70 protein-coding genes and 1 pseudogene (2 of these 71 only partly in view) are annotated in these 115,343 nt (G+C 30.8%); 11 read left to right on the plus strand and 60 right to left on the minus strand.

Annotation, left to right across the window (positions count from 1 at the left end; genetic code table 11):
- Positions 1–994, minus strand: partial view of a DUF4965 domain-containing protein gene (locus IPH62_17170; protein MBK7107006.1) — the 5' end (the start) only. Its footprint begins 1,514 nt before the window's first position; 994 of the gene's 2,508 nt are visible here — the first part of the coding sequence; the start codon lies at positions 992–994; its stop codon lies off the left edge, out of view.
- A 375-nt stretch (positions 995–1,369) separates the two neighbouring features.
- Between IPH62_17170 and IPH62_17175 the strand changes: the two genes are divergently transcribed.
- The 4 genes from IPH62_17175 to araA are packed head-to-tail and all read left to right on the plus strand — an operon-like array spanning position 1,370 to position 7,062.
- On the plus strand, positions 1,370–3,124 hold the full coding sequence (locus IPH62_17175) for a sodium/solute symporter (protein ID MBK7107007.1): 1,755 nt from the start codon (positions 1,370–1,372) through the stop codon (positions 3,122–3,124).
- Positions 3,125–3,160: 36 nt separating this feature from the next.
- Entirely contained in the window at positions 3,161–4,861 is a 1,701-nt protein-coding gene (locus IPH62_17180) for a ribulokinase (GenBank protein ID MBK7107008.1), read from the plus strand.
- Positions 4,861–5,550: an L-ribulose-5-phosphate 4-epimerase AraD gene (gene araD, locus IPH62_17185; GenBank protein ID MBK7107009.1), complete on the plus strand. Its 690-nt coding sequence runs from the start codon at positions 4,861–4,863 to the stop codon at positions 5,548–5,550. The genes IPH62_17180 and araD overlap by 1 nt, the downstream gene beginning before the upstream one ends.
- A gap of 24 nt (positions 5,551–5,574) precedes the next feature.
- Positions 5,575–7,062 carry an L-arabinose isomerase gene (araA, locus tag IPH62_17190; GenBank protein MBK7107010.1) on the plus strand — a complete coding sequence of 496 codons (1,488 nt, stop codon included), beginning with the start codon at positions 5,575–5,577 and terminating at the stop codon, positions 7,060–7,062.
- Positions 7,063–7,125: 63 nt separating this feature from the next.
- On the opposite strand, the gene IPH62_17195 is transcribed toward araA, so the two are convergent.
- From IPH62_17195 to IPH62_17290, 20 genes are all read right to left on the minus strand, one after another.
- Entirely contained in the window at positions 7,126–8,007 is an 882-nt protein-coding gene (locus IPH62_17195; GenBank protein ID MBK7107011.1) for a cation transporter, read from the minus strand.
- 45 nt (positions 8,008–8,052) lie between these two features.
- Entirely contained in the window at positions 8,053–9,303 is a 1,251-nt protein-coding gene (locus IPH62_17200) for a PTS sugar transporter subunit IIC (protein ID MBK7107012.1), read from the minus strand.
- 243 nt (positions 9,304–9,546) lie between these two features.
- Positions 9,547–11,643, minus strand: a complete 2,097-nt coding sequence (locus tag IPH62_17205; protein MBK7107013.1) for a hypothetical protein — start codon at positions 11,641–11,643, stop codon at positions 9,547–9,549.
- A gap of 146 nt (positions 11,644–11,789) precedes the next feature.
- Positions 11,790–13,043, minus strand: coding sequence for an anaerobic sulfatase-maturation protein (locus IPH62_17210; GenBank protein MBK7107014.1), 1,254 nt, complete (start codon positions 13,041–13,043; stop codon positions 11,790–11,792).
- A gap of 52 nt (positions 13,044–13,095) precedes the next feature.
- Positions 13,096–13,263, minus strand: coding sequence for a hypothetical protein (locus IPH62_17215; protein ID MBK7107015.1), 168 nt, complete (start codon positions 13,261–13,263; stop codon positions 13,096–13,098).
- Positions 13,260–14,666, minus strand: a complete 1,407-nt coding sequence (locus tag IPH62_17220) for a hypothetical protein (protein MBK7107016.1) — start codon at positions 14,664–14,666, stop codon at positions 13,260–13,262. Before IPH62_17220 ends, IPH62_17215 begins: the two co-directional genes overlap by 4 nt.
- A 29-nt stretch (positions 14,667–14,695) precedes the next feature.
- Entirely contained in the window at positions 14,696–15,958 is a 1,263-nt protein-coding gene (locus tag IPH62_17225; GenBank protein MBK7107017.1) for an L-rhamnose isomerase, read from the minus strand.
- 123 nt (positions 15,959–16,081) lie between these two features.
- On the minus strand, positions 16,082–18,133 hold the full coding sequence (locus IPH62_17230; protein MBK7107018.1) for an alpha-L-fucosidase: 2,052 nt from the start codon (positions 18,131–18,133) through the stop codon (positions 16,082–16,084).
- A gap of 102 nt (positions 18,134–18,235) precedes the next feature.
- Complete coding sequence (locus tag IPH62_17235; protein MBK7107019.1) at positions 18,236–20,623, minus strand: glycoside hydrolase family 88 protein; 2,388 nt, start codon at positions 20,621–20,623, stop codon at positions 18,236–18,238.
- A gap of 28 nt (positions 20,624–20,651) precedes the next feature.
- Positions 20,652–22,583 (minus strand): sulfatase-like hydrolase/transferase, encoded by a 1,932-nt coding sequence (locus IPH62_17240; GenBank protein ID MBK7107020.1) that lies wholly within the window; start codon positions 22,581–22,583, stop codon positions 20,652–20,654.
- Positions 22,584–22,650: 67 nt separating this feature from the next.
- Positions 22,651–25,314, minus strand: a complete 2,664-nt coding sequence (locus IPH62_17245; GenBank protein MBK7107021.1) for a glycoside hydrolase family 3 C-terminal domain-containing protein — start codon at positions 25,312–25,314, stop codon at positions 22,651–22,653.
- Positions 25,315–25,338: 24 nt separating this feature from the next.
- A complete protein-coding gene (locus tag IPH62_17250; GenBank protein MBK7107022.1) occupies positions 25,339–26,292 on the minus strand; it encodes a glycoside hydrolase family 130 protein in 954 nt (317 codons plus the stop codon).
- A 27-nt stretch (positions 26,293–26,319) separates the two neighbouring features.
- A complete protein-coding gene (locus IPH62_17255) occupies positions 26,320–27,423 on the minus strand; it encodes an ROK family protein (GenBank protein ID MBK7107023.1) in 1,104 nt (367 codons plus the stop codon).
- A gap of 63 nt (positions 27,424–27,486) precedes the next feature.
- Positions 27,487–28,629: an MFS transporter gene (locus tag IPH62_17260; protein MBK7107024.1), complete on the minus strand. Its 1,143-nt coding sequence runs from the start codon at positions 28,627–28,629 to the stop codon at positions 27,487–27,489.
- A gap of 45 nt (positions 28,630–28,674) precedes the next feature.
- Entirely contained in the window at positions 28,675–30,762 is a 2,088-nt protein-coding gene (locus IPH62_17265; GenBank protein ID MBK7107025.1) for a sulfatase, read from the minus strand.
- A 6-nt stretch (positions 30,763–30,768) separates the two neighbouring features.
- Complete coding sequence (locus IPH62_17270; protein ID MBK7107026.1) at positions 30,769–33,198, minus strand: hypothetical protein; 2,430 nt, start codon at positions 33,196–33,198, stop codon at positions 30,769–30,771.
- A gap of 21 nt (positions 33,199–33,219) precedes the next feature.
- A complete protein-coding gene (locus IPH62_17275; protein MBK7107027.1) occupies positions 33,220–35,451 on the minus strand; it encodes an alpha-L-fucosidase in 2,232 nt (743 codons plus the stop codon).
- 24 nt (positions 35,452–35,475) lie between these two features.
- Positions 35,476–37,290, minus strand: a complete 1,815-nt coding sequence (locus IPH62_17280; GenBank protein MBK7107028.1) for an alpha-L-fucosidase — start codon at positions 37,288–37,290, stop codon at positions 35,476–35,478.
- Between the two features lie 25 nt (positions 37,291–37,315).
- Entirely contained in the window at positions 37,316–39,019 is a 1,704-nt protein-coding gene (locus IPH62_17285) for a peptide-N-glycosidase (GenBank protein MBK7107029.1), read from the minus strand.
- A 53-nt stretch (positions 39,020–39,072) separates the two neighbouring features.
- Entirely contained in the window at positions 39,073–40,260 is a 1,188-nt protein-coding gene (locus tag IPH62_17290; protein ID MBK7107030.1) for a transglutaminase domain-containing protein, read from the minus strand.
- Between the two features lie 303 nt (positions 40,261–40,563).
- On the opposite strand from IPH62_17290, the gene IPH62_17295 reads away from it, so the two are divergent.
- The 6 genes from IPH62_17295 to IPH62_17320 all read left to right on the plus strand — a co-directional run bounded on the left by IPH62_17295 (position 40,564) and on the right by IPH62_17320 (position 49,462).
- Positions 40,564–41,982 carry a beta-N-acetylhexosaminidase gene (locus IPH62_17295; GenBank protein MBK7107031.1) on the plus strand — a complete coding sequence of 473 codons (1,419 nt, stop codon included), beginning with the start codon at positions 40,564–40,566 and terminating at the stop codon, positions 41,980–41,982.
- Positions 41,983–41,984: 2 nt separating this feature from the next.
- Complete coding sequence (locus IPH62_17300; protein MBK7107032.1) at positions 41,985–42,812, plus strand: chitobiase/beta-hexosaminidase C-terminal domain-containing protein; 828 nt, start codon at positions 41,985–41,987, stop codon at positions 42,810–42,812.
- Positions 42,813–42,845: 33 nt separating this feature from the next.
- Positions 42,846–44,324 carry an alpha-L-fucosidase gene (locus IPH62_17305; GenBank protein ID MBK7107033.1) on the plus strand — a complete coding sequence of 493 codons (1,479 nt, stop codon included), beginning with the start codon at positions 42,846–42,848 and terminating at the stop codon, positions 44,322–44,324.
- A gap of 18 nt (positions 44,325–44,342) precedes the next feature.
- Positions 44,343–45,671 carry an alpha-L-fucosidase gene (locus IPH62_17310; GenBank protein MBK7107034.1) on the plus strand — a complete coding sequence of 443 codons (1,329 nt, stop codon included), beginning with the start codon at positions 44,343–44,345 and terminating at the stop codon, positions 45,669–45,671.
- 29 nt (positions 45,672–45,700) lie between these two features.
- Positions 45,701–47,959 (plus strand): DUF4838 domain-containing protein, encoded by a 2,259-nt coding sequence (locus IPH62_17315; protein ID MBK7107035.1) that lies wholly within the window; start codon positions 45,701–45,703, stop codon positions 47,957–47,959.
- A gap of 744 nt (positions 47,960–48,703) precedes the next feature.
- Positions 48,704–49,462 carry a T9SS type A sorting domain-containing protein gene (locus IPH62_17320; protein MBK7107036.1) on the plus strand — a complete coding sequence of 253 codons (759 nt, stop codon included), beginning with the start codon at positions 48,704–48,706 and terminating at the stop codon, positions 49,460–49,462.
- Between the two features lie 67 nt (positions 49,463–49,529).
- On the opposite strand, the gene IPH62_17325 is transcribed toward IPH62_17320, so the two are convergent.
- From IPH62_17325 to IPH62_17465, 29 genes and pseudogenes are all read right to left on the minus strand, one after another.
- Entirely contained in the window at positions 49,530–52,007 is a 2,478-nt protein-coding gene (locus tag IPH62_17325) for a prolyl oligopeptidase family serine peptidase (GenBank protein MBK7107037.1), read from the minus strand.
- Between the two features lies 1 nt (position 52,008).
- Positions 52,009–53,127, minus strand: coding sequence for a carbohydrate-binding family 9-like protein (locus tag IPH62_17330; protein ID MBK7107038.1), 1,119 nt, complete (start codon positions 53,125–53,127; stop codon positions 52,009–52,011).
- A 29-nt stretch (positions 53,128–53,156) separates the two neighbouring features.
- Positions 53,157–56,183: a GH92 family glycosyl hydrolase gene (locus IPH62_17335; protein MBK7107039.1), complete on the minus strand. Its 3,027-nt coding sequence runs from the start codon at positions 56,181–56,183 to the stop codon at positions 53,157–53,159.
- A 47-nt stretch (positions 56,184–56,230) separates the two neighbouring features.
- On the minus strand, positions 56,231–57,673 hold the full coding sequence (locus tag IPH62_17340) for a glycoside hydrolase family 125 protein (GenBank protein MBK7107040.1): 1,443 nt from the start codon (positions 57,671–57,673) through the stop codon (positions 56,231–56,233).
- 45 nt (positions 57,674–57,718) lie between these two features.
- Positions 57,719–60,442, minus strand: a complete 2,724-nt coding sequence (locus IPH62_17345; protein MBK7107041.1) for a TonB-dependent receptor — start codon at positions 60,440–60,442, stop codon at positions 57,719–57,721.
- A gap of 35 nt (positions 60,443–60,477) precedes the next feature.
- Positions 60,478–61,527, minus strand: a complete 1,050-nt coding sequence (locus IPH62_17350; protein ID MBK7107042.1) for a PorV/PorQ family protein — start codon at positions 61,525–61,527, stop codon at positions 60,478–60,480.
- Positions 61,528–61,580: 53 nt separating this feature from the next.
- On the minus strand, positions 61,581–65,207 hold the full coding sequence (locus IPH62_17355; protein MBK7107043.1) for a hypothetical protein: 3,627 nt from the start codon (positions 65,205–65,207) through the stop codon (positions 61,581–61,583).
- A 32-nt stretch (positions 65,208–65,239) separates the two neighbouring features.
- Complete coding sequence (locus IPH62_17360; protein ID MBK7107044.1) at positions 65,240–68,866, minus strand: hypothetical protein; 3,627 nt, start codon at positions 68,864–68,866, stop codon at positions 65,240–65,242.
- A 302-nt stretch (positions 68,867–69,168) separates the two neighbouring features.
- On the minus strand, positions 69,169–70,638 hold the full coding sequence (locus IPH62_17365; protein ID MBK7107045.1) for a C69 family dipeptidase: 1,470 nt from the start codon (positions 70,636–70,638) through the stop codon (positions 69,169–69,171).
- Positions 70,639–70,724: 86 nt separating this feature from the next.
- A complete protein-coding gene (locus tag IPH62_17370; protein MBK7107046.1) occupies positions 70,725–74,279 on the minus strand; it encodes a hypothetical protein in 3,555 nt (1,184 codons plus the stop codon).
- A gap of 90 nt (positions 74,280–74,369) precedes the next feature.
- Positions 74,370–77,930, minus strand: a complete 3,561-nt coding sequence (locus tag IPH62_17375; GenBank protein ID MBK7107047.1) for a hypothetical protein — start codon at positions 77,928–77,930, stop codon at positions 74,370–74,372.
- Positions 77,931–78,001: 71 nt separating this feature from the next.
- Complete coding sequence (locus tag IPH62_17380) at positions 78,002–79,066, minus strand: PorV/PorQ family protein (protein ID MBK7107048.1); 1,065 nt, start codon at positions 79,064–79,066, stop codon at positions 78,002–78,004.
- Positions 79,067–79,105: 39 nt separating this feature from the next.
- On the minus strand, positions 79,106–81,886 hold the full coding sequence (locus IPH62_17385) for a TonB-dependent receptor (GenBank protein ID MBK7107049.1): 2,781 nt from the start codon (positions 81,884–81,886) through the stop codon (positions 79,106–79,108).
- A gap of 130 nt (positions 81,887–82,016) precedes the next feature.
- Complete coding sequence (locus tag IPH62_17390) at positions 82,017–83,414, minus strand: hypothetical protein (protein MBK7107050.1); 1,398 nt, start codon at positions 83,412–83,414, stop codon at positions 82,017–82,019.
- Positions 83,415–83,610: 196 nt separating this feature from the next.
- Positions 83,611–85,584, minus strand: a complete 1,974-nt coding sequence (locus IPH62_17395) for a T9SS type A sorting domain-containing protein (protein MBK7107051.1) — start codon at positions 85,582–85,584, stop codon at positions 83,611–83,613.
- A gap of 122 nt (positions 85,585–85,706) precedes the next feature.
- Positions 85,707–87,224, minus strand: coding sequence for a hypothetical protein (locus tag IPH62_17400; GenBank protein ID MBK7107052.1), 1,518 nt, complete (start codon positions 87,222–87,224; stop codon positions 85,707–85,709).
- Positions 87,225–87,267: 43 nt separating this feature from the next.
- A complete protein-coding gene (gene fucP / locus IPH62_17405) occupies positions 87,268–88,584 on the minus strand; it encodes an L-fucose:H+ symporter permease (GenBank protein MBK7107053.1) in 1,317 nt (438 codons plus the stop codon).
- A gap of 18 nt (positions 88,585–88,602) precedes the next feature.
- Positions 88,603–89,607, minus strand: coding sequence for a LacI family DNA-binding transcriptional regulator (locus tag IPH62_17410; protein MBK7107054.1), 1,005 nt, complete (start codon positions 89,605–89,607; stop codon positions 88,603–88,605).
- Between the two features lie 174 nt (positions 89,608–89,781).
- On the minus strand, positions 89,782–91,260 hold the full coding sequence (locus IPH62_17415; GenBank protein MBK7107055.1) for a rhamnulokinase: 1,479 nt from the start codon (positions 91,258–91,260) through the stop codon (positions 89,782–89,784).
- A 41-nt stretch (positions 91,261–91,301) separates the two neighbouring features.
- Positions 91,302–91,982 (minus strand): LUD domain-containing protein, encoded by a 681-nt coding sequence (locus tag IPH62_17420; GenBank protein ID MBK7107056.1) that lies wholly within the window; start codon positions 91,980–91,982, stop codon positions 91,302–91,304.
- A complete protein-coding gene (locus IPH62_17425; GenBank protein MBK7107057.1) occupies positions 91,979–93,379 on the minus strand; it encodes an iron-sulfur cluster-binding protein in 1,401 nt (466 codons plus the stop codon). Before IPH62_17425 ends, IPH62_17420 begins: the two co-directional genes overlap by 4 nt.
- Positions 93,380–93,385: 6 nt before the next feature.
- A pseudogene (locus IPH62_17430) lies at positions 93,386–94,112 on the minus strand ((Fe-S)-binding protein).
- Positions 94,113–94,138: 26 nt separating this feature from the next.
- Positions 94,139–95,947, minus strand: coding sequence for an L-fucose isomerase (locus tag IPH62_17435; GenBank protein ID MBK7107058.1), 1,809 nt, complete (start codon positions 95,945–95,947; stop codon positions 94,139–94,141).
- 15 nt (positions 95,948–95,962) lie between these two features.
- Positions 95,963–97,165 carry an acetate/propionate family kinase gene (locus IPH62_17440; protein ID MBK7107059.1) on the minus strand — a complete coding sequence of 401 codons (1,203 nt, stop codon included), beginning with the start codon at positions 97,163–97,165 and terminating at the stop codon, positions 95,963–95,965.
- A gap of 23 nt (positions 97,166–97,188) precedes the next feature.
- The gene (locus IPH62_17445) at positions 97,189–97,989 is read right to left on the minus strand and encodes a class II aldolase/adducin family protein (GenBank protein ID MBK7107060.1); all 801 of its coding nucleotides are present in this window, start codon (positions 97,987–97,989) and stop codon (positions 97,189–97,191) included.
- A 23-nt stretch (positions 97,990–98,012) separates the two neighbouring features.
- Positions 98,013–98,291: an ethanolamine utilization microcompartment protein EutM gene (gene eutM / locus IPH62_17450; GenBank protein ID MBK7107061.1), complete on the minus strand. Its 279-nt coding sequence runs from the start codon at positions 98,289–98,291 to the stop codon at positions 98,013–98,015.
- A 27-nt stretch (positions 98,292–98,318) separates the two neighbouring features.
- Entirely contained in the window at positions 98,319–99,734 is a 1,416-nt protein-coding gene (locus IPH62_17455) for an aldehyde dehydrogenase (protein MBK7107062.1), read from the minus strand.
- 21 nt (positions 99,735–99,755) lie between these two features.
- A complete protein-coding gene (locus tag IPH62_17460; protein ID MBK7107063.1) occupies positions 99,756–100,451 on the minus strand; it encodes a hypothetical protein in 696 nt (231 codons plus the stop codon).
- A 59-nt stretch (positions 100,452–100,510) separates the two neighbouring features.
- Positions 100,511–100,942 (minus strand): fucose isomerase, encoded by a 432-nt coding sequence (locus tag IPH62_17465; protein MBK7107064.1) that lies wholly within the window; start codon positions 100,940–100,942, stop codon positions 100,511–100,513.
- A gap of 219 nt (positions 100,943–101,161) precedes the next feature.
- Here IPH62_17465 and IPH62_17470 point away from each other — a divergent pair, with 219 nt between their 5' ends.
- A complete protein-coding gene (locus IPH62_17470; GenBank protein ID MBK7107065.1) occupies positions 101,162–104,542 on the plus strand; it encodes a glycosyl hydrolase family 38 in 3,381 nt (1,126 codons plus the stop codon).
- A gap of 94 nt (positions 104,543–104,636) precedes the next feature.
- Here the strand turns inward: IPH62_17470 and IPH62_17475 are convergent, their stop codons facing one another.
- The 10 genes from IPH62_17475 to IPH62_17520 form a co-directional block, all read right to left on the minus strand.
- A complete protein-coding gene (locus tag IPH62_17475; GenBank protein MBK7107066.1) occupies positions 104,637–105,275 on the minus strand; it encodes a hypothetical protein in 639 nt (212 codons plus the stop codon).
- Positions 105,276–105,376: 101 nt separating this feature from the next.
- Positions 105,377–107,572, minus strand: a complete 2,196-nt coding sequence (locus IPH62_17480) for a sodium-translocating pyrophosphatase (protein MBK7107067.1) — start codon at positions 107,570–107,572, stop codon at positions 105,377–105,379.
- Between the two features lie 38 nt (positions 107,573–107,610).
- Positions 107,611–108,399 (minus strand): hypothetical protein, encoded by a 789-nt coding sequence (locus IPH62_17485; protein ID MBK7107068.1) that lies wholly within the window; start codon positions 108,397–108,399, stop codon positions 107,611–107,613.
- 349 nt (positions 108,400–108,748) lie between these two features.
- Entirely contained in the window at positions 108,749–109,894 is a 1,146-nt protein-coding gene (locus tag IPH62_17490) for an esterase (GenBank protein MBK7107069.1), read from the minus strand.
- Positions 109,895–109,925: 31 nt separating this feature from the next.
- The gene (gene ugpC, locus IPH62_17495; protein MBK7107070.1) at positions 109,926–111,029 is read right to left on the minus strand and encodes a sn-glycerol-3-phosphate ABC transporter ATP-binding protein UgpC; all 1,104 of its coding nucleotides are present in this window, start codon (positions 111,027–111,029) and stop codon (positions 109,926–109,928) included.
- Between the two features lie 49 nt (positions 111,030–111,078).
- Positions 111,079–112,461: a Tat pathway signal protein gene (locus IPH62_17500; protein ID MBK7107071.1), complete on the minus strand. Its 1,383-nt coding sequence runs from the start codon at positions 112,459–112,461 to the stop codon at positions 111,079–111,081.
- Between the two features lie 39 nt (positions 112,462–112,500).
- Positions 112,501–113,514 carry a LacI family DNA-binding transcriptional regulator gene (locus IPH62_17505; GenBank protein ID MBK7107072.1) on the minus strand — a complete coding sequence of 338 codons (1,014 nt, stop codon included), beginning with the start codon at positions 113,512–113,514 and terminating at the stop codon, positions 112,501–112,503.
- Positions 113,515–113,543: 29 nt separating this feature from the next.
- Positions 113,544–114,281 (minus strand): carbohydrate ABC transporter permease, encoded by a 738-nt coding sequence (locus IPH62_17510; protein MBK7107073.1) that lies wholly within the window; start codon positions 114,279–114,281, stop codon positions 113,544–113,546.
- Between the two features lie 68 nt (positions 114,282–114,349).
- Complete coding sequence (locus IPH62_17515) at positions 114,350–115,243, minus strand: sugar ABC transporter permease (GenBank protein MBK7107074.1); 894 nt, start codon at positions 115,241–115,243, stop codon at positions 114,350–114,352.
- 18 nt (positions 115,244–115,261) lie between these two features.
- Positions 115,262–115,343, minus strand: partial view of a sugar ABC transporter substrate-binding protein gene (locus IPH62_17520; GenBank protein MBK7107075.1) — the end only. 1,193 nt of this gene lie beyond the right edge of the window; 82 of the gene's 1,275 nt are visible here — the last part of the coding sequence; its start codon lies beyond the right edge, outside the window; it ends in the stop codon at positions 115,262–115,264.

A 115,343-nucleotide genomic window follows, 5' to 3' on the forward strand; every position in this document is an offset into this window, starting at 1 on the left:
TCTTACCAAATTTATTTTTAGTTGCACTAATCTTTTGACTAACAACATCCACAGCATTTTCCGGAGTTGCTTCAAAATAAATTTGAACATCATGCTTATTTCCATCATTGGAGATAATTTCATAAGAAATATAATTTATCGGTCTTGAAAGAATATCTAAATTATTTGGCAACAGCGGAGAAGTAAATTTTAGTTTAAGATCAATAGTTCCGCAAGTAAAATTATAAGTTGTTTGAGTTGCAGATAATTCAACTGAATTTTGAACTGCTGTATTTTTAAATTGTTGATAAGTTTTTCGCTCCTGCAAAATTCCAAAATCTAAAATTGCCGCTCCCACTCTATTGTAACAATGAGCAGCGATTATATTTGTTCCGGTTTTATTAAGTAGTTTTTCATCCAATTTAAGTAAAGCATCCTTTGAACATTTATTTCCAGTTGATACTATTTTTGTTCCGTTCAGATATAGATCTAAATCATCGTCATGGGTATAAACCAAATATAAAGTTTCATCAGTAGTGTACTTATCTAATTTAAATTCGCGCCTTACAAAAATGTGTTGAGTTTCCCATAGAGTTTTAGCCGATGGTTCATCTTTTGTTCCAAATGCCGCAAATCCATTTTGCCATTTTGCGTCATTAAAATTATCGGCAAACCAATTTTCTTTTGGTTCTTCAAATGAGTATTTACAATTCCATTTTTCCTTATCTGCCATCGGAACAATTACTTTTAATGGTAGTTCTTCCTTTCCTAAAAATCTATAAACTTTTCCGTCAACTCTAATAGCTCCAATTAAACTTTGCCGTATTTCGGTCCAATGTCGCATTACATCATTATACAAAGTATCATTCATCGACCATAAACTCATATATGGATCAATAGTTATAAGTGGATAAGCCGGAGCGCGTAGATTTTTTTTTGGTTCGTCTGATGAATACAATTTAAATGAAATCAGTTCTAAAGTAAGAATCAAATAGAAAAATAGTTTCGTTTTCATAATTTTTATTTTCATTAATGAGTGAATATTTATAATATTTATAAACTTAATTAATTACTTCAAATATTTTTGGCAATTGAAATTGAACAAATCAAATTCATTTACAAATATAATTTTTGTAAACTTTTAATGATGGTGAATTTAATACTTTGTAAAACAAACAAAAAATATGTCAAGCGATTATCAGATTTTTTCAATTTGCGCAAATTGGTTAAATATTAACGCAAAAAGGTTTTTAATTCATCCAATTTTAAAATATAATATCATTTATAAAAACTATATTTGAAAAAGTCACAAATTTAAAATTATTTTTACATCATTAAGCTATCTCTCAATAATGTAATTTAATTTTTTAATCTCATCAAAGGAGCATACATGTCTGTACTAAATACAATTGACTGGATTGTAATTGCGGGATACTTCGCTATTATACTTGGATTAGCATGGTGGGTAATAAGAAAACAAAAAAATACTTCTGCAGATTATTTTCTTGCAGGTCGCCATCTAGGATGGTTCATTGTTGGGGCTTCAATTTTTGCATCAAACATCGGGTCAGAACATTTAGTTGGTTTAGCAGGCTCAGGTGCAACAGATGGTGTAGCTATGGCTCACTATGAATTGCACGCATGGTGCTTATTAGTTTTAGGCTGGGTTATGGTTCCATTTTATATTCGTTCAAAAGTTTTTACGATGCCGGAGTTTCTTGAAAGAAGATTCAATCCTCACTCAAGAACGGTTTTATCTGCAATCTCGTTAGTTGCATATGTGTTAACAAAAATTGCTGTTGGTGTATTTGCTGGAGGTGTAGTTTTCTCGGTGTTATTACCAGAAATAAACTTCATGGGTATGGATAGTTTTTGGATTGGTTCAATTCTGGTAATTGTTATCACCGGTTTATATACTGTACTTGGAGGAATGGCTGCTGTAGCATATACCGAAGCACTCCAAACAATTGTTTTAATTATTGGATCGGCTTTGGTAACTTATTTTGGATTAGATGCAATCGGAGGCTGGACACAATTAAAAGAAATTGTTGGAGCTGAAATGTTTAATTTGTGGAAACCTCTCGTACCAGCAGGAATTGAAGGAACTTGGGCTCCGGTTAAAGAAGCTGGAAAAATGGCATGGTATTTTAATGATAATTATCCTTGGATAGGAATGTTATTTGCTGCTCCAATTATCGGTTTATGGTATTGGACAACTGATCAATATATAGTTCAAAGAACACTTTCTGCACAAAATGTAACTGAAGCACGAAGAGGCTCTATCGCTGCCGCATTCTTTAAATTATTGCCTGTTTTCATATTTATCATTCCAGGAATAATTTCCTATGCTTTAGCTGTAAGTGGAAAACATCCAGCTCTTCAGTCGCATTTAATTGGCTCTGATGGTCAAATTATTCGAGAAAATGCTCAGCAAGCCTTTCCATTAATGGTAGCACATATTTTACCAGTTGGAATCAGAGGATTAGTTGTTGCCGGATTATTAGCAGCTCTTATGAGTTCGTTAGCGGGTGTTTTTAATGCATGTTCAACTTTATTCACTATAGATTTTTATTCACGACTAAAACCAAATGTTTCTCAAGAAAAATTAGTTTGGGTTGGACGTATTGCTACTTCCGTAATGGTTCTTATTGGATTGTTGTGGCTACCCGTTATTCAAGGAGGAAAAGGTTTATATGATTATTTACAAGGAGTTCAGGCATATCTTGCGCCTCCGATATTTGTTGTTTTCTTTGCCGGAATTTTTAATAAAAGATTAAATGGAAAAGGTGCAATTGCTGCACTTTACACTGGTTTTAGTCTGGGACTTTTCAGACTTGCAATTGATACTCCTGTTAAATTAGGAACTAATTTTAGTTATACGGAAGGATCATTCTTTTGGATAATAAATAATATTTTCTTTCAATATTATGGACTCTTAATTTTCCTTATCAGCCTTGCAGTAATGATTATTGTAAGTTATATGACAGAGAAACCAGACTATGAAAAAATTAGCGGATTAACTTTCGGAACAATTACCGAGGAACATAAATTAGAAACAAGAAAAAGCTGGTCTGCAATTGATGTAATTACTTCGGCATTAGTATTGGTTATAATTATTGTTGCATATATCTATTTCAATGGATGATAGAAAATTATTAAGGAAAAATTTTCAGAGGATGTAATGAACAAATATGCTATTGGTCTTGATTTTGGGACAAACTCTTGCAGATGTTTAATTGTTGATATTCAGAATGGTTCTGAAATTTCTTCGCATGTATTTAACTATCCTTCCGGAGAAGCTGGAGTAATTATAGATAAAAATGATCCCAATTTAGCAAGGCAAAATCCGGCAGATTATATTTTAGGTATTGAAATTACAGTTAAAAAATCTATTGAAAGTGCAAAAAAAATTATAGATAATTTTAATCAAAAAGATATTATAAGTATTGGTGTTGATACTACGGGTAGCAGTCCAATGCCGGTTGATGAAAACGGCACTCCACTTTGTTTTAATGAAATATTTAAAAATAATTCGGCAGCTTATGTTTGGCTTTGGAAAGATCATACAAGTTTTGAAGAAGCTGCTCAAATTACGGAATTGGCTGCACAAATAAGACCTCAGTATTTATCAAAAATTGGAGGAACTTATTCTTCTGAATGGTGGTGGAGTAAAATATTGCATTGCAAAAATACAAGCCCGGTTGTTTATGATGCTGCATTTAGCTGGGTAGAAATTTGTGATTGGATTCCTGCAAATTTAATTGGTGATTTAAATCCTAAGAATATTAAAAGAAGTGTTTGCGCTGCCGGACATAAAGCAATGTTTAACGATACTTGGGGAGGCTTGCCGGATAGTGAATTCTTAAATAAGCTTTCACCAAATTTTGGAAATATTAGAGAGAATTTATTTGATACTGCATATTCTGCAGAAAATTCTATTGGCAGTCTTTCACAAGAATGGGCTGATAAACTTGGTTTATCTACAGATGTTATAGTTTCTGTCGGCGCATTTGATGCTCATTTGGGAGCAATCGGTGCGGGAATTTCCGAAGGAACTTTAGTTAAAATTTTAGGAACCAGTACTTGTGATATCATGGTTTCTAACTCAGCTAAAAAAATAAATGATATCCCCGGAGTTTGCGGAATTGTTAAAAATTCAGTAATGGAAAATTATTATGGAATTGAAGCCGGACAATCAGCAGTTGGTGATATTTTTTTATGGTTCGTAAATAATTTTGTTCCAGAAAAATACGGCAAAACAATTGAAGAAAAATTTGTAACTCTGGAAAGAGAAGCTGAAAAATTAAAACCGGGAGAATCAGGATTACTTGCTTTGGATTGGAATAACGGTAATAGGACCGTTCTTGTTGATGTCCGCTTAACCGGATTGGTTGTTGGTCAAACTTTACACACTCAGCCTCATGAAATTTATCGTACATTAATTGAAGCAACTGCATTCGGTGCGCTTAAAATTATTGATCGAATAGAAGAAAATGAAGTTCCGATAAATCAAATTGTAAATTGCGGTGGCTTGGCAATAAAAAATAAACTTCTTATGCAAATTTATGCAGATGTAACAAATAGACCAATGAAGGTTTCTAAAAGCGAACAAACACCAGCTTTAGGGGCAGCAATCTATTCAACTGTTGCCGCTGGTGTTAAAAACGGCGGTTACGATAAAATTGAAAATGCAATAAACGCTATGACCGGTATTGATAAAATTTATTACCCAATTTCTGAGAATGTTAATATTTATAAAAAATTATATAAACTTTATGATGAATTACATGATGCATTTGGGACGAATAAGTGGAACGGAAATTTATTTAATATAATGAAAGAGTTATTGGAAATTAAAAATTCCGTTAGGAGATTAAATTGATTTTATCAAAACTAAAAAAAGAAGTTTTAGAGGCTAATTTAAATTTAGTAAAGTATGGACTTGTAATTCTTACTTGGGGAAACGTAAGCGGTATTGATAGAAAAAATAATCTTATTGTAATTAAACCAAGCGGAATTGAATATGATAAAATAAAAATCAGCGATATGGTTGTTGTTGATTTGGAAGGAAATATTGTTGAAGGCAAAAAACGTCCTTCTTCCGATACACTGACTCATGTTGAAATTTATAAATTCTTTCCGCAGATTGGCGGCATTACACATACACATAGCAATTATGCAACTATATTTTCGCAAGCATGCCGTGGGATTAATTGTATTGGAACAACTCACGCAGATCATTTTAATGGAACAATACCGGTTACTCGCTTTCTCACTAAAGCTGAAGTACAAAATAATTATGAACTAAATACCGGAAAGTTAATTGTATCAACTTTGAAAAATACAAACCCTCTTAATAATCCGGCAATATTAGTCGCCGGACATGCACCATTTGTATTTGGAAAGAATGCATATGAATCAGTGAAAAACTCTTTGATACTTGAAAGAATTGCCGAGATGAATCTTAAATCATATCAGCTTAATCCAAATTTAAAAGATCTCCCAAAATATATTTCAGATAAACATTACAATAGAAAACACGGTCCGGATTCTTATTACGGACAAAAATAATTTTAAATTTTTCTCGGGTAAATAATGAATAATAATTCTTTTGAAATTTGGTTCGTAACCGGCAGTCAACATTTATATGGTGAAGAAACATTAAGACAAGTTGCAGAAAATTCAACTCATATAGTTAGAAGTTTAAATGAGTCTAAAAACCTTCCGATAAATATAGTTTTCAAACCGGTAGTTACAACTTCTGATAAAATTTTTAATACAATAAATGAAGCAAATATAAATTCTAATTGCATCGGTTTAATTTTCTGGATGCATACTTTTTCACCTGCAAAAATGTGGATAAATGGATTAAATATTTTGCAAAAACCATTTCTTCATTTTCATACTCAGTTCAATAAAGAAATTCCGTGGGACACAATTGATATGGATTTTATGAATCTTAATCAAGCTGCGCACGGAGATAGAGAATTCGGTTTTATTTGCTCTCGAATGAAAAAAAATAGAAAAGTTATTGTCGGTCATTGGAGCGATGTAAACGTACAAAAACAAATTGCAAATTGGATGCGAGTGGTTTCAGCATGGGCCGATATGAAGAATATGAAAATTGCCCGCTTTGGCGATAACATGAGAGAAGTTGCGGTTACGGAAGGTAACAAAGTAAGCGGACAAATGAAATTCGGTATTTCAGTAAACGGTTTTGGCATTGGTGATTTAGTAAAAGTAATAAATGAAATTAGCGATTCTGAAATAAATAATTTGGTTGAAGAATATTTCGATTTATATACTATTTCCGATGAAGCGAAAAAAGATGGTCCAAAATTTAGTAATGTTATAGATGCGGCAAGAATTGAATTAGGTTTAAGAACATTTTTAAAGGATGGGAACTTTAAAGCTTTTACAACTACTTTTGAAGATCTGCATGGCTTAAAACAATTGCCCGGCTTATCTGTTCAAAGATTAATGAACGACGGATACGGATTTGGAGCCGAAGGAGATTGGAAAACTGCTGCCATGTTACGCACAATTAAAACTATGGCAAATGATTTAAAAGGCGGAACTTCATTTATGGAAGATTATACTTATCATTTTAATCAGAATGGTGATAAAGTTTTAGGATCACATATGTTAGAAATTTGCCCGTCAATTGCATCGGAAAAACCAAGATTGGAAATTCATCCATTAAGTATTGGTGGGAAAGAAGATCCTGCAAGATTAGTTTTTAATGTAAATCCGGGTAACGCAATAAATATTTCTTTGATTGATTTAGGAAACAGATTTAGATTAATTACAAATGAAGTTGAAGTTGTAAATCCGGATAAAGATTTACCAAAACTTCCAGTGGCAAGAGCAATGTGGATTCCAAAACCAAATTTAGAAATTGGTGCTGCGGCTTGGATATATGCCGGAGGTGCTCATCACACAGTTTTTAGCCAATCCATCACATCGGAATTTATTGAGGATTTTTCAGAGATTGCTGATATTGAACATTTACTTATTAACGATTCTACAAATATTTCAGAATTAAAAAAAGAACTTCGGTGGAATGATATTTATTTCAAGTAATTTTGATTTTATTTCAGAAAATCTCACTTAGATTTTGAAAGTAATTCAAAATAAATTGTTAAACTAAATATTCAAGTCTGGTTCAATATGAACAAGTACTTCCTTTATTTTTGGATTAAATTTAATAAGTGAATCTTTAACTTCATGAGCAATTAAATGACCTTCAGAAACTTTTAAATTTCCGTCAACAACAACATGTGCATCAACGTAGTAATCAAATCCCATTTTTCTTACAAAGCATTTTTCAACATCACGGACTTTTTCATTTTTCAGCGCGACTTTCTTTATATCCGCAATTAATTTTTCATATAAATTTGCATCTGTTAATTCATAAACAGTAGGTTTCATCAATTTTACTCCATTATACATAATTACAACTGATGCAAATAAAGCAGCATAATCATCAGCACTTTCGTATCCTTCCCCACCGATAATTGCAATTAATATTCCTATAAATGCGGCACCGGAGGTAATAGCATCACTTCTATGATGCCAAGCATCATTTTTTACAGCAACACTTTCTATTTTTGTTCCTACGTTTTTAATTCGTCTAAATAAGATCTCTTTAATAATTACAACAATGATCAATACCAAAAGTGTAAATTCTGCCGGAGCATGATGCGGAGTAATAATTTCATGAATACTTTGATAAATTATTACAAATGCAGCCAAGAATAACGCAATTGCAACCACGAGCGCTGCAAGCGGTTCAGCTTTTCCATGACCATATGGGTGATTTTCATCCGGTGGTCTTGATGCAATTTTCAATCCGGTTAAAACTACAAATGACGTAAATACATCAGCAATTGACTCAATTCCATCAGCAATTAGCGCATAAGAATTCCCGACTATTCCGCTAATAATTTTAATACTTGCAAGAATTAAACTAGAAAATATTCCAACAAGAGTTGATTTAATTCCTACAGAAGCTAATTTGTAATTTATTTTATTGTTTGTCAAAATATAATTTTTACGAACTCTTAAATTTTATTATTCGTGTGAAGTTCCGGCGGCTTCATCTCTTAATCTATTTCTTTCAGCAATTTTAGCAAATGGAAAATAAACAGCCATTGCAATTAATAATGATACAACTCCCCAAACAGCAGCTCTCCAATCACCACCGGAAACGAGATAATGCCCAATAATTGGCGGTGTTGTCCAAGGAACATTTATTACCGGTCTGCTAATCAAATTAAAATCCATTAAAATATAAGTCCCGGCAGTAAGAAATAAAGTAATTAAAATATATGGCATCATAAAAATTGGATTTAGTACAATTGGGAAACCGAAGAATATCGGTTCATTAATCTGAAAAATTTGTGTAGGCAATGAAAACCGACTAATTTTTCTAAATCCCGGTTCCTTAGAATTTAACATAATCAAAGCCAAGCCAATTGTAGCGCCTGTTCCGCCGACATTTACAAATGTTGTGAAAAATCCGTACGCTGTAATATAAGGCAAAGGTTGATTCAAGGACATGGCAGTAACATTCTCGGTTAGATATTGTAAAAATATGGGAGCGGCAATTGCATCCATAGCATTATCGCCGTTTATTCCAACCGACCACAACAATGTAACTAAAAATGCATAAACTAAAATTCCGGGCAATGTATTAAATGCAAAAACTATTGGTCTAAAAATTATTTGAACAAATTCATTTATATCTATTCCAAAAATATATCTGATAAGCCAGAATGAAATTAGAAGAAAGAATAAGGGAGTTAATGATACAAATGATTCATAAACAACGGGCGGAACATTTTTGGGTAATCTTAAAACCAAGTTTTTTTCAGTGAAAAATTTTTGAACACTAACGGAAATAAATGCAATAAGTATTGCAGTAAAAATTCCTTTTGAACCAAGATTATCCATTATCAATAAACCATCATCAGGATTAAACTGAATTAACAGAAATATTAATGTTGAAAGCGAAGCACTAATTATAGCCTCTTGTTTCATTTGTTTTCCCAAATCATATCCGATTGAAAAACAAACAAATACCGCAAGGAGCCCAAACGTTGCACTAACTGGGATATCAAGTAGAACTCTGTACGGTTCAATTATTTTATCCCATCCGCCAAGTGGAAAGTAAGAAATAATTATAAATATACTTCCTACAATTGTCAGTGGGACAACTGCAACCATTCCCGCACGAATTGCTGACAAATATGCATTTTCGCTTAGTGCATTTAATGGCGGAACAATATATTTATTCATAAATCCGGTTGCAGCTTTATTCATATTAAACTCCAAATTTTGTATGAAAAGAAAAGTTCTGCTCGATTTTTTGTTAATAAAGAATTTGACAAAAATAGTAATTATTTGGATTAGATTTTAGATTAGAGAAAAAAGAATTGAGATTTAAAAATGAGATTAAGATTTTAATAATAATTTTTTTCCCACTGCTACTTTTTACTTTTCTTTCAAAAATATCTCAACTATTAAAACTCAATTGGTTTTGTGATTAAAACCTCTGTATTCAGATTATTGGTACAAATCTTTTCTATAAACAAATTCTTTTCCATTCCAATATTTTATTTGAGAAATTAACAAATTACAATATTCATCCGTATCTGTAAGCGGCGGTTTTAGTTTTCCGTGAACAACAAGTGAATCTCTCATTACGCGAAATCCATTTCCAACAATTATTTCAAAATTATTTAATAAGTAATTATAATAATAGTGTATGCTTACTTGGTTCACACCAAATTCTACATTAATTAAAAATTTATTTTCGTTTGAAAAAAGAAGCGAACTACCTAATGGAATACCTTCAATCCTTCGATTTATATAATGTGTATAATCCGTTTTAGGAAACAAAATATATTCTTCTAAATCTGCAATTGGTAAAAATTTATATTCATAATTAGAAGTAGTTGGACATTGTCCATTTAGTTTTTCCGTTTCGATTACTAATAAACCAACTTGTTCATATCCGTTATTAACAAAATTAGCAAATATTTCATTTTTACCATCTTTATCAAAATCAAATATCAATCCATTTGTAAAAAATCCGGCATTCCACAAAGTGGAATTTATTCTTTTACCGGTTTTTAAATCCAATTGAAAAATTGCAGAAGAATAAGATTTAGCATTATTTGCCACACAAACCAAAGATTTTTTATTTTTAATAGTTACTGTATCTATTAAAAATGAACTATAAATTGTATCCATTTTTTGCAAATTTGTAGTAATTGTGTCTTTAAAACTATATTGCCAAATCTTTGTTTTATTTTTATCAAAACATACAATTCTTCTAAAGTTAGATTTATCACCTAATTCAGAATATTCTTCATGAGATAAAATCACTTCATTAATTCCATCATTATTTATATCGACCAATTTTTGGAAATAATTCAAATAATTTTCACCAGGTAATCTATAAGGATCGAAACCCACTTTATTAGTCCATAAAACTCTACCGGATTTATTTTTTACAAATACAGTATTTTCCGTGACTTCTAAATTTGCCGGATTATCATCCCAATCACGATATAAAAAGTATGCTACAAATATTAAAAGGGGTAAAATAATAATTGCGGCTTTCCAATTTTTCTTAAGTTTGTTTGCAGTTTTCTTAACATAACTTAGTTTCTTTATTTCAATTAGATTTCTTCTATTAAAAATATCGTAAATATTTTCAGCTGATTCTATAAAAAGATTTCTTTTGGGAAATTCAGTTTTAAGTTCACTAAGTTTTTTCTTTGCAGCTTCTTCATCACTCTTTGGAACTACAAAAATATTTTCAAATGAATAAAATACTATTTCAGTTTTTTGCGAAATTATTTGATTTGAAATTGCAATTAAATTTTGATGCTGGTCAATTCCTCCCGTTATTGTTACTCCTGGTTTTATGCTAATCTGATAATCGGCAATATAAAGAGCCAATAGTTTTTCGATAAACGAAATTGCTAAAACAACTCCCAAAGAATTACCAATATAATTTCCGGCTTTCTGATCGAAATGAATTATTACTTCATGAAATTTGCTGATATACTTTATATAATTTTTTAAATATGAAACTGCAAATTCCCATGAAATATTAATTTGGGTTTCTAATAAATTTTCAAGATTCACTCCGCTCGGAATAATTATAAATCTATTTTTTATGTTGCATTTTTTAATTTCAATTGAAAGACTTTCTAAAAATCCGGATAGGAAAATATTTTTATTTTCACTTTTTTCTAAAACCGGGAACTTAATTTGAGGAACTATCTCATTAAAATTATTTCCGGCAAGTGTTTCGTTAAGTTTTTTAAATTTATTTTCAAAGTGTGAAATTATATTTGAATATTTTTCGGAATATTCCGAATCGGAAATTTTCCTTTTTATTTCTGATGCCTGAAGAATAATATTGTTGAAGAAACTGGGATGTACAAAATACGGATCGGTTTTTTCGAGTAGATAAAAATATTTGTCAATAAATTCAGTCGCAAAAGCACTGAAAATACTGCTGTCATTTAGTGAAAGTATGTTTTGAAAATAATCATAAATAAGAAATAACTTAACTCTGTTTGAATTCCAATTATTAATTTCATGATGAAGATCAAGTCTTCGATTTTCTAACTCAAATACATCCAATTATTTAACCAAGTTTAATTGAATATGCATTTTTAACATATTCAATTTAACAAAATATTTTTATTTGAATATAATTTAATTAAATGTGATTTGAAATAATTTTATTTTTATTGAACTTTTGGAGAAATAAGAAATAAATAAATATTTTATTTTGATGTAAAACAGAATTTACTTTTTTGAATTTTCTTTTGATTTTTTAACCAACCCATAACATTTGCCGGAGGTCTTCCATTTTCTAATTCATTAGCCATAAACTGCATAGAATAATCAATATGATTAAAAAAATATTTATAACCGGCACACAAATAATTTAAACCATTTTCACCATCGGGAGTTTTTATAATTCTATGTTTTGGACATTCACCATTGCATGCAAAAAGAAATTCACACTCTCTGCAATATTTTGGCAAAGATAATTTTTTATCTAATCCAAATTTTGTCTGCTTTACTGAATCAACCAATTTCTCCAAAGATTCAGAAATAATATTTCCCAATTTATTTTCCGGATAAACATAATGATCGCAAGAATACAAATCGCCGTTATGTTCAAGCGCCATAGCACCGCCGCATGCTTCCCGAAATATGCAAAGACTCGGCTGCTGTCCAATCCATGATTCCAATGAAATATCAAAAATCTGGACAAATACTTTCCCAACATCTTTTATTAACCATTCATCATAAACTGAAGAAAGAAATTTACCATACTGTAAAGATTCAACAGACCAATTTGTAACTTCAGCATCACCATTATAATTTGGTGAAACCAATTCCAATTCGTCATTTTTTTGGATTGAAGATTTTCGTTCAACAATCGGGATAAATTGAATAAATCCGCTTCCAATTTCTTTTAAGAAACTATAAACTTCTAAAGATTTATAGGAATTAAATTTATGAACGCATGTTAAAGTATTAAATTCAACATTATGTTTTTTTAGAGTTGAAATCCCTCTCATTACTTGATTAAAAGAACTTTGTCCGCCCTTAAACAATCTAAATTTATCATGAATTTCTTGCGGTCCATCAATTGAAATTCCAACAAGAAAATTATTATTTGATAAGAATTCTCCCCATTCATCATCCAATAAAATTCCATTTGTTTGAAATGAATTATAAATAATTTTTCCGTTTGAATATTTGTTTTGCAGATCAACAACTTTCTTAAAATAATCAACGCCTAAAATTGTTGGTTCACCGCCTTGCCATGCAAAGTTAATTTCATTAACAGATTGAGTGGAAATATATTGATGGATATATTTTTCTAATACTTCTTCATTCATTATCCAATTATTTGTATTAGGATAAATTTTTTCTTTCTCTAAGTAGAAACAATATGTACAATCCAAATTGCATAATGGTCCGGCTGGCTTTGTCATAATGTGAAAGGCATATGATTTTTTCATATAAATACTTTCTTGCAATTATCAGCATTAAATCAAAATTAAAATTTATTTATTAGATTTTTTTATTCATCCAAAAAGGAGAAGTTAAAAACCAACCTATCGTTCCAAAGATCATAATTAATTTATTATCTTCTAATGTAACAACATTATTAAACACCAATACTGAAGGCAGTATGCATGCTATAAGGCTTAACAAAGAAATAACTTTTATTGCTTTCATGAAATGCTCCTTTCTAATTCTTTCTTCTGAATAAAATAACTCGCAATTAAAAATATTGCAGAGGCAACAAACCATCCTGGGAGGCCAAGAAAAAATATTTCAACTCCAAATGATAAACTTAAAATTAAACTAAACAATAGAGTTAATCCCCAAGCAAGCGCGGCAGCAAAATTAAACGATTTTCCAAATGTCTGAGCATAATATCTTTTTAATCCAAGTTTAGGAATAATATAAAAATCCATCATAATAATAGCACCCATTGGCATTAAGACTAATCCATATAATGCAACAAAATCTAATAATTTCATAACTAACGCCGGAAAAATGGAAGCCAATGTTGTAATAATTCCAACAACCATCGTAACTTTCCAAGTTTTCCATTCTGGACGGATAGCTTGCAAAGCCAATCCAGCTCTATAGATTGTTGGGTTTGCAGTTGTCCATCCTGCAATAATAACAGTTATAGCTCCTGCAAAACCGGCTGCGCGAAAAGCAATTGGACCTGGAGCAAATTCATTACTAAAATTTGATTCTTTTAAGAATAATGCATATAAAATACCTGAGGCTAACCATGCAAGATAGTGACCGACAAACATTCCTGCGCCGGAGTTAAATCCATAATACCATTTTCTTGCATACCTTAAAATCGATAAATCAGCCATACCAATATGCATTGCCATATTTGCGAACCATGCAAAAAACAATACATGCCAAAAATTAAATTGGCTCTGACCTTCCAAAGGCGTGCCGGTCCATATTGTTAAATTTGCTTTTTCCCAAAAATCAGATACAGAATGAATATCAAGGTCTGGCAATACAGCAATTGCGGCGCTTAGAAAAATAAGTATCATCCAAGGTGCGGCAATATTTGCAACTTTTGAAACAAGATTGTATCCGAACATTGCGACTGTTGTAGTCAAAGTTCCGACTAAAATAACTGCAAAAACCCATCCAATACTATTTGGAAGCCAATCATTTAATGTGGGCATTTGAAGTCCAAAAGGAATGCCTACTGCAGTTGCAGATACAGCAATCATTGATCCTGCTAAAAAACAAAACATTAATGCATTTACTAAATTGTAAATAGTTGTTAGTTTTTTTCCACTTATTTTTTCTAATAAAAAATATAATGTAATTCTTTCTTTAACTGCAATTGGTCCGGTTAAAAAAGCCCAGCTCAATACTGCAAGAATATTTCCAAATAACAATCCTAGAACTAAATCATTTGCTGCAACACCATGAGCGACAAATAATGGTCCTATTACGAATTCCGTTCCGGCAGTATGTTCTCCGATATACATACCAAGAAAACTTTTCCAACCTTTTATTTTATTTTCCGGAACCGGCTGCCTTTCAAATTCTTCAACAGAGTTTAAATGATCTTGAATACCTTTTTGTTTCATCAATACCTCACCACAATTTTATAGAGAATTTAAATTCTTTTACTTAGAACTTTTCTTTCATAATTTATAATTTCGTTTACCCATTCAGATTCTATTGGAACATTATTTTTGTAGCAATAGTAATCCCAAACCGCACCTATTGGATAAAATCTTGCTTCTTCCATCGAGGCTAATCTGCCGATATAATTTTCATTTTTTTCAAAAGTATTAATTTTTACAGATGGTTCTAATAATGCAATAAGTAAACTTTTAAGTGTTGATCTTATTCCAAGAACATAAGCTCCAATTCTGTTAACAGAACCGTCAAAAAAATCTAATGCAATATTTGTTCGTTTATCTAAATTGTATCTTACTATTTGTGATGCAACTTCTAAAAGTTGATCATTTAGAATAGGAATATGATCGCTATCCCACCTAACTGCACGACTAATGTGAAATAATATTTCATCTGAAAACTGAAGAATAGAACTAATTTTATCTGCAACATTTTCAGATAAATGAAAATGTCCCATATCCAGACAAACCATTTTGTTGCGGCTAAGCGCGTATCCCAAATAAAATTCATGTGAACCAACCACATAAGATTCGCTGCCGATACCAAATAATTTACTTTCAACTGCATCTTTAATATATTTTTTTTCAAACTCAATTTGGAAAATTTCATCAAGACTTTCTTTCAATATTTGTCGAGGTGTCCATTTATCAAATCGAATATCTTTAGAACCGTCCGGAATCCATAAATTATGAATTGATGGTGAATTAAATTCCTTTCCAAAGTGTGCAGTAATTTCCCTTGAACGTTTAACATGTTCAATCCAAAAATCCCGAATCTCCTTATCATTATTGCTCAATGTAAAACCATCATCAGCTTTGGGATGTGAAAAACATGTCGCATTAAAATCTAATTTTAAATTATTTTCTTTTGCCCAGTCAATCCAGCTTTCAAAATGTTTTGGCTGAATTTCATTTCGGTCAACTATATCACCGTAAAAATCTCCATAAATTGCATGAAGATTAAATCTGTGATTTCCAGGTACAAGTGAAAAGACTTTCTCCATATCTAATTGAAGTTCTGAAATTGAACGAGCTTTTCCTATATAATTTCCGGTTACTTGAATACCTCCGCCGGAAAGTTCCGAATTTGGTTTTTCAAATCCGCCCACATCATCGCCTTGCCAGCATTGAATTGAAATAGAGAAATCGTTTAACCGTTTAAGCGCCGATTCAATATCAATATTATTTAATGAATAAAAATCTTTTGCGTTTTCATAATTCTGTAAAATACGATTCATTGAATTTCCTAAATTTTTTATAGTTCAATAATTAGCTATAACTACAATTAAAAAGTTCTAGTTAAAAATTAATATTGTTCAGTTTTAAAATTATTCACACTTTATTAAGTCAAAATAATTAAATCAGTCAAGAATTATTTCATCTACAAAAAGCCATGCTTTACCGCCACTTCCTTTATGCCAGCTTGGACATTCTTTAATATTCTCCGCAATTATTTTAATAAATCTTGTACTTGAATTAATTTTCGCAGAAAAATCTTTTACAAAAGGTTTCTGAGTTTCAGTATTTTTTGTTTCATATTTAACTTCAGAAATTTTATTAAAATCAGAATTATTATCTGATATATATACAGTAACTTTTTTTGGCAAAAAGATCCAAGAATTTAAATCTGATAAACAACCAATATGAATTCCATTTACTTTTTTATTCTGACCTAAATCAATTGTTGTTTCAAAATTAACACCTTCAAATCCCAACCAATTATTATCTTCATATTCTTCCGAACCTCGTTTTCCATCTACAAGAATAAACTTATTCAAATTAGAATATTTTTCTGAAGGATTATTCTTAATTTGTAAATCTTTCACTGATTTAATTTTATAAAATTGTACCGTTTTTAAGATGCTTTCAACAAAATCATTTTTATAAGAAATTGATTTCAAACTTGCGGACTTATTAATTTTTAATTTTGAAGAATATAATTTTGAATTCTGATTTGGCAAAGTTCCATCAGTCGTATATTTAATTTCTGCACCAATATCATTCGAAATAATTTCAACATCAATGCTATCTTGAAATAAATATGTATCTTTGACAACTTTTTCATTAACCTTAACTATAGGTGATGAAGCAACTTTTTTTTCTGAACCTTCAATTTTTAAACAGATCGGGTATTCATTTTCTTCAATGCCAGAGGGCAATAAAACTATTGTTTCATTATTCTTAATTGAATAATTAAGTGTAAGATTTTGACTTAGCAAAAATATTTTGGAATTATCTTTTGGAACCACATACTTAATTTTAATTGAATCAGATACGGGTTTTTTAAGAATGTAAGCATATATGTAATCAGAATTTTTTGATTTAGTATATTTTATATTTTCACCTTCAAAATAATTCTTCATTGGTCTTGTATTATAAATTCCTTCACTATTCAATTTCATCCAATTCCCAACTTGCTCAAGTCTAATTATACTTTCATGAGGAATGTTTCCTTTTTCATCGGGACCAACATTTAATAAATAATTTCCGCCTTTTGAAGCTATATCAATTATATTGTAAATTATTGTTTCGGATGATTTCCAATTTTCATCTCCTCTTTTAAATCCCCAAGAATCATTCATAGTCATGCACGATTCCCAAGGCAAAGTTGACGATGTTTCCAAAATTTCTTGTTCCGGTGTTCCAAAATCTCCAACAAAACTATGGTCTTTATTCATGCCTTGCATTCCTTGCCGACCTTTTCCAATTCTGTTGTTGATAATTAATTCCGGCTTTTTATTTCTTAAATGATTATATAATTTCTTCCCTTGAGGTTCAGTCCATTCTTCAATCCATTCGCCATCAAACCAAAGGATTGAAAGATTATCAAATTCATTTAATAATTCTTCCAACTGCGGAATTAAATATTCATCTCTGTATTTTGCGAAATTTTCTTTTGTTGCATCAGGATGATGCCAATCCATAATGGAATGATAAAAACCTAATTTTATGCCTTCATTTTTGCATGCTTCAGCAAGAGGTTTTAGAATATCTTTTTTATAAGGTGTGTAATCAACAATATCATAATTTGTAACTTTAGAATCCCAAATGCTAAATCCATCATGATGTTTAGAAGTAATTACAATATATTTCATTCCGGCTTGTTTAGCAATTTTAACCCATTTTATTGGATCATATTCAATTGGATTAAAAACTGCCGCATATTTTTCATATTCTTCAACGGGAATTTTTGCCGAATACATTATCCATTCACTAATGCCGGGAATCATTTTGTCCTTGTACCAGCCTGCCGGAACTGAGTAAACTCCCCAATGAATAAACATTCCAAACTTAGCATCATTCCACCACTCCATTCTCAAGTCAGTTTCCTGTTTCGTTTCATTTGTAAAATCTTGAGCTTTCAGGCAAATTAAATTTAAAAGGAATATTAATGCCATCATTATATTTTTCATTTTATGCTCCGAGAAATAAATCTAAAATTTTGCGCAATTTATATTAACATTAAATAAGGTGAATTTTTAATATTTTAATTCTAAATTCATTCTTATTTATTTTTATTCTTTTTCAAGCAATTCAATTATTTCTTTTCCGCAAAGTAAAAATGCTCCTGTTGCGTAAACATGCCACTGATCTTTATGAAAAGGATACGGATCTCCCGCAACTTGCTGAACAAAACCAAGTCTTCCCCATTCATTAATATTTTTTGTAAGTGCCTTCCATGCCTTTTTAACTGCCGGTTCAAATCTTTCTCTTTCAAGGAAATTATTGTTAATTCCCCAAGTTAAGGCAAAAGTATAAAAAGAACTTCCGCTTGATTCACCAAGTGGTAATTCTTCCGGATCAAGCAGACTGGCAGTCCATAATCCATTTCCCCTTTGCAGCTTTAATAATTTTTCAGCCATTTCTTTAAATTGCTGAATATATTTTTCTCTTGTTGGATAAGTTTCAGGAATAAACTTAAGCATTCTAGCTAATCCGGCAATTACCCAACCGTTTCCTCTTCCCCAAAATACTTTTTTCCCGTTTGATGTTTTCTTATCAAAAAAACGATCGTCTCTAAAATATAAACTGTCATTTTTCGAATACAAATAATCAGAAGTTATCCACCAATGTTTATCAGCATAATCTAAATATTTAATTTCATTTGTTGCTTTGTAAATGCGAGCAAAAGATGGCGGAGCCATAAACAAAGCATCGCACCAAGTCCACCATTCTAATTTGTAATTATTATCTTGAAATCTTATATCAGTTTTGGGATCTCTTGCTAAATGAATATCCATCGCCCATTTTGATTTATCTATAATTTTTGGATCTTTGTAAATTTCATATAACCAAGTATAAACATCTGAAATTGCAAGCCTATCCGCATGATAAACATCAGCAATTATTTTCCAATCATTCGTTTGTCCAATATTGATAATTTCATTTAAATATCTTTCTTCTTTTACTGTTTCATAAAGTGCTGCAAGACCAATATAAAAAGCACCCCAATGCCAGTCTAACCGATGAGCACTTATAAACGGATTTGATAATTGCCAATCTGCAGTTTGTCTCATAAGGTTTTTGATATTTTCAACATTATAAACTTCATCATTTACAAAGGGTTTTAAATCAATTTTAATTGAAGAAAGATAATTTGTATAATGAACATAATGTGAATTTTGCATCCATAATAATTGTATTGGGTTTCCGCTTTTTGCATTTCTTACTGCAAATGGTCTAACATTATCTTTGATTGAACCATTAGTTATTGATTTAGCTTCCCAATCTATACCATTCTTTGTTTCCCATTTTTCTATTTCAAAAACCGAATCTCGTTTGGCAGACAGATAAACAATATTTGTGTTTTCATGATCGAGAATAATTCCACCGGAATAATTTTGTTCATATTCAATTTTTCCTTGCGGTGTTTGCGGAAACCAAGCTCCGGCATTTATTAAATCACTGCTAATCCATTTTTCTCCATTCCATTTTGCATAAACATAAATATGATTTTTACTATCAGGAAATTTTGCGTAAACAATTACCGGATTATCATTTTCATCTACCGCAATATCCCAAATCCATGATTTTACTTTTGTCAATGACGCATTATAAACAATTGAAGATTGGTTTGGCGAGATTGGTTCTTTTCCTAAAATTCCTATTTCCCTATTTTCTGCATTATAAAATTTTCCATTTTTATAGTACATATAATAAATGCTATTTTCATTTTCGTCTCTGGGATGACCGTCTGTAAACGCAAACATAATTTTATTTTTTCCATTCGACGCAACTTTCATATAAGGTCGGCGCATATTGTAAATACGATTAGGCAAAACAAATATTTTACTTTTACTCCATGATTTTCCCATATCATCAGAAAATGAAAAATTTGGTTTGTTATCAATTCCGCGCCAGAAAAGATAAATTCTATTATTCTCTTCCGATAAAATAACCGGATTTGCATATGTGTTCGTATTTGTAAATTCAGAATATAATTCAGTATCGTTCAGAAATAATTCATTCCGTTCCCATGAATCAATGTCTTCGGAACTCTTCATCGTAAAAAGTAAAAACGGATTTGGTCCGCCGTGTTTTGTAAAAAAGACCATTAATTTTCCTTCGGGAGTAAAAATTAAAGAAGGATTATCATGATCATCTATTTCATAATTATCTTCAAGAACTTTTGTTTTTATTTTATTTGTTGTGTGATCGTAATATCCAATAGTAACATCACCATGACTATCAATCCAACCGGCATAGGTTCTCTTATGTTTGCCTTCATAATAAACTGCTCTTGGATCTGAAAACCAGCACCAGGCTCCATCAAATGTAAATGATTGAAAACTTTCCGAATGAGATCCAGTTGCTTTATTTAACAGAATATTTTGAGTTCCCTGCGCAAATATTTCTATTGAGAAAAAAACAATAATTAACATTTTTAATAAAATATTTTTCATGATAATCTCTTTAAATGGAATTCTAAAATTATTTGTTGACAATAATTTCATCAACAAACAACCAAGCTTTACCACCTTTACCTCTATGCCAGCTTGGACATTCTTTAATATTTGGCGCATTAATTTTGATAAATCTAACTTTTCTATTTACACCTTTTTTAGAAAACGATTTTGCAAAAATATCCAACGATGATAATGTATCATTTTTTTCATGATGAATTTCAGTGAAATTATTTCCATTATCTGAAACTGAAAATTTTATTTCGAAAGGAAGAAAAATCCATGACATTTGATTTTGTAGAAAACTAATACTAATTAAATTTATAAAAGTTTGCTTTCCCAAATTCAGAATTGCTTCAAAATCTGTTCCTTCAAATCCAAGCCAATTACCATCGTTATTATCCAAGGAACCGGAATTTCCATCGACTAATATTAATTTATTACCTTGAGCAAATTTTTCACTCGCTGGATTTTTAAGTTCAATTGAAGAATTAATCGCCAGATGATTTTCAAACACGGCTCTATTTTTTCCAATTCTGCCAGGCTCTCTATTTTCTTTACCTTTAACTCCGGTCAATCGATCACCAAGCTCGTACCTAGCTTTATCACCAATAATTTTTAATTGCTCAACAATATCAAGATGTTTATCTATTACATTTATTTTTTCTTCAACATCTTCATTTAAATTATATAATTCATAACTGATTTTTTTTTGCCAAGTTTGGCCCGGGAATCCATCAACGCCGGGTTTCATACCTTCATAACTTCTTTGCGTACATGGAAAGTATAATTTCCAATTATTTTTTCGAACGGCAATTAAATCATAATCGTAATAATACCAAAACTCATTTCTAGGATTTGCATCTTTTTCGCTATTTAGTAATGGTAAAATATTAATTCCGTCAATTTTATTTTTTGGCAATTCGGATTTCGTAATCGCAGAAATTGTTGGAAGAATATCAATTGTAGATGACAATTTATCGCAAATAGAATTTTGAATAATATTTTTTGGCCACCTCATTATGCACGGGACGCGAACACCACCTTCCCACATTGTTCCTTTGCCTTCTCTAAACGGTAATGCCGAGCCGGCATGATTTCCAAAGTTAAGCCAAGGACCATTATCACTTGTATATATTATTAACGTGTTTTCATCACTATTATTTTCTTTTAACGATTTTAATATTTCACCAACTGACCAATCCAATTCCATAATAACATCACCATATAGTCCGTTCTCACTTTTCCCTTTAAATTTTTCCGATACTGCGATTGGTACATGCGGCATTGAATGAGCAAGATATAAAAAGAATTTATTTCGCGAATTTTTATTGATAAAATTAACAGCGCGTTCTGTGTACTTTGTTGTAAGCTGAGCTTGATCATCTAAAGTTTTAACAGATTCAACTTGATCATTTCCATCAATTAACATTAGTTCTGGATATATCGTTTTCCAATTGTCTTTAATTGGATTTCCATCAAAATCAACGGGCCACATATCATTAGAATAAGGCAACCCATAATATTCGTCAAATCCTTGCTGCAGCGGAAGAAATTCTTTATGATGACCAAGATGCCATTTACCGATTAAACCGGTTTTATAATTTTTCCTTTTTAATATTTTGGCAATATTTTCTTCTTCGGGATTTAATCCAATTGTTGAAGCCGGAAATAAAGCTCCGCGAATACTAACTCTTTCCGAATAACATCCGGTTAACAATGCCGCACGTGAAGCACTGCAAACAGCGGTTGCCACATGGAAGTCCGTAAATAGTATTCCTTCATCAGCCATTTTATCTAGATTGGGTGTAGTAAAACCTTTAGCACCATTTTTCCCAATATCGGCGTATCCTAAATCATCTGCATAAATAATAATAATATTCGGTAAGTCATTTTCAGAGGTAAAATTATTTTTAAATAGATAAGGAGAAAGTGCGGTAAATGATAAGCCGGCACCAATTTCTTTTATAAATTCCCTTCTTGAAATAATTGACAATTGCTTTCTCCAAGAAACTAAAAATTGTTGACTATTTTACAGTAATTTTTTCTCTCAATCTAATATCTTTTGACGAAGCTCCAATCATTATCTGAAAATCACCAGCTTCAACAACTTCATTTAAATCTTTATCTAACATTGTTAATAATTCCGGAGTAATTTCAAATTTAACTTTTTTTGTTTCACCGACTTTTAAATTAATTCTTTGAAAGTCTTTTAATTCTATAATTGGTCTGGCAACTGAAGCAAATAAATCTTTTATGTAAAGTTGGATTACTTCATCGCCGGGAAAATTTCCTATATTCATAACTTCAAATTCTATAGTTACATTTTCGTTTTTTGAAATTTCCTTTTTCGAAATACAAAGATTTTTATATTCAAATGTTGTGTAGCTTAAACCATAGCCAAACGGAAATAATGGTTGTCCGGTTAAGTTATTATAATCATCACCTCTTCCGGTTGGTTTGTGATTATAATAAAGCGGCAATTGAGATTCATGTATTGGAAAGGTAATCGGAAGTCTTCCAGCCGGATTATAATCTCCAAATAGAACATCGGCAACGGCGTTACCTCCAACTTCTCCCGGATACCAAACATCTATAATTCCAGAAATATTATTTATCCAATTACTCATTGTTATTGCACTTCCTCCAACTAAAACAACTATTGTCGGAATTCCGGTTTTAGAAATTTCATTTATCAATTCTTCTTGATTTCCCGGAAGATTTAAATATGCTCTATCTCTAAACTCGCCTTCTTCAATACCGGCAACAATTATAGCCACATCACTTTGTTTTGTAATTTCAACTGCATCATTAATTTCTTGTTCGTAATTATTATTTATTCCTTCATTCCAAATTAATTTGCATCTTGTATTTCCGCTGGTTGTATAAAACTCAATTTTTATATCATATTCTTTTTCTTTTTCAAATTCATATTCAACTGTTGAAGTTCGATAAGATTTCTGAATCCAATTATCAATTACAAGTTTATTATCTAAGTATAATCTATATCCGTCATTACCTTCAATGCCAATTTTTACTTTCCCATTTTTTGGACCAATAATTTTTCCTTCCCATTTTACTGAGTACCAATCATAATCTAACTTTTCCGGATCGGGAGAAAATAAAGTCCATCTAAAATTTATATTTTCATCAACTTGAGAAAAAGAAGGTTCCCCAATAAAATTAGGATTATTATAATATTTTCCAAATAATCCATTTAGCTTTTTTCCATTTTGAAAATGAGACAAAAATTCTTTTTGTATCGGAACATATTCAATATTTTCTCTACTACTTCCTTTTGCAAATTTCACTTCAGCAAAATTTTTAACTTTCTCCTTAATACCTTCAAATATATTTACAATATTATTTCCCGGACCACTATATCCGCCGAGCCTTCCCTCAATTGCATCGTTACCAATAACTGCAATTTTCTTTAAATCTTTTTTTAATGGAAGAATATTATTTTCATTTTTCAATAAAACAATTGATTCAAGCGCGGACTTATGAGCCAGTTCTCTATGTTTTATATTACCATTGATTTCATTAGCTTTAGACGCATCTACATATGGGTTTTCAAATAATCCCAAATTAAATTTTGCAGTTAATACTCGTTCAACAGCTTTATTTATTGTAGATTCTTTTATCATACCTTTTTCAAATGCTTCATAGAAAAGCGGATAATGAGAATAAGAAGTTTGAAATATTACATCCAAACCATTTTCTATTGTTTCCATTGTTGATTCCGCATAACTCTGCGAAGTAAAATGTAATACATTTGCTCCGCCGATTGCGCCGGCATCTGAAATTACAAATCCTTTAAATCCCCATTCCTCTTTAAGTTTTTTATTTAACAGCCAATCATTTGCTGAGCAAGGAATTCCATCGAATGAATTATATGAAATCATTAACGATAGTGCATTTCCCTTTTTCACTGCAGCTTTAAACGCCGGAAAATAAATTTCTTCCATTAATCTTTCGTTAAAATGAATTGGATAACTATCTCTACCGCCATCTCCTACATTTGCTGCAAAGTGTTTAGGCGTTGTAACAATTCCTTTCTCTTCAAATTCTTTTATGAAAGCTAATCCCATTTGTGACGTTAAGAAAGGATCTTCTCCATAAGTTTCCTCAGTTCTTCCCCAGCGAACATCTCTTGCAATATTTATTACCGGAGATAAAATTTGTCTAATTCCACGCGACTTAACTTCCAAAGCAATTGCTTTTCCGACCTCGCTCACTAAATCAACATTCCAAGTTGCAGCCAATCCAATAGCTTGCGGGAAAGCTGTCGCACCATCTCTAACTAAACCATGAAGTGCTTCATCAAAAGCAATTATTGGAATTCCTAATCTTGTTTCTTCAACAAAATATTTTTGGATTTCATTTATTTTTTTTGCGACAGATTCCGGTGAACCGGATTTTCCATAGTTTAATATTTGCTCTGTAATTTTTGTGGATTTAGCTTCAGTTGAAACTTGAAATCCAAATATCCCATTTTTGTATTTTTCTTTTCCATCACGTAAATCACCGGGAATCATAAACAATTGCCAAAATTTTTCTTCCAATGTCATACGTGAAATTAAATCATTTACTCTTTCATCTACGGGTAAATTTGGATTTTTATATGGAAATTCTTGAGCGGAATTTATTATCGATAAAACTAAAAGTAAGGATACAATAATTTTCAACATTTATAACTCTATATTTTTTTTATGTTATGCAAAACAATTTTTAATTAGTTCTCCAACTGTTGTTGTTGCTAAACAAACTGAAGTATCTGCTGCTCCGTAATAAATTTTTACTTCGGAAGTTTCTAATGCAAATCCTTCTTCGTCATATTCTTCAACAATAATTCCGGTTGGGAAAACAACATTCGGAACTTGTCCGGCTAATTCATAAATCTCGCGCGGTTCTAAAATATTTTGATTTCCTCTTGAAATTACTTTTGCGGGATTTTCTAAATCATGTAACATAACTCCCATTTGATAGATTGGTGCATAGTGCATTGCAATTCCATGGTAAGTGTGAACCCAACCTTTTCTTGTTTTAATTGGCGGTGTACAGCTTCCCACCATTTCATCCCAATAAAATTTATTACCTTCTGCAACAATCGCAATTCGTTCCCAGTTTAACATATCTTTCGATTTTGCAAGTACGATTGAATTTCCTGTTAACGGTCCGCCTTCAATTTGGGCAGTATTCGGGCGTTCGAATCTATAATATTCACCATTTATTTTTTCTGGAAACAAAACACCGTTGCGAACATTTTTTTCCGAAACTACTCCAAGAAAATTAAATTTTTGGAAATCATTTGTTTTAGCTAAACCAAGACAGCAATAATTATCAATATCCATTGCAAACATTATAAAATATTCATTTCCAATTTTTGTAATTCTCGGATCATACATATGATAAAGTTTTCCTTCAAGATTTTCTAATCCTTCAAATTCCACAATTTTATTTTCAACTTTATATTCATAACCATTTTCACTTTCTGCCATAACAAAAAATGTTCTGCGTCCACGATTCTGAACTCTTAACATTAATAAATACTTATTTCCAAATTTTATTGCACCGGGATTAAACACAGACGTTGCATCAATCAAATGCGGTTCTATATTTGGAATGTCTGAATTTTTTACAACCGGATTATTTTTATATCTAAACATATTTTCTTACTTTCCTTAAATTTTTGACTATTTATTTAATTGATTTATCGCGAACGCATAAGCACCTAATGAAATTGCCAAGCTTGTTCCGATTTTAGAAATTCCAACGCCAATTCTTGTCTCCGGGTCATACTTAATTTTTTTATCGGTACCAATTATTTCTAATTCTTTTGTGGAACCTTTTAGAAAACTTTCCATTCCGTTTGGAGATTCTAAATTATAAACTTTTTGTGTCAATCTTCGAAATTCACTTCCGTCTTCTCTGGTAAAGTTTGAATTCATTTCATTAACTAAATGCGGCATAAATAAATCCGAAGCGCCGGATAATCCGCCGCCGATTACAATTAGTCCATCAATAAGAGTTATGGCATTTGATATTGAATCGCCTACTGCTTCAGCCATAGTTTTAAATGCAGCGATTGCGGCGTCTTTATTTCCTTCTTCTTCACCATTTGCAATTTGAAATAAAATTTTTGGTTCGGGTACTTCTTCTGAAGTAATGCCACAAATATTTGCATAAACTTTTTTCACACCTCTAATACTTCCGTGTTCTTCAATATTTAGTTTTGGAGAAAGTTTATTTCTCATTAACCATATTTCACCGGCACCGGAATTATCACCAACAAATAATTCTCCATCTCTAACTATTCCAGCACCAAAACCGGTACCGAGAGTAAGCCCAAATAAATTTTTATATTGTTTTGGACTTCCCGCTTCTTTTAATTTTTTATTTATTTCCGGAAGGAATCCAAAAATAGCTTCTCCATAAGCATAAAGATCCCCGTCATTATTGATGAAAACCGGAATGTTGAATTTATTTTCCAAAAATGGTCCAAGTGCAACACCGCCTCTGAATGCGGGAAGATTTGGTAAATCTCCAATTATACCATTGGGATAATCCGCTGGTCCCGGAAATGCAAAACTAATTGCAACCGGTTCTTCAGTTAATTTCGATTTTACCTCATTGAATCCTTCTACCAAAGTTGATAACATTTTTTCCAAATCTTTTGGTTGAGACGGATATTTTATTTCATCTAAAATTTGTTTATTCCCTTGAATTGCTGTAAACACTAAATTTGTGCCACCCGCATCAAGAGTCATTACAATTCTTTTATCATTTTCGTAATTCATTTTCTACCTTTTTTATCTGTATTTGCGATGTTTCAAATTAATATATTTTTACAAAAATTTTATCTAAGCTAATTTTTTCTTCCCTTTTAATGATAGCAATAATAAGTACGCAAAACATAACGCCGGAACAATATATGCCAATGTTAATAAATCTCTATCAACTATTTCACCCATTATTAACGGAACAATTGCACCGCCGCTAATTGCCATTACCATTAAACCGGAAAGCTCACTTGATCGCTCTGGTTTTTCTTCAATAGTAATTGAAAAAAGCATCGGCCAAATATTTGCAAATCCTAAACCTCCTAACACAATACCAGCAATAGTTAAATACTGTTGACCAGTCATGATAAATACTACACCTAGTAATCCAAGAAAAGCTGAAATTCTAAAAAATGTTCTCGCGTTTATATTAATGCTACCGGCTACTAATCTTCCAAAAGTTATTGTCCCGAAAAATATTGTTGGTCCCCATAAAGCAGCTTTATCGGCAGTAAATCCAAAACTTTCTAAAGTAGGTTTTAAGAAACGGGCCATGCAGACTTCTGCACCTACGTATAAAAATATTCCTAAAACAGCCAATGCAAAAACTGGTTCATTTAAAAGTTTTAAAGATGATGAAATGCTTGGTGGAATATCTGCTTTTGTTTCTTTCACTTTTAAAGTTGCAACGGAAACAAATGCAATTACCATAAATAATAAAAATACTGGGAATACACCTCTCCATCCCATTGTTGCAAAGATTGGAAGTATTAAAACTAACCCAACTAAATACGCAGAGCCGGATGAACCAAGCCCCTTAATACCTTGAGCCAAAGCAAGGTTTTTGCTATACTGCCCTTCTTCACTCACATCATACATAATTGGATTTCCGGCAACTTGCAAAAATGTTGTTCCAATACCAAGTAAAAAAATACAGATCACTAACAATGTAAAACCGGGATTGATAAAAGTAGGAATTGCCATTGCCACAATGTTTAATCCCAAACCAAGTAATAACAAATTCTTTTTACCGATGCGAGCAGCCAAAACTCCGCCTGGAACGCTAAAAACTGCAAACGCAATAAATACAAAAAATGTAAGCAAAGTTGCAACAACAGCACTTAATTCATAATTTTTTTCAACAGCGCTTGCCATTGGTCCCATTGCATCTGCGACGCCCATAACAAGAAATGTTAAAAAAATAGGGATTGTTTTGAGTTTCATATTTTACCTATTGATGTTTGTTAAAAATTAATTTATTCAAATTTTTTACTCAATTATAATTTCATCTGAAAAAAGCCATGCCGGATTCCCGGAACCTTGATGCCAAGCAGGGCAAAGACCAATATTTTTTGCATGAACTTTTAATTTATTAGTTTTTATTTTTGAAAATTGTGAGATAAAATTTTCCTTAAATATAAGAGTTGATTTGATATTTGATTTTCTAAAAATCTTATCTAACGAAATAAAATTATTCGATTCATTTAAATAAAACATTTCAACCCATTCCGGCAAAAATATCCACGATTCCAAGTATTGCAAAAAGCCAATTGTTATTTTTGTTAATGCTATTTCTTTCATAAAATCAATTGTTGCAATTAAATCATTTTTCTGAAATCCTTGGTAAATAGAAAGATCAACATTTGAAATCATTTTAGATGGACCCAACAATCCATCCAACAGTGCATCATGATTTCCACCTAAATATTTATTATCATATTTATATTCAAAAGTAATTTTTGCTCCAATTCCTTTATGATTTATCTGCTGATTTTTTTTTGGAAGGAATTTTGTTTCATCGGTATCTTTATATTTTTCTCTTAAATTCTGCAATTCAATTTTGAGTTCTTTAATAATTGCTTGATAATCTGAATTTTCATAAACATTATTTATTTCATCCGGATCTTTTTCCAAATCATAAAATTCCCAAGCATCAATATCATAATAAAAATGAATTAGCTTAAATCGAGAATTTCTAATACCATAATGCCTTTTAACTCCATGCTCAGCGGGATATTCAAAATAGTGATAATAAATTGAGGTTCTCCAATTTTTTGGATTTTCTCCTTCTAATATTTTTCTTAATGAATTTCCTTGCATATCATTTGGGATTGGAACATTTGCATAATCTAAAAATGTTGGTGCATAATCAATATTTACAACCATATTTTCATTATTCATAATTCCCTTTTCACCGTTTGGAACTTTAATTATCAACGGTGTGCGAAGAGATTGTTCATACATAAATCTCTTATCAAACCATCCATGCTCACCCAAATAAAAGCCTTGATCAGAGGTATAAACAACAATAGTATTTTCTTCCAAATTATTATCTTTAAGATATTCAAATACTCTTCCAACATTATCATCAACCGATGCTATACATCTCAAATAATCTTTAATAAATCTTTGATATTTCCATTTGGATAAATCTTCACCTTTTAAATTGCTGTTTTTAAACTTATTATTTTCATCTTCGTATGCTTTATTCCACAAACTTTTTTGTTCATCGGTTAATCTATCAAAAGAACTTTTCCACCATTCATCATTTAATTTTTCATCAATAAATTTTTCTCTTTCACTTTCTAAAACCGGAACTTTCAAATCGTAATCAAGAAACATATCTTTATCTATTTTCATTGTTTGTTGTTTTGCCGATTCACTTCTAGTTTTGTAATCATCAAAAAATGTTTTAGGAATCGGCATTTCTTTATCGTCATACATATCAATATGATTTGAGCTGGGAAGCCAATTTCTATGCGGGGCTTTGTGATGAAGCAACAAACAGAAAGGTTTTTCATTATCTTGTTTATCTAACCACTGAAGTGCGATATCTGTAGTTATATCAGTTACGTAACCATCAATTCTTTTTTTCTCGCCCATTTCAATAAAATCCGGATTATAATATTCACCTTGACCAGGCAAAATATTCCAATAATCAAAACCGGTTGGATCACTTTTTAAATGCCATTTTCCAACAATTGCAGTTCTGTAACCATTTTGTTTAAGAAGTTTTACAAAAGTTTGTTGATCACCATCAAATGTTGTACGATTATCAATCATCCCATTTATATGATTATATTTTCCCGTTAGCATACATGCTCTGCTTGGACCACAAATAGAATTCGTAACAAAGCTTTGTTCAAACAACATTCCTTCATTTGCTAACTTATCAATGTTGGGAGTAAGATTTAGAATACTTCCATATCTGCTAATTGCTTGATAAGCATGGTCATCCGACATTATAAATAGAATATTCATCCTTTTGTTTGATGAACATGCATTTAAAATCATTGGTGAAACAACTATTCCTGCAGTTGTTACTGAAATATGTTTTATAAATTTTCTTCTGTTCATATTAATTTATTTTAATTTTAGTTCTTCTTTTTCACCAAAAAATCTAATTTCTAATTTTGCTTGAGATTCTTCATTACCGTTAAAACTACAATCAACAATAACTTTATGATTTCCTTTACTTAAATTCAATTCAAATTTACTCATATCAATTTCTTTAACTTTCATCCAATTTGATTTATAAATTGTTGCAGTTTTTCCGCCGTCATATTTTAATATTTCATTCTGTTTTAGATCAATTGGAAAAACAATTTTTTTGAAATTATCAAATTCAACAGAAATATTACTCAAATCTGATTTTACTGCTTTTAGAATAATTTCAATTTTATTTTTTTCACCTGGATTCACAAAATCAAATTGTGAATATATTGGCTCCCCAGGCTGACGAACTTTTTTATCATGAATAAACTTAAACGAATGTATTTGTGTTAATTCATAAATTTCGTCAGATTTTTTTATTAATCGAAATTCATTTTTAACATCCTTCATTATTTCTTTCTGTTCATCAGAAAATAAATTTGATAAACGTGCTTCTTCCCAAATTCCGATTGTTTTAAATATTTCATCAGAATTTTTATTTCCCAAAATAGAATTATCATTAACCACAAATGCATAACCAGCATCGTAAGCCGCAGAGCGTGCGAGCATCCATTCAATATCTTCAATACTTGTTTCCGGTCTAAGTTGAAACCATCCAAGCATTCCAGGCATTAAATTTCTTTTAAAGTATTCTTGATTTTTTAATCTATATTCTGCTTGACTTTCTCTAAAATCAGCATACCAAGGTTCACCCCAATTCATTCTTGTATAGATGTGCCAGAAAAAATGTGTGGTTCTGCTGGCATCAGCAATAAAACTTTTTTTAATATTATCATTTAGATTATTAAACCAATTTTGAGTAAATAAAATTTCGCCATAATTTCCCATACCGGTTGATCTATTCCCTTCAAGTCCATCAAAAGAAATTTGTCTCAATCCAGTTTTATTAAATAAATCAGCAATATTTTTTGATACTTCTAAACTTAATTCAGGATCAGTTAAAAATACTTTGTAACCATGATCTGCAAGTTTGTAAATTTTATCACCGCTAACATGCTCTGATTTTATTGTACCAAATGCCCCTCTTTCACATTCAATTAATTTCCAGCCATTTTCATTTATAACTTTTCCGTAACGAATCAATTCATTATTTATCTGAACTGTTTTAAGATTATTATTTTTGTACTGATCAAAAAACTTTGGATCGTCAATAAGAATTGTTGTTTCCGAAGATGTTAAGTTTTTTGTAATTACTGCGCTTCCAACTTTTCCTAATCGGTTGTCTGGAATTGGAGTTACCAATTTATCATTTGGCGTAATAAAATTTGAAAGAGTATGAATTCCTAAAGAAATATTATTCTTCTTTGCAATATCAACACAATTCTTCAATCCTTCAATTCCATTTGGAAAATATTCTTCGTTCAGTTTAAATTTTCCCCAAGTTGCAAAAGGATTTGAGTGATACAAATATTTCAATCCGGCTTTCTTTGTAAGTTTAATCGCATCGTTTATTGTCTTTTCAGTAAAATCATAAATTAAATAAGCTCTTGTAGAAGCTTTTGATTTTTTCCCCCATTCACCTTCTAAAATTGGATGTGGTAAATTTTCACCAATTTCAATTTTTTCAATTGTATTTAATATTTCATTATTTGCACATCCGAAAATTGTAATAGATGATCCAATAATTCCGCCGTCATTGTATACCGGAGCAACATAATAATCATGATCCAAATTTTCTATAACTCTTTCTTTAAATCTATTTCTGCAATAAGCTTGCAGCGAACTACCGTATTTTGTTGGCTTTGCAGCTTCAACTCTGTATAGAACATAATCCTTTCCTGCTTCACTCAAATCTGAAAAATCATTTTGAGCAAAAATATTTATTTGCGGCATACAATCATTATCTGTCCATGGAAATCCTCCAAGAGTTTTTGCGTTCAACGATTGAATTCCAACTGCAAATTTTTCACCTTGTGAAACTCCAATTGTTTCACCAATTGTTTTATTTAATTTTGTTGGATAAGGTCCCCACACAATTAAATCAACATTATTTTCTTTAATTGACACCAAGTGAAATTTTAAATAATGTGCATTATTGTCATATTTAATTTTAACTTCATTTCCATTGTTGAATTTCAGAATAATTGTTTTTTCGCTTGAATTTATTTCGGCTTTGACTGGATTAAAATATTCATCATTAATTTTAAGTGATAAAACATATGCAGTTGTATCCTTTGAGAGAATGTCAACATTATTTTTTTTATCAATGAGTTGCGTGATTTTTCCAAGCTCATTTATTGATAGCTTTAATGAAGCAGTCTCCAAATCAAGAATACTATTTTGATTTGAGCATGCAAATTGAAATAAAACAAAAATTGAAATTATTATTTTTTTTATCATAAGATTTTCTTAGTTAATTATTTATTTAGTAATAACACCAATTTCTGCAGCTGAAGCCCAAGGATTTTCGTTAATTTCATTTATTGATTCAAGTTTGATAAATCTTGCATCTACATTTTGCTGAAATAAAATTTTTTGTTCAACCGGATTATTTTTAATATTACTAAATTCTCTCTTAATTATTTTCTCCCAATTTTTTCCATCAAGGCTTGTGTAAAAAGTAAATTCTTTAATTGTTCCATTTATAATTTCCCTTCTTGGCAAATATGTAAATCCTTCTAAAATTATTTCTTCACCAAGATTGATCTCAATAAAATGGGGATGGTTTGGAGAATCCGGTCGCCAACGACTTATCCAATTTGTATTTTCATCATCATCAATTGCTTTTATTGCTTGTTCATTGTTATCTGTTTGTTCACTTGATACATTTTGAATTGACCATTTTGATTTACATATATCGTATTCTTTAGTAACTACTTCACTTTTGTTATTTAAATCCGAATCAAATGTAATTGCTTTTATTATGCCTTTGTTCTTTAATGAAATTGGATTTATAAAAGTTTGTGAATTAATATTCGGAATTGATCCATCTGTTGTATATTTAATTATAGGCCCAATTGGATTACATTTTATTGATACTAATCCATTTTTATCACGACTAATTATTGGATTTGTAATTGAGATTTCTTCATAAAAAAGTCCAAAATTATTTATAGTTGGATTTAATCTTGAATCTAAAATTTTTATTTTAATTTTATCAGATTGAACAGTTGCAGTTCTGCAAATTTTTTTATATCCAACAGTTTTGCCTTCAGCAATTTTTTGCCAAGAATTATTTATTAAAGCTTCAATTTCAAATTCAGAAATTCTTTGAGAGAAATCTTGAATTTGTTCTTGTAAAACTATTCGATTAAAATTTTTTTTTGACCGGAATGATATTTCTAAATTTGGCAAAGTATCTTTATCTACTGGCATCCAGCAAGTTGATAAATCATCATCAATAATATTTTTTGCTTGAAAATTGTTTTTTTCAGATGAAGCTTTTACTTCCGCATCTTTTACTAAATTTGTTGCAAAAGTTTTTTTTATTTTCTCACCAACATTTTCAAGAACTTTAACATCTCGTGTTGAAAATAATCCTTCGTTACTTGGTGGAATATTTAGTAGAAAAACTGTGTTGCCTCCAACTGATCTGTACCAAACATCTAATATTTCCTCAGAAGTTTTTACTGCTTGAGTCTCATCTCTCCAGAACCAACCATTTCTTATTGAAGTATTTGTTTCTGCAGGATACCAGTGTAAAAATCCATCTGCATTTATACATTCTTCTAATTTATTTATCGAACCCAAATCATTATCAGTCATGTCCGGCCAAGTCCAATTCTTTGGATCACCATTAATCGGAATGATCGACCATTCAGATTCTCTAGTTTCTCCGGCTTCGTTTCCGCACCAACGAACATCTGGACCTTTTCCAAAAATAACTGCTTGCGGAGCTAATTCACGAATTAATTCATACCAATAATTGTATGTGTATTGTTGTCCGCCTTTAGTTTTAGGATGAGCACCGTCAAACCAAACTTCATAAACCGGACCATATTCAGTCAATAATTCAAAAAGTTGATTCATGAAATATTCATTATAATCATCAACAACAAATTTAAAGGTACGTTTATCTTTAAATTCTCTTCCATCTACTTTTCTTGGAATTATCCTTTCCGTATATTCACTTCCGTTTCCATATAAACCATTTTCATTTTCAATTTGATATAAATCTGCGGGAGATAAATAAACTCCTAATTTAATATTATATTTTTCGCATGATTTAGATAAATTTTTTAAAACATCACCGTTCCCATTTTCCCAAGTACTTGATTTTACTGAATGATCCGTGTATCGTGTTTGCCATAAACAAAATCCGTCATGATGCTTAACTGTAAGAATTGCCATTTTCATTCCGGCGGAATTCATTGCTTCGCACCATTGATCTGTGTTTAATTTTGTGGGATTAAATATTTTCGGATCTTCAAAACCGGTTCCCCATTCTCTTCCGGTAAATGTATTTACTCCAAAATGTATAAAAGCAGTAAATTCATTTTTTTGCCATTCATATTGCCTTGGATGAGGTTTGACAGAAATTGATTTTAATAAAATATTTTTTTCAATATCATTTTGAGCATCAAGCACATTATTTATTGTAAAAAGAAATATAAATCCTTGCAGAAAAATATTATTCATAAGTTTGTTTTGCATTTTTCGTTCTCAAATTTTATAAGATTAATCCACAATTATTTCGTCGATAAATAACCAAGAATTAGAGCCCGCGCCTTTGTGCCAATCCGGACAAACCTCAATGTTTTCAGCTACTATTTTTAAATATCTTACTTTCTGCGAAAGATCAAATTTTACATTTATAATTTCTACATTAGAATTTTTCTCTGAAGAATTAAAGTTTTGCTCATCTTTGAGTTCAAAATTAAAATTATCTTGTGATGTGAAAATTTTAACAGATTTGGGTAAAAATATCCAAACATTTTGATCTCGCAAAAATCCCGCGCCGATTTTATTAATTGATTTTTCTACTCCAAAATCAATTGTTACTTCAAAATTCGATTTTTCAAAACCCAACCATATTTTATCTGTATAACTTTTTGATCCTCTAATTTTATCTGTTAATGTTTCTAATCCTTTTCCAGAGTATTTTGGATTGCTTGGATTAGTAATTTTTAATGTTGCTCCATCAAGACCAGATAAAATATTTAGCGGAATCTCTAACGGATTTATTGAAGAAATATCTTTATCAAACTGAATTTCAATAACCGTATTATTTTCATCAATAGGTTCTTTTGGTAATTCAATTTCTGTGGTTTGGTTTAATATTTTGTATGCAAGTTTTTGATTATTATTCAAAATGGAAATTGAACTAATTCTATAATTTTTAAATTCAGGTAAAATTAATTTTCCATCCGGCCATTTAAAAAGATGAATATAAATTTTATTTTCTTTATTGGTTGACGCCATCCAATTTGTAGGTTTTATTGGACCGCCTTTTGTATCATAAATACTTTCACCATTAGTTTTAAGCCAATTTCCAATTTCATTTAATATATTAATTTGTCTTTGTTCAATTCTTCCATCCGGCATTGGAGCAATATTTAACAATAAATTTCCTCCCCCTCCAACTGTTTGAGCTAAAGTTTGAATACATTCCTTTGTGCTTTTTAAATTATCATTTGGTAACCACGACCATTGTGTACCAATAGTTATGCATGATTCCCAAGGTTGATTTGGGAAGAATGAACCTATTTTCTGTTCAGGTGTTCCAAAATCGCCGGCAAATTTTTCTGATTCGGTCATTCCAGATTCACCACGACCTTTATCAACACGATTATTAATTAAAATAACATTTTTTAAATCTCGAGCAAATTTATATAGTTCCATTCCATTCTCATGTTTCCAAGCATCTTCCCATTGTCCGTCAAACCATAAAATATTTGTATTATAATTTATTATTAATTCTTTCACTTGGTTTTGCAAGAATAAAATATATTTATCTATATCACTGTCTTCAACTGGTCTTGGATCACCACCATATCTAGTTGTATAATGTGGATGATGCCAATCTGCAATTGAATAATATGTGCCGAATAAAATTCCTTGTTTTTTACATTCCTCAGATAATTCTTTGAGAATATCTTTTTTATATGGTGTTGAAGTAATATCATAATCAGAAAAATCTGAAGGCAATAAGCTGAATCCATCATGATGCTTTGTTACAATAACTAAATATTTCATACCAGAATTTTTAATTGCAGTTACCCAATCTTTTGCATTAAATAAAACCGGATTAAACTCTTTATATAAATTATCATATTCTTCAATCGGAACAATATTTCCTCTTGACCAACCAATTTCTGTCCCACGTAAAGTTATTGGTCCCCAATGAACAAACATGCCAAATTTCATATTTTGCCATTCTTGTAATAATTTTTGATTTGTTTGTAAATTTGGGAAAAGTTCACCGCCTCCAGTCGATTGAGAAAAATTAAACTGTGATATTAGAAAAAGAAAAATGGCTAAAGTTATTTTCAAAATAAAATTCCTTATTAGATTTCTTTCAATTTTTATATTGACCAATCAATGTTCCGGAAACATTCCATGAACTGAAACTACCGCCTTCTTTTTCTCCAATTGGAATTGCAATTTTAAAAGTATGTTCACCAGGATTTAAATTATCTAAAATTATTTCTTCCGGTATTGTAACTGTTCCGGGACACCAATTTGATCGGCTTAAATCTGACGAAGATAATCCATTTCTAAAATTTCCGGAAGATGGATTTAACAATCGATAAGTTGCACAATCATCTCGCCAAGGAATAAAATTATATATTAATTCATCATCTAAAAATATTCTATTTATTTTCTTATTAAACTCGTCGCCATTACCCCAACCGCCATGTCCGGTACTTGTAAAAATAAGTTTAAGATTTTCTAATCCTTCTGGAATTTTAACAGTAACTTCAAGAGAGTCGTTATGGAACATTGTTCCATAATTTTGATCAGACATTTCCATAATATTTACCGTATTAAAAATTGGTTTTATCCATTTTTTAGATTCGGAATTTTCAGCATCAAACGAAGGATAAATATTAAAATTTACGCTGGCAATATGTCCGCCTTTATCATAATTACCTATAAATATTCCGACCCAAATTTCCTTAGCGTTTTTTGGTAAAAGTTCAGTAACTTCTTTTTTATAAACTACAGAATCTGCCCAATTGTATACTTCAATTTGAGTATAATTATTAAATTGTCTTACTCCAAATGGTGTAAAAAATCTCATCAATTCTAATGGAGGTTCAAATTTTTCTGTTGTAACAACACCTTGAAATTTATCTCCTTTATTATCAATGTAAATAGGAAGTTTATCAATTCCATTTTTGAAAGCATCCAAAAAAGATATTTCAGTTTCGGTTGGAATAATAAATAAACTTCCAACTCTATCATATGCATCGCCATTTGACCATTGCGTTACATCAGCAAAAACTGTTGTGCCATTTGGAATTTTTGGAAGTTTAATTTTTTTTAGTAAAACTGTTCCCTTGGAATATCTGTAAGTTACATTTAGTATATCTGGCGATGGATTTATAATCTCATCACCGAAATTTATTTTTTCACGCTCAAATATTTTAATTGTTTGAAATCTATTATCAATTAATTTTCTTAAATATTTTTTGCTATCTACTTCAATTGCGTTTGTGAAATTATTATTTTTTTCTTCTTCGGTTAATTCTCTAAAATCAATATTAGTTGCAACAACTTCGTAATCATTATTCCGAATTGTTTTTAAAACCAATCCAATTCCTGGTGCAACGGATATATTTGGTGTTCCCTTTATTTCTAATTCATCTGTAAACCAAACCTCAATTGTATTAGATTTAATTTTGAAGATTGCTTTTTTACATAAATATCCAAGTATTGTTTCGGTTTTTTTGGTTATTGTTCCTTGTTCATATTCATTGAAAGATTTTTTATAAACATATTTTTGGTTTTGATCTATTTCCAAAAGCTGAATTGTTTGTCGATTATTGAAATCTAAAAATTGATATTCATTGTCATCAGAAATTTTCCCATTCATTTTATAACTAGCAATTCCATTATTATAAAACATTTGCAAAGAATTTTCTTGAGATATTTTTCCATTATTTCTATAGGAATATTTAACAACGGCTTGGGCTTTTGTTGATTGAGCAAAACCAATCGAATAAAAAAAGAATAGTATGAAAATTATTTTTGTAATAAACGAAGAATTGAAGAACATTGTTTTCTCCGAAAAGATTGGGAATTAGGTATTAAGAAAAATTCTTTTATTGATTATTCATTAAAAATAAAATTACAGAATTGATATTTGGATTCATCAACAGTAATAACTTTCTTTTTTTCAATATCTGCATATGCAGCAATAATTTCATATTCAAATTTCGGTTCAAGTTTAACAATTAAATAATCATTAAAGTCGTGTTTTTCATCTTTTGTCGTTCCATCAACAATAACTAAATTATTTTTCTTAACTGTTATTTTCCCTTCAATCCTATTACCATTTTTTTTATCAAACAAACGAATTGCCAAATTTATTTTACCGTCTTCAAGAAGTTTTTTATTGTAAAAATTTGTTACAATATCTGCGTAAACATAAGTCGCAGTGCTATCAAATAATGGAGGAAAAATTACATTAGTCTTTTTAAACGAACTTGCGTATATGCTATATTTCCAATTTGTATCATCAGATAAAGCAGCTCGTTCACCAAACCAGGTTTGATTAAGCGGACTTTCTTCTGCTGCACCGATAAAATGCCAACCGTTATCCCAAATTTCAATCCATGAATGATTCCCGGAATGATCTTTCCAAAGTGGAATACCGACAAATCTTGCCGGTATTCCAACAGCCCTACAAACATCAATCAACAATATTGATAATCCGGTACAGGAGGCTATTCCGGCATCAATGGACTCGTAAGGGCTTTGATCAGCTTTGGGTCTTTTGGTAGAATAATGAACATTCACCATATCCCAAATTTCTTTATTCAATTTTAAAACTGCTTCTGAAGTTGAATTTAAATTCTTAACTAATGGAAAAAATTTAATGAAAAAATCCTTTCTCCAATTGTCTCTTCTTTCATGAAGATTTGAATAAGGTAAAACATAGTTTAGAAAAATTTCCTTTGGAATTTTATTTCCCCATTTAACAGAATCTAAAACTTTATATGAATAATTAAGATTTGTAAGTAAAAAATCTGATGTCAAATTCCTTAAATCTCGGTCGGGCATATTTTGTAATAAGAAGTGTAATCCTTCTTTGTTTTCGCTCGGACAATTTTCTATAGAAGTTTTTATTTGATTAGAGTTTTCACCGGCAGTTTTTAGAATTGAGAATATTTCGTCATTCTTGAAATCGTCTAAATTACCCGATGAAATTATTTCTTTACTGGAACAATTAACGAGCAAAATAACAAGCGCAAAAGTAAATATTATAAAGTATAATTTTGATAAACTTAATTTCATTTTTTCTTCAGAATTTAATTTTAAAAATTTTTCTTCAACTTAAATTGCCAAGAAATTATTTCTATTCTAAATATTTTTAAGTATCTTACTTACACGTGTAAGTAAAGTTATATAATATTCATCAAAAAAGATATATTTTTTTAGAAATCTTATTGGCTAACCGATGAAAATTATTTTATCCAATCAAAATATAATTTCGTGTGTTTTAATTTCTATCATTAAGATGATTCAAAAAATGATTTCATTTAGAATCTATTGATACTTTGAAAAGTTTTTTGAATTTTATTTAAGGAGTTAACCCAAATGAAAGTTTTATTAAATTTAATTTTAAGTTTACTATTCTTTTCTTGTTCGGAAGCACCTAAGCTTGTAACAAACATTATCCCAAAACCAAATTCAATGCAAATTAATGAGGGTAAATTTATAATCACAAATTCTACAAAGGTTGTTCATGATGACGAGATAGATAATGTGAATAATATTGTTGGATATTTAAATTCGATGCTAAACTCAAGTGCTGGATTTAGCTTGGAGGTTTCTAACGAGAAAAACATAAACAGTAATTTTATTCATTTTAAATACGATGAAAATATTAAAAATGAAGAATCTTATAATTTGATTTCCGACAAAAATGGAGTAACTATTTCAGCTTCAAACTCAAAGGGAATTTTTTATGGAGTTCAAACATTAATTCAACTTTTGCCGGCAGAAATTTTTTCTCATGCAAAAATTAATTTTGAATTATTTGTTCCGTCTGTAATAATAAAAGATGAGCCAAGATTTTCATGGCGCGGATTAAATCTTGATTGCGGAAGACATTTTATGAGTAAGGATTTTATAAAAAGGTATATTGATATTCTTGCATCTTATAAATTCAATACATTTCATTGGCATTTGACTGAAGATCAAGGTTGGAGAATTGAAATAAAAAAATATCCGAAACTTACAGAAATTGGAGCGTGGAGAAAAGAAGCTGATGGTTCAACTTATGGCGGATTTTATACTCAAGAGGATATTAAAGAAATTGTAAATTATGCTCAATCGCGATTTATTAATATTGTTCCGGAAATAGAAATGCCGGGACATTCTCTTGCATCTTTGGCTTCGTATCCGGAAAACTCTTGTACCGGCGGTACGTTTGAAGTTACAAATATTTGGGGCGTTCATAAAGATGTATATTGTGCGGGAAAAGAATCAACATTTATATTCTTGCAAAATATTTTGGATGAAGTTATTGAATTATTTCCATCAAAATATATTCATATCGGCGGAGACGAAGTTCCAAAAGATAGATGGAAAGTTTGTAAAAATTGCCAAGCAAGAATTAAAACTGAAAATTTAAAGAACGAACATGAATTGCAAAGTTATTTTATAAAAAGAATTTCAAATTACCTTGAACAAAAAGGTAAACATTTAATTGGCTGGGATGAAATTCTTGAAGGAGGATTGGCTCCCGGTGCAATTGTTCAATCGTGGCAAAGTTTTAAAGGCGCTGTTGATGCAGCAAAACAACAAAATTATTCTATATGTTCTCCGGCATCTCACACTTATTTAAATAACGATCATGAAGATTTAGATTTAAGAACTGCTTATTCTTTTAATCCAATTCCAACTGAATTAAATGAAACCGAAAAAAATATATTCTTGGAAGTGAAGTTAATTTATGGACGGAAAACGCTCCACAAGAAACTGTTGATAGTAAATTATTTCCAAGAATTTTAGCGTTGACGGAAGTTTTTTGGAGTGATGAAAAAGATAGAAGTTTTGATGATTTTTATTCTCGTGTTAAAGATGCTTACACCGATTTAACTTTTAGAAATATTAAATATGGACAAGAATCTAAATCCATCATTTATACAACGAAATATGATAAAGCTGAGAATACATTTACAGTTGAACTTAAACCAGCTCAGCAAGGTATCGAAATTTTTTATACAATAGATAATTCCCAACCAACTTTAAATTCATTGAATTATAAAGATCCAATTAAAATTGTAAATACTACAAATTTAAGAGTTGGTGCGTTCTTAAATAAAAATTCAATAAGTAAAGAAATTCAACTTTCTTTTAGTTTTCATAAAGCTTTAAATGCAAAGCTAACGTTGATAAATAAATATGAAGAACAATATAGAGCCAATGGTGATAATGGAATTCTTGATGGATTAAGAGGAACATTAAATTTTAGAGATGGATTATGGCAAGGTTATGAAGGAAAAGATTTTGAAGCAATTATCGATTTAGAAAAAAATATAGAAATTTCTGAAGTTAGTCCTCGTTTCATTTTAAATACAAATTCTTGGATATTTTTTCCTGAGTATGTAGAAATTTCTCTTTCAGAAGATGGGCAAAACTTCACCGAATTGAAAAAAATTGTAAATGATATTCCACAAAAAAATCCGGATATTATAACAAAAGATTTTACTGCAAAATTTGAAAACTTAAATGCTCGATATATAAAAGTGAAAGCTAAGAATATTGGAAAATGTCCAGTCTGGCATCCCGGTGTCGGCGGAAAAACTTGGTTATTTATTGATGAAATAATTGTGAATTAAATTTAATATAAATCAAAATTGGAGAATTGAATTATGAAGAAAATATTATTTATAATTTTGCTTTTTATGACTTTTACAATCTTTGCACAACTTGAGCATGAAGTTACAGATTATGTTCCGGAAACAGATCCGTTAGTTTTAGAAAAACTTGAACAATGGCAAGATTTAAAATTTGGATTATTAATGCATTGGGGAACATACAGCCAATGGGGAATTGTAGAATCATGGTCAATTTGTCCAGAAGATTACGGCTGGTGCGAACGTAAAAAAGGAAATAATCCGAATAATTATTTTGAGTATAAAAAGGAATATGAAAACCTAAAAACTACTTTTAATCCAACTAAATTTGATCCGGATAAATGGGCAGCTGCTGCTAAAAATGCCGGAATGAAATATGTTGTTTTCACAACAAAGCATCATGATGGATTTAGTATGTTTGATTCAAAATATACTGATTATAAAATTACTTCAAAGGAAGTTCCGTTTCATACAAATCCAAAAGCAAATGTTACAAAAGAAATTTTTAATTCATTCAGAAAGCAAGGACTTTGGGCCGGTGCATATTTTTCAAAACCGGATTGGCATTCCGAATATTATTGGGATCCATACTTCCCTCCTCTTGATAGAAACGTAAATTATGATCCAGAACTTTATCCCGAAAAATGGAAAAAGTTTACCGAGTTTACTCACAATCAAATTTTAGAACTTCTTACTGATTATGGTAAAGTTGATATTCTTTGGTTAGATGGCGGATGGGTTGCAAAGCAAAAAAATGATATTCAAGATTGGTATTATAGATCAGCTAAACATTCACCAAGCGGATTTCTAAAAAGTAAAATTGTAAATCAAGATATAAAGATGGATGAACTTGTTGAAAAAGCGAGAAAACTTCAACCCGGACTTATTGTTGTTGATCGTGCAGTAAAAGGAAAAAACCAAAATTATCTTACACCAGAAAATACTGTTCCAAAAGAATCACTTCCATATCCTTGGGAATCTTGCATAATTGCCGGCGGTGGTTGGGGTTGGGTTTTTAATCCGCAATATAAATCTTCTCACAATTTGGTTCATATGTTGATTGATATTGTTTGTAAAGGCGGAAACTTACTTTTAAATATTGGACCAAGTCCCGAAGGTATTTGGCCGGATGATGCCTACAACAGACTTAACGATATTGGTGATTGGATGAAAATAAACAGTGAAGCAATTTATGAAACTCGCGCAATTGCTCCTTTCAAGGAAGATAAGATTTGTTTCACAAATAAGAAAAACACAAACACTGTTTATGCTATTTACATGGCTGATAATGATGAGAAAACTATTCCGGCAAAAATATTCATTTCATCATTTACACCTAAAGCCGGAAGTGAAGTTAGTTTACTTGGTTATAACGAATCTTTATCTTGGGAAAAAATCGGAAATGGCACATTAGTAAATATTCCGGCTGAAATGCAAAATAATCCTAAATCTAATTTTGCGCATGTAATTAAAATTAATCAAATTGAAAAATAAATCATTGGAAAAATTCTTATGAAAAAATATTTGATGTTTTTTTTATTAGCTGCATCTATTAATGTTTTTGCGCAAAATACTGATTCTTTATATCATGCAAAAATGGAATGGTTCAAAGATGCTAAGCTTGGTATTTTTATACATTGGGGAATTTATGCAGTAAATGGAATCTCAGAATCTTGGTCATTTTTCAACGGTAGAATTTCTCATGAAGATTATTTAAAACAAGTTGATGGATTTACCGCATCTAAATATGATCCTGAATTATGGGCAAAATTAATTAAAGATAGCGGAGCAAAATATTCAGTAATTACTTCGCGTCATCATGATGGATTTTCTCTTTGGGATACAAAACTTGGGAATTTAAATTCTCTCAAAAATTCTGCAGCGAAAAAAGATGTTCTTACTCCATTTGTAAATGCTTTACGAAAAAATGATTTAAAAGTTGGCCTCTATTATTCCCTTCCCGATTGGTCTCATGAAGATTATACGGATTTTACAAGAGAAGTTAAAAGATATAAAATCTCTGATGAACCAATTCGCTGGAATAAATTTTTAGATTATTATCAAGGTCAACTTACGGAATTAGGAAATAAATATAATCCGGATTTGTGGTGGTTCGATGGAGATTGGGAACATAATGCTGAAGAATGGCAAGCTGATAAAGTTCGCAATACTTTACTTGTGAAAAATCCTAACGCAATTATAAATTCACGTTTGCAAGGTCGAGGAGATTATGAAACTCCCGAACAAGGTCCGCCGGTTGTTAGACCTGAATCCAAATATTGGGAACTGTGCTACACAATGAATGATTCTTGGGGCTTTCAACACAATGATAAAGATTATAAAACGCCTCAGCAATTATTGGATATTTTTGTTGATTGTATAAGTCAAGGCGGTAATCTCCTTTTAGATATTGGTCCAAAAGCTGATGGAACAATTCCGGATGAACAAATTAATATTTTGAAGGAATTTGGGAAGTGGACTTCAAAACATAAAGATGCAATTTACGGAACTCGACAAGGAATTCCGTACGATCATTTTTACGGACCAACTTCACTTTCTAAAGATGGAAAAACTTTATACTTATTTGTAAAAGGAAATGCAAACGGACAAATTGCTTTAAAAGGTGTAAAAAATAAAATTAATTCAGTTTGGGTTGTTGGCAACGGTACCGCATTAAATCACAAAACAATCAGCAAAGTTTATTGGAATGATTATCCCGGCATTACTTTTATTGATCTTCCCGAAAATGTTTTGGATAAATATTATACCGTAATTGGAATTTTATTCGATGATAAAATTGATCTTTATAGAAAAGTAGTTGGAGCAATTGAAAGCAATTAATTATTTCTCAATTTTAAAGTGTGAATAAAATGATTAAAAATAATATTTATCGATTTCTAATTTTAATTTCATTTATAATTTCTACAGAATTTATTTCTGCACAAAATAAATTATCAAATTTTAAAATTGTAATCCCAGCTAAACCAAATGAAAATGAAATTGAAGCTTCAAATATTTTACAAAAATATTTAAATCTAGTTACTGATTCCGAAATTAAAATTATAACAGATTCTGAACCGGAATTTGAGTTTGAAATTTTATTGGGAAATAATAATCGACTTTCTAAATTTAATATCAGTACCGATTCTATTGATAAAGACGGCTATTCAATTATAACTATTGAAAATAAATTAGTAATAATTGGCGGCTCAAAGAAAGGATTACTTTACGGAGTTTATACATTTTTAGATAAATATCTTGGCTGTAAAATGTTCACACCGGATGTAATTGAAATTCCTAAAAATTCTGAGATTATTTTACCTCAAATAAATTTGGTAGAAAATCCAAAAATAATATATCGAGAATTACATTTACCTTCAGCACGTACCTCTCAACTATTTTGCGATTGGCATAAACTTCATCATTATTCAGAGAGAGAAAAATATTACGGTTCATTTGTTCACACTTTTGAAAATTTAGTTCCATCTGATAAATATTTTAAAGAACATCCGGAATATTTTTCAGAAATAAATGGAAACCGTATTCCTCATCAGCAATTGTGCTTAACAAATCCTAATGTTTATAAAATAGTTGTAGATGAATTAAAAAATAAAATGAAAGAACGTCCCGAAGCGGAAGTTTGGGATGTTTCGCAGAATGATAATTTTGGAAATTGTACTTGTAAAAATTGCAGAACAATTGATTCAATTCATGGAAGCCCAGCGGCAACGATGTTAAATTTTGTGAACAAAGTTGCAAAAGAATTTCCCAATAAAACAATTTCTACATTGGCGTATCAATACACACGCAAAGCTCCAATTGGTATTAAAACGGAACCAAATGTAATGGTAGTGCTTTGCACAATTGAGTGTGATAGAAGCAAACCAATTTCTGAAAATAAAGATGATCTTTTTAACAGAGATATTGAAGAATGGAGCAAACTTTCTAACAATATAAAAATTTGGGATTATGTTGTTCAGTTTTCAAGTTACACTGATCCATTTCCGAATTTTCATGTGCTTCAGCCAAATTTGCAAATGTTTGTTGATCATGGTGTAAAATATTTATTTGAACAAGGAAGTGGTGATTCATGGAGTGATTTTCATGAAATGAAAGCTTATGTTCTTGCAAAATTATTATGGAATCCTAATGATAATGTTCAAAATATTATTGATGAATTTTTGAAAGGTTATTACGGAGATGCTTCAAAATATTTAAGAAATTATTTCGATTTAATGCATACTTCGCTTCAAAAATCCGGAGGAAACCTTATAATATATGGCTATCCATCAAGTGGAAAAGAAAGTTATTTAACTCCCGAATTATTAAAAAAATATACCGTGATTTTTAATGAAGCAGAAAAGTCTGTTATGGATAATCCAACTTTTTTAGAAAGAGTAAAAACTGCAAGATTACCTTTAGAGTACGCAATTTTAGAATTATCTAAATTAAATGTTTCCAAAGATTTTCAAATTTTTGATTTGGTTGATAATAAAGTTTTTGTCCGCGAAGAAATGAAAAACAGATTACAATTTTTTGTTGATAATGCAAATAAAGCCGGAATAAAAGCGTTGCATGAAAGAGGAAAATCGCCGGATGAATATTATATGGAAATGCAAAAATATTTTGAAGATGGAATGATTGTTCATAAAGCATACAAAAAAAATGTTAATATAATTAGTCAAATTCATCCAAACTATTTTGTTAAAGGGAATGAAACTTTAACAGACGGAACAACCGGAGAAGCAAATTATTTCTTTAACTGGCTTGGTTTTGAAGCTAATGAATTTGAAGCTATTGTAGATTTAAAAGAAAAAACAAATATTAATTTACTTAGGACAAATTTTTTACAAGAACATAAATCATGGATTTGGCTGCCCAAAGTTGTAGAATATTATATTTCTGATAATGGAATAAATTTTGAAAAAGTTGGCGAAGTGAAAAATGAAATTGATGAGAGAAAGGAAGGAATATTTTCTCAAGCATTTACTCTTAACGTAAATAATGTTTCCGCAAAATTTGTAAAAGTTAAAACGAAGAGTTTAATTAACTGTCCCGTTTGGCACATTGGTTATACAAACGGAACCGGAAAAGCTTGGTTATTTGTTGATGAAATTATCGTTAATTAATAAATTTCAAAATTTAGTTCTCGCAAAATTGGAGCAAACGTGAAGTGTAAAATTGTTGTAATTCTTTTTTTTATTTCGCAATTAACATTTTCTATACCGGAAAATATTATTTCGATTTCTCAAAATATAAATTCAGAAATATTGATAAATGTTGACGCTCAATCGCATATAGATTACGGATTTTCATTCCCACTTTCTTACAAATTTGCTGTATCAAATATTTCAAATGGAATTACAATATTAAAAAAATATTCTTCATCAGAAAATTGGGATACATTGCATTTCGTAGAAACAAGTTTTTATAATCACATTGAAACTGTAAGAATTGATTCTGTTAACAATTTAATTTTTATTTCCATTGGATTTAAAAGTCATACTGATTCGGTTTTTCTTAAAGCAGAAAATAATTTTAGCGAAAATTTAGTTTTATCATTTGAAGAAATTACAAAATTTTATGATAATCGAGATGCAGCCGTAACTGCAAGTGCAGACGATATGGCGGGATGGAGTCAAAATAAATTCAACGCAACAATTTCAAATTTTCTGCAATATAATTTATATCTTACTTTGGGAATGAATACAAATGGCATGAGCCGAGATACTTATAATTTTGTACAAAATAAAATTAATACCGGATTTATTGAGGCCGGAGTTCATACAAGAACACATCCCGGATGGGCAGCTTATGGAGATTATGATTCGGAAATAACCGGTTGTAAAAATGATATCATAAATAATTTGGAAATGCCGGAATTGTATAGAAATGGTGATTATGAATATGTTTATACTTTTATTGCACCAAACGGATATTTTGATGAAATAATTGATTCGCTTGTTGGTCAAAATAGAATGCTTGTGAATAGACTTTATCATAATGATTTTTTTGATGGATTCAGCGAGTGGAATGACAAATCCGAAACATACTCACCATTTACAGTAACAAGAGCTTTTGATCCGCCGGCTTCTCAACTTGGCTGGGGTATTGGCACTAACGATATCAATGATTTAAATAATAAGTTTGATGAAGTAATTGCCAAAGGCGGAGTTTATCATTTAATGTGTCACCCGAATGTTATGGAATGGGATAAAACTTATCCGTGGGAACACCTTGAACATATAAGTAATAGAAATAATGTTTGGTATGTAACATTAGGCCATTTGTATTTATATCATTTGGCGCAAGAGAATTATGATTATAAAAATTTAGTTGATGTTGCAGAGAATAAAATAATACCAGTAAGATTTCAATTATTTCAAAACTATCCAAATCCATTTAATCCATCTACAACAATTAGATTTTCAATTCCGGAAAATAATTCACATGTAAATTTAAAAGTATATGATGTACTTGGAAGTGAAATTGCAACTTTAATAAATGAAAATAAATCTTCGGGAAATTATTCTATTGATTTTACTGCCAAGAATTTAAATTCTGGAATCTACTTTTATAAATTGCAAATTAATTCAGAATCCTATGTGCGAAAAATGACATACTTAAAATAGATTATTGAAACTTTTAATTGATCACGAATTGAATCAGAATATTTTAATTTAGAGAAATAATTTTTTTTTATTCAAAAATAAATTCACCTTTTTCAACAGACCAATCATTTCCATAAAATCCAGCAGCTTTAAATCCATTGTCTTTTTTCTCAAGAATTTTTGAATTGAAAATTGTAACATCCGGAAATGAAGAACCGGGTTTTAAGTAAGGTCGCATATATGACAATTTAATTCCGTTCTCACCGGTACCGGCAATTATGCCAACTAAATTTTTCACACTTCCCTTTTTTGGATACACAGCATAACATGCTAAATTATTTCCATCAACAATATTTTTACCAATTGAAATTTTTTCGTTTGAAATTTTTAAAGGAGAATTTTCGAGAAGAATTTTATAAGCACTATTTTGATTGCTATTTCCATAAAGTAAAACATTGTTATCCTTATACTTTTCAGCATTGAATTCTCCATCAGAAATAATGTCAAAAGCTCCGTTTCCTACATACCAAAACATTTCACTATCATATCTAACTTTTGTTAGAATTTGTTCATTCTCTTCATCAGTACCATTAGTTCCATAAACAAAAATTAAATTATCTCTGAACAAATCTTTAAATGAACCATATCTATTAGGATTTTTTTCTTCATGATTTATAAAATTAGACGTTATCCAATCGTTTCCATTATTTGTAAGATAAATTTTCTCTCCATTAATTTTACCTTCAAGTTTAAATTTATCAATTATAAAATTTAGATTGGTATTTTGAGATAATCCCAAATCTTTAACATTGATAGAAAATGTTTTTACATTATTTGTTTTTACTCTAAAAATATTTACTTCGGGAATAAATTCAATATCAATATTACTAAATTCAAAAAGTTCGTTTTGCTGTTCTATTGTAACCCAATAATTTTTTGAAGAAATTCCCGGAGCAGCAGTTGTGAAAGATAATTTTTTAATTCTGTTTAACGGCCTAGAATGTTTTGAAAAGAAATCAAATAACGGAGTCCAATCCACACAATCAGTTCCGGGTTTTACTGTATCAATATCCCACCAATGTTCCATGCCGGGCTCAAAGTGTGAATCAAAATCTTTATGAAATGATGATAATGTACGCAACATACTTTTTGCTTGAAACGGACTTACAACACTATCTGCATCGCCGTGAATAACATAAACACCAAGTTGAGAATAATTCGAAGCTAAAGTGTAAGTATCACTTTGCTTTGCGGCTTTTGTATATAATTTTTGAATATCATTTAGTTTATTTTGATTTTCTCTATATCGATAACTCCAAAGTGAGATCCAGCCGGCACTTGGTCCAATTGCCGCAAACTGATCGGGATAATTTGCACCGAGATACCAAGTTCCGTGACCACCCATAGAATGCCCGGTTAAATAAACTCTATTTTCATCAACGTTAAACTTTTGTTTTGCAATATTTAAAACTTCCATTGCATCAATTCTGCCGATATCTTCCCAATTAAATCCATAAGGTCTGCGGTTAGTAGGACAAACAATATTTCCCCATTCTTTATTTGAGTAAGAACCAGCTTGATTTATTGCTTCCACACTTGCACCGTGAACAGATAAAAACAAAGCTTGTTTATCTTCTGGATTTAAATTTGAAGAAGGTTTTACAGCATAATATTGTACGCTTCCATCAATTGAACTTATAAAAGTTTGTTTATATGCATCAAGTTTATCAACACATTTTAGTTTTATTTCTTGTTCGTCTGTAATTTTTCCATCAACAATTATTTGAACTTTGAGAATTTCTTTATTAGAATCTTTTACTTTCCCTTTAAAATTGAATTTAACTTTTCTAATAGAAATAGGAATAATTTTCGGAACATCTGTTATTGTTTCATCTCCATCTTGATTTATAACTTTAATTTTTGCTCCCTCTAAAGTTTTATCTTGTGCATTTACAATTACAATTCCGCCAAAATTATCGTACGATTCATTTTTAAAAATATCCGGTAAAGTATTATCATTCAGATTAAAAAATATCGGTGATTTTATTTCATGCAATACTGCTTTCATTCTTCCATTATTTACTTGAAACAGAAATTCATTTTTACCTTTTTTAATTTTTATAGGAAGAAATGAATTGTTAAAGTTTGGTTCCCAGCTTTCATAATTTTCTTTCGTTCCATAAATATTTCCAATTCGCGGTTCACCATTTATGAAAACGTTATAATAAGTATGCCCTTGAAGAAGCATAATTTTTTCTTCGTTAGATTCAAACCTATGATAAATGTACGAACCTCTAAGATTCCTATCTTCAAACCAGCCGTTATCTTTAGCTTGCACCCATATCCATTGCGAATTAATAGTATCAATTTTAATTACATCATTTTCTTTTGGTTCTTTCCATGTACCATTTACAATTGCGGCTTCAATTGGATCAATTTGCGATAGACTTCTTCTATCCGGAGGATTTATTTTAATCGCTAATCCTTCACTAATAACTATTTTTTCTTGTGCAAAAATATTTTGGAATAAAATTGTGATCGCAAAGATTAATAAAGTTTTTTTCATTTTAATTCTCATTACTAACATTTTGTTTTTTAACTAATCCATCTTGATAAATTATAAAAAATGATTTCTCATCTTTACTTTTTAAAATTACTTCAAATTGTGTTGTTGTAACATTTATAACCGGCGGCATGATATATGATTTAACTTCTTTTTCAAATTTTATTTTAAGTTCATTTAGATCATCAGTGAAATTACCATGATTTATTTTATAATCTTGTTCAGCATAATAAATTTGTCTTAATACCCATTTTGCATTTTCGTCATCGGAAAAATTTAATTCAACTTTTTCAGTTCCAACAAGTTTATTTGTAAATTGAATATATCCCCAAGTTTCCGGTGCATGCATATTTATAATTCCTTGAGGTGACCAAACCCAATTATTTTCCGGAAATGATTTTCCCGTTTGTGGATTAATTTTCTTTTTATAGTTTCCATCAATAATTTCCGTATCCCATTCAACTCTAGAAAAATTCACTCTCCATTTATCACCTTCAAGTGGCGGACTTTTCATTTCAGTCATTTCTGCAAGAGCTTTCCATGGATAAGCTACTTCAACCGTCCAGTATTTATCTTCATCATTCGGATTGTTAATGGTTCCATTTATACCAACTGCCGTTTTTAATCCCGCAATGTCCCATCCATTAAGAGCAACATTTTCTCCGTCTCGATAAGGTTTTGCAATTAATAAATCCCACTGAGTATTAAACGCATTAATCTCGAACTCGTAATACTTATGAGTATCTCCATCTGGATCAATAAATATTTCAAAATCATTGTCATAAAAAATTACCGTATCTCGTTGTTTTAGTTTTGCCCAAATGTGAGGTTCTTCCAACAATGCTGCAAAGTAAAAATATTCATCATCCCAAAGCATTTTAACACGCGTATTATAATATGGTTTTGGTTTTAAATCACCTTCGATATCTACAAAATCCTTTGTCCATTCAGCTTTCTCCCAATCCTTTTCATTAAATTTTCCATCAATAATTATCGGCTGATTTGTTTTGTAACAAGTATAACTTTCCGGGTTAAACGGAATTTTACTTATTGGAACTTCCTTTATTGTTTGGGCTGATATATTTACAAATAAAGAAAAAAGAACTATAAATTTTATTTTCATATTTAATGCCATTTCAAAATATTTTATTTTTATTCGATTGTTATTTCATCAACAAATAAATGAGCATTAGCTCCGGCTCCTTTGTGGAATGAAGGACATTGCTTAACACTTTCCGCAACAAAGTGAATATATCGAGTATTTATATCCTCAAAAGTTTTACCAAAGGATTTTATTTCAACTTCATAATTTTCTTTAATTTCAATTTCAGCAATTATTGTTTCTTTACTGAAATTTTTTCCATCGTTGGAAAATGCAACTTTGACTTTTTTAGGCGAGAATATCCATGAACCTTGATTTTCTAAAAAGTTAGACGATATTTTTTTTATCTCAGTTTGTTTACCAAGATCGATTATCAAATCACAATCATTTGCTTCAAACCCTTGCCAGTATGGACTTCTAAAATCTGTTGATGCAAAATTTCCATCGATTAATGCATTTTTTCCGCCGCCAGAATAACTATTGTTGTAGAATGTATTTTCAATTATATCGGGATAGATTTTCCCTTCTGAAGAATAAAAAGGATCTAATTCATCTCTAACAATTGATTTAGTAAAATTTTTCTGAATTATTTCAGAAGGCTGTAACTCATTTCCGAAAACTTGAACTTTGAGTGTAAATGAATCATTCATTAAAAAAGGTTCGACGTACTTTTCAGAATTTTCATTTGGATTTGAACCATCTTTTGTAAAACGAATTTCCGTATTGGCATCATAATTTTTTAGCTCAATTTTAACCATATTAGCAAATAAAGATTTTGAAGGATAAATAGTTGGAGCAAAATATTTTTCATATTTAACTTGTGAAAATTCATTACTGATTTCCGAAAAAGGTCTTGAAGTTTTTTCTTTTCCAAAATTTTTGTTTGGCTCGGAATTCATTTCAAATTCTAAAGTTGAACCATTTCTTAAATCGTTATGAGTGAAAAATAATTTATTATAACTACTTCCGTTTAATTTAGCAGATTGAATATATTTATTTTGATGGGAATTATTCTTTGCAAATATTGTAAAATCTTTACCGTTTTCTTGATGAATTGTAACTTTATCAAATAGCGGACTACCAATTACATATTGATTGCTTCCCGGCAACACCGGATAAAATCCAATTGCGCTTAAAGAATACCAAGCCGACATTTGACCACAATCTTCATTTCCGCATAATCCATTTCTTCCAGCATGAAAAAAATCATCCATAATTTTTCTTAAAATATTTTGTGTCTCCCAAGGATAACCGCAATAATTATACAAGTAAGCAATATGATGACTCGGCTCATTCCCTTGCGCATATTGACCGATTAGTCCGGTAACATCTGAAGGCATTTGATATTTTTCTAAATCTACTTGAAGAGTAAAAAGGAAATCAAGTTTTGATTTAAATAATTCATCCCCGCCAATTAATTTTATCAAGCCATTTATATCTTGAGGTACAAACCAAGAATATTGCCATGAATTTCCTTCAGTAAACTCACCGGAGCCCAAATATGATGGAGCGATTGGATCAAAATTTTTACTCCACTCACCGCTGTTGTATCGGCCTCGCATAAATTTAGTTTTTGTATCAAACATATTTATATAATTTTTTGCACGCGACATATAATATTTGTAATCAGTTTCTTTACTTAATTCTTTTGCCATAATTGCAATACACCAATCATCATAAGCATATTCTAAAGTACTTGATACTGCATCATGAGCTTTATCCATTGGAATGAAACCCATTTTTTTATAGTACTCCAAACCTCTTTCATCTTGCATAGAGCTTTTAACCATTGCATTATACGCTTTTTCAATATCGTAATTTTTTATTCCTTTCATAAATGCATCAACAATTACGGGAATTGAATGATAACCAATCATAGTATTAGTCTCGTTAGAAGCCAATTCCCAAACCGGTAATAATCCGCTTTCATCATATTTTGCGATTAATGATTTGATTAAATCATTGGTAAGTTTTTCATCTAGTATTGTGATTAAAGGATGAAGTGCTCTAAATGTATCCCACAAAGAAAAAATTGTGTACATATCAAAATCTTCTGCAATTTTAATTTTACCATCCATGCCAATATATTTTTTATCAACATCGCTAAAAATATTTGGTGCTAAAAAAGCATGGTACAATGAAGTGTAATAAGTAATTTTCTGATTTTCCGTTCCGCCTTCAACTTCTATTCTACTTAACCAATTATTCCAAATTTCATCTGCGTTATTCTTAACTTTTTCAAAATTCCAATCCGGAATTTCAGTTAACAAATTTTTCTTTGCTCCCTCAATACTTAAATGAGAAATTCCAATTCTTACCAACAATTCGTTATCAGAATTAAAATTGAACTTTAATGCAGCCTTTACATATTGCCCTTTTGCTGATTTATCATTTAATTCTTTTCCATCTAATTGAATTATATTTTCAGAAATATTTTGCGAAAATTCCGCATAAAAATAAATTGTATGTTTTTTCGCCCAGCCGCTTGAGGTTCGGTATCCTTCAATTTTATTGTTATCAAGAATTTTTATATAAGTTTCTATTGCTGCATCTTGAATTCCATGAACTAAATCAATAATTAAATTTCCGGTATTTTCAGAAAATTTATATTTATGAATCCCCGATCTTTTTGAAGTAGTTAATTCTACCGCAACTTGGTAATCTTCAAGAAAAACCGAATAATAACCGGGAGAAGATTTTTCTGTTGATTGATTAAATCTTGATCGATATCCTTCATTCGGATTTTCTTTACTTCCGGCACTGAACTTAGCATCGCCGGTAAATGGCATAAAAAGAATATCTCCGTAATCTCCAACTCCGGTACCGCTTAAGTGAGTATGACTAAATCCCATAATTGAATTATCATTTGCATGATAACCGGAACACCAATCCCAGCCTTCAGTTCCGGTATCCGGACTTAACTGCATCATTCCAAATGGTAAACTTGCACCCGGAAATGTATGCCCGTGTTCTGCTGTACCAATAAAAGTATTTACATATTTTGTATAATTAGTTTGAGCATAAATTAAAGTTGAAAAGAAAAAAGTAAAATATATTTTAAAAAATAAATGTTTCATTTAAATTCCAAATTCATGTGTCAAAAAAAAATTTAATAAACGCTAAATCAATAATTTAGTTTTAGTAAGTGAGGTTTTGTTTTATATAACGTTAAAATCAATTCACCAAATAAAGTATTTGCCCATGCAAACCATGCTCTTGTAAAATTATTTGGATCATCTTTATGAAATGTTTCATGCATAAATCCAGTTCCGCCATGTGTTTTCTTTAATGTTGCTAAACAGTTTTTAATTTCTCCTTCATCGTTTGAAGTTAATGCTCTCATTGTAATTGCCAGAGGCCAGATCATATTTAAGCCAACGTGCGGTCCGCCAATTCCTTCACCGAATTTTCCTTTAAAGAAATATGGGTTATCTTCGCTTAAAATAAATTTACGCGTATTTTGATAAACTTCATCATCATGATTTATTCCTCCTAAATATGGCAGAGCTAATAAACTCGGTATGTTTGCGTCATCCATAAATAACTTATTACCATATCCGTCAATTTCAAAAGCATAAATTTTACCATAATGCAAATGTTCTTTCACCGAATATTTACTTATACTTTCTTCAAGTTCAGATTTTAGATTTTTAATTTCTTCTATAATTTGATTATTTGTTATAACACTTGAAAAAATTTCTTGTAATTGTTTCAAGGATTGCAATGCAAATAAATTTGATGGTACCAAATAACTATAAATTGTTGCATCATCAGATGGTCTAAAACTTGAGTTAATCATTCCGTTTGGTTTAGTTGGATTTCCATATCCGCCAAGCGGAACCGTATCTGTAGCAACAGCAGAAACTCGTTGAAATTTATACGGTCCTAAATTATCTTTTCTTTGTTGCTCTTTAAAAGTTTGCATAATTAATTTAACTGCTTTTACCCAATCTTCATCGAAAACAGAAGTATCATTTGTTTCTTTCCAATATCCATGGGCTAAACGAACTGTATAACAAAGTGAATCTATTTCCCATTTTCTTTCATGAAGTTCCGGTTTCATATCAGTCAAATCTGATTGCCAGTAACTTCCTTCATTACTGTAATTAAATGCATTTGCATATGGATCAATAAGAATACACTTCGTTTGTCGATTTATTACACCAGCAATAAGTTTTCGCAAAGCTTCATCATTTTTTACAAGAGATAAATAAGGCCAAACTTGCGCAGAGGAATCGCGAAGCCACATTGCATTGATATCGCCAGTTATTACAAACGTATCGGGCTTACCATTTTTAACCTCAAATTTTACAGTTGTATCTAACGTATTAGGGAAACAATTTTCAAACATCCAAGCAAGTTCTTCATCCTCAATATTTTTCTTTACATCAATAATTGTTTTTTCAACTTCATCGCTGATAAATTTTCTTTCACTTAATTTTGGTCTCTGTGATATAAAATTTTTCTCTGCAAATAATTCAGACGTCATACCAATTCCTAAAATCGAAACACCGGAAATTGTTGCAGTATTTTTAATAAATTTTCGTCTTGATATTTTATTGTTCATATATGAGTAATCCTTTAAAGAATCTTAATAATAATTCCAAAAAATTTAAAATTCCATTCCAACACCTAATTTTATTTGTCTAGGAGCCGAATACATAGCTGGGTTTTCAACAATATCATAATAATCATTATAATTACTGTGGTGATTAGCAATTTGTGCATCTCTAACTATTGTGGTGTATGCCTGTCCAGTTGAACCGTAAACATAAACTGCATTTAAGCGATCAATTAAATTATAAATATTTAATGTTAATTTAACATTATAGTTATCAAATAATTTGAAATTGTAATAACCAGCTAAATCAGCTGTATATCCTATAGGCTTATAATCATTGTTTTGATATAAATTAACTAAAGATAAAGGACTTTCTGTTAATGGTGAAAAAGTATACGGAGTTCCAGAATTGTAGTATGCAGTTACGGTTATTCCATAATCTTGTGTATGATAGCCCACTGTTGCATTAAAGGTATGTCTTTGATCCCAAGACATTGGTAATAATCTTTTTATTGGATCCATACTATTACCAGCTCGAGTAAATGTTTGAATTGGATCATCGGCATTACCTTTTGTAAATTGAAAAGTATAGTTAACATTTGTAAAAATCGAACCGCTTACTAAATCCCATTTAATTTCCAAACCACGAGCATTGCCATAATCTTTATTTGTATATAAGCCATACTCAATTTGATTATAAGTTGAAATAATTTTTGTACTTAATAAATCATAAATATCCTTATAGAAAAGCGCCAATTCTAATCCCATTCCATCCATTAATTCTTGCCACAAACCAATTTCATAAGTAATTGTTTTTTGCGGACTCAATTGTGAATTCCCCATTGTTGTTCCAAAATCGTTTACTGGAACTCTGAAAATGTTATTCTCAAATAGTGAATACATTGGCGGCATTTGGAAAAAATGGCCATAACTGAATCTAAGCACTGCAAATTTGCTTAGTGTATATGCTAATCCAAATCTTGGACTTAGTTGTGCTTGCGGATCAGCTAATTCATAAGATGTCATCATGCTGTCAGGTAAATTCAGTTGATTTGAAGGATTTCTTCTATCAGTAGGATATCTTTGTTTTGAATTAAAATGATCATAACGTAAACCTAAATTAATAACCAAATCATCATATTCAATTTTATCTTGAATATAACCGGAGATTTCCCAAGGTTTCGCTGTGTAAACTCCCATCGTATTCTCCGTATTTGGCACTAATTCCAATTCATAAAATGGCCATATGGCTTTACCGTTTTCATCAAAATACATTATATTTTCTTGAGGTAAACCAGCCCATTTATTTCTAACATTTATTACATTTTGATCAACGAGGTGATTGATATAAATGAGTCCAGTTTTTATACTATGATGATTAGAAACCTGCCATGTTAAATCATATTTTATATTTAAATCTTGATATTTTGAAATGCCTCTATTTGGATCACTTACACCTCCGGTTAAAAATCCCGAAGTACCTGTTCCACTATATCTTGGATGTATATATCTTGAATCAAGCGGATTTTCATATTTATAACTTGTAATTTGATTATGTACATGAGAAATTTTTAATTCATAAAAAAGTGAATTAGTTAGCATGTGATTTATTGTAAATGCATGCATATAAGATTCATCATAATCAGTTGGTAAATAAGCTGGATTATATTTTGCGTAATGATTATAACTTTGTCCTTCAGTGTCATTTAATGTAAATAAATAATTTAGCCTTAAATTGGTAAATGGATTGAAAGATAATTTACCCAATAGCGATATATTTTTACTATTAATCATTGATACATATTCACCGTCCCCAGTATTTTCCGTATGCCATTCAGTTGGGTTATCACTGACAAAATCACTGTAGTCAATTGGATTAAATCTATTTATTCCATTTAAATGTCCATTTATGAATTGGTGTCTATAATTAACAAAAAAAGACAACATTTCTTTTATTATTGGTCCTTGAAAATTTATTTTATAATCTTGAGATAAATTTAAACTTAAATTACCACTATTTAACCCAATAAAAATATCATCATTTGATGTAAAAAAGTTAGAATAGCTTGTTGAAAAAGATCCCAAAAATTTATCCCCGCCATCTTTTGTTACTGCATTAACAATTCCACTCATTGCGCGGCCATACTCGGCATTAAATGTTCCGGTAATAACTTCTAAATCTTGAACTGCTTCAGCTTCAACTGTTACCATTTTACCTTCACCAGAAAATGATTCATCAACCTGAATTCCATCAACCAAATAAGTTACTTCTGTTGCACGTCCTCCTCTAAAGTGTCCAACTACAACCCCAGGCTGCATAGCAACAACTTGTTCAAGATTTTCAACCGGTAATATTTCAATTTTATCAGAAGAAATATTTCTAACAGAACTTGTTTGATCCTTTTTTACTTCAATAGCTTTTGCTGTAACAACTACTTCTTCCCCTTCAATTACAGCAATTTGCATTTGAATTGGTAATTCAACAGTTCTATTTACTGATACAATTACATCTGTAAATCTTACTGTCCCGTACCCAACCATTCTTGCAATTATTGAGTAATTTCCAGGATGAACATTTATGATATAAAAAGTTCCGTCTGCGCCTGTTGCTGCACCAATTTGAGTGCCTTCAATTAAAATGTTAACACCAATAAGTGGTTCACCTGTATCCATATCAGTTATTTTACCTGAAATTTTCCCAGTTGTTTGAGCGCTTATAAAAATCGGTAATAATAAGAAAGCTAATGTTTTAAATAAGTTGTAATTTTTATTCATTTTATTCCCCATGAATTTTTTCATTGGTTTGAAAATCAAAAAGTTATACCAATTGAATAAGTCATTGTATTTCCAAAAATACCTACCTCTTTATATGCTACATCCATTTTTACATTATTATTATTTAATAATTTCAAATGCACACCAGCTCCTAATGTTAATCCAAATTCAGAATCTTCCATAAATAATCCTCTATAACCTCCGCGTAAATAGAATTGTCCCATTCCTAAAAATTTAAATTCGTATTGTGTCCCAAGATTTATTGATTCGCTATTATTATTAGGATGTAATGCATCAACAGCAATAATTAATTGCTGAGATTCACTTACAATTGGTTTAATCGCAAAGCCAACTCTGAAAATTAACGGTAATTCCCAACCTTGGACTCTATATTGTCCTTCTATATCTTTATAGTTTCCATTTTCATTAGGCAATAAATCAATTGGCACAAGTAAATCAATTCCGTCATATTGAATTCGTGTTCCGTAGTTTGATATACTCATACCTATAGACATACCATCTGCGCGATCACTACTAAAAGAGAAAAATTGAGTATTGACCATAACACCAAGATCTAATGCCAATGCATTTGCACTGAGATGCCAAATGTTCGAAGAAATCCATTTGATAGAAGTTCCAAACCCAAACCAATCTGCTAATTTTCTACCATATGATAATCCAATTGAATATTCTCCAGCTGAGTAAGTCTCACCCGTTCCTTCTTGCATCGCCATTGTAGTAACTTCCGTTTTTCCGTAATCCATATTTGTAACACTTAAACCTAAAGTTCCGATTTGAGGAATTATTATTGCAGCGCCTGCAAATGATACTTTTATATCGGCAACCCATGGCTGATACATAAACAGTACTTCATTCGATGCTATATATCCTAATCCAGCAGGGTTCCAATACATACTTGAAATATCGTTTGCAACGCCAACATAAGCCTCACCCATTGAATTGGCTGCGCTACCTATCCCCATTTCCAAAAAATTTGCAGCAGTTGTACCAACTCTATAAGGTTTATTTTGAGCTACTACAAGATTTGTAATCATTATCAAAAATAGTGAGAAGGTAAATTTCATCTTCATTATATCACCTGTTAGTTATTTATTTTCAATATTTTTTCTAAATGTTTTCATTTGATCACGGCAAATTTTCCAATTTTCTCTTTGCCCGTTAATTTCGATTTTATATGATATATATACATCCCTGCTGCTATCTCTAAATCTTCTTTACTTAATAAATCCCAATGGACTATCCCATTACTTGCCATATTCTCTACTTCTATCTCATCTACCATCACTCCACTCGCTGTGTATATCTTTATCTCACATTCTGACGGTATATGCGTAAACATTATCCTTCTTCGCTGATTTAAATACTTATTCGATACTGCTGCCTCCATTGAATTTGTCATTATATATGGATTCGGTACTACTTTTATTTTTTCCATATCTTCATTCAGAATTGACCCTTCTAATGCTCCTCCTCCATTTACAGTAAACTCTATCGAATCACTTGCTCTAAATGGTCGGTTAAATTCATACTTATATATATCTCCTGCTTTCGGTAATCCATTCTCATCTCTTACTTCTCTAAAATCTATCGCAAATACTGTCCCCCCCCATGATATCAATTGCTGTCCTCCTATTTCTCTTATCACTGCATGACCTACTAACACTTTATCTTCTAACATTTCATACGTCCCATTACCATTTATGTCTTCTACTACCATCTCTAAGGTATCTATCTTGCCTATTATCGCTAATGCACTTTGATTGGTTACATAATATGTAAATGTTTGATCAAATAAATAATTCGCTTCTCCGCTCATTTCTATATTATTTATTCCCGTTCTTTTATTTATCCTATTCCTATACGCTAATGGATTATCTGTAAATACTATTTGATACTCATATGGAAATCCATAATATTCAAAAAAACTTGACTCTATCCTTATATCTGATTTTCCTACTATCCACCCTGTACCTTCTTTATTCAAACCATTTTCTGAAAGCGTAAATGAATGATCATATGGGAAATAACCATTCATTTTATTCATCTTTAATTGTATTCCGTCAAAATTATTACTAAATATTTCATCTGATTTATAAAAATTTGTGTTAATAGATTCAGACATTCCATTTAAATATGCTGTTGTTAAATCATTTCGTTCAATGATATTCTGCATTGGATAATTATTTTGATTTTCAGAATACACAACAATATTGCCATCTGTTATATCATATACAGTTAAGCCATTATTAATAAATACAAAATCTAACGGACTTCTATCTCTTTCATTTTTCTTTAGATAACCCAACGTATCAACAGAAAATTTAATTTTGTACGAATGCCCGGGTTTGATTTGAGCATAATCAAAAACTGTTGGAATTACAGATGCATTTCCGAAATTGCTTGAAGGACTTAGAGTAATTGATGGATCTTGAAATCCAGCTGCTTTTTGATGTGGTGTTACTACAGCAATGTTTTTTCCCATTCTTATTATTTCTTCGGAGGAATCTAATTCAAACGTAATATTATTTTCTGTTGGTGATAACCCATCCCCAATTTCTGGAGCACCATAATCATAAGCAACTAACGCATAGTAATAAGTTCGACCATTCTCAACCTGATCATCAATAAAATAATGTCTAATACCAGAATCATCACCAAGATAATATTCAACACCCCCAACTTCGCCATAATCTGCGTTACCAAAAATATTATCAACCAAATCGCACTGAAATATTGGTTTTTTACTTGCCACGGAACCTTTATTATCTGTTATAACTTCAGAATCTTGAAAATATTTATCTGTTGAACGATACAATTTATAGCCTTCAAAATCATTTATATTTCTTAAGAACGGTTCGCGAGTTAGTTTCATAGAAGCATCATCCCATGTTAAAATAACCTTGCCGTCACTTGCAGTTGATGTTAATGTTGGTAAAACTGGAGGTTGTGCAAATCTATAATCTGCTTCATAAATTAGTTGAGTTGTTTTCTTTAATGTAAACAAATTAATGGCAGGATGTCCCGATGCCGATAATTCATGTAAATTTTCAAATGCATGCAAAAGTGCTATTGAGATTCTTTCCGTCCTACCCTTATAAAGCGCAAAAGTTGAAGATGTTGCTGCAAATCCTAATCTTTGTGGTTCAATACCAGTAAATTCTTCAAACACATGAGCATTTAAAAACTCATAACATGTTTCATCATCTGCATGAAACCAATTATTAGCACCTCGTTCTGTATCAGGCATTAATCTAAAAGTGGTTAAACCTAACATATCTGATTCGCTAATATCCGTTACTGCAAAATTTGGTTCACAACCAATTCCTTCAATATAATCCGGCACATGATTACACTCGCCTTCATCTGGGCCATCATAATTTAAATCGGCGGGACCAACTCCGTCTAAACCGACATCATCTCCAGAAGACTCGCCTTCTTCAAGTATCCAAAGTCCTTCACTATTTTTTTTAACGTAAGTTCCATTTCCATTAAGATCAATTCCATCTTGCCAGTCTTGATCTTCATCACCTTCAAAATGTTCTTTTAAGTCTATTTCATTTAAGTTATAAAATCCAAGGAATTTTGTTAAGTCATTTATATTATCATATGCTCCAATCAATCTTCCTGCAGAATTATCACGCTTTTCATCAATCAAACCATCATCGTCATTATCAATATTATCATAAGCAAGCCCTGGACTTTCTAAATAAGCTGTTGCAAAAACGCCGGGGACAATTCCTCCAACTCCAATGCCATCATAATCCCAGACGTAAACCATATCTAATTCTTTATTAAAATATCCTATATCATCATCTGGTGAGTGTTCATCACCTAATGCCATGTCAATATCATAACCAAATCCGCTAACTGGTAAATCATATCCAGAAATATTAGTTATATCAAATTCCCAAAATATTATGTCCTTTGCTTCAGGGTTGTTCCATTGGAATCCTCTTGTAGCAATTCTAATACCAAGTCCTCCCCAAGGATATCCTTTTTGTACTGTTACATCAGGATTTATATCTCCAATTAAAACACCTGGTCTTGGATAATATCTTGGCCCTTCAGTAATTAATTTTTCATCTGGATCATTTCTTTGAATAATTTTTTCTAAATCTTGTGCATCATTAAACACAAAGTAACTTTCGAGATCAGCATATTGAATTCCTCGTCCAAATCTGCCATTCCATTCGCCTTGCCATTTTGTTTCAAATCCTCTTGAAGGCCACCCTTCTAAAGGCCACGAATCAGATTTATTACTCATCGCCACAAAATCTTGACTTGGATTAAAATATCCTTTAACCGGTGTAAACTGCCATCTTATCGTATTATCATAGTTTGAATCATAATTCCATATCCAACCTGATTGGACAAAAGTTAGAGAATCTATATTTTGATTTGATCTTAAGAAACGTACTTCACTTAAATCAGTTACAGGTATAGAATCGTTTTTTACGTAAACTTTACTGAAAACAACCAAAGTCCCTACATCAATCATTCTAGTTCCGGAAAAATTATTTGGCCATTTACTATCTCGTGGATTGTTATAACCAAAACGGAAAATATCTGCTATTTGGCCGGCGTTTTTAAAGTACAATAATGCTCTATTTCCATTCATGTAACCTTCGCGTTCTTCTGAAATATCTCCAGCCGGATCTTCTGGTCCTTCGTAAAGTCTACCTTGACCTGTAATTACTAATTGAAATAGAATTAAAATTACAACAGATATTTTAATTTTAAACATTTTTTTCTCAACTTCTATAATCTGTTATTAACTTATTTGATCACGGCAAATTTTCCAATTTTTTCTTTGCCCGTTAATTTCGATTTTATATGATATATATACATCCCTGCTGCTATCTCTAAATCTTCTTTACTTAATAAATCCCAATGGACTATCCCATTACTTGACGTATTCTCTACTTCTATCTCATCTACCAGCACTCCACTTGCTGTGTATATCTTTATCTCACATTCTGATGGTATATGCGTAAACATTATTCTTCTTCGCTGGTTCAAAAATTTATTCGCTACTGCCGCCTCCATTGAATTTGTCATTATATATGGATTCGGTACTACTTTTATTTTTTCCATATCTTCATTCAGAACTGACCCCTCTAATGCTCCCCCTCCATTTACAGTAAACTCTATCGAATCACTTGCTCTAAATGGTCGGTTAAATTCATACTTATATATATCTCCTGCTTTAGGTAATCCATTCTCATCTCTTACTTCTCTAAAATCTATCGCAAATACTGTCCCTCCCCATGATATCAATTGCTGTCCTCCTATTTCTCTTATCACTGCATGACCTACTAACACTTTATCTTCTAACATTTCATACGTCCCATTACCATTTATGTCTTCTACTACCATCTCTAAGGTATCTATCTTGCCTATTATCGCTAATGCACTTTGATTGGTTACATAATATGTAAATGTTTGATCAAATAAATAATTCGCTTCTCCGCTCATTTCTATATTATTTATTCCCGTTCTTTTATTTATCCTATTTCTATACGCTAATGGATTATCTGTAAATACTATTTGATACTCATACGGAAATCCATAATATTCAAAAAAACTTGCCTCTATTCTTATATCTGATTTTCCTACTATCCATCCTGTTTTACTTTCGTTTATACCAGTAGACGGAAGTGGTTGGTTAACAGAAACAGGTAAGTATCCATTTAGGTTTTGAAGTGATAATTGAATACCTTCAAAATTATCTGTAAAAATATTATTCGGAGTATAAAAGTTTGCAACAACAGGTGTCGTAAGTCCATTTAAGTAATTGATATTTCTATCATCTCTGAAAATAATATTCTGTAATGGAAAATTTGAAATATCTTCCTTATATACTAATCTATCATTTTCACTTTTATCATAAACAGATAATCCGTTATTGACAATAACTAAGTCTAAACGACTTCTATCTCTTTCATTTTTCTTTAGATAACCCAATGTATCAACAGAAAATTTGACTTTATATGTATGACCGGGAATTATCTTACTATAATCAAATATTGTAGGAATTACAGATGCATTTCCGATAGTACTTGAGGAATTTAGAGTAATTGATGGATCTTGAAATCCAGCTGCTTTTTGATGTGGTGTTACAACCGCAATATTTTCACCCATTCTTATTATTTCTTCGGACTCATCTAATTCCATTACAATATTATTTTCTGCGGGAGCAATCCCATTCCCTATATCTGGAATGCCATAATCATAAGCAACTAATGCATAATAATAAGTACGTCCATTTTGAACACTTTCATCAATAAAATAATGACTAATTCCTGTATCATCACCTAAATAAAATTCTGCTCCACCAACTACTCCATAATTTGCATGACCTAATATCGAATCAATTAAATCGCATTGGTACAATGGAGTTTTAAACATCTTAATCCCTTGACTATTTGTAACTATTTCAGCATCAGAAAACAATTTATCAGATGAACGATAAAGTTTGTATCCTTCAAAATCATTTATATTTTTTAAGAATGGTTCTCGTGTTAATTTATCTGCCGCATCATTCCAAGTTAGAATTACTTTCCCATCTGCAGCAGTTGCTGATAATGTTGGAATCTTCGGAGGTTGAGCAAATCTATAATCTGATTCATAAATTATTTGAGCGATTTTTTTTAAGTTATATAAATTAGGAGCCTTATGACCAGGTGAAATTAATGTAGCAATATTTTCATAAGCATGTAACATTGCCTGAGAAATTCTTTCTGTTCTTCCTTTGTACAAAGGAAACTTTGAAGATGAAAATAATAGATCAATAGATGATGGATCCGTACCAGTAAATTCATCAAGCTGTTTTGAATCTAAATAGTTAAAAAATTCTTTATCATGAATGGGGTACCAAAAATTGGATTCTCTTTCAGAATAACTTGATAATCTAAAAGTGGTAAGACCTAACATATCTGATTCGCTAATATCAGTTACTGCAAAATTTGGTTCACAGCCAATTCCTTCAATATAATCCGGCACATGATTACACTCGCCTTCATCTGGGCCTGCATAATTAAGGTCTGTTGGGCCCACTCCGTCAAGACCAACATCATCACCAGCCGTTTCTCCTTCATCCGGAAACCAAAGCTGTTTGCCTTCATCAAAATAAGAATAATCACCATCGCTATTTAGATCATTCCCGTCTCTCCAATCTTGATCTTCATCGCCTTCAAAATGTTCCTTCAAATCTTCTTCTTTGAGATTATAAGCTGTCAAAAATTTATTTAAATCAGAAATATGATACATAGAACCAACTATTTGTCCGGCTGAGTTATCACGTTTTTCATCAATAATTCCATCGTCATCGTTATCAAGGGCATCATATGCAACACCAGGGCTTTCGAGAAATGCAAAAGCGAAAGATCCAGGAGTTCTTCCACCAACGCCAATTCCATCATAATCCCATGCGTATGCCATATCCAAATAAGTATCAAAATAGGCAATATCATCATCAGGACCGTGCTCATCTCCAATTGCCAAATCAGCAATTAGTGCAAATCCTATTGATGGCAAGTCATAATCAGAAATGTTTGAAATATCATATTCCCAAAAAATAATATCTCTTGCTTCGGGGTTATTCCACTGAAATCCTCTTGTTGAAACACGCAAGCCCATTCCACCCCAAGGAAAATCTTTTTGAACTGTTACTGTAGGATCAATATCACCAATCTTTAAATTTGAGCGGGAATAATATCTTGGACCATTTGTAATTAGACTTTGGTTGGGATCATTTCTATTCACAATATATTCTAAATCTTGTGCATCATTAAAAGCATAATAGCATTCTAAATCAGCATATTTTATTCCTCTTCCAAACCTACCATTCCATTCGCCTGGCCATTTTGTTTCAAATCCTCTTGAAGGCCAGCCAACTACCGGCCACGAATCTTCCTTATTACTCATAGCAATATAATCTTGTGATTCATTGAAGTAACCTTTAGCTGGATAGAATCCCCATCCAATGGTTGCATCATAGTTCTGGTCACCGCTTGAACCATAAGATTGAATAAAATAAAGAGTATCAATTTGTGCATTTACAGGTAATGATTCTAACTCAGTAAATGATGTAATTGGTGTTACAAAATCTTTTACAAAAACTTGTCCCATAACAGCAAGATGTGCATGGTCAATCATTCTTGTTCCCTCATAATTATTCGGCCATCTCGAATCACCAACACCTTTACTCCACCAATCTGCAGCCCTTCCAAAATTTTGGAAATAAAGCAGTACTCTATTTCCATTCATGTATCCCTCTCGTAATTGAGAGATATCACCTGCTGGATCTTCTGGCCCCTCATAAGGTTTACCTTGGGAAAAAATTTCTGAAGAAATAAAAATGGCAAGAAATAAATATTTAATAACTGATAATTTTATATTCATGTGATTTACCTTATAATAATTCATCATTGAATACTAAGTACTATAATTTAAGATGCAAACAAAATCTTTTTTTGACTTGGTAATTTTAAATCACTTACACGTGTAAGTTAAATAGAATTTCCATAAAAATAAAGCTTTTAAAAGTTAAAAGTACGTTTATCAAAAAAAATATTTTAAGAGAGTATAAGACTATTAAAAAAAAAAAATCAGAAATAAATTTCGATACTGGCGAATGACTTTATTTTATAAAAATATTCTTAGTAGTAATGATATAAATGATTTATAAGATCAAATCAATATTATTAATTAAAGTTAAACTTATTAATTTCTCTTGCACAATTGCGTAATTTTAATAAATTTTGATTTGAATAATCATTAATCAGATTTAAAGTCAATTTGGGATTAATTTTAAAAAGCGTAATTATTTTTTCTTCAAATTCCTTGTGTACTTTAAATATCTCATTTTCAATAAAATGATTTCTATTTTTAATTTTTGGATATAAATTATAATAATCGTTTTCAACAAAATTTACTGCATTCACAAAATCCCAATAGACATGATTGGAATTCATTTTAAAAGTTGAATCACTTGGATTAAAATGTAATTTCATGGCAAGCTCATAATCATAAATAGCAAACTCTTTAGGTAAACTAATCAAGCCTGAATAAAAAGGTATAAAAATATTTATATCAGGACGATAATAAGACAGCCAAATTAGATCACCAAATTCTTCCGGAATATCTTGGTTTAGCTTCGCAATGAAACTATATTGCGTAAATTCACTACAAATTGTTGCATGATTTTTTTGATGAGGGTTTCCATTTTTGTAAAAATTTGATGCATCTAAATTGCATCCTTCGTAATGATCTCTTAGGATTTCCATTAAATCTTGAACTTGTATTTTTTTATAAGGTTCAAACGAAAATGGAAAATCATTTTCAATTGAAAAATGATTTTTAGAAAGTAATGAAATCCCACGCCAAATTCTATGGATATTGCCTGGGTGATTTATTGATGTTTCTGCGGTATATGATTTAGCAAAATTAAATTCATTATCATCGCTTGGGTTAAACCAATCTTTCAAAATAGCATATGAAATTATATCATAAGATCCTAGAAAATTTACCGTATCTTTCAGATCAATTTTTCCAATTGTATAATAATTTGGTATTACAGCAATCTCATCATCGGGAACTCTTTGAGCAATCCAATGCTTACCATATACTGCCGATAAGACCCATGCTTCATTTTTATCCGCAAAAGTATAAGTTCGCCCTGATGAAACATATCCAAATTTATCAATTAAACTTCCGGCAATTTTAACACCATCTTTTGCACTTTTTGCCCTTTCTGCAACTAATCTTCTTAACCAATATAAAATACCACCATTAGTAGAATCTGGATTATCTTCTTTAGATGGACATCCATTAGATACAATAACAACACTTTTATCATTTATAAAGCTATCAGCAACTTTCATTCCAGGAAGTTCAATCCAAATAAATCCATTTGTTTTTTTTACTTGATTTATTTTTCCACCGTTACATAATTCAATAAATTCATTTTCTTTATGTTCAATCTGAGGTATTTTATATAGATTAACAATTTGCTTTCCATTATCATCTTCGTTGTGAGCCACTAAAACTGATCCATCTGATGATGCATTTTTTCCGACTACAATTGTAAAACAATTTAAATCAAACTGATTTTGAGAAAATATATTTGAAAAAAATAAAATCTCAAATAGAATGCTAATTGCAACTAATTTCATTTATAATTATGATAATTTGTTTAAAAACAAAAACCTGAATAGTCATTATATAATTATTGGATAATTCCTATTCAGGCTTAATTAATTTATTTAATTACAGCAAATTTACCTACTTTAACTTCACCTGTTCGTTTCGATTCTACATGATATATATAATAACCTGCGGCTATCTCTAATCCTTCGCTGCTGCGTAAATCCCAATGTACTGTTCCATTGGCTTCTGAATTTAGATCCCAACTATTTTCTCTGCCTGATACTGAATTATCTACTTCTATCTCATCAATTAGTATTCCGCTTAATGTGAATATACTTATCTTACATTGTGCTGGTATATGCGTAAACATTATTTGTCTTTTTTGATTCCTTTGCCAATTTGCTACTGCACTTTCCATTGTATTAGTTACTACATACGGATTTGGTACTACTTTTATCTTTTTCATATCTTCTTCTAATTTCTTTTCATCTAATTCATCCGTTATTCCCTTAACCGAAAACATTAAAGAGTCAGTAAAATGAAATCCTCTATAAAAATCTAAGCGATAGACATCGTTGGGTTTAGGTAATTCTGTTTCACTGATAACTCTCCTAAAATCGATAGTAAAAATTGTACCTGACCAAATAGTAAATTTTGTTCGTGTGTCGAATCTTGAATCACCGACAAGGATATAATCTTCTTTCCAATCATAAACTCCATTTGAGTTTACGTCTTGAACTATTAAATCCATCTTTGGATAATTTCCAGCACTATCCAAGAAAGTTTTATTTAATACTTTAAAATTAAATTGTTGATTTAATAAAGTATTTACTTTTTCTATTTCATAACCTTGATGATCCTCTAATTTTTTTAATAAGAAGTTTGTTCTAGTAGAATCATATACTCCTGTTTCATTCCAAACGATTTCATAATGCCAAGGAAAATATTGATATTTTTGACTTAAATTAATATTTAATTCTGATTTCCCTTCTACCCATCCGGTATTGCTCCAATTTATTTTTGGGAAAACTGTTGGGAATGTCATTCTTAAACGTAAACCTTCAAATAATTCTGTAACTATTTCCCTTTCTGCAGTAAGAGCTGTTATTGATTCTGTTTCAAGTGAATCAAAATTTGACCCGGATACATCGTTTTTCGTCTCTAAATAAACTAAAGAGTCTCCTAAAGAAACATCATAAACTTGAATTTCATCATTATAAAACCTTAAATCATAAGGACTACGATATCGAGCGTTTGGTTCAGCATAACCGCGTTCTCTAACATTCATTTTTAGTTTATAAGTGTGACCATCTTGAATTTTATTAGGATCAAATAGATCAACTTGCAGATTTATAAGTTTTGCAGCATCAGTTAACTCACCTTCAAATGTTGCACCTTCACTCGGATATCCTGCTGATAGTTGATGCGGTTGCACTACTGCAACGTTTTTAGAAATTCTTTTTATTTGTTCATTTTCATCAATTTCTAAAACGAATATATTTTCAGAAGGTGAAATATTTCTGTCCGGTAATCCATAATCATAAGCAACTAAAACATAATAATAAGTTCTTCCATTTTGAACGGTGTTATCAATGAATGAATGAGTTATTCCTTTATCATTTCCTAAGTAATATTGAATACCATTAATTTCTCCGTAGTTAGCGAATCCATATTTTCCATCTATTAAATCACATTGGAAAATTGGTTTTTTTAATGTCGGTGTACCGTAACCATCAGTAATTACTGTTGGATCTGCAAAATATGGCTCAGTAGAACGGAAAATTTTATACCCTTCAAAATCGTTTATATTTTTTGCAAATGATTCTCTAGTAAACCTATCTGCTTTATCATCCCAGCTCAGATATACTTTGCTGTCACTCGGATTAGCAACTAATGTTGGCATAATTGGGGGCTGTGCGAATCTATAATCTGTCTCATATATTGCTTGAACAATTCTCTTTAATTCAAAAAGTGCAGGTGCATCATGAGTATCAGAATTTAATCCAGCTAAATTTTCATAAGAATGAAGTTCAGATATTGATATCCTTTCTGTTTGACCTTTCTTTAATTCAAAAACTCCTGAAGCAAATTGTTCAACAAAATTTTGAGGTACCATTTGTGCATCATCAAAACCGCCTGCTGAATGTAATCTCCATAAATTCTCATCACCTCCAACTCCATAAAAATCTCTCGACCAGTTAAAAATATACTTGAATGAAGTTAGACCTAACATATCAGATTCGCTAACATCTGTTTCAGCAAAATTTGGTTCCGCAATTCCTTCTTTTCTATCCGGTTTACCATTTGCTTCTGTTCCATCTAAATCAGGTCCTTCATAATTTAAATCTGTAGGACCAACCCCATCTAAACCAACATCATCTCCTATTTCTTCTCCATTATCATATTTACCATTATTATTGGCATCAGTCCATTCATTCCAATCTTGATCTTCATCCGCATCCCAATGTTCTTTTAGATCACTTTCTTTTAAACTGTAAAACTTTAGAAAATCTGATAAATTTGTTATTCCATCATAAGGACCAATTTTTTGAACAGCATCATTATCGCGCTTTTCATCAATCAAACCATCGTTATCGTTATCTATAAAGTCATCAGCAACTCCAGGGCTTTCTAAAAATGCTAATCCAAATACACCAGGTTCTTTACCTCCCCCAACTGGTATTCCATCCAAATCCCAAGAATAGCACATGTTAAGTTCCTTATTAAAATATGCTATGTCGTCAGCACCTTCTGATGATTCGCCGCCTACAGCATTATCTGTGTACATACCAAAATACATTCCGGGTATATCATATTCCGAAATATTTGCAATTCCATATTCCCAAAATATTGCATCTTGAACTGCTGGATTGCTCCACTGAAACCCTCGGGTTTGAACTCTAATTCCAACACCTCCCCAAGGGAAACCTCTTTGAATTGTCACATCTGATTTTTTATCACCTATCATCACATCGGAGAATATCTCACCACTTGATCCATATACTCTTCTTGGAAAATATTTAGAACTTGCTCCATGTGCTAAATATTCTTGATCTTGTGCATCATTCACAACAAAAAAACTTTCCAAATCAGCTTTCATTACTCCACGCCCAAATCTTCCATTCCATTCTTTTGCCCATATTAATTCATTCCCCGCAGCAGGCCAGCCTAATGAGGGCCAAGATTCTGGTAAATTACTCATAGCTGGAGTTTCACTTTGTTCATTGAAATATCCAAATACTGGATAAAAGCCCCATTCTACAGTACCTGCAGGATTTCTATCCATGTGTTCTCTGTAACTTGATTGACAAAAATAAAATGTATCTAAATCTGTTCTTGTTAAAATCTCAGATTTATTTGTAACAGGAATAGAATCATTTTCTACAAAAACTCTTGCACCAATAAGTAAACAAATTCCATCATGCATTTTTGTTCCATCAAGTGTGTTTGGCCATTTATTTACAAACCAGTTTACGTGATCAGCAATTTCGGTTGTGTTTCTGTAAAACATTAAAACGCGATTGCCATTCATCCATCCAGATCTTTCAGCTGCAATATCTCCAGCGGGATCGTCTGGGCCTTCATATGGGCGACTTTGTGAAAAGATAGCATTACTATAACCTATTAAAAATAGAATAGTTAAAATTAAAATTCTTGAATTTCTCATTATTTTTCCTTTAACCAAAATTAAATCAACTAATTATATTTTTTAACTTATCTTTTATTATTATTAACTAAATTATTTAGATCTTATACATTATTTAATTACAGCAAATTTACCTACTTTCACTTCACCTGTTCTTTTCGATTCTACATGATATATATAATAACCTGCGGCTATCTCTAATCCTTCGCTGCTGCGTAAATCCCAATGTACTGTTCCATTGGCTTCTGAATTTAAATCCCAACTGTTTTCTCTGCCTGATACTGAATTATCTACTTCTATCTCATCAATTAGTATTCCGCTTAATGTGAATATACTTATCTTACATTGTGCTGGTATATGCGTAAACATTATTTGTCTTTTTTGATTCCTTTGCCAATTTGCTACTGCACTTTCCATTGTATTAGTTACTACATACGGATTTGGTACTACTTTTATCTTTTTCATATCTTCTTCTAATTTCTTTTCATCTAATTCATCCGTTATTCCTGTAACAGTAAACATTAATGAATCAGAGTGATGAAAACCTCGCATAAAATCAATCCTATAGACATCGTTGGGTTTTGGCAATTCTGATTCAGTGACAATATTTTTAAAATCTATTGAAAAAATTGTACCTGCCCAAAGATAAAGTTTGTTTCGTGTATCGAATCTTGAATCACCGACAAGGATATAATCTTCTTTCCAATCATAAACTCCATTTGAGTTTACGTCTTGAACTATTAAATCCATCTTTGGATAATTTCCAGTACTATCCAAGAAAGTTTTATTTAATACTTTAAAATTAAATTGTTGATTTAATAATGTGTTTACTTTTTCTATCTCGTTCCCTTCATGATCTTCTAATTTTTTTAATAAGAAGTTTGTTCTAGTAGAATCATATACTCCCGTTTCATTCCAAACAATTTCATAATGCCAAGGAAAATATTGATACTTGGGACTCAAATTAATATTTAATTCTGATTTCCCTTCTACCCATCCGGTATTTTCAGGATTTATTTTGGGATAAGTTAAAGGTATAAGCCTCATCCTCAAACGTAAACCTTCAATTAAATCGGTAACAATTTCACGTTCGTTTGTAAGTGCTGTAATTTCATAAACATCAAGAGTATCAAAATTTGATCCTGCTAAGTCTTTTTTAGTCTCATGATATACTAATGAATCTCCATTGGTAACATTGTAAATTCTTATTCCATCATTATAATATAGAATATCATAAGGACTTCTTAATCGTGCATTCGTCTCAGCAAACCCAGCTTCATGTACATCTAGTTTTAGTTTGTAAGTATTACCGTTTTTTATTTTACTAGGGTCAAATAAGTCAACTTCAAAATCAATAAATTGTGCAGCATTGGTTTTTTCAACAACATTAGTCTTCCCTTCATTTGGAAAGCCGGCAGCAAACTGATGCGGTTGCACTACTGCAACATTGGGCGAAATTCTTCTAACATTTTCATTCTCATCAATTTCAAGTATAAACGTGTTTTCTGTGGGTCCAATTTGTCTGTCAGCCAAACCGTAATCGTATGCAACTAGAACATAATAATAGGTTCTTCCATTTTGAACATTTTCATCAATAAAAGAATGGCGAAGTCCACTATCATCACCTAACCAATATTGAATACCGTTAATTGTGCCGTAATTTGCAAAACCTTTTCTATCATTAATTATGTCACATTGGTAAATTGGCGATTTGAGTGTGGGAGAGCCAAATCCATTTGTAATTATTGTTGGATCTGCCAAATATGGATCAGTTGATCTATATAACTTATATCCTTCAAAATCATTTACATTTTTTGCAAAAGCTTCTCTTGTAAATTTATCAGCTTTATCATCCCAACTTAAAAATACTTTACTATCACTGGGATTTGTAATTAATGTCGGCATCAAGGGTGGTTGTGCAAACCTATAATCAGTTTCATATATTAATTGAACTAATCTTTTAAGCTCAAAAAGTGCGGGGGCTTTATGAAGTTCAGAATTTAAACCTTCTAAAGATTCATAGGCATGCAGTTCAGACATCGAAATTCTTTCTGTTAAACCTTTCTTAAGCTCAAACACTCCAGATGCAAACTGTTCGACAAAATTTCTTGGATCCATTTGTGCATCATCAAAAGGATTTTCAATTGATGTGTGCAATTTCCATAAATTCTCATCGCCTCCAACTCCATAAAAATCTCGTCCCCATTGGAAAATATATTTGAATGAAGCTAATCCAACCATATCCGATTCACTAATATCTGTTTCAGCAAAATTTGGTTCTGCAATTCCTTCTTTTCTATCCGGTCTATGATTTGCTTCGGTACCATCAGAATCAGGACCTAAATAATTTAGATCAGAAGGTCCAACACCATCTAATCCAACATCATCTCCCAAATCTTCACCATCGTCATAAATTCCATTATTATTTAAATCATTCCAATCATTCCAATCTTGATCTTCATCAGCATCCCAATGTTCTTTGAGATCGCTTTCCGTTAGGCTATAAAAATTTAAAAAATTGGATAAATTAGTTATTCCATCATAAGGTCCAATTTTTTGTAATGCATTGTTATCTCTTCTTTCATTTGTTAAACCGTCATTATCATTATCAGCATTATCAATAGCAATTCCAGGACTTTCTAAGAAAGCAAGTCCGTAAACTCCGGGAGCTTTTCCTCCGCCAACAGGAATTCCGTCCAAGTCCCAAGAATAGCACATATTTAATTCAAGATTATAATATGCAATATCATCAGCGCCATCAGAAGATTCTCCGCCAACTGCATTATCCGTATAAAGACCAAAGTACATATTTGGTATATCATATTCAGAAATATTTGCAATTCCATATTCCCAAAATATTGCGTCCTGCACTGCTGGATGGCTCCACTGAAAACCTCTTGCTTGAACTCTAATTCCAATTCCTCCCCAAGGGAATCCATTTTGAATTGTTACATCTGATTTTTTATCCCCAATTTTTACATCAGAAAAAACACCTCCGTTACCATCATAAATCCTTCTTGGGAAATACTTAACAGTATCTTCCGTTCCAATATATTCTTGATCGTGTGCATCATTTACAACAAAATAACTTTCTTGATCGGCCTTCATTACGCCACGTCCAAATCTGCCATTCCATTCTTTAGGCCAAATTAATTCATCACCAAATGCTGGCCATCCCAATGGAGGCCATGAATCAGGTAAATTACTCATCGCAGGAGTTTCACTAAGCTCATTAAAATATCCAAACACTGGATAAAAGCCCCATTCAATTGTACCTGAGGGGTCCTTATCCATATGCTCTCTGTAACTTGATTGACAATAATATAGTGTATCAAGATCTTTTCTTGTAAGAATTTCTGTACTGTTTGTTACGGGAATAGAATCGTTTTCTACAAAAATTCTTGCTCCAATTAGTAGGCAAATTCCATCATGCATTTTAGTACCATCAAGAGTATTTGGCCATTTATTAACAAACCATGTTTGATGATCTGAAATTTCTGTTGTATTTCTATAAAACATGAGAACTCTATTCCCAGACATCCACCCGGTACGTTCAGCCGCAATATCTCCCGCAGGATCATCAGGTCCTTCATAAGGGCGACTTTGCGAAAATAAATAAATGTTATAAATAGAAAAGATCAATAAAAAAAGAAATTTTACTTTTATTATCATATTTAGTAAACCTTGTTTCAATAAATCAAAAAATTAAAAACTCTAAAAAATCTTGTTTATTAAATTTGGATCTAAAAAGTAATGCTAACGGTGTATGCATGAAAATTACCCAATAATCCAATATCACGAAATGCATAGTCAATTTTAATATTGTTGTTTCCTAAATAATTTACAAGAAATCCTGCCCCAAATGACCAGCCATATTCTGAATCTACCATTAAAAGTCCTTTATATCCGCTTCGCAACGCAAATCTTCCAACTCCGGGTAATGTAAATAAATATTCGCCGCCAATATTTAAATGTTCACTATTATTATTTGGATGCAATGCATCAATAGATAAAGTAACTTTATGATTTTCTGAATACAACAAGTAACTTGAAACACCAATTCTATAAATTAAAGGTAATTCCCATCCTGTTGTTTCGTATCTTGCAGGAACATATTCAAAATTACCTCCTTCATCCGGTGCTTCATCAACTGGTCTTTTTAGATCAATTCCATCAAATTGCATTTTTGTACCATAATTTGAAATACTCATCCCAATTTTCATTCCATTATCTTTACTTCCAGTCCAAGATAAAAATGATGTATTTACAATAGCTCCAAGATCAAAAGCAACTGCACTTGCCGATTCGTGCCATATTCTTGATGTAATATATTTTCCTGAAAAACCAAATGAGAACCAATCTGCTAATTTTCTACCATATGATAAACTTAAACTTAAATCTAATCCATCAAATTTTTCTCCGGTTCCTTCTTGTGAAAGAATGGATGTTACATCTTCACTTCCATAACTTACAAATACAAGTCCAAAACCAAAAGTCCCCAAATTTTCATCAACATAACCTAATCCAACAAACGAAGAACTTATGTCTGCAATCCATGGTTGATGCATTACCATCAATTCATTTTTATTTAAATATCCTAAACCAGCAGGATTCCAATATATTCCAGAAACATCATTTACCATGCTTACGTAACTATCTCCCATTGAAATACCTGCCCCACCAAATCCAAGCTCTAAAAAATTAGCACTCGTGGTTCCAATTCTATATGGTTTTTGCGCATGCAAATTAGGATTTATCAAAAAAACTAAACCCATTATAAGTACTGTAAAGTAAATGTTTTTTTTCATCACTGATTCCTTGATAAATTTCTCTTTTCTAATTAAATGTTATAGAACTAATCCAATACCAATTTTAATTTCCCTTGGAGTTGAAAGCATATAAGGATTTTGAATTGAATCATAAATATCATTGTAATTACTAATAAATGTTGCAAAATCGACAGGATAAACAATACCAGTATATGCTCTTCCAGTTGAAGAATTAACAAAAAGTTCATTTTTTCTATCAAGTAAATTATATATTGATAAGAAAAATCGAAGTACACCTATATCAGAAATTGTTAGATCATAATGACTTGAAAGATCTATTGTATAAGTTGTAGGTCTTTCTGAATTGTTTGGATACAAGGTTTGCTTTGCTAAAGGACTTATGGATACAGGCGTAAATGTATAAGGTCTGCCAGAATTAAAATATCCTGTTAGCGTAACACCATAATTTTCTTTTTCATATCCTAAACTTAAATTAGCAGTATGTCTTTGATCCCAATTTAACGGAACTAAATATGGAACCGGATCTAAACTTTGTCCCAATCTACTATATGTTGTAGTTGGGTCATCAGCATTTCCTCTTGTATACTGTAAGGTATAGTTTAAGAAAATTGAAAAAGGACCTGTTTCATAGTCAAATTTTAGTTCAAAACCCTTCGCATTGCCATAATCTTTATTACTGTAAAGTCCGTATTTTATTTGATTATAAGTAGTATAAACAACAGCACTTCTAAGATCATAAATGTCTTTATAGTAAACAGATAATTCCAGACCCATTTTAGGGAAAAGTTCCTGCCAAATTCCCATTTCATAACTAACAGTTTTTTCTGCTTTAATTAATGGATTTCCATGTACAGTTTGGAAATCACCTGGAGGAATTAAAAATCTATGATTATCATATAGTGTGTACAATGGAGGCATTTGAAAAAAATGTCCGTAACTAAAATGTAAAACAGCTGCACTTCCGAGAGTATAAGATAATCCAAATCTTGGACTAATCTGCCATTGGGCTGGAGCTTGCAGATTGGTTGACATTCTTTCAGTATCCAAAACCGGATTCCCATCGTTATCATAAACTATATTATCATTCTCATCCAATTCATAAAAAAGTAATTGATTTGCCGGATTTCTTCTCTGTGAAGGATACAAAGTATTCGAATTGAAATAATCATATCTTAATCCTAAATTGATAACCATTTCATCAAATTCCATCTTATCTTGAATGTATCCGGAAAATTCATAAGGTTCTTTTTTATATGTATCCATTTCAATTGCATCTTCTGGATATAGTTCTGTTTCATATGGATAAAATTCAACTTTACCAGTTACTTCATTATACCAATAATAGTGAGCCAATGGAGTTCCCCTTAAAGCATTCTGTGTAAGAACTGGTAAATTTTCTACTTTATGATGCGTAAAAAGAAATCCAGTTTTTATTGAATGGGCATTATTAATTTGCCACACTAAATCATATTTGGCATTCATATCAATTAACAATCTTTCAGAATGTTCTCTATCTTGTCCACCAGTTGAAAAGCCTCCCATACTTGTATTATAACCTGTATGAACATAGCGCGGATCAAATGGATCTTCATATAAATATGTATATTGATCATTATGTACATAAGAAAGTTTTAAATCATGGAATGCACTTTTTGATATAAAATGATTAAATTGAATCAATCCCATTTTAGATTCGTTATGATATGTTGCTCTTCCATCTGGTTTGTATTTGTAAACATGTCCGCTATTAGGGTTTTCTGAATAATTTAAAGTACCCATTACTGATGCTTTAAAATCTGTAGATAAGTTAAACGATAATTTCGCCATTCCAGAATAACTCATATTCGTATTTATTGGAACATACTCATTGTCTCCAGTATGTTCTGAATAATAAGTCAATCCGTTGGCATCAAAATCCCAAGGAGTATTAATATCAAAATTATTTACAGTAGTTGAATTACTATAATCGTCAACATTAAATCGTCTAATTCCATTTATATGACCAAGAGAATTCTGATATCTGAAGTTTGTAAAAAAAGTTATAGCTTCTGGAATAACCGGACCTTCAAATTGTAATTTATAATCTTGATTTCTTGCTAATTCTGAACTCTTTAATCCAATAAAAACATCAGTATTTGAGGTATAAAAATTAGAAATATGTGAAGAAAATGATGCTTTAAATTTATTTCCGCCATCTTTAGTAACAACGTTAACAATTCCACTCATTGCTCTTCCATATTCAGCATTAAATGTACCCGTTATAACTTCCAAATCTTGAGCAGCTTCTTTTTCAATCGAAACAGTTTTATCCGTTCCAGCAAATGATTCATTTACTTGCATACCATCAATAAGGTAAGAAACTTCTGTTAATCTTCCGCCTCTAAAATGTCCGTCCACAACTCCAGCCTGCATTGATATAACTTGATCAAGGTCTTCTACAGGAAGCATTTCAATTTGCTCTGAAGAAACATTTTTTACAGAACTCGTTTGATCCTTTTTTAAAGACAATCGATCAGCAACTACAACAACTTCTTGCCCAACAATAAGAGTTTCTTTTAGTCTAAAGTCAATATTAGAAGTTCTATTTACGGATACGATTACTTCATCAACTCTTTGAGCTTCATATCCCATCATTTGAACTTTTAAAGTATATTTTCCAGGTGAAACATTAAGTATATAGTATTGGCCATTTATATCCGTAGCAGCACCAGTACCTGTTCCTTCAATAATTATATTGGCAAATGGTAGAGGCGCACCACTTTCAGCATCAACCACACTACCCATAATTTTTCCCGTTGTTTGTGAAAAAGTATTATTCTGCAATAAAGTTAAACTCATTACAAACACGAGCAACATTAAATAATTCAATTTAGTACACACTATCATAACTCCTATTTAATATTTATAATATTGTGGTTAATATAACTTCATAAAATGGTTAAATTATTTTATCTAATTCCAAGCTAGATTATTGTTTCTTTTCTTCTGTAAATTTTAAGGCTAATTCATTTAGAAGTTTTTCATTATACAAAATTTCAAATTCAGATTTATACTCATTAACTAATTCATCATTTCGTTCATACATTAATTTTTTTTTCAATTCATTTATGATACTTGCTTTTACAGTTTCAAATTCACCTTTCCAAATTTCTCTGTTTTTATCATAGTGATCTTTTGCAATTTCTGATGTAACTTGGATTTTATCAGAAATTTCTTCCTTTAAAAATTTAGAATATAATGCTCTGTTTAATTTATTTTCTATTTGATCCTTTATAGATTCTTGTTTATATATACCTTTTTCAATTGCGTCTAAATATAAAACCAATTGATCTGCAAGATCTTTTATAAAAACTTTAATATCTTCTTCTGTTATTTTATCAAATTTACTGAATTGATTAGCTCTATTGAACAAATAGAAAAACAACTCAATTGAAATATTTTGTTTTGATGTTTTAATAACGTAACTATCAGATGACGAGCCATCAAATTTTAATCGATCAAAATAGCCATTTTTATCAGTTGTAATCACGAACGAGTTAATGAATTTTTTATAATCAATGTCAACGAATTCAGTTTTATATATTTTTATTAAACTATCCGTATAAAATTTAATTTGCTCTATCTTCTTAACTCCTTGATAATCTTTAATAAGAGTTTGCACAATTTCCTGCATTGGTTTTGCAGATATATTTTTTTCTTTTTTTAATAATTTGATTACAGCCCAAAATGGCGGAGTGTAAATTGGTTTGCTAACTTCGCCAATATTCATATTTTCTAATTGGTTATAAATTTCTATCGGAACTGATTCCCCATAAGTTTTATTTTGATAGTCTATTTTACGAGGGAAAATATTTTCCATAGCTTCATTTTGAGGTTTAAGATTATTTCCTTTTAAAAGGAATTGAAACATTGTATCTGCTAAATGATAAGATGAATTTTGAATAACAGTAAAATCATATAAATAATTTTTTCTATCATAGAAATTTTTGAGGTCATTATCGCTAATAAATAATTCCTTGCTTTGTATAGGATTACTTGAAGCTAAGGCGTTCATTTTAAGCTCAAGTAAACCGTTCACAATTTGAGGATCTTTATCAAAGTTTAAATCATAAGCTTTTTGGATAAATAGGTATTCCGGTAAGAAAATTTTATTTATAAATTCCTTTAAAATTTCAGAAGTAAACTGAGAGTTTTTTCCATAGTCACTTGATAATTTATAACGTCTTTCAAAAACACCTTTTCTAAGTCCAATATTTTTAAGTTGAAGGACATTTTCATCACTAACTATCTTATCTGAACAGCTTATAAAAAAAAGAAGAAAGAATAAAAAAATAAGTTTATATAAATTTTGTAAGCTTGTTTGCATATTTACCTTTGACTTCTGAGAAATACTAATTATATGTTAATACTTAAGCAATTTGTAATAAATTCATCCATAATAAGTTTAGAGATGAAGTTAATACAACTTGTTACATTCAAAAAAATAATGAACATTAAAATATGTGATATAAATATTATTGGACGAGGTTAACACACTCGCCCAATAAATTTTTCTTAAGATATTACTTGAGTAACATCATCTTTTTAGTTGAAGTAAATTCACCAACTTTAATTGTATAGTAATAAACTCCAGATGCTAAATTTGAAGCATTAAAATTAACTTGATGAGATCCAGCTTCATTAACGCCATTTACTAAAGTAGTAACAAGTTGACCAATATTGTTATAAACTTTTAGAGAAACATCTGATTTTGATAGTAATGAATATGAAATAGATGTAGTTGGGTTAAATGGATTTGGATAATTTTGGTTTAATTCTAATTGAGCTGGAACAAAATCTTCAACAGCTGTTAATAAATCTGCAACCGGAACAGCTTTGTAAAGAATTTGTGCATAATTTGCTTCATCAGATCTGATTGGATAGCTGAAGTGTTTTCCACCGCCGTTCCACAATACATAATTAGCTTGATAATCATCAGCATAAGTTAAGATTCTATCACGTCCGCCCCATGGATCACTTGTCCACATTACATGTAATTTGCCATTATCAAAAACTGCTGAAACGTCATTTTCATCTAAATCAGCTGTTTGAGTTAGGTTTGTTTCATTTGTCCATGTTGCACCATCATTACTTACAACAGAAAAAACGTCATTTTTATAAGCATAATAGTTATGACCAAATGCTTGGTCAACGTCAATTAAATCTTCAACTGGAGCTGCCATTTGTTCAAAAAGTAAAATAAATTTAGGTTCACCTTCTGCGGCTGCATTATTTGCAACTAATTCCAAGTTACCAATAATACCATCAGCATAAGCATTACCCATATAAGACATTCCACTATCAAAAGCTGCGTAATTGAACCATTTGTAAGATTCACCTGTTAATGGATACATAGCTTCAGCAACTACATTATGTGTTCCACCAATTTCTGTCCATGACATAACTGTTGGTTTAGCTTTTTCTGAACCATCATAGAACATTGCTTCTCTATCGCCGGACCAAGAAGCATGATTTCTATTCCATGTATCAATTCCAGTATTAACAGTATCTAACCAATGTTCGCGATATGTAGCAGTATAAACAACAACTAATTTATCATTTACATCATATACTATTTGAGCATCAGTATATGGTCTAGCAGCATTTGCTTCATATAATTCAGGCAACCAATTTTTTGCAGAAGTTGTATCGAATAGAGGAATAATTGTTCCATTATCCATACCTGTATAGAAGTTATCATCCCAAAGGTCTCCACCAAATGTACCTTTATGAATCCAAATTTGATTAAATGAATGTAAACCAACTATAGCAACTTCTGATCCATCAGAATTTATTGCAACATCAGCTCCTTCAAGTGCATTCATATGAAGAGCACCTGGAATGTTTCTACCAGGAACATCACTTCCAGCATCGGAAAAATACATTTGATAAATTTCACCAAAGGTAGTTCCGTCAAAATTCCAATAAGCTAAACCTTCACCGCTAGGGTTTGTTAAAACACAATGAGCAATACCTTGTGCTTCGTCAACAACCATAGCAAATGGGTTTGCATACCAATTATCTGCATAATAGTTTTTATCTGTTTGTAAACCTAATGATTCAATTCCTGTTCCAGCGGCATTTACTTTGGACATAGCTTGTAAATGCATTGCAGGACCATAGTTGTAACCACGACCACCAACACCAGTATAAATGTAAACTGGAGCACCTTCTTTTCCACCACCAATAAAGGAAACAGCTGGCATGATTTCAGCAGCCGGGTCTTGTGAAGGTACGTCTAAAATTAACCCACTAGTTACATTTGCATATTTTACTTGATAACCAGTATCAGATGCAGTTACTTGAGTTTTAGTATAAGTAACATGAACATCACCGTCACTATCAACAGTGATTTGTTTTCCGATTGTACCGACATACCAATAAAAGAAGAAGTCAGTACCAGTTTTATCAACTAAAGTTGCATCGGATAAAGCTTGTGAATAAATGTTTCCTACCATCAAAAATGCGGCAAGAATTGTAAAGATGAATTTCTTCATTTTTTTTCTCCTATTTCTTTTAGAAAGTTTTTTAAATAAAATAAATAAATAACCTTAATATTTCCCTCCTTTGGTTTTGTTAATTAAATAATGCCTCAATATATTATAAAAAAACAAAAATTCTATTCCAGAAATTTTTCTATTTTTTTGCCATAATCTAATTTATTATCTGTCGTAATTATTGGGAATGATGGAACAACTCTTGAAAATGGTTGATCATTGTAATTTACATTCATGTCTATACTCGTTAAATCAATTTCATTGAAAGCTTCAACATCTATTTTTATTTTTTCACTGTATTTAGTCTGTAATGAATCAATATATTTATTTAGGTATTCCTCTAAAACTTCCACATAATTTAGTTCTTTTACACTATCAGGTAAAACAGATTTAAGATATTTTTCTTTTTGATACATATAACTAAGATTATCTTTCCACATGTTTACATTTCTTTTTACAACATTTATTTCATCGTAATTTCTATCATAAGCTTCTTCGGTTAAGTATTTATCTTTTATTAAATCCATAATAGCAAACTGTAACTGCTGCCCAAATTCCTTGTTCTCCATATTTTTTACTCTGAATACAAGCGGATGAATTTTAACTTCTTTAGCAAAGTTTTCAACTGTATAAATTTTATCATTAACTTTAAAAAATGGTTGAGTTTTTAGTTTACTAATTTTTTTTGCAATAGACGAATAATCTACTTCTTTTGTGTTTACCTGCCAAACCGTATTGTTTAACATATCTTCTTTTTGTTTATCAGAAACTAAGTACAATGGCCCTAGTAAATTAGCCATTTTATAAAAAACTTCCGGGAAAAACTCTATTTTTTTTCCTTCCATTTTGTCTAATATAAATTCGGTGTATAAGTCTAATGCTTTCCTTGTATGATACTTTTCACTAACATCTTTCCAACGATCATTAAATTGCTTTTCAACAATTATTGGAGTATCTAACCAACCATTTATTTTCACTAAAAGATATTCATTTTTAGTAATTTTTATTGGTCCAATAAACTGATTTTTCTTTAATGGGTATGAAAACATAGAATCAAGAATACTGTTATGCTCATTAAATGACCATGGTACTTCACGAGATGGAACTGTATCAACTCCAGTTATTGTATAAAAAATATCTTCAAAAGTTCTTTTCTTTGTTAATATTTCTTTACTTATATTGCTTGCCATTGAGCTATCAGGAAGACTAAAAAAAGAAACTTTATATTTTCTTCCAGCTACCTGCACAGTTTTTAGAATTGAGGCTGTATCTAATTTCACTTTTTCATCAGCAACTTTTGAATATAGCCATTGCCTCATGGCTTGTTCTTTCAATCCTTGTAAATATAATTTTACATTTTCAGATTTCAATAATTCATTTGAATTAGTTGCTTCCAAAGCAAGTAATTTTTCCGCAATCAATGAATTTAAGATAACCTTTTTATCTAAGTTATTATTCCCTTTGCAATAAGCTGGTCTAACAGTGTATTCCGCTCTTCTTATAAATTCACTTACTGAAATTGTAACATCTCCAATTTCTACAAGTATTTTTTCTTCAGGTTCATCTTTTTTACTATCACCGCATGAAAAAAGAAGTACTAAACTAAAGAAGATATATATATGATAATTTTTATATTTCATTAAGCTTGCTTAAATAATTTTACAATGATATTCAAATATTCTTCTACCTATAAAACCTTAATGTTCTAAAACCATAAATTGAAATAACAATGAAACTAATAAAGGGTAAAATAAATGAAAAATTAACAGCCGGCATTCCGGCAAAAACTCCCAAATCAATTATTGATCCTTGTAATGGCGGCATTAAAGCTCCGCCAACAATTGCCATAACTAAACCTGCTGCTCCCAAAGTTGTATCTTCTTTTAATCCCTCTAATGCAATTCCGTAAATTGTTGGGAACATTAATGACATAAATGCTGAAGTTGCAATTAGACAATATAATCCAACTAAACCAACTATAAATATTGTGCCTAAAGTTGTAAGCATTCCGCCAATTGCAAATAACATTAACAGCAATCTTGAGTTTAGATATTTCATCAAATAGGTGCTGATAAATCTGCTCGTGAGAAAAATTACCATTGCTATAATATTATAATTTTGTGCTTCGGCTTTTGTAACTCCTAAATTTTCCGCATACTGAATTATGAACGTCCAGCACATAATTTGTGCTGCTACATAAAATACTTGGGCAATTACGCCTTCTCTATATTTTGGATTTTTAATCAATCTTTTGAAAGAATCAAAAGGATGAATTCCGTTATCTGTTTTATTTGTCACCGGCATTTTGTATAGATAAATTACAACCATAACAATAATTACAACGAGACCAAGTATAATATATGGATCGCGAATAACTGCCAAATCATTTGTACGGATTACTGCTTTTTCAGTTTCACTTAATGAACTAAATATTAGTTCTCCCGAATCATTTCTTAAATCCGATTTTAATGATGTAAGTATAAAATTTGATGCTACAAACATGCCCAACAAAGATCCAACCGGATTAAATGATTGTGCAAAATTTAATCTTCTTGTAGAAGTTTTTTCATCACCCATTGATAGAATATAAGGATTGGCTGTTGTTTCTAAAAATGCCAAACCAAAAGTTAGAATGTAAAGTGAAATCAAAAAGAATTCAAAAATTTCATATTTTGCTGCGGGATAAAACAATAAAGCACCAATTGCATAAAGAAGTAATCCTAAAAGAATTGCTTTTTTGTAACTATATTTTTGTATAAAAAGTGCTGCTGGAATTGCCATTGTTGCATATCCGCCATAAAATGCAAATTGAATCATAGCTGCTTTAGCCGCCGATATTTCCATAACCGTTTGAAATGCTGCAACCATCGGATTTGTAATATCATTTGCAAATCCCCATAATGCAAACAAAGTTGTAACTAATATAAACGGAACCAAAAAATGTTTTGGAACAATTTTAGATTTTACTTTAGCATTTTTATTTACTTTATTAATATCCATAAAGGATTTTAATTCCCCTTAAAGTAAAGAATTGTTTTCTATTATAAATGTATCAAGAATTATATTTTCGACTTTACACTTTTTATCTTTGGATTCCATTTTCTTTATCAAAAGTTTCATAGCTTCATTTCCCAAAGTTCTGGTTGGATAATCAACATATGTTAATTTGGGATAAAGCATTTCTGCAAACTTTTTATGATCAACAGCAACAACGCCAATATCTTCAGGAATAGTTAATCCTAATTCGCGAACGGCTTCATAAACACCTTGTGCAATCATTCCATTTCCACAAAAAACTACTTCGGGCAATTCACCGGATTCATATATTTGCTTAAATCCATTATAACCATATTCCGGAAAAAATTTTCCAAAAATCACCCATTTATCATTTATGTTTAAGTTATGTTTTTTCATTGTATCTAAAAAACCTTCTAACCTAAATCCTCCGTCACTTTTAAGATCTCCGGAAATGTGTGCAATTTTTGTATAACCTTTTTTAATAACATATTCCGTTAATTTTTGAGCAGCTAAAAAATCATCAAATCCAATCGAGTTATAGCCAACAAATCCAACCGGTCTTCCAAAAAAGACAAGAGGTTTTCTTCGCTTTTTAACTTTTTCAAAAATTTCCGCTTCAACTGTATCAAGTGTTTGGCACAGAAGCAAACCGTCAACATTCATAGAAAGTAATTTGAAAATATTTTCGCTCTCTATACTGCTCTCTTCTCGCGAGACTGTTAAAATAATATGATATGATTCTTTTTCTGCAACTTCCATCATTCCTCTAACAATAGAGGAAAAGTACATATTTGTTATATCCGGAAGAATTACACCAATTGTAAAAGTTTTTTTCTCAGTTAAATGTCGTGCTGTCAGATTTGGAATATAATCCATCTCTTCCGCAGTTTTTCTAACTTTTGATTTCATTTCAGAAGAAATATCAGGACTATCTTGCAACGCTTTTGTAACCGTTACTCGAGAAATTCCTAATTTATCCGCTATGTCCGATTGCTTTACATTCATGTAATTTTTTACCAAATTAAAAAACACTTACACGTGTAAGATGAAATTTACTTACTCGTGTAAGATATATTATTTTATTTAGTTTCACAATATTTTATTACAAATTTTAATCAGAAATTTATGCTTAACAAGGAAGTGAGTTTTAACCAATTTTTATTAAAAAAATATTCTAAATCAATTTTGAATATTTTTTTTAGCCGTTTGATAATAATTCTCCCAGTCTTTACTAATTACCGGATTAAATACTTTTATCTCAACAGAATTTGAAATTATTTTTCTTCCGGAAGAAATATCTTTTATACAATTATTTGCAATTGCCTGAACTAAAATATTTCCAAACGCTGTTGCTTCAACCGGTCCGGCAATAACTTTTAATTTGGAACAATCCGCAGTAAAATGGTTAAGCAAATCATTTTGAGATCCGCCGCCAACAATATTTAAGGTGTCAATTTTTTTGTTTGTAATCGAGTTAATATTTTCAATTATAATTCTATATTTTACAGCTAAACTTTCCAAAACCGAACGAACATATTCAGCTTTATTTTTTGGTTTTAATTGATTTGTTTTTTTGCAATAATTATTTATTGCTTCAATCATACTTTGTGGATTAAGAAAATCCGATGAATCAACATCAATAAAACATTTAAACGGATTTGCTTTCTCAGCTATTTTATTAAGCTGAATGTACGAATACGAATTTCCTTCTTTTTCCCACTCTTTTTTTAATTGCTGAATAATCCACATTCCCATTACATTTCTTAAAAATCTTATTTTTCCGCCGACTCCGCCTTCATTTGTAAAATTATATTCAAAAGATTTTTTATTGATTACCGGTTTATCTGTTTCAATTCCAATTAACGACCAAGTTCCGGAACTTATAAAAGCCCAATTATTTTTTAAATTAGGAACTGCTGCAACTGCGCTTGCCGTATCGTGACTTCCAACTGCAATTACATCAATATTTTTTAATCCTAAGGAATTACAAATTGATGAATTTAAATTTCCGATCTTTGTTCCGGGAGAAACAATTTCGCACATAATTTTTTGGGGAATTTTTAATCCGCTGAAAATTTTACTTTCCCAATTTTTAGTTTTAGCATTCAATAATTGAGAAGTTGAAGAAATTGTATATTCAGATTTTTTTTCACCGGTTAATAAAAAGTTAAAAAGATCCGGCATAAATAAAAGTTTATCAGCAGATTTTAGAATTTCACTTTTACTTTTTACCATGCTTAATAATTGAAATGCAGAATTGATCTGCATGAATTGAATTCCCGTTAAGTTATAAATCACATCTTTCGGCATTAGCTTAAAAGCTTTTTCTAAAATTCCATTTGTTCGCGAATCTCTATAAGCGAAAGGATTTCCAAGAAGTTGATTGTCTTTTGTAACGAATCCAAAATCAACTCCCCAAGTATCAACCGCAATGCTCTTAATATCACTGTGGCCCTTCTGAATTGCTTTCGATATTCCAGTTTTCAATTCTTCAAATAATTGCAAAATATTCCAATGAAGACTTCCGTGAACATTTACCGGACGATTTGGGAACCGATGAACTTCTTCTAATTTAATTTTATTATTTTCTAAAATTCCAACAATCGCGCGACCACTTTCTGCGCCAAAATCAATCGCTAAAAATTTATTTTGTTTCATAATTTTATAGAAAAATGTAAATGAGTTTTTCGGTTTTACTTTTAATCATCAATTAAAATAACTAATAATTTTCGCGGACCATGTGCGCCTAAAACCAAGACTTTTTCAATATCGGCAGTTCTGCTTGGTCCGGCAACAAAAACCATATTCTTTGCTTTTTCTTTATCAATAATTTCAAATAATTTAAATTGATTTGCGAGCAGATTTTTAACTTCAACAATTGCAATTACAAAATCGCAAAGAAAATGCGGATAACTCGTTTTACTGTTATCATAATAAAAAACTAATTGAGCAATATCCGAAACGGCAAAATCAGCTTCAACAACTGAAGTTTTTATATTACTTATTTTTTCTTTTCTCTCTTGCGACGAAAATACATTTGCAACAATAAAATGAAATTTGGGATTCGATTTTTCAATTTGATCTTTTACTTTTCTGCATAAATTTTGATTTGTTGTTGCAATCTCAAATTCATTATCTGAATTTAGAACTCTTCTAATTTCTTCCAAAGCTTTTTCGAAAGTTTCAGCCAAATAAAATTCTGCATTAATTTTTATTAGTTCATTTTCAAATTGTTTGATTAGTTCAGATTTGCTTTCAATCAATGTTGCTTGAATTTTTGAGAAAAGTATTTCTTCGGTTTCCGGAAGAATTTCTTCTTTCACAAGTTTATTTCTTAAAGCATTTTTAACTTTTGTTAATATTATATTTTTACTGCTCATTTATTTTTCGGATCATTTAATTCATAAAATTGTTGGCGAAAACCTTTTTTATCAATTCCCGGAAAACTTCTTTTTTTATAATATCCCGGAATTTTCATAAATTCATTCGGAATAATATTCTGAACATTTTTTACACTCCATCCAAAAAATCTGTAAAGTTTTGGCTTTGTAGAAACGTAAGCCCAAGTTTTAATAATTAATTTCTCTAGTAATTTTGATTTATCTTTTTCAACAACTTTTTTTCTCAATTCAAGAATGTGTTCCGGTAATTTAATTTTAACCGGACAAACATCACCGCAAGCTCCGCACAAACTTGATAAAAACGGTGCATCTTTTCCTTCCAATTCACTTAAGTATTGCGGAATAAGTGTAATTCCGATTGGTCCCATGTAAACCCAATTGTAGGCATGTCCGCCAATTTGCTGATAAACCGGACAAACATTTAAGCAAGCTCCGCACCTAATACAGTAAAGCGTTTCCCGTAATTTTGGATCGGCAAGAATTTTTGATCTTCCGTTATCCAACAAAATTATATGAACTTCTTCCGGTCCTTCGCCATATTTTTTATTGCTCGGTCCTCCGATAAAATTTACATAAGTAGAAGATTTTTGTCCCGTTGCGCTTGGTGCTAAAAGTTTAAGTAAATAAGGCAGTTCATTTAAGCTTGGCAAGAATTTTTCAATTCCCATTAAAGCAACATGAATTTTGGGAAGTGTTAAACTTAAATGAGCATTTGCTTCATTTTCAACAACGCAAAAAGTTCCGTTTTCAGCAAAAGCAAAATTCACTCCGGAAATACTCATTTCAGCTGTAAGGAATTTTTCTCTTAATTTTTTTCTTGCAACAAGTAATAATTCTTCCGGAACATTTGTAAAAGGAGTTTTTAATTTTTCAGTAAATAATTTTCCAATATCATTTCTACTTAAGTGCAGCGCCGGCGCAATTAAATGCGAAGGAACTTGGTTGTTAAGCTGAACAATATATTCACCAAGATCTGTTTCAACAGTATCAATTTTGTTTTCTATTAAAAGTTCATTTAAATGAATTTCTTCCGTAGTTAATGATTTAGATTTAACAATTGTTTTAACATTATTTTTTTTTGCAATATCTAAAATTATTTGCTTAGCCTCATCTCCATCAACAGCCCAATGAATTTTAATTCCATTTGCTTCACAATTTTTTTCAAAAAGTTCTAAATATTTATCAAGATTTTCAATTACATCTTTTTTGATTTTGTGAGTTTTATTTCGCAGTTCTTCCCAATACTGAATTGACTCAGTTGTATTTATTCTGCTTGCGGAAGTTGACGCAGTTGCATTGTAAACCGCTTTTCTTAAATTATCATCAGCTAAAGCTTCAGCAACATGTTTTTTTATTTCAAGTTTTTGAGTTTGCACTTTTTATTAAAGTCCTAAGCTTTGTGATAATAAATCGGCAATGTGAATTACTTTTACATTTAATTTATTCTTATTAATAAATCCGTCAATATTCATTAAACAGCTTGAATCCAAACCGACACAATATTCAGCATTTGTATTGATAATGTTGTTACATTTTCGTTCAACCATCGCAACTGAAACATCTTCATATTTAAAAGAAAATGTTCCGCCAAAGCCGCAGCAAACATCGGAATCATTCATTTCAATTAATTCCAATCCTTTAATCATTTTCAAAATTTTTCTTGGTTCGGATGAAATTCCCAATTCTCTTAAAGCATGACATGAATCATGAAAAGTAATTTTGTGGTTAAATTCTGCTGATGAAAAATCCACTTTTAAAACTTTTTACCAAAAATTCAGTAAACTCAAAAATTTTATTTCTAAGTTTATCATATTTTTCGATTAACGATTTATCAAAATTAATTTCTTTATAATGATTTTTGACCATTCCAACACAAGATCCGGAAGGTGCAATCACATAATCATAATCTGCAAAAAGTTTTATAAATTTTTCTGCAAGCGGAATTATTTCGTTTTGATATCCGGAATTAAATGCGGGTTGTCCGCAGCAAGTTTGATCATCAACATAAACGGTATCAACTTTAAGATATCTTAATATTTTTACCATTGATATTGCTGCGCTTGGGTAAATATGCTCATTCAAACAAGGAATAAATAATGCTACTTGCATAGTTTAATTTTCTTATTCAAAATTTTTTATTTATTTCCGTACAAAGGACCAAAACTTGAGCAAGCTCTAAAATCAGCGCCTTCTAATCCTTCGGTTCCGAAAGCATTCCATGAGCTTGGTCTAAAAATTCTGCTTTCTTCAACATTATGCATATTTACAGGAATTCTTAAAATTGATGCAAGAGTAATTAATTCTTCTCCAATATGACCATAGCTTGCAACGCAATGATTTGCTCCCCAATTTAACATAACCGAATAAACATCCGTAAAAGCTCCTTTGCCATTTAGCTTTGGAACAAACCACGTTGTTGGCCAAGTTGGATCGGTTCGTTCATTTAATTTTTTATGAACTTCATCCGGCAATTCAACAGAATATCCTTCGGCAATTTGCAAAACCGGACCAAGCCCGTGAACAATATTTAATCTGCTCATTGTTAAAGGCATTCCGCCTTCTGTTAAAAAATTTGATGAAAAACCTCCGCCTCTGAAATATCCTTTTATTGAAGGATACCAAGTTGTTGCTTTCAAACATTTTTCAGCTTCTTTGGAAGTAATTTTCCACCAAGGTTTCATAGCCGGTTTATTTTTAATTTTTTGCTTTCCTGTTCCATCAAGCGTTGCCGAACCGGAATTTATTAAATGTATTATTCCATCTTTTGCTAATCCGGTTAATTTATGACCGGTAACTCGTTTAACAGATTCTTTACTCCAGAAAGTTCTTACATCTGCAAAAATTTGTGCAGAGTTTGTTAATAAATGTCCGAAAATCATTGTTGCGCCATTAAGACTATCATTTTCTGTTGCAACAATATATGGTTGTCTAATACCTTTCCAATCAAATGAAGAATTTAATATTGCTTCCGGAAAATCTCCGTTTGGAAAATGATCTGTCCAATGTCTTTGTCCTTGAAATCCCGACACAATTGCATTATGTCCTTGAGCTTCTTCACCAAATCCAATTTTCTCTAATGCTTCATTTCCAATCATTAAATCTCGAATAATCAATGTCATCTTTACAACTGTTTCCCATTCGTATTTTCTTCGTTCATCCGTCAGCTGATGTTCCTTTTTATTTTTATCTTTTCCTTCTTTGCAATTTTCCAAAGTCCATTTTAAAGCAGTTTTAAATTCTTTTTCATCATAAATTTTTTCGTCAATTCGTCTTACAATTTCCGTCATATCAACATATTCATTTCTCATTCCCAAATATTTATTAAAGAATTGCGGATCAACAACAGAGCCGGCAATTCCCATTGAAACACTTCCAATAGATAAATATGATTTACCTTTAATTTCTGCAACAGCTAAACCGGCTTTTGCAAATAATAATAGTTTCCTTTTAACATCTTCGGGAATTGACAAATCTCCTGAATCTTGAACATCTTTTCCGTAAATTCCAAAAACGGGCAATCCGATTTGACTATAACCGGCTAGCGCAGCGGCAAGATAAACTGCTCCGGGTCTTTCGGTTCCGTTAAATCCCCAAACAGCTTTTGGCAATAAAGGATCAGAATCCATAACTTCGGTTCCGTAACACCAGCTTGGAGTTACCGTAAGCGATAATCCAACTCCTTCTTTCTTAAATTTTTCTGCTGATTCTGCAGCTTCAGCAACTCCGCCAATACAAGTATCGGAAATAACGCATTCAACCGGAAAACCATTTGAATGCATTAAATTTTCGGATAAAAATTTTGCGGCGGATTTTGCAATTGCCATTGTCTGTTCTTCTAACGATTCTCTTACGCCTCTTCTTCTTCCGTCAATAACTGGTCGAATTCCAATCTTAGGTAAAGTTCCTTTTAATCTTTTTTTTGGTTCCAAAGTTTTCAATTCCATTGTATTTTTCTCAGTTTAATTTTTTGCAGAATTTTTCAGAATTACTTTTTGGGTTTCTCTTGCCACAACAAGTTCTTCGTTTGTATCCAAAACTAATGCATAAAATTTTGAATTTTCCGTACTGATGATTTGCTTATGCATTTGATTTGATTCTTTATTTAATTCAAAACCCAAAAATTTTAAAGTATTTAAAACTTCTTCTCTAAGTTCCCAATCTTTCTGACCAATTCCCCCAGTAAATGTGATCGCATCAATTCCTTCCATTAAAATTATGTATTCACCAATGTATCTTTTTATATCATAAATAAATTTATTTCTTGCGAGCAAAGCCCGTTTATTATTTTGATTAATTGCTTCTTTAATTTCTCTCATATCCGCAGAAATTCCCGAAAGTCCTTTCAATCCGCCATTTTTTGAACATTCTTTCAAAGCTTCATCAAGTGTAATTTTCTTTTTTTCCATAATGTATGGAAGAACGAATGGATCAATATCGCCAATTCTTGTTCCTTGAATTAAACCAGTTTGAGGAGTAAATCCCATCGATGTATCAATCGATTTTCCATTTTTAAAAGCACAAATTGATGAAGATCCTCCAAGATGAACAGATATAATTTTGTGATTTTCTTTATCCAGATTTAAAACTTTTACAGTTTCGGAAGTTATAAATCTGTGCGAAGCTCCGTGATAACCATATTTTACAACACCAAATTTTTCAATCCATTCATACGGAACTCCGTAAACACGTGCGTAATCGGGAATATCAACGTGAAATCCCGGTTCAAAAACTCCAACTAAATTTGTATTAGGCAGCAAATCACGAAACATATAAATTGCTTCAAGATACGGTGGATTATGAGCCGGAGCTAAAGTTGAGTAATTTTCCATCGCTTGCAAAACTTCATCATCAAGAATTACTGAACCATTTTTATCACCGGCTTGAATTGTTTTAAATCCAATTCCGTCAATTTCATCAATGCTATTTAGTAATTTATTTTTTGGATCAAGTAAAAAATCCAAAGAAAGTTTTACGGCGTTTTTTAGAGTTGGAACTTTAAATTTTTCTTGAGAAATTTTTTCATTTCCAATCCAATAATTTATGATTGCATCGTCTTCTCCGACTCTTTCAACGTATCCTTTTGCTAATTGTTGTTCGTTTTCCATTTCCAACAATTGGAATTTTAAACTTGTTGAACCGACATTGCAAACAACAATTTTCATAATTATTAGCCTAAATTTTTCTTTTATTGTAATTTCTTTAGAATTGCATCTGTTATTTCATTAACAAGTTTATTTTTTTCCGAAATAGATAATTTCTGAAAATCAAAACTGTCATTTGTTTGGTTTGTATTTATATCACAATTGCCATCTGTCTCGCAGCTAACACATCCAACATTTGTCCTTATACCATATTTCTCACGCTGGTCTGTTAATTTTTTAACTTGATCTTTATTTAAAGTATTAATTGTCCCAACTTGTTGAGCAACAAAAGCAATATGTGCAAAATGTTCCAGAGTTTCCATTTTGTGATAAGCATTTAGAACATCCTTCCCAACTGTTAATGCACCATGATTTGCCAATAAAAATGCATCATAATCTTTGAGTAAAGGAACAACAGGTTTATAAAATTCATCAGTTCCCGGAGTACCGTATTCAACAATTGGGATATTTCCCAAAGCAATTATTACTTCCGGCAACACACATTTATCCAGCGGAATTCCGGCAACTGCAAATCCTGTTGCATATGGTGGATGTGAATGGCAAACGCTTCTTACATCCGGTCTATCTTTATAAACTTGTAAATGCATAAATACTTCAGATGAAGCTTTTCTATCACCATTTAAAACTTTTCCGTTCATATCAACAACAACCATAGTATCTGGCGAAAGATAACCTTTGCTTACTCCCGTTGGAGTTATAACAACTCTTTCATCATCAACTTTTGCGCTTATGTTCCCATCATTCGATGCAACATAACCACGGTCATACATTCTTTTACCCACTTCTACAATTTGCTTTTTTAGGGTAATTAGATTATAACTCATTTTAATTCTCCTTTAGTTTTACCTTATTTACTGCTTGGTAAAATATTTTCAACATCAGCATGAGGTCTTGGGATAACATGAACGGATACTAATTCACCTACTCTTTGTGCGGCTGAAGCGCCGGCATCAGTTGCTGCTTTTACAGCGCCAACATCACCTCTAACCATAACTGTTACATAACCACCGCCAATCATTTCTTTTCCTAAAAGACTTACATTTGCAGCTTTTACCATTGCATCAGCGGCTTCAATTGCTCCGACCAATCCTTTGGTTTCTATCATTCCGAGTGCTTCTAATTTCATTTTATTTCTCCTTTATATTATTATTTGTTATACAATTTTTAATGCATTGCTTATTGCAATTCTTCTAACTCTTGTAAAATCTTTTGGTGTACAAACTCCTTCTCCGGTTGGACTTGCAATTGTATGTGAAAAATATCCCTCGCCGGCACTTCCGCCATTTCCGGCTAAAGATGGACCATTTACAATCACAATACTTGTATCCATTTCTTGCGTAAACTTTGTAATATTTATTAAGCTATTGGAATGAATAACGGTAGTATGCCCAAAACCGTGTTCGGCTTTTTTACATTTAATTAAGCCTTCTTCAAATGAGTTTACTCTTACGATTGGCATAAACGGCATCATTTGCTCTGCAACAACAAAAGGATGATTTTCGGAAACTTCACCAAATAATAATCTAACTTCATTCGATAAATTTAATCCGCAAGCTGAAGCTAAAACGTTTGCATTTTTCCCTATAAATTCTTTTGTCCCGAAATAATGACCATTTTCATTCTTTGAAATAGCCTTCTGCGTAAGTATTTCAATCTGATTGGAATTTAGATAAACAGCACCGTTGTTTTTCATAGCTTGAACAAAATCATCAAAAACTTGGTTTAAAACGAATGTTTCTTTTTCGGCAATGCAGAGAATATTATTATCAAAAGAAGCTCCGGTAATAATACTTTTCGCAGCATTATTTAAATCAGCTGTTTGATCAACTAAAACCGGAGGATTTCCCGGTCCCGCAGCAATAACTTTTTTTCCGGCTTTAAATGCTGCTTCAACCACAGCCGGACCACCGGTTGCAACAATCAAATCAATATCTGGATGATTAAATAATTTATTTACATTTTCTAATGTTGGCTCTTTAATCATTGAAATTACATTTTCCGGTCCGCCGTTTTCAACAATTACTTTATGAAAAATTTCAATAGCATATGCTGAAACATTTTTTGCAAAAGGATGCACGCTGAAAACCACACTATTTCCTCCGGTAATTGTAATAATTATACTATTTAATAAAACCGGTATTGGATGTGTTGAAGGAGTAATTCCTGCAATAACTCCGTATGGTGCACGTTCTTCAATTACAGTTCCTTTGGAGCCAGTCCATGATCTTGTTTCCAAATCTTCCATTCCCGGAGTTGCATCCGCAGCATTATGATGTTTTGCAATTTTATCTTCAACTCTGCCCATTCCGGTTTCTTCATGTGCTTTCTTAGAAAAATCTTCAGCGTAATAATGCATAGTTTTTCTAAGTTCGGAAATTATTTTTTTCTTAATATCTGTTGAAACTTTTATCCATTTTTTTTGAGCAATTTTTGATTGGTAAATTGCATCATCTACATTTTCAAATACTCCGTTTGAGGAACTTTGTGAACTAATGATGTTTTTACTTTCTAATTCTTTTATCGCATCATTAACTAATTTTTGAATATATGTTCTGTCAATATTTGACAAATAATTTCTCCAAATATCTTTTTAATTTTTATTAAAATTAACCCAACTGATAATTTTTTGCTCTAACATTTTGAATCCAATAAGACTACTATTTATAAATAAGTATTTCGATTTAACCGAACAAACTTTTGAATTATCAATTTCCCAGCAAATTTGTCCATTTAAGTTTTTTAAATTTTGTAATCTTTTACGAAGCCTAAACGCATCATTACTAATAATAATAGCTGAACCATAAAAATTGTTTTCAACTTTATCGGAAAGTTCATCAAGTGAATTCTGAAACTCATAAAAATTAATATTTGCCGGAGCTAAAGATTCGCATTCAATCCCGAGTTTTAGTAAAATTTCTTTGGTTTTATTTTTATATGATTCATCATTAAAGTTTGCAAGTATAGCTATTTTATTGGTTTTAACTTTACCAATAATTTCATTTGCTTTACTAACATTTTTTTCATCCGAGTAAACAATTTTAATATTATTTACTTTTAAAAAATCATATGCCAAAGGTGTAATTATTGTTTTTTTAGAAGCTAATACTTTCTTAAATTTATTTAATTTAGCAAACTCTGCATCTGAAAAAGTGAAAAGTTTATTTATAAAATCCCAATTCTCATTTCCGGATTCAAAAGAATTTAAATTATTTTCAATATTTCCAAATAATTTAGCTAAAACTTTTTCAACAATAACTTTTATAAATTCTTCGCGTGAATTAAACATTTAATTTTTTAAGGACCATTTAAATTTTAAGAATACTAAGAAAAATAAATATCACAAATTTATAAAGTTATTACACCTTTTTTCAGAATAATATTTGCATAGAGAGCCATTTCACTTGAAGCAATTATTGCAAATGCATTTTCTGCTCTTCTGTAGAACTCAAATTTTTCAATGTAATCGAAATCATTAAAATATTCTTTGCTTTCAATAATTATTTTCCTAAAGTCTTCCCAAATTACCGGAACATAATTATCACCTTTCATTACTTGCATTAATCCAACCGGTTTATCCACATAAATATCAAGTGGAAAAAGTTTTAAAATTGCTTCAAGAATATCGGGAGCATTGTGTCCATCCATTCTGATAAGTCTTTTTGCTTTAGAAGCAGCCGGAAAATTTCCATCGGCAATTACAATTTCATCACCGTGTCCCATTTCACTTAAAATTTTTAGAAGATCTGCTCCAATTATTGGAGGAATATTTTTTAACATTTTTATTTTCCTAAAAATATAAAATAATTCTTTACTTACTCGTGTAAGTAAGATATATTAACTTACTAATTAAATAGCTTGTAACAAAATTTTTTTTGAAGTTCAAAACAAAATTTACTTTAATTTGGGTAAATTTTAATGATTTTGTAAGAAATATTTTATTTAAAATTTGGCAAAAGTTTATATTAAATTTTTCATTAAACCAATGAAGGATAGCAAATGAAAAAAAAAAATTTTTATTTCATACAGATATTTTTTTCAATCATATTTTTAGCATCTGCCTTATTTGCTCAAATTGAAAAAAATGAATTCATACAAGGATACAATAAAGTTATTCAGCGGGGAAATTTTCCCTATCACTCACCTCACCCAGATATTACAAAAGCTCTTCTCGTTCGTGCTAGAAAAGGTGAAATGGTAATTGAATGGCAGACTGAAGTTGTTCCAAAAAATTATAAAAACGAGTTTGTTTCATTCGTTTGGTATTTTGGAATTTCTCAAAACTCTATAAACCATTTATTTGAACTTTCTGTAAATAATAAACCATATCTAAAATTTAAAAATAACCTTGGTGCTAAAATCGGAAGTTGGGATGAGAAAGGAATTAATAATTCCCTTCTAACTTTAAAGGCTACAACAACAGATAGATACAATGATATAATGGGAATTGCAATTCTGAAAATAAATATAAATGATATAAAAATTGGTGAACCGGTAAATATAAAAGTTACCGGACTTGATGCGGAAAGTTCAGATTGGTATATGACTTTTCAAGGGAAAGTAAATTCTGATATTAGTATTATTTCAACAGATCTTGTTGCAAAAGGTGAAAATGAAAATTCAATTATTTACAAATTAAATATTGTTCATTTGGATAATCCAAAAAATATTAATATTAAAACAAACACCGGTTTTAATTTAAATTCAACAGTTAACACGGGATTTAATACTTACACAATTAGTGTTCCTTCAAGTTTTGTAAATAAAAATGTTGATGCTGAAATAAAAATTGGTGATAAAACAATTACAAAAACTTTTGAAGTAAATCCGGTAAAAGAATGGGTTGTAAATTTAGTTATGCACAGCCATACGGATATTGGTTATACACGATCTCAAACAGAAATTCTTCCGGAACATTTAAGATTTATTGATTATGCTTTAGACTTTTGCGATTTGACAGATAATTATCCGGAATATTCTAAATTTAGATGGACATGTGAAAGTGCTTGGCCGGTTTTAAAATATTTAAACAGCCGACCAAAATCTCAAATTGATAGATTTAGGAAACGTGTAAAAGAAGGAAGAATTGAACTCACAAGTATGTTATTTAATATTTCGGAAATACCGGATGAATCTTTATTAGCATCAATGTTAAAACCAGTTAAGACAATTACAGATTCTGGATTTACTATTTCCACAGCAATGCAAAATGATATTAACGGTATTGGATGGTGTTATGCAGATTATCTCAATAACGCCGGAATTAAATATTTAGTTATGGGCGAACACGGACATCGAGCAAAAATTCCGTTCAATTATCCAACAGTTTTTTGGTGGGAATCTCCAGCTGGAAATAAAATTCTTGCGTACCGTGCTGATCATTATATGACCGGAAACGTAATTGGTGCACATACCGGAAATATTGATTTTGTTCAATCACATCTAATGCAATATTTATCTAATTTAAATAAAGCTGGATATCCTTATAAAGAAGCACATTTACAAATGTCGGGATATGTTACTGATAATTCCCCGCCTTCTTTAATGGCTTGCAATTTAGCAAAAGAATGGAATGAAAAATTTGAATGGCCAAAATTAAAAATATCAACTGCTTCTAATTTTATTAAAAGTATTGAAAATCAATATGGAAATTCATTGCCGGTTCAAAAAGCAGCATGGCCTGATTGGTGGGCAGATGGTTTTGGTTCTGCGGCAAGAGAAACAATAGAATCAAGAAGAGCTCAAGCTGATTTAATTACGAATAAAGGTTTGTTAAGCATTGCTTCATTAATTGGCGCTGAAGTACCAAACAATGTAATAAAAGAATTAAATGAGATTGAAGAAAATTTATTCTTTTATGCAGAACATACGTTTGGAGCCGATGAAAGCGTAAGTAATCCAACCTCGGAAAATACAATTGTGCAATGGCTGCAAAAATCATCGTATGTTTGGGATGCAGTTAAACGCTCTAAAATTCTTAAAGAAAAAGCTATGGGTTATATTCAGCAATTTCTTCCAAAAGCTGAAACATCTACAATTGCAGTTTTTAACACATTGAATTGGAGCAGATCCGGTTTAACAAACATTTATATTGATCATCAAATTATTCCAAGAAATAAAAAATTTAAAATTGTTGATTTTGATGGAAATGAAGTTTTTGCTCAGCAGCAATCAAGTAGAGAAGATGGAACTTATTGGAGTATTTGGGCAGAAAATATTCCTCCACTTGGATATAAAATTTATAAAATTGTTATTGAGAATGAACTTGCTTCAATTCCAAATATTGAAAAAAATATTGAGGTTTTTGAAAATCAATTTTACAAAATAGAATTGGATAAAAAAGTTGGTGCAGTAAAATCAATTTTTGATAAAGAACTTAAAAATGAATTAGTTGATCAAAAAGCCGATTGGAAACTTGGTCAATTTATTTATGAGGAATTATCAAACAGAAATCAGTTGGAAAGATATACGCTTGATGATCAGCCGGTAAGAACAACTTTGGAAAATGTTGAATTTAAGGGAATTAAAAAAGGAAATATTTGGAATAGTATTTATTTATCCGGCAAAAATGAAAAATGCTCCGGCGATAAAGAAATCAATTTAGAAATTCGACTTTATAATTTTGAGAAAAAAATTGATTTTTATTTTTCAATTAATAAACTCGCAATTACTAATCCGGAAGCCGTTTATATCGCATTCCCTTTTACACTGCAGAATTCAAAAATTAATTTTGAAGCACAAGGCGGAATTGTTGAACCCGGGAAAGATCAAATTCCGGGAACTTCAACCGATTGGAATATTATTCAAAATTTTGCATCAATAAAAAATGATGAAACACAAATTATTTTTTCATCAAATGATATTCCTTTGGTTCATTTGGGCGGCTTAAATATTGGTGAATTTAATTATGTAGCAAAACTGGAAAACTCTCATATTTATTCTTGGGTTTTAAATAATTATTGGGTTACAAATTTTAGAGCAAGTCAAGATGGCGAATTAAAATGGAGTTATTCATTAACTTCTGTAAACACAAAAACGAATGAAAAAAGTTACAAATTTGGTTACGAAAATAAAATTCCTTTTGCTTCGCGCGTATTTCCGGAAGGCAAAACAGTAAATCAAAATTATAGTAAATCATTCTTATCGTTAAATGATCAGAACATTATTTTGGTTTCAGCAATGCCATTTGAGAATACAAAAAAAATAATTCTACATTTAAAAGAAATAAATGGAACAACAAGAAATATTTCACTTAATAATTTGGTAAATAAATCTGCAAAAAGTATTTATGAAGTAAATGTTCTTGGAAATAAACTAAGTGATAATAAAGACCTTCAAATAAAACCATTTGAAACAAAATTTGTGATGGTTGATTTATAGATTTAAGATTAGATAAATAAGATTTGTGATTTGTTTTTTATTGTTTGAAAATTCTTATTTGTGATTTGCGAATTGAAGTTTAATCTTTGGTGGTTTATTCAAATAATAAATCACCAAAATATTTTGGAAGATGAAAATTAGGTTTTTCTGAATTGATTAAATTCCAGCATCCGTAGTGTTCATATTTACTTTCATCACCGCATTTGTAAAAATTAGCTTTCGCTGGTTTCATTTCAAATTTCTGTTGATAATATTTTTCAAACAAGTTAAAAGGAATTGCTAATTTAATTTCCCAATAATCGTTTTCAAGTTTACCAATAAAAGGTTTTGTTAAAGTTGAAAAAACTTGAACCAATTTAACATCGTCAATCGGAAGGATTTTTCTTTTACCAATTGCGCCAAATCCAACATAAATAGTTCCGATTGCATTAATCTCAAAATTGAAATAAGCTTTTGATTTTAAAGGGAATAAATTAATGAAAAATTCCACACAAGAATCTTTGTAAACCGGATCATTTATTTTTAAATAAGTTGCGGTAATTTCATTTTCAAAAACTTTGAAATACACAAAAATATTATTTGAAGAAAAGCTGAGTTTAACTTCAACTTTTAGTTTGTAATTATTGTTCATCCACAAATAATTGTTTATTGAAATTGGTTTAATGTCATCAAAATGTATTTCATCAACATCAATTTTTAGAACATCATGAATCTTCTTTAAATGATATTTCATTTTCAAAATTTATTAATTTTTTAGGAAAAATTTTTATCTATTAAAAACAAAACCCCATCAAAAATAAATGGGGTTTTTTAATTAATTATTTAATCATGTATCTAAAAAAGACTAAAAGCTACAGTTAAACCAGACATTACAATTGCAACCATACTCATTAATTTTATAAGAATATTTAAACTTGGACCGGCTGTATCTTTAAATGGATCTCCAACAGTATCACCAATTACGGTAGCTTTATGAGCAGCAGAACCTTTACCGCCGATATTACCTTCTTCAATATATTTTTTTGCATTATCCCAAGCACCACCGGCATTTGCCATAAATATTGCAAGGACAAATCCCGTACCCAAACCGCCGACAAGCAAACCCATAACTCCAGAGACACCAAAAATTAATCCGGTTACAATTGGAGTAAATATTGCTAACATTGAAGGAACCATCATTTCTTTTTGTGCACCTTTTGTAGAAATTTCAACACATTTTGCATAATCCGGAATTGTTTTTCCTTCTAAAATTCCAGGCAATTCTTTAAACTGTCTTCTTACTTCATCAACCATTTTTTGTGCTGCACGACCAACTGCATTGATTGCTAATCCGCAGAAAATAAAAGCCATCATTGAACCAATAAAAATTCCAATAAGAACTTTTGGATTCATAAGATTTACTTCATAAAAATTCATAAAATCTTGTAATGTTGCTGTTGCTGTTTGAACCACAACCCCATTGCCTAAATCAAGTGATAATTGTCCAATTCTAATCAGACCAATTTTAATTTCTTCAATATAAGATGCTAATAAAGCCAATGCAGTTAATGCTGCGGACCCAATTGCAAAACCTTTTCCGGTAGCAGCTGTTGTATTTCCTAAAGAATCTAAGGCGTCGGTTCGTTGTCTTACTTCTCGTCCCAATCCGCTCATCTCAGCATTTCCTCCGGCATTATCAGCTATTGGACCATAAGCATCAGTTGCTAAAGTAATACCTAAAGTTGAAAGCATACCAACTGCTGCAATTCCAATTCCATATAAACCCATTCCCATATTATCAAAAGTAAATCCGGAAGCAAATAAAAATGATAAAATTATTCCAACTACAACGGCAAGAACAGGAATTGCAGTTGACATCATACCTACACCTAATCCAGAAATTATTACTGTTGCCGGACCGGTTTTTGCACTTTCCGCAATAGATTGTGTTGGAGGGTAAGATTGTGAAGTATAATATTCCGTAGCTTTTCCAATTACTATTCCGGTTACTAATCCCACAACAATTGAACCCCAAATTCCGGTAGCATTTTCAAGCTGAAGTAAGTTCAAAATAATAAATGAAAAAATTACAATTAATAGAGAGCTCAAATTCATTCCTTTTGATAAAGAATTTAAGAGTTCTTTTTGAGTTGCACCTTCTTTTGTTCTAACAAAATAAATTCCTATTAAGGATAGCACAATTCCAATTGAAGCAATAAGCATAGGTGCAATTACAGCTTTGTATTGTAAATCTGTATTTGTATAAAATGCAGAAGCTCCTAATGCAGCAGTTGCCAAAATTGATCCGCAATACGATTCATACAAATCTGCACCCATGCCGGCAACGTCACCAACATTATCACCAACATTATCAGCAATAGTTGCTGGATTTCTTGGATCGTCTTCCGGTATTCCGGCTTCAACTTTTCCAACTAGATCAGCACCAACATCTGCAGCTTTTGTATAGATTCCGCCACCTACTCTTGCAAATAAAGCTTGAGTTGAAGCACCCATTCCAAAAGTTAACATTGTTGTAGTTATTACAATTAAACTGTGTCCATCACCTTGAGTTATTGGATAAAAATATTTCAATACCAAAAACCATATAGAAATATCTAATAATCCAAGCCCAACAACTACAAGTCCCATAACGGCGCCGCTTCTAAAAGCAATAATTAGACCTTTATTTAGTGAAGTTCTTGCTGCATTTGCTGTTCTTGCTGCGGCATAGGTTGCTGTTTTCATACCAAAGAAACCGGCTAAACCGGAGAAAAATCCACCGCTAATAAAAGCAAAAGGAACCCACGGATTTTGTAATTCTAAAACGTAAGCTAAAAATGAAAAGAGCAATGTTATTATGATGAAAAAAAATAATACAACTTTATATTGTTGTTTTAAGTAAGTCATTGCACCATCCCGAACGTATTGTGCAATTTCTTTCATTTTATCTGTACCTTCGTCCTCTTTCATCATTTGTTTGAAAAATATTCGGGCAAAAATTAGGGCAAAAACAGAACCTAAAGGTATCAACCAGAAAAGAAAATCTTGCATAATTATCTCCAATAAAAAATCAAATATTCAATGTTTATTTAAATTGTACTTCTAAAACCAATTGTTAATGCCGATCTTAACCAAGCATGCTGCTTATCTTCCAATTCCTCTAAACTTGGGAAATGATAATATAATAGTTCATTTTGGCTTCCCACAAAAAATCCATTTTTGCATGTTCTGTAAAGTAAATCACTTTGAAAAAATCTCATTACAGTTTTAGTTGGTTTTTCAGGATTTTTTTGAAGTCCCACTAAGCAATCTCTCAAATGATCAATATTTGAATAAGGTAAATTTCCAATTGGTGCATTTTTAGGATCAGTAGCTAAGTTATTTAATATTAATTCAACAAAAATTAATTTTGGTACAGATACAGGTCGGCTTGTGTCAGTTATTACTTTCATAAAATCAACAGGATTGTACTTACTTGCAATTCTTGGAGTAACCGGGCAAAGCTGCTGATATAAATGCAATTCATCTTCTACTGGTCCTGGCAAATATTTTGATTTACTTAAGCCAAGTACACGACCATCATCAGTAGCCAAATACAAATCCATCAAAGCATTTAATGGCACACTTTCAAGAACGCGGTAGATTGATAAATAAAGTGATCTTTTTGGCGTTCCATCTTGATGCGGAATACAATCATTTTGCCAGCGTTCGCGCGGGAAATTTCCATCCATTAAATCTGGATCAACTTCAAAGAAAATTGCTTGTCCTCTGCTCCGTTTTTTTGTTCCAACAGCTAAATAATTTCCGAATTCTTCTGGCGGGAGCATTGATCCAATTAATGCTTCTGGTGTAAGTAACAGATATAGATATTTTTTCATAAATTCACCATTTTGGAAAGTGAATAATTATTATTTATTAACTGAGTAGGTTCTTTTTTTCTAATATTTTTTTATAAAATTTAGATAATAAAGACCTTTTAGTCCAGTTAAAATAAACAATTTTATATTTATAAACAATTTGAAGGAATGAAAATTATGTTAAGAAATTATTAAGTTTAATTTTCTTACGGAATTTTGTATAAAATATTTTTCGCTGGAAATCTCAATGGAATTTGTTTTTAAAATTCTTAAATATAATTTTGGGTACATCTAATAAAGAATAATTATCTTAATCTATTATTTTATATAGCTTTAGATACTTTCACTTAAATATTTTTTTTCATACAATTTATTTAAAAAGAAGTTGTGAAAATTCATACAAATATTCTCGCCATTTATCCCAAGTATGACCGCCAGAAGTTTCATTGTAAATAACTTCAAAATTGTGCCTTTTTAATGCTGCAACAGTACTTTTTGTTGTTTCAAGAAGAAAATCGTCTTTCCCGGTTGCAAACCAAATCAATTTTAAATTTTTCTTTAAATCTTCTTTATCTAAAATCTCTAAATTATTGTTTTCCCAATCTTTACCCATGTTAGCTAAAAATGAATCTCCGCCATTTATTCCAAAAATTCCGGAACTAAACACGCCTATGTATCCATAATCTTGCAAATTAGGAATTGCAATATTTAAAGTATGTCCGCCTCCCATTGATAATCCGGCAATAGCTCTATTTTCTGAATTATCTATTGTCCTATAATTTTTTTCAATAAATGGTTTAATATCGTTAAGGAAATCTTCAATAAATTCATCTTTTATCGGACTGGGTGTTCTAAATTGAAATGATTTAGTGTGACCAGCCGGCATAACAATTATCATTGGTTTTACTTTATTTTCAGCTAATAAATTATCAATTATAAAACCCGCTCTGCCAACTGTTGTCCAAGCATCATCACAATCAAATGCTCCGTGTAATAAATAAAAAACGGGATATTTTTCATCATTATTATGGTAATCTGGAGGAGTATAAACATGCATTCTTCTATTTTTGTTAAGCGATTTTGAAAAATAATTTATTTCCGAAATTGCTCCGTGAGGAATATTTTTATTATCTGTAAACTCCGCACCTTTTAAATAGAATAAGCTCCACAAATTCATGTTTGATTCACTTATTTCCGTATTTTTTGGATCAATTATTGAAATTCCATCAACATTGAAATTATATCTGTATGCTCCGGGATTGATCGGTCCTAAAGTTACAGACCAAACTCCATTTTCTTTTTTTATCATTTTACCAATTGCTTGAATATTCGGAATATCTCCACCGCCAATACTAACATTTTTTGCTTCGGGAGCATAAATGCTGAATGTTACTTTATTATTGGAATGAATTAAAATTGAGCTAAGCGTATCATTTGGTGTGGGTTTATAGTTTTGTGCGGTTAATATTGTTGATATTAAAATCATAGAGCAAAGTATTTTTTGTAAATTTTTCATTGTATTGACTTAATTTAGTAATTAAATTTATTTAGTTCAGTAATGATTTGTTATTTCCATTTTCAAAAAAATGAATTTTAGTTTTGTTTAAGTTCAGATTAACTTCAGTCCCGATTTTCATTTCTTTATCTGTAACAATCCTTGCAATTAATTGTTTCTCTTCAAATGTAAAATAAACATAAGTTTCGTTACCTAAAGGTTCAGAAAGTTCTATTTTTATTTCTATTTTCAAACTATCATTTTGAAATTCATTTGTTAAACGAAAGTCCTCAGGTCTAATTCCAATAGTAATATTCTGCTCAATATATTTTTCAAGTTTTTCAACTTGATCCGAGTTTAATTCAAATATTAAATGGCTGTTTTCCGAAACAAATTTAAGTTTATTTTCTTTTTCAATTTTTCCTTCAATAAAATTCATTGCGGGACTTCCAATAAAACCAGCAACAAATTTATTGATAGGTTTATTGTACAAATTCATTGGTGAATCAATTTGCTGAATTTCTCCATTATTTAGAATAACAATTTTATCTCCCATCGTCATCGCTTCAGTTTGATCATGAGTTACATAAATCATTGTTGTACCAAGTTTTTTATGAAGTTTAGAAATTTCCGTTCGCATTTGAACTCTTAATTTGGCATCCAAATTACTAAGTGGTTCATCAAATAAAAAAACTTTAGGATTTCTTACAATTGCTCTTCCCAAAGCAACTCGTTGACGCTGCCCGCCGGAAAGCTGCTTCGGTTTTCTATCTAACATTTCCGAAAGTCCTAAAATTTCGCTCGCATCATTTACACGTTTTTTAATTTCTTCTCTGCTGAATTTTCTAAGTTTCAATCCGAATGAAATATTTTCAAAAACGCTCATATGTGGATAAAGTGCATAATTCTGAAAAACCATTGCAATATCTCTATCTTTTGGCGAAACATTATTTACAAGCTTTGAATCAATATAAATTTCACCTTTTGTGATATCTTCAAGACCGGCAATCATTCTAAGAATTGTTGATTTTCCACATCCGGATGGACCAACCAAAACTACAAACTCTCCGTTTGATATTTCAATATTTACATCTTTAACTGCAAAATTTTTCTGATCGTAAGATTTGAAAAGATTTTTTATTGATAGATTTGCCATAATTATTAATTTAGTATTTTATAAAAACATTACTTGAAATTATTATTTTTTACAAATTGTTTTTCTTAACAAATCCTAAGTTCTTTAATCCATTTTGAATTACTGGATCTTTCATACAATATTCCCAAACAAAACCGGTTTTATAATTCTCAATCATAATTACAATTGGACCCTGATCAATGCCCAAATAATCATTATCAACCCAATTCAAAGTAGGATTAAATGAATCTTTAAATCCATATTTATCCCACAAACCTTTTGAGCCGTATTTATCTCTAAAATTCATAATTGTAGGAACAACAATTTCCGGTGCAAATGGAATTGAGGAAATTGCGCCAGTAGGAGCAATTGTTCCATCATCCAAAGAACCACGGAATGGATAACTTGGGCCCCGCTCACCATACCCTTGATAAATTCGCCTATCTAAATCTTGAAGTTCATCAGCCGGTCCATCGCATGCTGTTAATCCCCAAGTCAAAGAATCGTAACCAACCCAATTTTTGGGATTCTCAATTGCATATTTTTGCTGAGACAATGTTGCTCTTCGCGAATTTTCAAAATAATCTATACCTTTTTCCATCATGTATTCATCATAAATATTTCTATAATCTATAAAACAATTTGACCACTGAAATGCAAAAAGTGCCGGAAAACATGCATGATCCAAGCCTTGATATGGTGCATACCAATTATAATGTTTTAGCCAAGCTGCATAAGCTGATTTGTGATTTTTATATCCGCTTCCGGCAGCTAAAACATATAAATAATGTCCTTCATTAAAACCAGTCCAACTCATATTTCCAAAACCCAATTCCGGATGCCACCCCATTGTAACTGCGCCTCCAAAGAATCCTTCGGATTCCGGTTTTGTCCACCAATCCCAATTCATTCTAAAAGTTAAGGAATCTGCGGTTTCTCTAATAAACTTTTCTTTCTCATTTTCTTTATTATAATACATTCTTGCAAATCGAATTCCGGCTAAAAGCCAAGACGTATCAATAGAAGAAAGTTCACATTTACCAATTCTTTTCCCGGTTTGCATATCCAAAAAATGATAATAAAATCCGTTATACCCAGTTGCGTCCGGTTCCATACTTTGTTCAGAATTAATTAAAAATTTCATGAGATTATAAGTTAATTCAACGGCTTTTTCTCTACCGATCCAATTCTTTTCAGCGCCAATTGCCCAAATTGGAATAGCAAAACCAACTGCAGCAATGCTTGATGGAGAATCTTTAGTCGATCTATCTTTAACAAGTCCATTCTCCGGATTAACTTCATTAACAAAATATTTAAAGGAATAATACTGCAAAGTATCAAGAAATTTTTCTTGATCTGAAGTTAAAGTAAATTTTTTCTCAGTTATTACGTTTTCATTTTCTTTGCAATTGAAAAAAGTAATGACAACTAAAATTAAAATTAAGTATTTCATACGCCTTTTCTTTCTTTTAATAATTTGAAATAAATAAAATTAGTTTTTGCATCCGCACGAACTACCAATAATTAAACTTGTACCTAAATTATGTGTAAGTGGTAAATTTGGATCTACTTCTTTATTTATCATTTTCAATAAATATTGAACTGCATTGCTTGCCAAAAGTCCGATTGGAACTTTAACAGTTGTTAATCTTGGAGAAATTATTTGCGAAAGAAAAATATTATCAAAGCCGGCAACGGCAATGTTATTTGGAATTTTAACATTGAGTAATTTAGCAGATTGATAAATCCCCACAGCCATCATATCATTTGCGGCAAAAATAGCTTCCGGTTTATTTTTTTGACTATATAATTTTTGAAAACCTTTATATCCGGAGCCAATTGTAAAATCTCCATTATAAATAATTTCATCTGAAAAATTTAATCCGCTTTCATCCAATGCTTTTTTATACCCGTTAAATCTATCTTCAGCTTCACAGTTACCTTCCGGACCTTTTATCATTCCGATTTTTTTATATCCATGCGAAATTAAATGTTCAACAATTGATTTTGCTCCATTGAAATTATCAACAGTAAAATTTACAATATTATTTAAATTTTTACTCGAATTTAAAAACACAATTGGTTTCTGTCTATGTTTAGAAATTAATTCAATTCGTTTATTTAATTTTGGCGCCATTAAAATAATTCCGTCAACTCTGCTTGTAGCCATAAATTCTATAACAGTTTCAATTTCATCCCGCTGACTGTATGTACTTGAAACCATCAAATATTTATTTGCTTTGTGTACTTCATCATCAATATTATGGATTACATTCATGAAAAAATCGCCGTCTAATTCCGGAAGAATCAACCCAATTGTATCAGTTCTTTTTGTTGATAAACTTCTTGCTAAGTGACTTGGCCTATACTCAAACTGATCTGCAATTTTTAATATTTTTTCTTTTGTAGAATCTTTAATAGATAAGCTTCCGCTTAAAGCTCTTGATACTGTTGCGGTAGAAACACCGGCTTCTTTTGCAATTGTAAGAATGTTTAAATTTTTCATTTATTAAAAAATATGGATTATTAATTTTATCATTTAATACTTCCCATCATTATTCCTTTTATATAATAACGCTGTAACGCTAAAAATACTATTATCACTGGAATAATTGTAATAACCGATCCGGCCATCATAAGTTCCGGATCTTTTGTGTGTTCGCCCATTAAATTAGCAAGTGCAACTGGCAAAGTGTACATTGAGTTATCAGTTAATGCAATTAACGGCCATAGGAAATCATTCCAAACTCCCATAAAAGTAAAAATTGCAAGTGTAACTAAAATTGGTTTCGCAAGCGGAAGAATTATTTTAAAGTAAATTTGAAAATCAGTTGCTCCGTCTATTCTTGCAGCTTCAATTAAACTATCCGGAATTGACATAGCATATTGACGAATTAAGAATATTCCAAAAATATTTGCTAAGCCGGGAATCACAATAGCCATATATGTATTTATCAAACCAAAACTTTTCAACATTAAAAATAAAGGCAGCATTGTAACTTGCGCCGGAATAATCATTGAACTCAAAAGTAGTTTAAATAATTTATCTCTTCCTGCAAATCTATATTTTGCAAATGCAAAACCAGCCATTGAGTTAAAAAATAATGAAACAAGAGTTACAATTAATGAAAGAACTAAACTATTCATAAAATTTGTTGCAACATTTAAGCGAGTAAATAAAATATTATATTGATCATAAATAATTTGTTCTGGAAAAAATCTTGGCGGATAAACGCTTGCCTGCCCGTCTGTCATTAATGACGCGGATATCATCCAAAAAAAAGGTGCGATTGTTATAAATCCTGTTACAGTTAAAAATAAATAGAGTAGGATTTTTTTCACTAATCAAACTCCGTTGTTTTTTGAATTTTAAATTGAATAATTGTTGCAATAAAAATTATAAAGAATAGTACAAATGCAATTGAAGCTGAATAACCCATATTCCACCAGCGAAATCCTTCATTATACATATACAAAACAATGCTCAATGTACTATTTAATGGTCCACCTTGAGTCATTACATAAGGCTCTGCAAATAATTGAAAATATCCAATCATTGTGATTATACTTATAAACAGTGTTGTTGGCGCTAACATTGGAATTGTAATTGATTTAAATTTTTGCCATCCTGATGCGCCTTCCAACTCAGCAGCCTCATATAAATATTGTGGAATATTTTGCAATCCGGCAATAAATATTATCATATTATATCCAAAATTTTTCCAGACCGACATTATAACAATTGCGGGTAATGCTAAATTCGGATCTCCAAGCCAATCAATAGGATTTACCCCAATAAAATCAAGCATAAAATTTAGTATCCCAAATTTGGGATGATAAATAAATCTCCATATTATTGATACAGCAATTAAAGTAGTAACAACCGGAAGAAAATAAGTAAGTCTGAAAATTCCTTTAAACCTTACCAGTTTTGAATTTAAAAGCATTGCAGCTCCGAGCGAAACCGCAATAGAAAGCGGTCCGGCAAAAATAACGAAGTAGAATGTGTTTTTTAATGCCTGCCAAAAAAGCTGATCATAAAATAAATTAATATAATTTTTAAAACCTACAAATCTTGCATTTGAATAATCACTAAGCGAATAAATATCAAAATCTGTAAAACTTATTACAAATGCTGAAATAACCGGAATAAAAAAAAACGCAAATATTGCCGTCATTGCAGGAGCAAGAAAAATATAAGCAGCAGATAATTTATTTTTTGAATCAAGATTCATATTAATAAAATTTGTTTATTATTTTTTACTTAACATCCATCTTCTCTTTTCAAGAATATTATTTACATCTCCATCTAAAGCTTTTAAAGCTTCGTCTATT

It is taken from the genome of Ignavibacteriota bacterium, from assembly GCA_016708125.1.
GTDB lineage: Bacteria > Bacteroidota > Ignavibacteria > Ignavibacteriales > Melioribacteraceae.

Bases quoted from the DNA above. Each gene is read 5' to 3' on its own strand.
- IPH62_17175 (MBK7107007.1), top strand. From the start codon at position 1,370: ATGTCTGTACTAAATACAATTGACTGGATTGTAATTGCGGGATACTTC.
- IPH62_17180 (MBK7107008.1), top strand. From the start codon at position 3,161: ATGAACAAATATGCTATTGGTCTTGATTTTGGGACAAACTCTTGCAGA.
- araA (MBK7107010.1), top strand. From the start codon at position 5,575: ATGAATAATAATTCTTTTGAAATTTGGTTCGTAACCGGCAGTCAACAT.
- IPH62_17200 (MBK7107012.1), bottom strand. From the start codon at position 9,303: ATGAATAAAGCTGCAACCGGATTTATGAATAAATATATTGTTCCGCCA.
- IPH62_17210 (MBK7107014.1), bottom strand. From the start codon at position 13,043: ATGAAAAAATCATATGCCTTTCACATTATGACAAAGCCAGCCGGACCA.
- IPH62_17215 (MBK7107015.1), bottom strand. From the start codon at position 13,263: ATGAAAGCAATAAAAGTTATTTCTTTGTTAAGCCTTATAGCATGCATA.
- IPH62_17220 (MBK7107016.1), bottom strand. From the start codon at position 14,666: ATGAAACAAAAAGGTATTCAAGATCATTTAAACTCTGTTGAAGAATTT.
- IPH62_17225 (MBK7107017.1), bottom strand. From the start codon at position 15,958: ATGAATCGTATTTTACAGAATTATGAAAACGCAAAAGATTTTTATTCA.
- IPH62_17230 (MBK7107018.1), bottom strand. From the start codon at position 18,133: ATGAAAAATATAATGATGGCATTAATATTCCTTTTAAATTTAATTTGC.
- IPH62_17235 (MBK7107019.1), bottom strand. From the start codon at position 20,623: ATGAAAAATATTTTATTAAAAATGTTAATTATTGTTTTTTTCTCAATA.
- IPH62_17245 (MBK7107021.1), bottom strand. From the start codon at position 25,314: ATGTTGAAAATTATTGTATCCTTACTTTTAGTTTTATCGATAATAAAT.
- IPH62_17250 (MBK7107022.1), bottom strand. From the start codon at position 26,292: ATGTTTAGATATAAAAATAATCCGGTTGTAAAAAATTCAGACATTCCA.
- IPH62_17255 (MBK7107023.1), bottom strand. From the start codon at position 27,423: ATGAATTACGAAAATGATAAAAGAATTGTAATGACTCTTGATGCGGGT.
- IPH62_17260 (MBK7107024.1), bottom strand. From the start codon at position 28,629: ATGAAACTCAAAACAATCCCTATTTTTTTAACATTTCTTGTTATGGGC.
- IPH62_17265 (MBK7107025.1), bottom strand. From the start codon at position 30,762: ATGAACAGAAGAAAATTTATAAAACATATTTCAGTAACAACTGCAGGA.
- IPH62_17270 (MBK7107026.1), bottom strand. From the start codon at position 33,198: ATGATAAAAAAAATAATAATTTCAATTTTTGTTTTATTTCAATTTGCA.
- IPH62_17275 (MBK7107027.1), bottom strand. From the start codon at position 35,451: ATGCAAAACAAACTTATGAATAATATTTTTCTGCAAGGATTTATATTT.
- IPH62_17285 (MBK7107029.1), bottom strand. From the start codon at position 39,019: ATGTTCTTCAATTCTTCGTTTATTACAAAAATAATTTTCATACTATTC.
- IPH62_17290 (MBK7107030.1), bottom strand. From the start codon at position 40,260: ATGAAATTAAGTTTATCAAAATTATACTTTATAATATTTACTTTTGCG.
- IPH62_17295 (MBK7107031.1), top strand. From the start codon at position 40,564: ATGAAAGTTTTATTAAATTTAATTTTAAGTTTACTATTCTTTTCTTGT.
- IPH62_17305 (MBK7107033.1), top strand. From the start codon at position 42,846: ATGAAGAAAATATTATTTATAATTTTGCTTTTTATGACTTTTACAATC.
- IPH62_17310 (MBK7107034.1), top strand. From the start codon at position 44,343: ATGAAAAAATATTTGATGTTTTTTTTATTAGCTGCATCTATTAATGTT.
- IPH62_17315 (MBK7107035.1), top strand. From the start codon at position 45,701: ATGATTAAAAATAATATTTATCGATTTCTAATTTTAATTTCATTTATA.
- IPH62_17320 (MBK7107036.1), top strand. From the start codon at position 48,704: ATGCCGGAATTGTATAGAAATGGTGATTATGAATATGTTTATACTTTT.
- IPH62_17325 (MBK7107037.1), bottom strand. From the start codon at position 52,007: ATGAAAAAAACTTTATTAATCTTTGCGATCACAATTTTATTCCAAAAT.
- IPH62_17330 (MBK7107038.1), bottom strand. From the start codon at position 53,127: ATGAAAATAAAATTTATAGTTCTTTTTTCTTTATTTGTAAATATATCA.
- IPH62_17335 (MBK7107039.1), bottom strand. From the start codon at position 56,183: ATGAAACATTTATTTTTTAAAATATATTTTACTTTTTTCTTTTCAACT.
- IPH62_17340 (MBK7107040.1), bottom strand. From the start codon at position 57,673: ATGAACAATAAAATATCAAGACGAAAATTTATTAAAAATACTGCAACA.
- IPH62_17345 (MBK7107041.1), bottom strand. From the start codon at position 60,442: ATGAATAAAAATTACAACTTATTTAAAACATTAGCTTTCTTATTATTA.
- IPH62_17350 (MBK7107042.1), bottom strand. From the start codon at position 61,527: ATGAAATTTACCTTCTCACTATTTTTGATAATGATTACAAATCTTGTA.
- IPH62_17355 (MBK7107043.1), bottom strand. From the start codon at position 65,207: ATGTTTAAAATTAAAATATCTGTTGTAATTTTAATTCTATTTCAATTA.
- IPH62_17360 (MBK7107044.1), bottom strand. From the start codon at position 68,866: ATGAATATAAAATTATCAGTTATTAAATATTTATTTCTTGCCATTTTT.
- IPH62_17365 (MBK7107045.1), bottom strand. From the start codon at position 70,638: ATGAAATTAGTTGCAATTAGCATTCTATTTGAGATTTTATTTTTTTCA.
- IPH62_17370 (MBK7107046.1), bottom strand. From the start codon at position 74,279: ATGAGAAATTCAAGAATTTTAATTTTAACTATTCTATTTTTAATAGGT.
- IPH62_17375 (MBK7107047.1), bottom strand. From the start codon at position 77,930: ATGATAATAAAAGTAAAATTTCTTTTTTTATTGATCTTTTCTATTTAT.
- IPH62_17380 (MBK7107048.1), bottom strand. From the start codon at position 79,066: ATGAAAAAAAACATTTACTTTACAGTACTTATAATGGGTTTAGTTTTT.
- IPH62_17385 (MBK7107049.1), bottom strand. From the start codon at position 81,886: ATGAGTTTAACTTTATTGCAGAATAATACTTTTTCACAAACAACGGGA.
- IPH62_17390 (MBK7107050.1), bottom strand. From the start codon at position 83,414: ATGCAAACAAGCTTACAAAATTTATATAAACTTATTTTTTTATTCTTT.
- IPH62_17395 (MBK7107051.1), bottom strand. From the start codon at position 85,584: ATGAAGAAATTCATCTTTACAATTCTTGCCGCATTTTTGATGGTAGGA.
- IPH62_17400 (MBK7107052.1), bottom strand. From the start codon at position 87,224: ATGAAATATAAAAATTATCATATATATATCTTCTTTAGTTTAGTACTT.
- fucP (MBK7107053.1), bottom strand. From the start codon at position 88,584: ATGGATATTAATAAAGTAAATAAAAATGCTAAAGTAAAATCTAAAATT.
- IPH62_17410 (MBK7107054.1), bottom strand. From the start codon at position 89,607: ATGAATGTAAAGCAATCGGACATAGCGGATAAATTAGGAATTTCTCGA.
- IPH62_17415 (MBK7107055.1), bottom strand. From the start codon at position 91,260: ATGAAACAAAATAAATTTTTAGCGATTGATTTTGGCGCAGAAAGTGGT.
- IPH62_17420 (MBK7107056.1), bottom strand. From the start codon at position 91,982: ATGAGCAGTAAAAATATAATATTAACAAAAGTTAAAAATGCTTTAAGA.
- IPH62_17435 (MBK7107058.1), bottom strand. From the start codon at position 95,947: ATGGAATTGAAAACTTTGGAACCAAAAAAAAGATTAAAAGGAACTTTA.
- IPH62_17440 (MBK7107059.1), bottom strand. From the start codon at position 97,165: ATGAAAATTGTTGTTTGCAATGTCGGTTCAACAAGTTTAAAATTCCAA.
- IPH62_17445 (MBK7107060.1), bottom strand. From the start codon at position 97,989: ATGAGTTATAATCTAATTACCCTAAAAAAGCAAATTGTAGAAGTGGGT.
- eutM (MBK7107061.1), bottom strand. From the start codon at position 98,291: ATGAAATTAGAAGCACTCGGAATGATAGAAACCAAAGGATTGGTCGGA.
- IPH62_17460 (MBK7107063.1), bottom strand. From the start codon at position 100,451: ATGTTTAATTCACGCGAAGAATTTATAAAAGTTATTGTTGAAAAAGTT.
- IPH62_17465 (MBK7107064.1), bottom strand. From the start codon at position 100,942: ATGTTAAAAAATATTCCTCCAATAATTGGAGCAGATCTTCTAAAAATT.
- IPH62_17470 (MBK7107065.1), top strand. From the start codon at position 101,162: ATGAAAAAAAAAAATTTTTATTTCATACAGATATTTTTTTCAATCATA.
- IPH62_17475 (MBK7107066.1), bottom strand. From the start codon at position 105,275: ATGAAATATCATTTAAAGAAGATTCATGATGTTCTAAAAATTGATGTT.
- IPH62_17480 (MBK7107067.1), bottom strand. From the start codon at position 107,572: ATGCAAGATTTTCTTTTCTGGTTGATACCTTTAGGTTCTGTTTTTGCC.
- IPH62_17485 (MBK7107068.1), bottom strand. From the start codon at position 108,399: ATGAAAAAATATCTATATCTGTTACTTACACCAGAAGCATTAATTGGA.
- IPH62_17490 (MBK7107069.1), bottom strand. From the start codon at position 109,894: ATGAAAAATTTACAAAAAATACTTTGCTCTATGATTTTAATATCAACA.
- ugpC (MBK7107070.1), bottom strand. From the start codon at position 111,029: ATGGCAAATCTATCAATAAAAAATCTTTTCAAATCTTACGATCAGAAA.
- IPH62_17500 (MBK7107071.1), bottom strand. From the start codon at position 112,461: ATGAAATACTTAATTTTAATTTTAGTTGTCATTACTTTTTTCAATTGC.
- IPH62_17505 (MBK7107072.1), bottom strand. From the start codon at position 113,514: ATGAAAAATTTAAACATTCTTACAATTGCAAAAGAAGCCGGTGTTTCT.
- IPH62_17510 (MBK7107073.1), bottom strand. From the start codon at position 114,281: ATGATATCCGCGTCATTAATGACAGACGGGCAGGCAAGCGTTTATCCG.
- IPH62_17515 (MBK7107074.1), bottom strand. From the start codon at position 115,243: ATGAATCTTGATTCAAAAAATAAATTATCTGCTGCTTATATTTTTCTT.